Below are 113,199 nucleotides of genomic sequence, written 5' to 3'. Positions count from 1 at the left end.
CGGTCCTGGCCGACCAGGCCGGCTGCCAGCCCGCGGCGCTCGCACCGCACCTCTACGTGCACTACGACGCCGCCGCCGTGGACCACGTCTTCCGGGTGGCCGCCGGGCTCGACTCGATGGTCGTGGGCGAGGCGCAGATCCTCGGCCAGCTCCGCGACGCCTACCACTCCGCCGGTGGCGCCGACTCGGCCGGCCGCCTGCTGCACGAGCTGATGCAGCAGGCGCTGCGGGTCGGCAAGCGCGCGCACGCCGAGACCGACATCGACCGGGCCGGGCAGAGCGTCGTCACCGCCGCGCTCGACCTCGCCGCCGAGCTGCTCGACGGCGACCTGGCCGGCCGGCCCGCCATGGTGGTCGGCGCCGGCGCGATGGGCTCGCTGGGCGTGGCCACGCTGTCCCGGCTGGGCGCCGGCCCGCTCACCGTGACCAACCGGGGTGCCGCCCGTGCCGTCCGGCTCGCCGAGTCGTACGGCGCGTCCGCCGTGCCGATGGCCGAGCTGATCACCGCGCTCGCCGCCGTCGACGTCGTGGTCGCCGCCACCGCCGCCACCGAGCCGGTGCTCACCCGCGACGTGGTGACCCGGGCGCTGGCCCGACGGGACGCCGACCGCGGCCCGCTGGTCCTGCTGGACCTGGCCGTCCCGCGCGACGTCGAGCCCGGCGTCGACGAGCTGCCCGGCGTCGAGGTGATCGACATCGACCGGATGGCCGCCGTCCTCGCCGACGGACCGGCCGCCGCCGACGCCGCCGAGGTGGCCCGGATCGTCACCGGTGAGGTCGAGGCGTTCCTGAGCTGGCTGCGCGGCGCCGACGTCGCGCCGACAGTGGCCGCCCTGCGCGGCCGGGCCGAGGACGTCGTCAGCGCCGAGCTGCGCCGGCTCGGCCAGCGCCGCCCCGACCTCAGCGACGACCAGCGCGCCGAGGTCGCCCGCACCGTGCACCGGGTCGTGCAGCGCCTGCTGCACCAGCCGACCGTACGGGTCCGCCAGCTCGCCGCCGAGCCCGGCGGTGACCAGTACGCGGCGCTGCTGCGCGAACTGTTCGACCTGGACGTCCCGCAGACGTCCCCGGTCGACACCGTCCCCGACGTGGTCGCCACCGACTCCGACGGCCGGTCGTCGTTCGACGCCGCCGACGTCCCGCCCACCGGAGGTGCGCGATGACCGCCCCCCTTCGCCTCGGTACCCGGGGCAGCGCCCTGGCGATGGCCCAGTCCGGCCACGTCGCCGAGGCCCTCACCGCGGCCACCGGCCGGCCGGTCGAGCTGGTCGAGGTGGTGACCGCCGGCGACAGGTCCACCGCCCCGGTGCAGCGGCTCGGCGTCGGCGTGTTCGTGTCCGCGCTGCGCGACGCGCTGACCGCCCGCGAGATCGACTTCGCCGTCCACTCGTACAAGGACCTGCCCACCGCGGCGGCGCCCGGCCTGCACGTCGCGGCCGTACCGCCCCGGCAGGACCCGCGTGACGCGCTGGTGGCGACGAACGGCCGTACGCTCGCCGAGCTGCCGCCCGGCGCCCGCGTCGGCACCGGCGCGCTGCGCCGGATCGCCCAGCTGCACGCGCTGGGCATGCAGTTGGAGGTCACCCCGATCCGGGGCAACGTCGACACCCGGCTCGGCCGGGTGCTCGGCCCGGACGCCGACCTCGACGCCGTCGTGCTCGCCCGCGCCGGGCTCAACCGGATCGGCCGCGCCGACGTCATCACCGAGACGCTCGACCCGATGCTCATGCTGCCCGCGCCCGCTCAGGGTGCGCTGGCCGTCGAGTGCCGGGCCGACGACCAGGACGTGATCGAGCTGCTCGCGCTGCTCGACCACGCACCGTCCCGTGCCGCGATCACCGCGGAACGGGCGCTGCTGGCCACCCTGGAGGCAGGATGCAGCGCACCCGTGGCCGCGTACGCCGTCCTCGCCGAAGGCGAGCCCACCGACGAGGGCGACGTCAATCAGGAGATCTACCTGCGCGGTGCGGTGATCAGCCCGGACGGTTCGCGTGACCTCCGGCTGTCCCGCACCGGAACGCCCGCCGACGCGGCGGAGATCGGCAAGGCACTCGCCGCCGAACTCCTCGAACTCGGCGCCGACTCGATCCTCGGCCAGGACGCACAGGCCGGCCCGGGGACCCAGCAACTTGGGAGCACAGAATGACCCGCACCCGTAAGCCCGTAGGCCAGATCGCATTCGTCGGGGCCGGTCCCGGCGACCCGGGCCTGCTGACCCGCCGGGCGCTGGACGCCCTGGTCGACGCCGACCAGGTGGTCTACGACCGGGGCGTACCCGAGTCGCTCCTGGCGCACGTCCGCGCCCAGGCCCGGCCGGACGCCGAGTTCAGCCCCGCCGAGGGCGTGCCGGGGGACGTGGCGAAGGTGCTGATCTCCGCGGCCCGGTCCGGGCAGAACGCCGTGCACCTCGTCGCCGGTGACCCGTTCGGCCACGACTCGGTGGTGAAGGAGGTGCAGGCGGTCGCGCGTACCGCGGCGCACTTCGAGGTCGTGCCGGGCGTCGGCCAGGCCGAGGGCGTGGCCACCTACGCGGGTGTCCCGCTGCCGGGCGTACGCACCGCCGCCGACGTCGAGGACGTCACCGCGCTGGACTTCGAGGCGCTCGCCACCGCCGTCGGGCGGGGTTCGCTGGCGCTCGCCGTGGACGCCGGTGACCTGGCCGCCGTCCGGGACGGCCTGCTGGCCGCCGGGGTCGACGGCACCACAGCGGTCGGGGTGACCGGCGACGGCACCGGCGAGACGCAGTACACCACCACGTCGAGCGTCGACTCCTTCGTCGCGGCGGCGCTCGGCTTCACCGGCCGGGTGGTGCTCACCGTCGGCGCCGCAGTCACCGACCGCGACAAGCTGAGCTGGTGGGAGAACCGCCCGCTGTACGGCTGGAAGGTGCTGGTGCCCCGCACCAAGGAGCAGGCCGGCGTGATGAGCGCACGGCTGCGCGCGTACGGGGCGATCCCGTGCGAGGTGCCGACCATCGCGGTCGAGCCGCCGCGTACCCCGGCCCAGATGGAGCGGGCCGTGAAGGGCCTGGTCGACGGCCGGTACGCCTGGGTCATCTTCACCTCGGTGAACGCGGTCCGGGCGGTGTGGGAGAAGTTCGCCGAGCACGGCCTCGACGCCCGCCACTTCGGCGGCGTGAAGATCGCCTGCATCGGTGACGCCACCGCCGAGGCGGTCCGCGCCTTCGGCATCCAGCCCGAGCTGATCCCCTCCGGGGAGCAGTCCTCCGAGGGCCTGCTGGCCGAGTTCTCGCCGCACGACGAGATCCTCGACCCGGTCGGCCGGGTGCTGCTGCCGCGCGCCGACATCGCCACCGAGACCCTCGCCGCCGGCCTCACCGAGCGCGGCTGGGAGGTCGACGACGTGACCGCGTACCGGACCGTGCGCGCGGCCCCGCCGCCCGCCGAGATCCGCGACGCGATCAAGTCGGGCGGGTTCGACGCGGTGCTGTTCACCTCGTCGTCCACCGTGCGGAACCTCGTCGGTATCGCCGGGAAGCCGCACGCGCGGACCGTTGTTGCAGTGATCGGGCCCAAGACGGCGGAGACCGCCACCGAGTTCGGCCTGCGCGTCGACGTGCAGCCGCCGCACGCCTCGGTGCCCGACCTGGTGGAGGCGCTCGCCGCCTACGCCGTCGAACTGCGGGAGAAGCTCGCCGCCATGCCGGCGAAGCAGCGCCGGGGCTCCAAGGTGCAGGGCCCGACCGCCCTGCGGTTCCGCTGACAGGAGGCCCCGTCATGCCGTACCCCGAGATCCGGCCCCGCCGGCTGCGCCGCAACGCGGCCGTGCGGCGGCTGGTCTCCGAGACCCGCGTCGACCCGGCCGAGCTGGTCGTGCCGATGTTCGTCAAGGAGGGTCTGACCGAGCCGCGGGCCATCGCGTCGCTCCCGGGAGTGCTCCAGCACTCCCGGGACTCGCTGCGCAAGGCCGCGGCGGAGGCGGTCCAGGCCGGGGTCGGCGGGATCATGCTGTTCGGGGTGCCCGAGACGCGGGACGAGACCGGCTCCGGTGGCATCGACCCGGCCGGCGTGCTCAACACGGCGATCCGGGACGTGATCGCCGAGGTCGGCGACTCGACTGTGGTGATGAGCGACCTGTGCCTGGACGAGTTCACCTCGCACGGGCACTGCGGTCTGCTCACCCCGGACGGTGGGGTCGACAACGACGCCACGCTCGCCGCGTACGCCGACATGGCGGTGGCCCAGGCCGCCGCCGGGGTCCACGTGGTCGGGCCGTCCGGGATGATGGACGGCCAGGTCGGCGTGGTCCGCAAGGCGCTCGACGCCGCCGGGCACCAGGACGTGTCGGTGCTCGCGTACGCGGTGAAGTACGCCTCCGCCTTCTACGGCCCGTTCCGCGACGCGGTGGAGTCGGCGCTGGAGGGGGACCGGCGCACCTACCAGCAGGACCCGGCGAACCTGCGCGAGTCGCTGCGCGAGGTCGAGCTGGACGTGGCCGAGGGCGCCGACATGGTGATGGTCAAGCCGGCGCTGCCCTACCTCGACGTGGTGTCGGCGGTCCGGGACGCGGTGCACGTCCCGGTGGCCGCCTACCAGGTCTCCGGCGAGTACGCGATGGTCGAGGCGGCCGCCGCGAACGGCTGGATCGACCGGGAGCGGGTCATGCTGGAGACGCTCACCTCGATCCGCCGGGCCGGCGCCCAGATCATCCTCACCTACTGGGCCGTCGAGGCCGCCCAGTTGCTGCGCGAGCGCTACTGACCGCCGCTCGCCGAGTTCTCCGGTTTCGCGTTCCTCGTTGTGGTCGCCGCGTCGTCCACAGCCCAAGGCGGTCACTCAGCGTGCCTTTTCGGGCGGCGGGACACCTCACCCCTCGCCGACTTTGCTCTGCAGCCATGGGCGCAACTGTCACGAATCGTGAGCGGTGCCTCGGTGGCTGCAGAGCAAAGTCTGCCGGGGTAGTTATCTCTGCCGTGGTGATTGCGAGGATTGTGTCCGCTTAAGTCGCGTTTGTAATGGCACTGGCTCGCTCGCTTCCGCAGCGTTGCTTCACGCTGAGTGACTGTGACCCTCCGTGTGTGCTGGCGGTCGCTGCCGGGCGGAGTCGGACGCCGCATCCCGGGTTTTCCACAGGCGCGGCGAGCGGGGTTGCCGGGCCGGTGCGGGAGACGGGACCGTGGGCGGCGTGACAGACATCGCCGACACCGAGCCGGAGGCGGCCACCGCAACCGGCACCGCCGCAGGCGCCGGCAGCAGCACCGCCGCCGGCACCGCTGCCGCCGAGGGCACGGGCACGGGAGCCTGCGCCGCAGCCGGCGTGCCCGCCGCAGCAGCGGCAGGCGACGGGCCGGCACTGCTCACCGAGCCGTTCGACGTGCCGTTCCCGGCACCGGGGATCGTCCGTGCGGTGCGTCGCCGGGCCGACACCAGCCAGCGCGAGCTGGCCCGGTTCGCCCGGGTGCATCCGAGCACTATCGGGCGGATCGAGGCGGGGACGCTGACGCCGAGCCTGGCCATGCTGTCGCGCATCGTCGGCACGGCCGGCTTCCGGCTCGTGGTCGTCGACGAGGCCGGCCGGGTGCTCAAGCCGATGCGTGACCGGGCCGACCTGCGCGACGGCGCGGAGCGGCGGTACCCGTCCCACCTCGACATCGTCACCGACCCGGAGCCGGGGGAGTGGTGGGCCGACCGGTACGGGCTGGCCCGCCCGCCGGAGACGTTCTACCGCAACCGGGAGGTCCGGGACTGGCTGCGCCGCCGCAGCCAGTGGGAGGTGCGGGTGGCCAAGTACCGGAGTGTGCCGCCCCCGCCCGACCCGCAACGGTGCGGATACCGCGGCGGCCCGCCGATCCGCCCATGAGGGGATCGACGGGCCGCCGCGCGGCACACCGCTCAGTCGTCGTTCAGGATCGTCCCGACGCCGGACGGGTCGGCCAGCCGCAGGCCCGGCACGCCGGCCACGTACAGCGTGAGCTTCTCGTCCGCCTCGCGCTTACGGTCACCGCGCACGGTGACCGGGAACGTCAGCGAGGTCCGGCCCGCGGCCAGCACCCGGCAGCCCACGTACGGGTCGTAGTCCGACCCGGCCTGAGCTGTGGTGCCGTACGTGGTCGCGCAGATCAGGGCCGGCTCGGAGAGCGGGCGGGACACGGTGACGGTGAACGTCATCGCGCTGGTGCCCTTGTCGCCCTCGGCGACCGAGGTGTCCGCGACCCGCAGCGAGGCGCGCGACCGGAACCGGGCCACCTGCGGGTCGTGGTCGCTGGCGCCCCGGTCGCCCAGCTCCGGCGCGTCGGTGGGGTAGTCGGCGTTGATGTGCGCCGTCCGTACCTGCACCAGGTCGTCGTGCAACGGGTCGTTCACGAAGAGGTTGTCCAGCGTCTGCGCCTGACCGCTGAAGGTGTACGAGTACGCCGACGCCGGCACGTCCGCCACCAGGTCGTCCCAGAGGTTGTGCAGCCCGGCCTCGTACAGCGGGGCGAGCTGGTCCGACGGCGTCGGGTTCTGGGCGGTGGCGATCGGGTCGTCCGGGCGGGGGAAGACGTTCAGGTCCCCGCCGTAGACCACGCGGGCGTTCGGGTCGCTCGCCTCGACCGCCTGCACGATCGCCGCACCGTACGCGGCCTGCTCACGGCGCTGCCCGACCCGGCTGTCCGGCCCGGACGAGAAGTGGTTGGCGACCGCCCAGAGCGTGAACCGCTCGGTCGCCCCGGGGCCGGCCTTCACGGTGAACCGGGCCACCTGCGCCGCGCGGGTGTAGACGTTGCTGCCGTCCACGCCGGTCGACCGGTCCACGTCGGCCGGCAGCACCGCGTTGAGCGCCTTCGGGTTCTGCACGTCGGCGTTGGACGGCAGCGCCGCCGAGCGGTACTGGACCGTGGGGGCGGAGCCGAGCAGCGGGTCCGTGGCGGTCGCCTCGGCCAGCGTCAGCCGGTCGGTCCGGTAGAGGAACGCCGAGGCGATGCCCCGGGCGTCCGCGCCGGTCCGGTCGTACGCGGCGGCGTACGCCGGGCCGCCGTTCGCGGCGATGGCGAGCGCCAGCTCCTGCACGGTGTCCGGCGCGCCGTCGGCGTTGTTGGTGTCGCCGCAGGCGAGCGCGCCGTCGACCACCGAGCAGATGTCCTGGTCCTCGGCCTCCTGCACCAGGATCAGATCCGGGCTGTGCAGCGACTGGACGATCTGCCGGGCCTGCACTGCGAGCTTGGCGGCGTACGCCTCCGGGCTCGCCGGCACGTAGTCGAACGGCGGGCTGACGCCGGGGCAGCCGGTGTTGCCGGCGAAGTCGCAGCCGTCGAACGGGTCGTCCCGGTAGTCGTACAGGTTCTCCACGTTGTACGTGGCGATCGCTACCTCGCTGCCGCGGTCGGCCGGCTGCGGCGGGTGGTTCGCGGCCGGGTCGGCGCCACCGGTCAGGGTGAGCTGCTCGGGCTGCACGCTGTACTTGCTGAACGCGTACGAGACGGAGCCGTAGGCGTCCTCGGTGAGCGTGTCGAACGTGCGCGCCTCGGGCAGCAGCGCCCGGGAGTCACCGGCGGTTGCCTTCACGCCGCCGGCACCCAGCAGGATGCGCTGGTTGTTGCCGTTGTCGAACAGCGTGCCGGGGATGTCGTCGAGCGGGTGCGCGTCCCGGAACACCCGCCGGGCGTACGGGTCGGACCGCTTCATGATCGGGTCCTCGCGGTCCAGCACGTAGATCTCGGAGTCGGCGGTGGAGGAGTAGATGTGCCGGGGCGCGGAGACGCCGCTGCCGGCGCGTACCCGCATCCGTTCGCCCTCGTGCCGCTCCCAGAACAGGTCGGCGGCGGCCGCCTCGGCCGGCGGGACCGCGTCGTCGACCCGGACCGCCGTGTCCACGTCGAGGCCGGAGTCCAGCTTGCGGACCAGCGAGGCGCCGGAGAGCTGGGTCTGGTTGAAGTACTCGGAGACCCGGCCGCGCAGCACGACCTCGTCACCGACGGTCGGGGCGTACCCGCCGATCAGCGTGGTGAACGAGCCCATGAAGACGAACAGGCCGTCGGAGGTCAGCGGGTCGCCGTCGGAGCTGCCGAGCCGGCTCTGGAGGTAGAAGCCCCACTGGTCGGCGCCGGCCGAACTGCGGGTCAGCGACATTCCGGTGATGACGCCGCGTACGTCGTACAGCGTGGAGCTGGTGCCGTTGCCGCTGGCCGGCGCGAGCGGCGACCGGTCGGTGCGGCCGTCCTCGTCGTCGGCGGTGCGGCCCTGCACCTCGCCGATCGACAGCACGCTGGTGGCCTGCACGGTGAGCGTGCAGGTGGCGCTGTCGCCGTCGGCGTCGGTGGAGGTCACTGTGACCGCGTAGCCACCGGCCGGCAGGCCGGTGGCGGTCAGCGTCGCGGTGGCCGTGCCGCCGTCGGCGGTCGCCGGGGTGAACGCGGTACGGCTGATCGAGCCGCTCGTCGGCACCGGCACGACCGAGGTGACCGCCAGGTCGGTGATCGTGTCGTCGGCGTCGGTAGCGGTCACCTCGCGGGTCGCGGTGGCGCCCGCCGACAGCGTCAGCGCGCCGCCGCAGGCCAGGGTGGCCGGCTGGTCGACCGGTCCGCCGCCGCCGACGGTGTGGCTGCCCAGCCCGTCGAACGTGTCGGTGGCGAAGCCGGCCCACTGCGCGGCCGGATCGAACGGGTCCGCCGGGTCGGTGTCGCCGGCGGTCACCGAGGGCAGGCGGCGCAGCGTGTTGTCCGCAGTGCTGGTCAGCCCGCCGCCCCACTCGGTGCCCGGGTCGACGCCGACCTGGCCGAGGGAGTCGACCACCGTGCCACCCTTGCGCAGCACTATCGCGTCGTCGCCGTTGAACAGCGAACCGGAGTACGTCTGGTCGGCCTGGGCGAGGATCGCCGGCGCGGCCGCCGCGGCGGCGAAGACGAACACGTCACCGGCGGCGACGGTCCCGGTCAGGGCCACGTTCGTCGAGGTGGTGGCGCCGTTGAAGAAGAGCTGGAGCTGGTAGCCGCCGGCAGCCAGGTCGATCGGGGCGCCGGTGCCGTTGTACAGCTCGACGGCCTTGTTGTTCGACGACCCCTCGACGTACTCCGAGATGAAGAGGTCGGTGGGCGCGGCGCTGGCCGCGGTGGGTGCGACAGCGATCGCCGTGAGGGTGACGGCGGCGGTGGTCGCGAGCGCGGCGAGGGTGCGGCGCGGGCGCATGGGGCCTCCACGATGGGTGGACAGGAACTAACGAACGTTAAGGCTCTCGTGGGTACACCGTCCAGCCCTTCGATGGCCGGGCGGTGAACGGTCAGCGGTGACTGTCCAGCCGGTGCACCAGTTCGGCGACGTCCACACCGTATTCGCACCAGTCGCGGTCGGGGCGGTAGCCCAGCTCGGCGTTGACCTTCAGCATCGACTCGTTGTCCTGCGCGTTCCAGGTCTGCACCTCGGCCACCTCGGGCTCGGCCGAGCGCAGCTCCAGCAGCATCCGCGCCTTGATGGCCCGGTCGATGCCGTAGCCGCGGTGGTCGTGGACGACGATCGTGTCGTACTGGTCGGCCCGGGTCGGGTGCTGCGCCGGCACCACCACCTCGGTCAACCCGGCCACCTCGCCGGTCTGCTCGTGCAACGCGAGCACGATGTACGGCTTCATGCCGCGCCGGTGCAGCGTGGCGAGGCTGTCGCGCAGCCGGTCCGGGTCGTAGGAGCTGGGCCGCAGCTCCACGTCGTCGGAGTCGCGCACCTCGGCCTTCGCCCGCGCGTACGCCTCGATCAGCTCGTCCGGCGGGCCACCGGGCCAGAACTCCACGCGGTAGCCCGCGCCGACCTCGGCGGCCATCTCGGTGAGCGCCGGCCAGTCCACCGAGCGCAGGTCGAGCACGCTGCGGGTCTCCACGTAGTCGCGGGTGAAGCCAAGCGACTCGTAGAACCCGACGGCCGGGGTGTCGCCGACCACCTCCACGCCGATCGACTGGAAGCCCTCGTCCCAGACCCGGCGGGCGGCCACCCGCACCAGCTCACGGCCGATCCCGCTGCGCCGGACCGCCGGGTGCACCAGCACCTCGAGCACGCCGATACCGCCGAGCAGCAGCACGTGCACATGCCCGAGGATCGCACCGGCCGTGCCGTCCGGGGCGGCGTCGTCCTGCGCGACCCACGAGATCCGCCGCTCGCCGGGCATCACCTCGGACAGATACTCCCGCATGGAGCTCTCCCGCCAAGGCGGATCCTGCGGCAGATCGGCCGCCAGGACCGCGTTCAGCGTGTCCAGCAGGGACGCGATCTCGGCGGACGACGCGGTCCTGGGATCCCACTCGCGCACCATCACCCGTCTAGCTTGCCGTCAACGGCAGCCGGGGGGAAGGGTTCAGTCCGCGAATGTACGCGAGCCGTCACCTCACGTTGCGGCTGAGCCTGCCGTACTCGTCGGCCTTGTCGAAGACGGCCTGGGCGTACCGACGCACATCGTTGTAGGACAGGATGGCGCCCCACCAGTCGCCCGGGATGGTCATGTTCCGGCCGCCCTTGCACAGGTAGAGCCCGGCGGCCAGCGCCGCGTCGTCGATGTCGTGCGGGTTCTTCACCCCGTCGCCGTCGGCGTCCGCACCGATCTCCTGCCAGGTGGTCGGGATGAACTGCATCGGGCCGAGCGCCCGGTCGTGGACCCGGTCGCCGTCGAGCAGCCCCTGGTCGGTGTCGAGGATCCGGGACCGGCCGCCCTGCCCGTCGAGCGGCTCTCCCTTGATCTCCGGCAGGGCCCGGCCGTCGGCCTGCAGCGTGGCGCCGTTCGCCGCGCCGTGGCGCGACTCGACGTACCCGATGGCGGCCAGCGTGGTCCAGCTCAGCTGGCACCCACGGTTGGTCTGGGCGAGCACCAGTTCGGCGTACGCGTACGCCTGGAGCGCCACCACGGGGACGCCGGTCACCGCGCTGACCCGCTGCGCCCAGCCGGTGAGCGCGTCGGCGGGGCGTCCGGCCGGCAGCACCGGGGCGGTGGTCGCACCGGGCAGCGGGGTGCCGGTCGGCGCGGTGGTGCCGGGCAGGCCGGTCAGCTCCGGCAGCGGGGGCGTGGCGGGCGCCGCCGCGGTCTGCGGCACGCTCTGCGACGGCGTGGCCTCGGCGACCGTCTCCGGCCGGCCGACCGCCGCCGGCACGACCACCGCACCGGCGGTGGCGGCGGCGGCGACCAGCGCGAGCAGGAACAGCGCGGGCAGCGTGGTGCGGCCGCCGGGCCGCCGGGACCAGGCGCGGGTGGCCCGGGCCGCGCCGACGGTGAGCTGTGTCGGGCGCGTCCGGACGGCGTGCGCGAACGGCATCCGCCGGCGTCGTCCGCCGCTCTCGGCCGCCGCCTCGGCCTTCGTCTCCGGCCCGGCGTCGGTCCCCTCGCGCCCGCCGTCCGCCCCGGGCTCGGCGTCGGTCTTCGCGCCTGGCTCGGCGCCCGCATCGGCTGCGGCGCCCGCATCGGCTGCGGCGCCCGCATCGGCTGCGGCGCCCGCATCGGCTGCGGCGCCCGCATCGGCTGCGGCGCCCGCGTCGGCTGCCGCGCCTGCGTCGCGGGGCGGGTCGGCGGGCGGGTTCGGGGGGAGGGAATCGCGCTCGCGGCGGGGCTGCGGGATGGACCGGGTGCCGTCGTCGGGTGGCGCGGCGGGTCGCAGGGGCCGGGCCGTCGCTCGCCGTTCGCCGTCCACCACCCGTCGAGTATCACCCATCCGGGTGGCGACGTCAGGCCCGGCCGTACGCTTGGGACATGCCCCGGTACGAGTTCCGTTGCCGCGCCTGCGGCGACACCTTCGAGGTCAGCCGTCCGATGGCCGAGGCCGCGCAGCCGGCCGCCTGCCCGCAGGGCCACGCCGACACGGTGAAACTGCTGTCCACGGTGGCCGTCACCGGACGCGGCGGCTCCGCCCCGAGTGGTGGGATTCCCAGCGGCGGTGGTTGCTGCGGCGGCTCCTGCGGCTGCTGACTTTCCGCCTTCCGTCCCGCGGGTCGATCGGGGTCTTGCCGCCGGTGTGATCTTTTGGCACCTTGGGGCGGAATCTGCCCAGCCGTTCTCACGATGCGTGACGGCACGACCATAGGGCAGCATGAACCCGACGTCACCGGGCGGAGGTTCGACGTATGTCGCAAGGACACCACCTCCCCAGCGGGTGGGTGACCTTCGTGTTCACCGACATCGAGGGCTCGACGCGGCTGGCCCGGATGCTCGGCCCGGTCTACCGCCCGGTCCTGCACGAGCACCGGCGGCTGCTGCGCGACACCCTGGCCGGCACCGACGGGGCCGAGCTGCTGACCGAGGGGGACTCGTTCTTCCTCGCGTTCCCCGACGCCGCCGCCGCGGTCCGCGCCTGCCTGACCGCGCAGCGCGCGCTCGCCGGGCACGAGTGGCCCAACCCGGACGCCACCCCCCGGGTACGGATGGGACTGCACACCGGCTACGCCGAGCCCCGCGACGGCGAGTACGCCAGCCCCGAGGTGCACCGGGCCGCCCGGGTGGCCGCCGCCGCGCACGGCGGGCAGGTGCTCTGCTCCGCCGCCACCGCCCGGCACGCCGACCCGCTGCCGGACGGGGTGTCCCTGCTGGACCTCGGACTGCACCGGCTGCGCGGCTTCGACGACCGGGAGCGGCTGTTCCAGCTCGTCGCGCCCGGGTTGGAGCGGCGGTTCCCGCGTCCGCGTACCGCCGACGCGACGGCGCACAACCTGCCCACCCAGGTCACCTCGTTCGTCGGCCGGCAGGCCGAGCGCGCCGAGCTGGGGCGGCTGGTCGAGGCGTACCGGCTGGTGACGGTGCTCGGCGCGGGCGGCGCCGGCAAGACCCGGCTGGCGGTGGAGCTGGCCTCCGGACTCGTCGAGGACTACCCGGACGGCGTCTGGTTCGTCGACATCGCCGCGGTGACCGACCCGGGGCTGGTGGCGTTCGAGATCGCCGCCGTGCTCGGCCTGCGCCCGGAGCCCGGCCGGCCGATGGTCGACACCCTCGTCGAGTACGCGGCGCCGCGCCGGATGCTCGTGCTGCTCGACACCTGCGACGCCCAGACCGCCGCGTCGGCCGAGGTGATCGGCCGGCTGCTCGCCGGTGGCCGGGGTGTGCGGGTGCTGGCGACCAGCCGGGAGTCGTTCGGCGTGCCCGGCGAGGTGGTGTGGCGGATACCGCCGCTGTCGGTGGACGAGGGTCCCGACGGCGGGGGGAGCGACGCGGTGGCGCTGCTGCTGGACCGTACCGCAGTGGCCCGCGGCGGCCGGGCGCCGGAGCCGGCCGAGCAGGCGGACCTGCACCGGGTGGTACGCCGTCTGGACGGGTTGCCGCTGGCCATAGAGCTTGCCGCCGCCCGGCTGCGGGTGCTCTCGGCCGGGCAGCTGGCCGAGCGGCTGGACGACATGCTGGGCACGCTCGACGCCGGGCGGGAGACGGCGGAACCGCCGCCGGTGGAGGCGGGCTGGAGCGGCAACCAGCAGGACACGGTGGACCTGGTGGCCGCCGCGACCGGCGCCGCACCGCCCACTCCGGCGACGCGGGCGGTGCAGCGGTCGGCGAGCGAGCGGCACCTGACCATCCAGGCCACTGTGACCTGGTCGTACCGGACGCTCGGCGCGCGCTCGGCCCGGCTGCTGCGCTGGATGGCGGTGTTCGCCGGCCCGGTGGACCTGCCGACCGTGCAGTGGCTGCTCGACGAGGACCCGCTCGACCCGCTCTCGGTGCTCGTGGACAAGTCGATGGTGCTGGCCGAGCCGCACGCGTCCGGCAGCACCTACCGGATGCTCGACCCGATCCGCGCGTACGCGGCCCGGCGGCTGGTCGAGGCGGGCGAGGAGCAGAGCGCCCGGGACCGGCACGTCGCCTGGTGCCGGCACGCGCTGGACCGGGCGCACCTGGGCCCGGACGGCCGCCCGGTGACGCTCTCCCTGTACGCGCTCGACCCGCTGGCGAACGAGTTGCGGGCCGCGTTGCGCTGGTGCGCCACCGGCGGCAGCGCCCGGTCGGGTCTGTCGCTCGCCGGTGACCTGGATCAGTGGTGGCGGGAGCGCGGCCTGGCCCGGGAGGGGCGGCTGTGGCTGTTCCGGCTCTACGGCCGGCTCGCCGAGACCGGTGAGCCGATGCCGGACGCCGAGCTGGCCGCCGCGTACCACATGCACTCGCTGCACGCGGGCGCGGACGGCGAGTTCGGCGAGGAGCTGCGGTACTCGCAGCGGGCCGAGGCGGCCGCCCGGCAGTCCGGCGACCGGGGTCTGCTGGCCCGGGTGCTGGCCGGACGCGCGGCGCCGCTCGTCGACATGGGGCAGTTCGCCGAGGCGGAGCGGATCTGCCGCGAGGTGATCGACTGGGCGTACGCGCAGGACGTGGTGGGGGACGCGCTGCTGGCCGTCTACAACCTCGCCGAGCTGCTCTGGCGCCGGGGCGCGCTGGACGAGGCGGCCGACCTGCTCGCCGCGGCCCGCCCGGTCGAGGCGGCCCGGCCGGCCGAGCGGGGCGGCCGGTCGGTGGACATGCTGCTCGGGATGGTGGCCCTGGCGCGGGGTGATCTGGTCGCCGCGCACGAGCACCTGCTGGTGGCGTTGCGGTCCCGGATGAGCCACGGCTACCTGGGCCGGGCCTGCGACACGATAAACGCGATAGCGGTGCGCTGCGCGCTCGCCGGGGACGCGCTGGCGGCGGCCCGGCTGTTCGGGGCGGCGCAGGCCACCCGGGCGAACCTGCGGGCTACGCCGGGGATATACGGCCCGTACTGGTCGGCCCGGCAGGCGGAACTGCGGCGGGTGCTGGGTGACGAGGCGTTCGACGCCGCCTACGGGGCCGGTACGGGGCTGCGGCTGGACGAGGTGGCGGCGCTGGCGCTGCACGTCGAGCACCCGGACCTGGCCGCCGACTCGCCCCGGTTCGGCACGCAGACGCCGGGCTCGTGGCCGGCGTTCGAGCCGCGCAGCACTGCGGGCTGAGCCGGCCGGGCGCGGCGGGTCGGCCGGCTGAGCGCGGCGGGGAGCCCGCCCGGTGGCGGACTCCCCGTGCGGTGCGTCAGGCGGGCGCGGCGGCGCGGCGCTGGGCGTCGGCCTTCATCCGGGCGGCGCGGTCGAGGTCGGCCTGCGACACCGCGGCGACCGAGCCGAAGACGCTCACCGCCTGGTAGTACGTCCAGGCGAGGCTGTAGCAGGCGGGCCGGACCACCGCGTTGTACGTGGCGCAGACCCGCTTGAGATCCGCGTAGAAGGCGCTGTCCAGACGGGACTTGCTGGACGAGAAGACGCCCATCGCCTTGTGGTTGCGGTAGCCGAAGTCGTGCCGGTAGCAGGAGAGCTTGAAGTTGAACCCGATCGGGTTGTCCGGGCTGGACGAGCAGTAGTCGGTGGACCAGTCGAAGCCGTACTCGGTCCAGGGTGCCCGGTTCTGCCGGGCGCTGTTCCAGGCGTTGTAGCTGGACGCGCTGGTCTGCGTCCAACTGGTGAGGACGGACAGCTTCTGCTGGGTGCTCACCGCGGCGGCGGCCGGTGTGGCCAGGCCGAGCATGGTGAGCAGGGCGAGTGCGCCGGCGGCGAGGGTGGTGGCGAGTCGACGGGACACGGGAACCTCCGGGGGTGGTGGCCGGGATCTCCGGATGTCGACAAGTGTCGATCAAAGGGGTGAGCTGGGGCGATGCCTCGGGGAACGGCTCGCTGACATCCGCCTGAACAGACGAATGCCCCCGGGCCGGCGAGGCGGCCCGGGGGCATTCGGGGTGAATCAGCGCACGAAGCGCGGCGGGCTCGCCGGGCTCTCGTTCGCCAGCCGGTCCAGCGCGGTCACGTAGTACGTGTACCGGGCGCCGTCGGCCGCCGTCGTGTCCACCCAGGACTGCACGGCGCCGTCGGTGGCCCGGACGGTGCCGACCAGGTGCGAGGCGTCCGCGAAGTCGCAGCGCCCGGCCAGGCCGTGCCCGTCGAACCGGTAGATCGCGTACGACGCGGCGGTGCCGAGCGGGCCCTTGCCGTCGGCCGGCTGACGCCAGCTCAGGCGTACCCCGTCCGCCTCCCGCTGGGCCTTGGTGACCACCGGGAACAGCAGCGGCTTGCGCGGCAGGTGCGTCATGGTGGGCACCAGCGCCGGGCGGGAGTAGTGCTCGGCCGCGTAGATGTCGGTGGCGCCGAGCCGGTTGGCCCGCACCTGCACCGCGGAGAAGTGCACGTTGCCGAGCACCTCCGGGTACGACCGGTTGAGCGTCAGGTGGTTCGACAACTCCTGCGGGTTCATCCAGAACGACCCGTACGCCGGGTCTCCGCTCTTGTAGTCGGCCTGGCCGATGTAGAGCTGGACGTCGGTGCCGCGCACCTGCTCGGCCCACCACGGCACCAGCCGGGCGTAGTCGGCGGCCGGGTACTGGCCGATGTACCAGTAGAGCTGCGGCACGATGTAGTCGATCCACTCCTCCTTGACCCACTTGCGGGAGTCGGCGGAGATGATGTCGTACGACTGCGAGCCGGTGGTGTCCGAACCGTTCGGGTCGGCCGACGCGTTGCGCCAGATGCCGAACGGGCTGACGCCGAACTTCACATACGGCTTGACCGCCTTGATCTTGGCGTTCATCTCCTGGATCAGCAGGTTGATGTTGTCCCGCCGCCAGTCGGCCTTGTCCGTGAAGCCCCGGTTGTGCGCCGCGAACGTGGCGTCGTCGGGCACCTGGTGGGTGCCGCTCGGGTACGGGTAGAAGTAGTCGTCGAAGTGCACGCCGTCGATGTCGTACCGCTTGACCGCGTCCATCATCGCGGTCTGGACGAACTCGCGGACCTCGGGGACGCCGGGGTTGTAGTAGAGCCGGCTGCCGGCGACGCCGGCGGGCGGGTAGGCGAAGACCCAGTCGGGGTGCTGGCGGGCCGGGCTGTCCGGGGCCAGCTGCGACAGGTCGGCGCCGGCGCCGCCGGGCGCGGGCATCGACACGCGGTACGGGTTGAACCAGGCGTGGAACTCCAGGTTGCGCTTGTGCGACTCGGCGACCAGGAAGTCCAGCGGGTCCCAGCCGGGGTTCTTGCCGCGTACGCCGGTCAGGTACTCCGACCAGGGCTCGTACGGCGAGGGCCAGAACGCGTCGGCGGTCGGGCGGACCTGGACCACGACGGCGTTGTGGTTGAGCTTCTGGGCCAGGTCGAGCCAGGCCAGGTATTCGGCCTTCTGCTTGGCCACCTGGTCCGGTGCGGTCCAGGAGTCCTTGCTGGGCCAGTCGATGTTCGTCACCGAGGCGATCCACATGGCCCGGAACTGGCGCTTGGGGGTGGCCGGGTCGGTGACGCAGTCGGTGGAGGGGAAAGTGGCGGTGCCGGTGTCGCCGGGGGCGGCCTGCGCCGGCGTGCCGGCGACCAGCGTGCCGAGCAGCGCCGCGGCCAGCGCGGCGGCTCCGAGCCGAGTTGCCTTCATGCGGTGCGGTCCCTTCGTCGGGTCCGGGGGGACGGTCGGCGGCGGAGCGTACGGCAAGATTCGCCGTGCCATCCATGCCGCCGGTAGAAAACTTTCATCTATCCGTGCCCGGCGCAAGACCCCGACCGGTGATCGATGTCCCGCGCCGTCCGACTCGGCCGGATCGTGACGATTCCGAGACACACGGTGCGGGATTGGAGCGGAAAACGGCTGGGTAGCTTGCCGGTCGCAGACCGCCACCGTGGCGGCCACACGGCGGGGGAGGTGATCAGATGTCGGTCCTGCGTACCAAGCCGATCGGCGACGTGCTCGCCCAGGGCGACGCCGACGGCGAGGACGGCAAACCGGGCCTGCGGCGCCGGCTCGGCGCGGTCGACCTGATGGGCTTCGGCATCGGCATCGTGATCGGCACCGGCATCTTCACGCTCACCGGCGTCGAGGCGCGCAACAGCGCCGGGCCCGGCGTGGTGATCTCGTTCGGCATCGCCGGCCTGGTCGCGCTGCTCGCCGCGCTCTGCTACGCCGAACTCGCCAGCAGCGTGCCGACCGCCGGCAGCGCCTACACCTACGCGTACGCGACGATGGGCGAGATCGTCGCCTGGATCATCGGCTGGGACCTGCTGCTGGAGTTCGCGCTCGGCGCGGCGGTGGTGGCCCGCGGCTGGTCCGGCTACCTCGCCGACCTGTTCGGCCTGCCCAGCGCCTGGTTCGCCGAAGAGGGCAGCGTCGTCAACCTCGGCGCGATCGGCATCGTGCTGGTGCTCGGTGTGGTCGCCATCGTCGGCATCCGCGAGTCGGCCCGGGTCACCAACCTGCTGGTGCTGGTCAAGGTGGCGATCTGCGCCTTCGTCATCATCGCCGGGCTGTTCTTCGTCAAGGCGGCCAACCTCAGCCCGTTCATCCCCTCCGCCGAGCCGGCCGGCGCCGGGGACGACGGCATCAAGCAACCGGTCACCCAGGCCATCTTCGGGCTGGAACCCTCCGTCTTCGGCTTCGTCGGGGTGCTCACCGCCGCCGCCGTGGTGTTCTTCGCGTACACCGGGTTCGAGGCCGTGGCGAACCTGGGTGAGGAGACCCGCAAGCCCAAGCGGGACCTGCCGCTGGGTCTGCTCGGCACGCTGCTCATCTCGACGGTGCTCTACATCGGCGTCTCGCTGGTCGTGGTCGGCATGGTCAAGTACACCGAGATCGACGAGGGCGCGCCGATCGCGTCCGCGTTCCGGGCGGTCGGCGCCGGCTGGGCCGCGGTGCTCGTCTCCATCGCCGCCGTCGCCGGGCTCACCAGCGTGATCCTGGTCGACCTGGTGGCCATGGGCCGGATCGGCTTCGCCATCGCCCGGGACGGGCTCATCCCGCCCGCCATCGCGAAGGTGCATCCGCGCTGGGGCACGCCGTACCGGATCGCCGGGATCATGACGATCGCGGTGGCGCTGCTCGCCGGTTTCCTGCCGCTGTCCGCGCTTGCCGACCTGGTCAGCATCGGCGCGCTCTGCGCGTTCACGCTGGTCGCGATCGCGGTGCCGATCCTGCGCAAGCGCCGCCCCGAGCTGGAGCGGCCGTTCAAGGTGCCGTTCTCGCCGGTGCTGCCGATCGTCACCGCCGTGGCGTGCCTCTACCTGAGCCTGAACCTGTCGGTGGAGACCTGGCTGCGGTTCCTCGCCTGGATGCTGATCGGCGCGGTCATCTACTTCGGGTACGGCCACCGCAAGAACCGGCTCGCCCGTCACGAGCACTCGGACACCCCCGAGCCCACCCCCACCCCCTGAGGCGGGCCCTTCTCCTACCGGAGGCGTTAACAAGGGGCCCTTCCTTACGCCGGCGCGAAGCGCAGCAGGTTCCAGGAGGTGGCCGGCAGCAGCACGGAGACCCGGCCGCCGTCGACGGTGGGAGTGGTGAGGTCCCGGGGCGTGACCCGCTCCGGGCCCGCTTCGGTGTTCGTGGCGTCCGGGTCGGTTCCGGCCGCCACCGTGGTGTGCGCCTCGGCCCGCAGGCCGGGCAGGCCGCGCAGGTCCAGGTCGAGCGGGACGTCCTGCGAGCTGCGGTTGACCGCGAAGACGGCCAGCGCGCCGGTCTCCTCGTCGTGCACGGCGACGGTGTCCAGCGCGGGCACGTCGCCGTACCGCGGGGTCTCGTAGGTGGGGCCGGTGGGCTCGGTCCGCAGCACGGTGCCGCGGGCGTACCGGGCGGTCAGCGCGAACGGGTGGAAGATGCTCTGCCGCCAGGCCGGACCGCCGTTGCGGGTACGGATCGGGGCGATCACGTTGGCGAGCTGCGCCTGGCAGGCCACGCCGATGCGGTCGGCGTGCCGGAGCAGGGTGATCAGCAGATCGCCCACCACCACCGCGTCGACGGCCGTGTAGTCGTCCTCGATCAGCGCCGGCGCCTCGACCCAGCCGCGCCGGTCCAGGTCGGACTGGAGGCGGGACTGGTACCAGACGTTCCACTCGTCGAAGGAGATCTTCAGCTTGCGCTTCTGCCGCAGCTTGGCGCCCACGTAGTCGGCGGTGGCGACGACCTCGGTGATGAAGGCGTCCATGTCGACGGCGGAGGCGAGCAGGCTGGCCCGGTCGCCGTCGGAGGGGTCGTAGTAGGTGTGGGCGGAGATGTAGTCGACGTGCTCGTAGGTGTGCTCCAGCACCGTCGCCTCCCACGCGGCGAACGTGGGCATGCCCCGGCCGGAGCTGCCGCAGGCGACCAGGCTGATCGACGGGTCGATCATCTTCATCGCGCGGGCGGTCTCGGCGGCGAGGCGGCCGTACTCGTCGGCGGTCTTGTGCCCGACCTGCCACGGTCCGTCCATCTCGTTGCCGAGGCACCACAGCCGCACCCCGTACGGCTGTTCGGCGCCGTGCTTGCGGCGCAGGTCGGACAGTCGGGTGCCGCCCGGGTGGTTGGTGTACTCCAGCAGGTCGAGCGCCTCGGTCACGCCGCGGGTGCCGAGGTTGACCGCCATCATCGGCTCGATCCCGGCCTCGGCCGCCCAGGTCATGAACTCGTCGAGCCCGAACTCGTTTGTCTCGATCGTCTTCCAGGCCAGGTCGAGCCGGCGCGGGCGGTCGCCGACCGGGCCGATGCCGTCCTCCCAGCGGTAGCTGGAGACGAAGTTGCCGCCCGGGTAGCGGACCACTGAGACGCCCAGCTCACGGGTCAGGTCCAGCACGTCGCGCCGCAGCCCTCGCCGATCGGCTGTGGGGTGGCCCGGTTCGTACACCCCGCCGTAGACGCAGCGGCCCATGTGCTCGACGAAGGAACCGAAGATCCGGCGGTCCGCCGGCGCGACCCGGAACGCCGGGTCGATCGTGAGCTGCGCGTTCGGCACGATGCCAACCTCTCCCTCGCTGCTGGTGCGGGTGACCGCTGTCACTCCGCTGTCAGTGGTTTGTACAACGTTGTAAGCGCCCGTGTAAAGAGGCAGTCGCGTCGTCGTGGCGCGGTACAGTGCGGCCAGCGTTCACCGGAAGGGAGTGCAGTGCGGCACAGGCTCAAGGACGTCGCGGAGCGCGCCGGAGTGTCGGTGAAGACCGTCTCCAACGTCGTCAACGGCTACCAGCACGTGCGCGCCGACACCCGGGCCCGCGTCGAGGAAGCCATCGCCGCGCTCAACTACCGGCCCAACCTGTCGGCCCGCAACCTGCGCAAGGGGCGCACCGGGGTGATCGCGCTGGCCGTACCCGAACTGGACATCCCCTACTTCGCCGAGCTGGCCCGGCACGTCGTCACCGCCGCCGCCGACCACGGCTGGACGGTGCTGATCGACCAGACCGGCGGCCGGTCCGAGCAGGAGCGCAAGGCCGCCAGCGGGATCGGCGACCACATGATCGACGGCCTGATCCTGAGCCCGCTCGCGCTCACCGCCGACGACCTCGCCGCGCTGGCCGGCCTGCCCATGGTGCTGCTCGGCGAACGCGTCGACCACGGCTCCGCCGACCACGTCATGATCGACAACGTGGCCGCTGCCCGCGAGATCACCGCCCACCTGATCGGGCTCGGCCGCCGCCGGATCGCCGCGATCGGCTCCCAGTGCACCCCCGAGGGCGCCAGCGCCCGGCTCCGCCTGGCCGGCTACACCGCCGCGCTGACCGAGGCCGGCATCGCCTACGACGATCGCCTGGTGGCGCCCGCGCCGGCCTGGCACCGCGCGGACGGCGCCGCCGCCATGCGGCACCTGCTCACCACGGGGGTACGCCCCGACGCCGTCTTCTGCTTCAACGACACGCTCGCGCTCGGTGCGCTGCGTGCCCTGCACGAGATGGGCCTGCGCGTGCCCGAGGACGTCGCGGTGGCCGGCTTCGACGACATCGAGGACGGCCGCTTCTCGATCCCGACGCTGACCACGGTCGCCCCCGACAAGGAGCGCATCGCCCGCCTCGCGGTAGAGCTCCTGGCGGGCCGCCTGGGCCAAGACCGCGACTCCCCACCGCGCGAGCTGGTGGCCCCCCACCACGTGGCCCTCCGCGAGTCCGCCTAACCCGCCCTCTCTTAGCCCTCGTGCCCCTCTTGGCCCTCTTAGCCCTCTTAGCCCTCTTAGCCCCGTCGATCATGAAGTTGACGGCGAAGTCGATCTCCTTGAGTGCCGTCAACTTCATGATCGACGGGGTGGTCCCTGGGGCGGTCGGCGCGGCTTCAGTCGAAGAAGCGGGCCAGGTGGGAAGAGGGTGGGGCGGGGGCGTCCGGCGGCAGGGGAGTCAGGTCGGCGAAGATCGAGGCGCCGTCGCAGCCGACGTGCAGCGGATACCAGCGCGGCGTACCAGGTGGGCGCTGACCGCAGATGCCCTTGAACGTCTGCACGTCGAGCAGGCGTACGTGCGTCGGGTCGGCCACCGCGTTGACGTGCCGCCACCAGGGGCTCATCACGTGCAGCACCCCGCCCGGGCGCAGCGCCCGGTGGCACTCGTCGAACAGCGGCAGGAAATCGATCAGATGCTCGACGATGTGCACCGCGAAGAACACGTCCACCGAGTCGTCGCGCAGCGGCAGCGAGCCGGCCAGGTTGGCGACCGCGTTCACGCCCGGCGCCGGATAGATGTCCAGCCCCAGGTTGCCCGGCCACTGCTTGGTCGCGCCGCAGCCCAGGTCGACCACGACCGGCGCCTGCCCGGCCACTGTGACCCGGCACCAGACCCCGAGTACGCCGGACAGCCGGCCGATCAGCTCCCGTACCAGCCGTAGCTGTTCCGGGTCGGCGACCTCGCCGGTCAGGTGCGCGACTCCACGATCGAAGCGCACCTCGACAGCCGTCCCGCGCAGCCGCTCGTCGTGCCGGACCATGTCGGCCCACGCCTCGGCGAGGAAGCCGTCGGTCTGCCGGAGTCGCTCACCCGAGAGCGCGGTCTGCCCCATCGCCACCATGCGCCACCTCCGGCGGCCCGTTACCCCCGATTCGCTCCGATATACCCCGCCAGCCCGCCCCCGTCCGCCCCGGCCCCCGCTCAGCCGCGCCCCGCCCGCGTCGGCCCCGCCCGGCCCGCGCCCCCCAGCCCTCCGTCCGCCCCGCCTGTCGCCCGTGATCAAGGACTTTGTGTCCCCGGACGACGCCCTCGAGGACACAAACTCCTTGATCACCGGCGTGTGCCTGAGATCTTGGAAGATTTCGGCCCCTATGGGGGCACTTTCCTTCCAAGATCTCCCGCGACTCGGGCTGCGGCGCTGATCAAGGAGTTTGTGCTGGCGCCCGCGGCGTGGATGGACCCAAACTCCTTGATCACCGCCGGTCTCGGGTCGGGTTGTGCGCGGTGAGGGCGGGGGAGAGGGCGGTCAGGGGGAGAGGGTGCGGCGGACTGCGCGGGAGCCTCGCATGCGCTGGCGCGGCTGGGCAGCCGCTGCCTTCGGGCGCTTGAGGTGGTAGCGGTGCAGCTCGTTGTTGCCCGGCAGCGACGGGTCCTCGCTCATCGCGACCAGTTCCCAGCCCTGGTCACCGGCCCGGTTCAGGTGGGCCAGCGCGGTGTCGCCGTACGGCGTCACGTCGATCATGGAGCCGTCCGGGCCGTACCAGATGAAGACGACCTCCCACCCGGCGTCGGTGGCGGCGGCCTGGCGGCGGCGGACCAGCAGCGCGTACTCCCACTTGAGCATGCGCTCATTGTGGACCCGCGCGCGCCGGTCGGCACGGATCAGTGTTCGGCGATCCGTCCGTCCGCCACGCGCAGCCGCCGGTTCACGCTCACCGCGTCGAGCATCCGCCGATCGTGGGTCACCAGCAGCAGCGTGCCGGGATAGGTGGCCAGCGCCGACTCCAACTGCTCGATCGCGGCCAGATCGAGGTGGTTCGTCGGCTCGTCGAGCACCAGCAGGTTGACGCCACGCCCCTGGAGCAGGGCCAGCGCGGCCCGGGTCCGCTCGCCGGGGGACAGCGTCGCCGCCGGCCGCAGCACATGCTCGGCGCGCAGCCCGAACTTCGCCAGCAGCGTCCGCACGTCCGCCGGGGCCAGATCGGGTACGGCGGCACCGAACGCGTCGAGCAGCGGCTGGTCGCCGAGGAACAGTCCCCGGGCCTGGTCGACCTCGCCGACCACCACACCCGGGCCGAGCGCGGCGTGCCCCTCGTCCAGCGGCAGCCGGCCGAGCAGCGCGGCGAGCAGGGTGCTCTTGCCGGAGCCGTTCGCCCCGGTGATCGCCACCCGGTCGGCCCAGTCGATCTGCAGGTCCACCGGGCCGAGCGTGAAGCCGCCACGGCGTACCACCGCTCCTCGGAGCGAGGCCACGACGGCGCCGGCGCGGGGCGCGGCGGCGATCTCCATCCGCAGCTCCCACTCCTTGCGCGGCTCGTCGACCACCTCCAGCCGCTCGATCAGCCGGGCGGTCTGCTTGGCCTTCGCGGCCTGCTTCTCGGTCGACTCGGCGCGGTACTTGCGGCCGATCTTGTCGTTGTCGGTGGCCTTGCGGCGGGCGTTCTTGACGCCCTTCTCCATCCACGCCCGCTGGGTGCGGGCACGCGCCTCCAGGTCGGCCTTCGTGTCGGCGTACTCCTCGTACTCCTCGCGGGCGTGGCGGCGCGCCACCTCCCGCTCCTCCAGATAGGCCGCGTAGCCACCGCCGTAGTGCTTGACCTGCCGCTGGTGCAGGTCAAGCTCGACGATCCGGGTGACGGTGCGGGTGAGGAACTCCCGGTCGTGGCTGACCACCACGGTCCCGGCGCGCAGCCCGGTGACGAAGCGTTCCAGCCGGTCCAGCCCGGCCAGGTCGAGGTCGTTGGTGGGCTCGTCGAGCAGGAAGACGTCGTACCGGCTGAGCAGCAGCGACGCGAGCCCGGCGCGGGCGGCCTGCCCGCCGGACAGACCGGTCATCGGATGGTCCAGGCCCACGTCGAGACCCAGCTCCGCGGCGACCTGCGCGGCCCGCTCGTCCAGATCCGCGCCGCCGAGGTCGAGCCAGCGTTCCAGAGCATTCGCGTACGCGTCGTCGGCGCCCGCCGCCCCGGCGGTGAGCGCCTCGGTGGCGGCATCAAGCGCGGCCTGCGCGGCGGTCACCCCGGTGCGCCGGGCCAGGAACTCGCGGACCGTCTCGCCGGGCCGGCGCTCCGGCTCCTGCGGCAGGTAGCCGACCGTCGCCGTGGGCGGGCTGAGCGAGACCGAGCCCTGCTCGCGGGGGACAAGGCCGGCGAGGGTACGCAGCAGCGTGGACTTGCCCGCGCCGTTGACCCCGACCAGCCCCACCACGTCGCCGGGCGCGACGACGAGGTCGAGGTCTTCGAAGAGGAGGCGGTCACCGTGGCCGGCGGTGAGGTCCTTGGCGATCAACGTGGCGCTCATCAGATGACCGAGCCTACCGGCGGGCGCATCCGGATTACCGTGACCCGCGCTCGCGGCGGCGCCGGTCTGAGGGAGACTCACAGCCGTGGTGACCACACTGGCGATCGACTGTGGTGGTGGCGGGATCAAGGCCTCCGTACTGGATGCCGCCGGAACCATGCGTGCGCGGCCGTTGCGCGTGCCCACGCCGTACCCGTTGCCGCCGGCCTTGTTCGTCAAGACGCTGCTGGATCTCGGCGCCCGCCTGCCTGCGGCGGACCGGCTCACCGTCGGCATGCCCGGCATGATCCGGCACGGCGTCGTGGTGGCGACGCCGCACTACGTGACCCGCTCCGGGCCGCGCAGCCGCGTCGACCCCGAGCTTCTGGCCGAGTGGTCCGGGTACGACGCGCGCACCGCGCTGGCCGAGGCGTCCGGCGTGCCGGCGCTGGTGCTGAACGACGCCGAGGTGCACGGCGCGGGCGTGGTCGCCGGGACCGGCTGCGAGCTGGTGCTGACGCTCGGCACCGGGCTGGGCAGCGCGCTGTTCGACGGCGGGGTGCTGGCGCCGCACTTGGAGCTGTCGCACGCGCCGGTGCGGTGGAACACCACCTACGACACGTACGTGGGCGAGCCGGAACGGCGGAGGCTCGGCGACGCGTTCTGGTCGCGGCGGATCCGGCAGGTGGTGGACGGCCTGCGGCCGGTGTTCCGGTGGGACCGCCTGTATCTCGGCGGCGGCAACTCGCGGCTGATCCGGCCCGAGCAGGTGGCCCGGATGGGCGACGACGTGGTGATCGTCCCGAACACGGCCGGAATCGTCGGTGGTGTCCGGGCCTGGGACCTGGTCGGCGGCCGGTACGACCCGACCACCTGATCTTCGCAGGGCAGGAACACTCGCGCTCGCGCCGGTGTTGTGCCAGCGTCGGACCTAGGGCCTGGCGCGACACGAGGAGGTGGGTCGAGTGGATCTTCTGGCGGAGTACCGGCGGGCGACCATGTTCTTCGAAGCGGGTGACCCGACCGGAGCGGCCCGGCTGCTCGAACCGATCATCGAGGCGGAGCCGGACAACTCCTCGGTCCGGCAGCTGCTGGCCCGCGCGTACTTCCAGTCGGCCCAGCTCAACCGGGCCGAGGAGCAGCTGCGCGAGCTGGTCGACCGGGACCCGAGCGACCACTACGCGCACCACGTGCTCGGCCGCACGCTGGAGCGGATGAACCGGCCGGTGGACGCGCTGCGGCACCTGCGCATCGCGGCCGCGATGTACTCGACGAACACCGACTACGCCACCGCCCTGCGCCGGGTGGAGGGCAAGGTCGGTCGTTGACCGATGACGCGGAAGGGCAGCCCGGGCGGGCTGCCCTTCCGCGTACCTAGGATGGGACCGTGAAGCTCAAGCTCGACCTCCACGACATCTACAACAAGGGCCACGACATCGATCGTGCGCTGCGCGGGATCATGGACGAGGCGGTCGCGAAGAAGGCCACGCTCGTGGAGATCATCCCGGGTAAGGGGTCGGGCGCGCTCAAGAAGAAGGTGCTGCGCTTCCTCGACCAGAAGGACGTGAAGCAGCTCTACCACCGGGTCGAGAAGGACTCGAAGAACTTCGGCCGCCTGTTCGTGCACTTCCGGTGGAAGTAGAGGCCGCCTGCGTCTGCTCCCACGATCAGGCCGCGGTGAGCACCGTCATGGGGGAGCCGAAGGTGGTTGTTCCGGGGCCGTGCCCGATGCCGACCAGGACCCGGTTGCCGAGCGGCGCGGCCAGGCGCACCACCACCTCGCGATCCTCGGCGTAGTCCAGTCGGATGCCGTCCCCGTCGTGGGTGACCTCCACCGGTTCGACGAGCACCGCGGTGTCCGTCTCATGCACCAGGGCGTCTGGGTAGTCGGCGTATTGCGCGGGCGTTCCGATGAACCGGAACGTCAGAGTGCGCCCATCGTTCGCGAGCATGGCCTCCTCGTGATGAATGGCGCCCACACCGGGGGGCCGCCATGTCATCCGACGTTCGAAGTCCGGGTCCATGGCGATGAACGGCCATCGCCGGTCCTCGGGGTACATCATCCACGCCGGGAGTTCGCGGACACCTCGATCGGTGGCGAACGGCCCGTCCCCGCGGATGATGTTCGCCAGCGGTCTCTGCGCCCCGGTCTGCACGTCACGGCAGTACTTGACGGCGTGCGGCCTGAGCTCCGGCGGCAGGTCGGACTCTGGAACGCCGGGAGCGTCGAACGACGCCCGCCACTGGGTGTCCACCATGAGTCGGTCGAGCGCTGTGACGCCCATCGCTGTCAGCACGATCGGACGCGGCTCGCGGTGAACGGGGAAACCGTCCCACATCGCCAACGCCTGCCGTACACACTCCGGATCGCTTGGCACGTCGCCAGCCTAGCCACCTGTGGACACTTGGCGGCGTGCCCCAGTCGGCGAACCGCCCTCGCCGCACCGACAGAGCCTGTGCAGTTCGCCGAGCCGCACGTCGCCTACGACATAAGGGAATACCGTGAGACCCGGTTGGGAGATCACGAGTAGCCGGTTACGCCGGGCGTCCGCCGAACACCCAGTTGTGCACCTCGACCTCGGCGTACCGGTCGGCGGACAGCACGGCGCGCGCCTCGTCCGGCCCGGTCGCCCGCACCAGCGCCGCCGTCCCCACCCACGTCACGCCGTCGTCGGACAGCAGCGGCCCGTACGCGATCAGGTCGTCCTGCCGCCGCGGCAGCACCGGACCGGCGCTCTGCTCCGGACCGAGGCCGAGTACCAGGTAGCGGTTGCCGCCCGTCCGGCCCCCGGTGAACTCCCACATGGTGCGGCCCAGCATGTTCCACCACCGCCGCAGCATCACGTCCCGGTACGCGCCGGCCTGGTAGTTGGGCTCGTCGAAGGCGAACGTCCGGGCGGCGGCAGGGTCGGGCAGGCTCAGGATGTGCACGCTCCCGGTCGGCGAGCCGTCGTCGGCGAGGGTCGGCCCGCGAGCGATCATCTGCTCCGCGTACCGGTCCATGTAGGCCCAGTGCTCCTCGACCAGGTCACTCCGCAACGCCATCGAGCCGAGCCGGTCCCGGTGGTAGCAGAAGAAGTCCATGCCCTCAGCCGGCCAGCTCGGTGGAGCCGTCCCAGCCGTTGTATCCCTGCTGCGTCATCCGGCCGTCGGCGTAGGTGTAGGACCAGCGTTCGCCCGTCTCGCCCTCGAACCGGACGGTTCCCGCGCGTACGAACGGGGCCAGCGCGACGTAGAAGGCGATGGCCTGGCCCGACCACTTGAAGTCGTCCCGGCTTTGGCCGACTTCGATCCAGTCGCCGTCGCGGACGAACGTGGCCGCACCCACCCACGCCATGTCGGTCAACGTCTCGGGCGTGGGCGGCAGGTCCGGGTCGAACCAGCCATCCCGCTGGGAGCAGGCGACCCGGACAGCGGCGAGAGCGGCCGCCTCGTCGCCCTCGGGAAGGTGCAGGCGGCCGGACGGCTCCACGTTGTATCCCACGGCACCGATGCTAGGGAGATCCACCGACGCTGTCAGACCCGCTCGCGGGACCATGCCGACTTCAGTACGCCGAAGTGGCGGTATCCCCGCGCGGGGATACCGCCACTTCGGCGAGATGGTGCCGATCAAGCGCTGGTGTCGATCAAGCGGCGGTCAGAGCGGGTACGTGCGCGCCACCGCCAGCATCTCCGAACTGTGCGAGCCGACCACGCCCACACCCTCCGGCCGGGGCCGGAACCCGGGCACGGAGGACAGCCCGTCACTGGCGTCCATCGCCCGCACCGACACGGCACCGCCGCGCGGCACGAGCGTCAGCGTCACCTCGACGCCCTCCGGCGGCGGGGCGTGGAACACGATCCCGAATCCCCACTTCCCGTCGCCCGGCTCGACCGGCACGCTCCGCCCCGCCACCGTGGCGGACCGCACTGTGGCGGTGCTGGTGTCGACGTGCAGCGTGAGCAGGCGTACCTGCCGCTGCGGCACCACCCGTACCCGCAGCACACGCTGGTCGCCCGAAGTGCTGTCGGAGAGCGTCTCCAGCTTCGGCGCGGGCAGGGGCGCGGCGGTTGCCGGCCCGGCGCGCATCTCGCCGTCGCCCAGCCCGGGGAAGTCGTCGGCCAGCGAGATGCTCCGGTCGACGTAGCCGTCGGTCCAGGGCTGCGGCTTCTCCTCGCGAGTCAGCCACGCCGCCTTCCCGGTGCCCGCGTCCAGCGCGTACATCAGATGGGTCGGCACGGGATGTGCGGCGTCGAAGCGGTCCACTGCGAGGCCGACCCCGGCGAGCACCACCGCCGCCAGCGCGGCGGCCGCGGCGGGCAGCGCGCCGAGCCGGCGTGCGCGCAGCGCGAGCAGGCCGCGCTGGCCGCCGGCCCGTGGGTGCAGCAGGTCCACCACCGGGAGTACGGCGAGGCCGAGCAGCACCGCGACGAGCGCGGCTACCGCGCCCATGCCCATGCCGAGCGCCGGGAACAGCAGCACCACCGGAGGCAGCAGGATCACCACTGCCACCGCGGCGGCGAGCGTCACCGCGACCACCGGCCACGGTCCGTCGCGGCGGGTGGCGAGCGCGGCGAAACCGGCGAGCGCGCCGGCCAGCGCCGGCACTGTCGTCAGGTACGCCCCGCCGGGTACCGCCACGGCGAGCAGCACACCGAACACGGCCAGCCAAGCCAGTCCGCCGAACGCCAGCGCGGCCGGGCCGACGCGGCGGCGCAGCAGCGCGTACCAGCAGAACAGCACCGCGGCGGCGAGCGCCACGACGGCGAGCCGGTACGCCACCGGGCGGTACGGGTCGAGCAGTTCGGCGTACCCGGGCCGGACCGTGGTGATCGCGGCCCAGAGCAGCCACGCGCCGAGCGGGGCCACGACGATCGGCGCCAGGGTCAGGCCGAAGCCGGCGGCGAGCGTGCCGGCGGTGGCCCGGCCCCGGATGCGCAGGAGCCAGCCGAGGGCGCCGACGGCGAGCAGCGCGACCACGGCGAGCGGCACCGTCAGCCAGCCGGAGTAGCGGACCAGCCCGCCGAGCACCGGGAAGTAGGTGTCGTCGTGGCCGGCGCGCAGGTCGTCCAGGTCGGTACGGCCGAACTCGCGGGCCAGGCCGAGCGCGTTGTCACCGTGCATCTGGAGGCTGCCCCGGTCCATCCGGGCCGGCACGTCCAGCGGGGTGTGGTAGATCGCGCCGCCGTCGATGTAGGCGGAGTTGAGTCCGACGAACTTCCGGTCGAGGAAGGCGGTGAAGTCGGTGTCGTTCGGCAGCGCCCGGTAGATCTCCACCGCGAACGAGGTGCCCACCGGGTGCGGGGCGGCCTTGCCGAAGATCTCCACCAGCTTCGCGTTGTCCCGGGACGTCTCGAACATGATCACTGGGCCGGTGGAGCCGCGCGCCTCCAGGTTGAGCACCACCCCGCCGTCGCGGGCGAGCGGGTGGTAGGCGGCGAACCCGGCGGCCCCGCACAGGCACGCCTCCTCCGCGTCGGTCAGCACGAAGACGATGTCGTTGCGGGGGCGCGGGCCGGTGGTCAGCGCCCGGGCCACCTCCAGGATCGCGGCGGTGCCGGCCGCGTCGTCGTTGCCGCCCGGCCCGGTCTGCACCGAGTCGTAGTGCGAGACCAGGAACACCTTCCCGGTCGGGTCGGTGCCGGGCAGCCGGGCCACCACGTTGCGGACCCGGGCCAGCGTCGCCCCGCCCGCCGCGCCGGACAGCTGCCCGGCCTCGGGCGCCACCGCGTCCTGCACCTCGGTCTGAAGGCCCAGCCCGCGCAGCGTCGCCACCAGGTGCTCGCGTACCCGGTCGTTTGCGGCGCTGCCCGCCACGTGCGGCTCGGCCGCGATCACCTCGACGTTGCGGAAGGCGCGGGCGGCGCTGAAGTCGCCGGCGGGCGCGTCCGCCGGACGTGGTGTCGGGGTGGAGAGGCCGACCAGGACGCCCGCCCCGACGGCGAGCAGCGCGACGAGCGCGGCCAGGGCGGCGATCGGCCGGCGGCGGGGCCTGCTGAACGCGCGGTCGGCGGGGCGGGTGGGGGGTGCGCCCACGGGGACTCCTCGGGGTGGATCAACGGGGTGGGATCATCCTGCACCCCCGGGGGCCGCGGCGGCAGTCCTCGGTCGGTGCGCTGCGGGCGTGACAGCGCTCCCGGCGTAACATCGTGGGTCGACCGTGCCGCTGTCGGGGTGGGACCGTTGTGTCAGCCAGGATCAGCAGGGCATTCGGAAGGAGTCCGACATCACCAGCGAACTCCCGCGTCTCGCGGCGGTGACCCGACCGGTGCGGCCGGCCGGCGCGCCGGGTGCCGTCCGCGTGCCGTCGGCCGGGGCGGGGCTGCACGGTGGCGTACCGCCGGGCGAGCGGCTGCGGGTGCTGCTGGTCGAGGACGACGAAGGCGACGCCTTCCTGGTCGGTGAGCTTCTCGCCGAGACCAACTCGATGATCGACCTGCTGGTCGCCACCAGCCTCAGCGAGGCCCGGCAGCGGGTGATGGGCGTGGACTGCGTCCTGCTCGACCTGGGCCTGCCCGACGCGCAGGGCCTGGACGGGCTGCGCCGGGTGCTGGAGATGGCCAGCGGCGCGGCGGTCTGCGTGCTGACCGGCCGCTCGGACGAGCACCTGGGCATCGTCGCGGTCGCCGAGGGAGCGCAGGACTACCTGGTCAAGGGCCAGGTCGACGGGGTCCTGCTGACCCGGGCGCTGCGGTACGCCGTCGAGCGCAAGCGGGCCGACGAGAACGCCCGCCGGCTGCGTGAGGTGGAGCTGCGCCAGGCCGAGTCCGCCCGCCTGGAACGCGGCCTGCTGCCGCAGCCGCTGATGACCACCGACGAGGTGTCGGTGCACACGTTCTACCGGCCCGGCCGGCACGCCGCGCTGATCGGCGGCGACTTCTACGACGTGGTGCAGACCCGGCCGGACCGGATCGATTTCATCGTCGGCGACGTCTGCGGGCACGGCGTGGACGAGGCCGCGCTCGGCGTCGAACTGCGCGTGGCCTGGCGGGCCCTGGTGCTGGCCGGGGTGCCGGACGACGAGGTGCTGCCCGCGCTGGAGCAGGTGCTGATGAGCGAGCGCCGCCTCCAGGAGATCTTCGCGACGGTGGCCACCACCCGGCTCGACCTGGCGTCGGCACGGGCCACCGTACGGCTCGCCGGTCATCCGCCGCCGCTGCTGCTCAGCGGCGGGAAGGTCGCGCCGGTACCGGCCAAGGGCGGGTTGCTGCTGGGCGTACGCCCGCGCCGCCCGGTCGCCTTCGACCTGGAGTTCGACACCGACGACTGGTCCCTGCTGATGTACACCGACGGCCTGATCGAGGGCCGGGTGGACGGCGGTGACGAACGGCTCGACGTACCGGGTCTGACCGGGCTGCTCGCCGACCCGGCGAACCGGGCGGTGCCGCTGGCCGAGCTGCCCGCCTGGCTGGTCGGGCGGGCCGAGCAGATAAACGGCGGCCCGCTCGCCGACGACGTGGCGATGTTGCTGGTGACCCGCGGTAGTGGTCGTTGAAGGGCTACGGGGAGGAACCTGTGAAGGCGTACCAGCAGGGGTGGACCCTGCGACGGCGGGTGGTCGCGCTCCTCGGCGTGGTGGTGGTGCTGCTGCTCGGGCTGGCCGCCGCGGAGGCGGCGGTCGCGGCGAAGAACCGGCAGAACATCGATGCGGTGCTGCTCAAGACCGGCCCGCTGCGCGTGCAGGCGCAGGAGCTGATGAGCGTGCTGCTCGACCAGGAGACCTCGGTTCGCGGGTACGCGGTGAACGGCGACCGCAGCGACCTGGAGCCCTACCGGGAGGGCGTGCAGCGCGAGCAGAGTCTGGTCACCTCGATCCGGAACCTGTCGGCCGACTACCCGGACGTGCGCCGGTCGCTGGAACTGGTGGAGCAGGAGACCGCGCAGTGGCGGGCCCAGGTGGCCGAGCCGGTGATCACCACAGTCGAACGCGCCGGCCCCGCGGCCGGACAGGCGCTGATCACCGACGCGACGCGGCAGCAGTTCGACGGCATCCGTACGTCGGTGAACACGCTCCAGGAAGAGATCCTCACCGTCCGGCAGGAGACCGCCGAGCGCGTCAACTCGACGAGCAACACGCTGGTCGTGCTGCTGATCATCGCCGCGCTGGTGGTGACGACGGCCGGCGTGGTCATGCTGGTCTCGCTGGACCGGATCCTGATCCGCCCGCTGGCCGACCTGGTCGGCCAGGTGCGCGAGGTGGCCGACGGCGACTACCGGCACCGCATCGAGGGGTCCGGCCCGCCGGAGTTCCGCCGGCTCGCCGACGACATCGACCAGATGCGGATGAAGATCGCCCGCGAGCTGGACGAGGTACGCGAGGCGCGGGAGCGCATCGAGTGGGTGAACGGCCAGTTGCAGAAGCAGGCCGAGGAGCTGACCCGCTCCAACCGTGACCTGGAGCAGTTCGCGTACGTGGCCTCGCACGACCTCCAGGAGCCGCTGCGCAAGGTGGCGAGCTTCTGCCAGCTGCTGCAGCGGCGCTACGCCGGGCAGCTCGACGAGCGGGCCGACCAGTACATCGCGTTCGCGGTGGACGGCGCGCAGCGCATGCAGCGGCTGATCAACGACCTGCTGGCGTTCTCCCGGATCGGCCGGCTGACCACCGGTTTCACCGAGGTCGACCTGAACAAGGTGATGGGCGACGTGGCGGGGCAGACCGAGGCGGCGCTGCAGTACGCCGACGCGGACCTGACCTGGGGCGAGATGCCCACCATCCGCGGCGAGGAACCGCTGCTGACGAACCTGCTGGTCAACCTGGTCAGCAACTCGGTGAAGTTCCGCCGGCCCGACGTGCCGCCGAAGGTGCACGTGTCGGCGCGGCTGGTGGACGGCGAGTGGGAGATCAGCTGCCGGGACAACGGCATCGGGATCGAGCCGGAGTTCGCCGACAAGATCTTCGTGATCTTCCAGCGGCTGCACTCCAAGGACGCGTACCCGGGCACCGGCATCGGACTGGCCATCGTCAAGAAGATCGTGGAATATCACGGCGGCCGGGTCTGGGTGGACACCGACGCCGACGAGGGCACCACCATCCGGTTCACGCTGCCCGCGCTGGAGGCCGACATCGAGGCCGCCAAGGCGGCGGAGGCGGCGGCGGACGAGGACACGACGGACGCCGCGGAGCCGGCCGCCGAGGGCGCCGACGGTGACCCGGCGGACGGCGGGCGGCAGCCGGACGGCGAGGCACGCGAAGAGCCGCCCGCGGAGGCGGACCGACACGGTACAAACGGTGGCATGAAGGAGACGGTGGCATGACCGCGCCCGCGGACGGCAAGAGCCCGATCGAGGTCCTGCTCGTCGAGGACGACCCCGGCGACGTGCTGATGACCCAGGAGGCGTTCGAGGAGCACAAGCTCCGCAACCGCCTCACCGTCGTCTCCGACGGCGCCGAGGCGCTCGCCTACCTGCGCCGCGAGGGCCGGTACGCGGACGCGGTGACGCCCGACCTGATCCTGCTCGACCTGAACCTGCCCCGCCGCGACGGCCGGGAGGTGCTCAAGGAGATCAAGAAGGACGAGGAACTGCGCCGCATCCCGGTCGTGGTGCTCACCACCTCGCAGGCCGACGAGGACATCCTGCGCAGCTACCAGCTGCACGCCAACGCCTACGTGACCAAGCCGGTGGACTTCGAGCGCTTCATCTCGGTGGTCCGCCAGATCGACGAGTTCTTCGTCAGCGTGGTCAAGCTGCCGCCGCGTGGCTGACCCGCTGCTGGACGACGTCGGCGCGCTGCTGAAGGAGGCGGCGGCCAAGGTCGTCGTGCCGTTGTTCCGCCGGCTCGACGCGTCCGACATCTCCGAGAAGGCGCCGGGCGAGGTGGTCACCGTCGCCGACCGCGAGGCCGAGGTGCTCATCTCCGAGGGCCTGCGGCGGCTGCGTCCCGGCTCGGTGGTGGTCGGCGAGGAGGCCGTCGCCGAGGACCCGGACCTGCTGCGGCACCTGCGCGGCAGCGGCGACGTGTGGCTCGTCGACCCGGTCGACGGCACCTCCAACTTCGCCGCCGGTCGCCGGCCGTTCGCGCTGATGGCGGCGCTGCTCACCGACGGCGTACCGGTGGCCTCCTGGGTGTACGACCCGCTCGACGGCACGATGGCGGCGTGCCGGCTCGGTGCCGGCACCGAGCTGGACGGGGCGTCGCTGAGCGCGCCGCCGGCCGAGCCGCGGGTGGGCGCGCTGCGCGGCACCGCGGCGACGAAGTTCCTGCCGCCGGACTTCCGCCGCCGGGTGGAGGAGGGCGGACGCCGCATCGGTGAGCTGCTGCCCGGCCAGCACTGCGCCGGCCGGGAATACCTGGACGTGCTCACCGGCGAGCAGCAGTTCGTGCTGTTCTGGCGCACCCTGCCGTGGGACCACACACCCGGCACGTTGCTGGTGCGCGAGGCCGGTGGCGTGGCCCGCCGGTTCGACGGCGCCGACTACCACCCGGCCGACGACGGCCGGGGACTGCTCGTGGCGTCGAGCCCGGAGATCTGGGACGAGGTGAGCGCCGCCCTGCTGGGCGGTTGAGCGGCGTTGTGCGACGGGCACGGCACGCTGCGTCGATGTCGGACGCCGTACGCCGTCGCCGGCCTGGCGCGTCGCGCGTGGTCCGGTATCGTGACCGGCGGTCTCCGCCAGCAGGCCGCCGTCCGGCGCCGGCGGAGACGCCGCTCGGTGTACGGGGGCCGGCGGTCGACGGAAGGACCAACACGTGCCCAGGACCAGCCCTACCGGCCGGCGCGTCCGGCGGTCGCTGCTCGCCGCGCTCGCCGCGGTGGCCGTGCTGCTCGGCTCCGGCGTGGCCGCCGGCCCGGCCGCCGCCGTACCCAGCCCGAACGCCCCGAACGAGGGCGGCAGCAAGCAGCTGCGGGCGGCGTTGGAGGCGGCGGCGAAGGGCCACATCGAGGCCCAGAACAAGCTGGAGAACTCCAAGCGCCGGCAGAAGGCGCTCGCCGCCCAGCTCAAGGATGTCGAGGTACGCCTCGTCGGGCTCAGCGCGCAGGCCGGTGAGGTCGCCGCGCAGTCGTACCGGATGGGCCGGCTGACCGCGACGTCGATGCTGCTGGCCAGCGCCGACCCGAACGACTTCCTCAAGCGCGCGGCCGAGCTGGACGTGATGGCCCAGCGGGACAGCAAGCGGCTGCGGGAGCTGGCCGACGCGAAGGCGCAGGCGGCCGAGGCGAAGCTCGCCATCGACGCCGAGGTGCGCGAGCAGGCCAAGCAGGTCGCGGTGCAGGCCCGCAAGAAGAAGGACGCCGAGGTGGCGCTGGCGAAGGTCAGCTCCGGCGCCGGGTCCGGTTTCAACGGGACCTCCTCGTCGGCGAAGCCCGCCCCGCGCAGCTCGGACGGCTCGTGGCCGTCGGAGTCCTGCTCGGTGGACGACCCGACGCCCGCGTCCGGCTGCATCACGCCGCGCACGCTGCACATGCTCCAGCAGGCCAAGGCGGCCGGTTACAAGCGCTACGCCTCGTGTCACCGCAGCGGTGGCGGCGGCGAGCACCCCAAGGGCCGGGCCTGCGACTTCTCCGCCGCCAGCGGCGGGTTCGAGGACAAGACCGCCACCGGCGGCGACAAGGCGTACGGCGACAGCCTCGCCGCCTGGGCGAAGAACAACGCGAACCGGCTCGGCATCATGTACGTCATCTGGTATCGGCAGATCTGGATGCCGAACACCGGTTGGCGCGCGTACAGCGGCGGTGGCAGCCCGGCGGCGGACCACACAAACCATGTTCACATCTCGATGTATTGACCCGGCCCGCCGCGAGCGCTGCGTAGCATCGCCACGGTGAGCAGCACATCGTCAGACGTCGTCACGGGACCGGTGGCCGACGCCCCGGTCCCGCCCCGGGCCCTGCCCAACGGGCTCGCCGCGTTCCTCGTCTTCCTCTCCAGCGGTGCCGTGCTGGTGCTGGAGACCGTGTCGCTGCGCCTGGTCGGCCCGTACGTCGGGGTGACCCTCCAGGTGACCAGCTCGGTGATCGGCATGGCGCTGGCCGCCATCGCGTACGGGGCGTGGTTCGGCGGGTGGCTCGCCGACCGGCGTGACCCGCGCACCCTGCTCGCCCCGGCGCTGGTGCTGGCCGGCATCGCCACCGCGGTCACGCTGCCGATCGTCAGGTACGCCGGTGAGGCGCTGCGCGGCGGCGCGGCGAGCGCGGTGCTCCTGCTGACCGCGCTGACCGTCCTGCTGCCGGCCGCGCTGCTGGCCGGGATCACCCCGCTCGTGGTGAAGCTCCAGCTCGCCGACCTGCGCCGGACCGGGCAGGTGGTGGGCAAGCTGTCCGGCATCGGCACGCTCGGCGGCATCACCGCCACGCTCGGCACCGGCTTCGTGCTGGTGGCGGCGCTGTCCAGCACCGTCATCGTGCTGGGGCTGGCCGCCGTGCTCGGCGTGACCGGGCTGGCGCTCGGCTTCTGGCTGCGCCGGCAGGCCGGCCCGAGCGGGCTGTCCGCGCCGAGCCGGGTCAAGGCCGCGCTGGCGCTGCTCGGTCTGGCCGCCGCCGGGCTCACCGCGGCGGCGCCGAACCCGTGCGACGTGGAGACCGCGTACCACTGCGCCCGGGTCGAGGTGGACCCGTCGTGGCCGCAGGGACGCACGCTCTACCTCAACTCGGCCGAGCACTCGTACGTCGACCTGGGCGAGCCGACCCACCTGAAGTACGCGTACACGCAGTGGATCGGCCTGGTCGCGGACGTGGCGCGGCCGGCGAAGCAGCCGATGGACGCGCTGCACCTGGGCGGCGGCGGTTTCACCGTGCCGCACTACCTGGCCGCGACCCGGCCCGGCACCGACAACCTGGTGTTCGAGCTGGACGGCGGCCTGGTCGAGCTGGACCGGCGGGAGCTGGGCCTGCGTACCGGATCGGGGATGCGCGCCGAGGTGGGGGACGCGCGGGTGCTGCTGCGCGGCGAGCCGGCCGACAGCCGCGACTTCATCGTCGGCGACGCGTTCGGCCACCTGGTGGTGCCGTGGCACCTGGCGACCCGGGAGATGGCCGCCGACATCCGGCGGGTGCTGCGCCCGGACGGGATCTACGTGCAGAACGTCATCGACTACCCGCCGGGCCGGTTCATCCGGGCCGAACTGGCCACCGTGAAGGCCGAGTTCGCGCACGTCGCGCTGATCGCCCCGCCCGGCGCGATCGACGGGAAGCAGGGCGCCAACTTCGTGATCGTCGCCTCGGACGCGCCGCTGCCGCTCGCCGCGATCCCGCCCGGCCTGAAGCTGCTGCCGGAGCCGGCCTCGCTGATGGACGAGGCGGCGGTCACCGCATGGGTGGGCGACGCGATGGTGCTCACCGATGACTACGCGCCGGTGGACCAACTGCTCGCGACCGCCTGAACGGGTGACTTTCCTGACCGATTCCGACCGCTGAGGTGTACCGGGGCCCACTTCGGGCAACAGGACCGACCATGGGTGGACCGGTCAGGAACGGCGTGCAACTGCTCGGCGAGCGATATCGACTCGTCGAGCAGTTGGGTGCGGGCGGCATGTCGGTCGTCTGGCGCGGCTACGACGAGGTGCTGGGCCGCCAGGTGGCGGTCAAGGTGCTGGCCTCGCGGCTGGCCAGCGACAAGGCGTTCCGGCACCGGATCCGGGTGGAGGCGCAGGCCGCCGCGCGGCTGTGCCACCCCAACATCACCAACGTGTACGACTACGGCGAGTCCGTGCAGGTCGGCCTGACCGTGCCGTACGTGGTCATGGAGCTGGTGGACGGCGGTCCGCTCAGCGGGCGGCTCGGCCGCGACGGGCAGCTTCCCTGGCGGGAGGCCATGACCATCGGCGCGGAGGTCGCCTCGGCGCTGGCCGCCGCGCACGCCCGCGGCGTGGTGCACCGGGACGTCACCCCGGGCAACGTGATGCTGACCCCGACCGGGGTGAAGGTCGTCGACTTCGGCATCTCGGCGCTGGTGGGGGAGAGCGACAAGGGGCCGGACGGCGCGCTGCTCGGCACGCCGGCCTACCTCGCGCCGGAGCGGCTGGACAACGGTCACGTCTCGCCCGCCACCGACGTGTACGCGGTCGGGCTGCTGCTCTACCGGATGCTCACCGGCCGCCTGCCGTGGCAGGCCAGCACCACCACCGAGATGCTGCGCGCCCACATGTACCGCGACCCGGACCCGATGCCCGCCGTGCCGGGGCTGCCCGAGCCGGTCGCCGCGCTGGTGCAGCGGTGCCTGGCCAAGCGCCCCGAGGACCGCCCGGCGACCGCCGAGGTGGCCCGTACGCTCGCCGAGGCCGCGGGTATCGCGGCGATCGTGCCGGTGTCGCCCGCGTTCGGCCGGATGGACCCGGCGCTCGCCGAGAACGCCGGTACCACGATCCTGCCGTGGTCGGCGGAGACGGACGCGCTGCCGTTCTCGGTGGTGCGGACCCGCACGAGGCGGGCGGTGGCGCGGCGGCGCAAGGTGGAGGCGGGCGTGGCCGCCGTCGGCCTGGTCGCGGTGACCGCCACCCTGTGGGGGCTGACGTCGCGGAGCCCGGCCAGCGGCGGGGTGGAGCCGACCGAGGCGCGGATGAGCATGCCCGAGCCGATCCCCTGCGCCGTCGACTACTCGCTGCGCCGCGACACCGGCAAGGACTTCTCCGCCGAGCTGACGCTCACCAACACCAGCGACCGGGAACTGCGCGGCTGGACCATGAACTTCACGTTCCCCGGCAAGCAGACGGTGACCACGGCCCAGCCGACGGCACGTCAGGTGGGGCGTACCGTCTCGATCGCCGCACCGGCGACGGACCCGGCGCTGGCGCCCGGCGCGTCGACGAAGCTGACGCTGGCCGGCCGCTACACCGGGAGCAACACGCTGCCTGTGGAGTTCACGCTCGGCGGCAGCACCTGCGGCGTGCAGGTCTCCGGCATCGCCGGTTCGGCGCCGACCACCGCGCCGCCGGTGAAGACGCCGGTCAAGCCGGCCACCAAGACCACCACCAAGAGCGGGCCGGCGAAGGCCAAACCGGCGCCGGCGAAACCGAAGCCCAAGGCCGCGCCGAAGTCCAAGGGCAAGGAGAACGGCAAGGGAAAAGCAAAGTAGACCGGCCGAAGGGGGGTGGGCACGGCAAGGGCAAGGGTCCTGGTCCCAAGAAGGGCTGACGGTCAGGTCAGTGGCTCCGGTCAGGCCAGCGCGGAGAAGCGCTGCACCTGGGTGATGCCGCCCTCCACGATGAGCACGCTGTCCGCCTCCAGCACGGTGTCCGGCCCGGCGTACCGGAACGGTTCCCCGGCCTGCTTCTCACCCACCACCATCACGCCGTACCGGTCCTGCGGTGCGATGTCACGCAGCGACCGCCCGACCAGCGGCGCCGGCACCTTGATCTTGGCGATGGCGAAGTCGTCGTCGAACTCGATGAAGTCGAGCATCCGGCTGACGATCAGATGCGCCACCCGCTCGCCGGTCTCCGCCTCCGGGAAGACCACGTGGTGCGCGCCGACCGAGTGCAGGATCTTCGCGTGTTTCTCCGAGGTGGCCCGCGCCCAGATCTGCTCGATCCCCAGCTCGGCCAGCGCCAGCACGGTGAGCACGCTCGCCTCCAGCGACGCCCCGATCGCGACCACGACCCGGCGGAAGTCCGCCAGCCCGAGCTGGCGCAGCACCACCTCCTCGGTGCTGTCCGCCTGCACCACCCGGTCCAGGTCGGACGACCAGTGCTGGACCCGGGCCGGGTCACGGTCGACCGCCAGCACCTCGTGACCGAGCCGGGACAGGGAGCCCGCCAGGCGCGCGCCGAACCGGCCCAGGCCGATCACCGCGATGCCGGTCTCCTCCGGATGTCTAGCCGACAATGGGTTGCTCCTCCGGGTAGCGGTACAGCCGTCGACGGGTGTTCAACGCGATGGCCGAGCCCAAGGTGAGCGGCCCGACCCGGCCGATGTACATGAGCGCGGTCAGCACGTACTGGCCCGGCGGCGAGAGCTGCCCGGACACCCCGACGGTCAGGCCGGTGGTGCTGAACGCGGAGGTCACCTCGAACAACGCGGCCGAGAACGACACGTGCGAGGTCAACCCGATCAGGCCGACCGTCCCGCCCGCCACCAGCGCCACGCTCAGCAGCGCCACGGTCAGCGCCTGCCGCTGGCTGGCCGCCGCCACCCGGCGGCGCCCGACAGTGGTGTCCAGCTCGCCGCGCAGCTCGGCCCAGATGGCGAAGCCGAGCAGGAAGAACGTAGAGACCTTGATGCCGCCGGCGGTGCTGGCGCTGCCGCCGCCGATGAACATCAGGCCGATCAGCATGGGGTAGCTCTCGTCGGTGAGCTGCCCGACGTTCATGACGTCGAACCCGCCGGTACGGCTCAACGCGATCTGGGTGAACGACGCCAGCAGCTTGCTCCGCACGTCGTAGGTGCCGATCGTGAACGGGTTGGCCCACTCGGCCATCAGCAGGTAGGCGACGCCGAAGACGGTCAGCACCACGCTGCCCCAGACGGTCAGCTTCGTGGCGACCGCCCAGCGCTCCGGCTGCCGCCACTCGCGTACCGCCTCGAACAGCGCCGGGAAACCGAGCCCGCCGATGATCGCGCCGATGCTGAGCGGCAGCGCCACCCAGCCGTCGCGGGCGAACGCGATCAGGCCGTCGGAGTAGAGCGCGAACCCGCCGTTGTTGAACGCCTGCACCGAGTGGAACACCGCCGACCAGAGCGCCCGGCCCGGCCGGTAGTCGTACGCCAGGAACAGGCGCGCGGCGATCACCGCGGTCATCAGGGCCTCGGTGACGAAGACCGTGGCCGCGATGCGCAACAGCAGCCGGCGTACGTCGCCGAGGCCGAACTCGGCGGTCTCCGCCTGCACGAGCAGCCGGTTACGCAGGCCGAGCTGGCGGGAGACGGCCAGGATCACCAGCGACGCCCCGGTCAGGATGCCCAGACCGCCGAGCTGCGTCAGCACGGTGATCATCACGAGCCCGAAGCCGTTCCAGTAGTTCGGGGTGTCGGTCACCGCCATCCCGGTCACCGACACCGCCGACGTGGACGTGAACAGCGCGGTGACGAACGGGGTGTACCGCTGCTCGCTGGTGGCCCAGGGCAGCATCAGCAGACCGGTGCCGGCCAGGATCACCGCCAGGAACCCCAACGGCACCAGCCGTACGGGCTTCCGGAGCAGGCGGCGCATCCCGTCATCTTCCGTCCGGAGATTCACCGGCAGGTCAGGAACCGACCAACTGGTGGTCAACCACGCCCGGTCTGCTGTGCGTACCCATCGACGACAGGAGACGGCGTTGCGACGTACCCTTTCCGCCCTCGGCGTGACCGGCGCGCTGCTCGCGGCCGCGGCTGTGGTGGTGCCGGCCGTGGCCGCCCAGGCCGGCCCCGACCACCGCGCCGCCGGCCCGGACACCCGCGCCGAGCAGGCCCGCGCGCCCCAGCGGCCGATCGTGATCGGCCACCGGGGCGCGAGCGGCTACCGCCCGGAGCACACCCTGGAGGCCTACCGGCTCGCCATCCGCCAGGGCGCCGACTTCATCGAACCGGACCTGGTCTCGACCAAGGACGGCGTCCTGGTCGCGCGGCACGAGAACGAGATCTCCGGTACGACGGACGTGGCCGCCCACCCCGAGTTCGCCGGCCGCAAGGCGACGAAGACCATCGACGGGGTCACCGTCACCGGCTGGTTCACCGAGGACTTCACGCTGGCCGAGCTGAAGACGCTGCGGGCCAAGGAGCGGCTGCCGCAGGTGCGCGTGGCGAACGCCGCGTTCGACGGCAGGTTCGAGATCCCGACGTTCCAGGAGGTCATCGACCTGGCGCGGGCCGAGTCGAAGGCCCGTGGCCGGACCATCGGTGTCTATCCGGAGACCAAGCACCCCACCTACTTCGCGTCGATCGGCCGCCCGCTGGAGGAGCCCCTCGTGGCGGTGCTGCGCCGCAACCGGCTCACCCACCGCGCCGACCCGGTGTTCGTGCAGAGCTTCGAGACCGCCAACCTGCGCAAGCTCGACAAAATGATCGACGTACGGTTGGTGCAGCTCATGGACGCGTCCGGCGCGCCCTACGACTTCGTCGCGGGTGGCGACAAGCGGACCTACGCGGACCTGGCCACCCCTGCGGGACTGGCCGGGATCTCCCGGTACGCCGACGGTGTGGGCCTGAACAAGAACCTGATCGTGCCCCGGGACCCGGCCGGACGACTGCTCGCGCCGACAGCGGTGATCCGGGACGCGCACCGGCAGAAGCTGGTGGTGCACGCGTGGACGTTCCGGGCCGAGAACCAGTTCCTGCCGGTGGACTTCCGGATCGGCACCGACCCGAACGCGCGTGGTGACATCACGTCCGAGTACGAGCTGTTCTTCGACCTGGGCCTGGACGGCGTGTTCAGCGACCACCCCGACACGGCGGTGGCCGCCCGAGCCAGCCGCTGACCCTGCTCCCCTGTGACGGGTGCCCGCCGCAAGCGGCGGGCACCCCGTTCGCGTTTTTCCCCGCCCCGTTGCGCCCGGCCGCTCCCTAGATCTTGGTACGAAACGGCCCCTCCGAGGGCCATTCCGTACCAAGATCGGTGGGGTGGGGCGGGGCTCGGCGCGGGGCGGGCGCCACTTCGGGGGAGTGGCTGCTTCCGGGCGCGATGATGCCGCCACTTCGGCGTAGTGGAGTTGATCAGGCGGGGGGTTCGGCTACGTAGGTGCCTCGGCCGGGCTGGCCGGTGATCAGCTCGCGATCGTGCAGTAGTGAGAGAGCGCGGGACGCCGTGTTCATGTGGACGCCATAGGCTTCGGCGAGTTCACGGGTCGAGGGCAACTTGTCGCCGGGCTTCAACTCGCCACTCTTGATCTTTGCGGCGAGTTCGTTGGCGATCTGACGATACGGCGCTTCGGCTGTAGGCATGGTGAGGACTCCGGTCGGTTCGGCACCTCCGATCATGCCGGGCCTACACCAGTAACTGCAACAAGCGGAAAGCCCGATGTGGACGCTCGACCTACACAGGTATTTTGGGTAGGCTGACCGCGTCCGGCTCCGGTTGGTTCGGCAAACCTCGGGAGTCGGACCCGGATTGGGCTCCGGGGTCGTACCGCCGAACGGGCTGCGGTCTCGGGGTCGGCGGCCCGCCCGCGTCCCCTGTCTGCGGGCGGGTCGCCTCCACGGCTCGGTGAGGAGGATCGGCGTGCGTAACGTGCTCAACCTGTTCCAGCCAACCCGGCGACGTGGCAAGGGAGGGCCGCCCAACCAGGGCTGGTACCGCTCGGACTCGTGCCGGCCGCTGAGCGTCGGGCAGATCCGCGAGCGGCGGTTCCGCACCGTGCGGCACGGGCTCGACCCGGCGGAGGTGCACGCCTTCCTCTACCGGGTGGCCGGTGACCTGGCGCTGGCCCGGCGCGACGCGTCCCGGTACGCCGAGGAGAACACGCGCATCAAGGCGGCGCTCAAGAGCTGGCAGTCCCGGTTCACCCCGGGCGCGCAGCGGTGAGCCGGGAGCGGTTCGTCGTACACCTGCCGGTGCTCGCGGCCGACCTCGACGGCGCGCGGGGGTTCGCGCGTGCCATCTGCCGGGCCCTCGGGTTCCTGGCCGACGTGGAGCGCGCCGGGACCACCGTGTCGCGGGAGGACGAGCAGTCCGTACGCCACTGGGTCTGGTGCGACCGGCCGCGCGACGGTGGCCGGCGGTGCGCACGGGCGGCCGACCACGACGGGGACTGCGGCGGGCGGTGACCGGCGCGCGATGGCGTGGGCCGACATTCCCGGCGAGGTGCGCGTGGTGGGTGCGGCCATCCCGGGTCGGCGCGGTTACGTGGCGATGTCCGGCGTTGTAACGTGCGGCCACCCCGTCACGGGGACTTGTGTGCGCCGACCACATAGCCCGTGGGTGACGTCACTTCTAGCGTGAGCCGACAACTGACATTCCCCCTGTCCTCACCTGGAGTCGCAATGACGATCCGGCACACGCGACGGGTGTTCCTTACCGCCGCCACCTCGGTGGCGGTCGCTCTGGCCGCCACGGCCTGTGGCAGCCCGCAGGACACCGCATCCGGCGGCGGCGACGCCGCCCCGGTCAAGGTCGGTCTGGTCTACTCCCAGTCCGGGCCGCTCGCCAGCTACGGCAAGCAGTACATCGAGGGTTTCAAGGCGGGCCTCGACTTCGCCACCAAGGGCACCGGCAAGGTCGGAGACCGCACGATCGAGGTGACCGAGGCCGACGACGCGGGTGACCCGGCCAAGGCCGTGTCCGCCGCGAAGGACCTGATCGGCAAGGGTACGAAGATCATCGCCGGGTCCACCTCCTCCGGGGTGGCGCTCCAGGTGGCACCGATCGCTGCGCAGAACAAGGTGCTGTTCATCTCCGGTCCGGCCGCCACCGACGCGGTGACCGGCGCGAACAAGTACACGTTCCGTTCCGGCCGGCAGTCCTGGCAGGACGTGGTGACCGCCCGGTCGTTCATCGGTGACGCGGGTGGCAAGAAGGTCGTCGTGTTCGCGCAGGACGGCGCGTTCGGCGACGCCAACGAGGCCGCCGTCAAGGCCGTGATCGGCGGCGCGGGCGCGAACGTCAGCAGCGTCCGGGCCCCGGCCAGCGCCACCGAGTTCACGCCGTTCGCCAGCCAGATCAAGGCCGCCAAGCCGGACCTGCTCTTCGTCGCCTGGGCGGGCACCACCGCCGGCGCCATGTGGCAGACGCTCGACCAGCAGGGCGTCCTCGCCTCCACCACTGTCGTCACCGGCCTGGACATCCGCGCCTCGTGGCCGACGTTCGGCGCGGCCGGCAGCAAGATCTCGTTCCTGTCGCACTACTTCGACGGCGCCAGCGACACCGAGGCCGCCAAGGCCGCGAAGGCGAAGGTGCCGGGCGGCACGCTCGACCTGTTCCACCCGGACGGGTTCGCCGCCGCGCAGATGGTCGTCCGCGCCGTGCAGGAGGGCGGCGACGACGTGGAGAAGATGGTCAAGGCGCTGGAGGGCTGGGAGTTCGAGGGCGTCAAGGGCACCATGAAGATCCGCGCCGAGGACCATGCCCTGCTCCAGCCGATGTACCAGGCGAAGCTCTCCGGCAGCGGAACCGCCTTCACGGCGACCGCGCAGAAGTCGCTCACCGGTGACGAGAGCGCGCCGCCGGTCGCGCAGATGAAGGGCTGACCCGTGCTCGCCACCCGCGGTCTGACCTGGCGGATCGGTGAGGTCGCCATCGTCGACTCCGTCTACCTCGATCTGGCGCCGGGGGAGTTCCTCGGCGTGATCGGGCCCAACGGCGCCGGCAAGACCTCCCTGTTCAACCTGATCACCGGCCTGCGCCGGCCCACCGAGGGCACGGTCCTGCTGGACGGCGCGGACATCACCGCGCTTCCGCCGTACCGGCGTGCCCGGCTCGGCCTGGGGCGTACCTTCCAGGCGTCCTCGGTCTTCGGCTCGCTGAGCGTGCGGGAGAACGTCCGGCTCGCCGTACAGGCACACCGGGGTGGCTCGATGAAGCTGTGGCGGCGGGCGGCGGCCGACCGGGAGGTGGCCGCCGCCGCCGACGCGGCGCTCGACCGGGTCGGCCTGCACCACAGGGGTACGGCGCTCGCCGGCACCCTGGCCCACGGCGAGAAGCGCAAGCTGGAGATCGCGCTGCTGCTCGCTGGTGAACCCCGGGTGATGCTGCTCGACGAGCCGATGGCCGGGGTGAGCGCCGAGGACGTGCCCGAGCTGGTCAGCGTGATCAAGTCGTTGACCGGGGACAGCGGCCGGGCGGTGCTCATGGTGGAACACCACATGGACGTGATCCTGGAGCTGGCCGACCGGATCGCCGTGATGCACCACGGCGCGCTGCTGGCGTGCGACACCCCGGACACGGTGATGGCGAACGCCACCGTGCAGGAGGCGTACCTGGGGGAGGCGCTCTAATGGCGGAACCTGTCCTGTCCGTGGCGGACCTGTCCGTGCGGATCGCCGGGCTGCACATCCTCCAGGGGGTGTCGTTCGAGGTCGCCCCGACCGGCGTCACCGTGCTGCTCGGGCGCAACGGCGTCGGCAAGACCACCACGCTGCGCGCGATCGTCGGGCTGACGCCGCGCGGCGGCGAGGTGCGCGGCAGCGTACGCATGGGGGCGCGCAGCCTGCTCGCCCGCCCCACCCACCGCCTGGTCCGCGACGGCCTCGGCTACGTGCCGGAGGACCGCTGCGTCTTCGCCGCGCTCACCGTCGCGGAGAACCTGCGGCTTGCCGAACGGCGGGGCGTCACGCCCGCGTACGACAAGGTCTTCGCGCTCTTCCCGGAGCTGGAGCGGCGCGGACGGCAACGGGCCGGCTCGCTGTCCGGCGGGCAGCAGCAGATGCTCGCGATCGGCCGGGTGCTGCTCAACGACAACCGGCTGCTGCTTGTCGACGAGCCGACGAAGGGGCTGGCACCGAAGGTGGTGACCGAGGTGGCCGAGGTGCTGGAACGGGTGGCGGAATCCGTGCCGGTGCTGCTGGTGGAGCAGAACCTGGCGGTGGTACGGCGGCTGGCGACCGACGCGGTGGTGCTCTCCGCCGGGAAGGTCGCCTGGACCGGCGACGCCCAGGAGCTGCTGCTGGAGACCGCGCTGACGAAGTCGCTGCTCGGTGTGGGTTCGGCGGAGGTGCACTCATGAACACAGTGGTCCTGCTGACGCTGACCGGGCTGGGCCTGGCGGCGCTGTACTTCCTCGTGGCCTCCGGCCTCTCACTGGTGTTCGGCCTCGCCGACGTGCTCAACTTCGCGCACGGGCTGTTCCTCGGCGTGGGCGCGTACGCGACGTGGTGGGCGGCGGGCAACCTGCCCGGTGCCGGCCCGGACGGGTTCGGCTTCGTGCTGGCAGTCGTCTTCGGCGTGCTGGCCGGTTCGCTCGTCGCGGTGCTGGTGGAGCTGGTGCTGATCCGGCCGCTCTACTCCCGCACCATCGAGCAGGTGCTGGTCACCGTCGGCCTGTCGCTCGCCGGGGTGGCGCTGCTCCAGGCCACCTGGGGCGCCGACCCGCGGCCGTTCCCGCGTCCGGACTGGAGCCGGGGCGTGACATCGGTGCTCGGCGCCCAGGTGCCGAACGCCGGGCTGCTGCTGATCGTCGCCGCCGCTGTGGTGCTCGGCGCGCTGCTGGCATTCCTGCGCTGGACCCGGTACGGCCTGATCATCCGGGCCGGCGTGGAGAACCGGGAGATGGTGACAGCGCTCGGCATCGACGTGCGCAAGGCGTTCACGCTGGTCTTCGCGATCGGCGGGGCCGCCGCCGCGCTGGCCGGTGCGCTCGGCGGCGTCTACTTCGGCACCGTCTCGCCGGGGCAGGGCGGCTCGCTGCTGATCTTCGCGTTCATCGTGGTGGTGATCGGCGGGATGGGCTCGGTGGTCGGGTCCGCGTACGCGGCGGTCGCGGTGGGGCTGCTGCAACAGTTCGTCAACTACTACGGCACGTCCGGGCTGGGCGACCTGTGCGTGGTCGGCCTGCTCGCCGTGGTGCTGCTGCTGCGTCCGCAGGGCCTGGCCGGGAAGGTGGCTCACGCATGACCAACTCGGTGGTCGACGCGCCTCCGGCGCAGGTGCCCGACGAATTGACCCCCGGGCGTTCCCGCTGGCACGGACTGCGCCCGTACCTGCCGTTGGTGGCCCTGGTGGTGGCGGCCGTGCTGCCGTACTCGACGCTGCACCTGCCCGGGATCTTCGAGGGGCCGCTGAACTCGCCCGGCACGCTGCAACTGCTCGCCATCTGCCTGGTGTTCGGCGGGCTCGCGGCCGGATACGACCTGCTGTTCGGCCGTACCGGGATGCTCTCCTTCGGCCACGCCCTCTACTTCGCCGCCGGGGTCTACGGCACCGACATCCTGGTCACCAAGGCCGGGCTGCCGCTGTGGCAGGCCGCCGTGCTCACGGTGATCGGCGGGACCACGCTCGCCGCGCTGCTCGGCGCGGTGGCCCTGCGTACCGTGGGTATCGCGTTCGCCATGGTGACGCTGGCGTTCGCGCAGGTCGGGGCGATCCTGGTGGCCCGCGACTTCGGCGGCCTCACCGGTGGCGAGGAGGGGTTGCCGCTGGATGTCTCGGGGCTGCCGGCGGCGCTGGTGGGCGTCACCAACACGGTGAACCTGTACTGGCTGGCGCTGGCGTACCTGGCCATGGTGGTCCTCGTGGTGCACCGGGTCAGCGCCTCGCCGACCGGGCGGGTGCTCGCCGGGCTGCGCGACGACGAGCGGCGCATCGGGGTGCTCGGGCTCGACCCGTACCGGTTCAAGCTCGTGGCGTTCACGCTGGCCGGCGGTCTCGCGTCGGCCGGCGGGGTGGTCTACGTACTGATCGTCGGCGGCGCCAGCCCGCACATCACCTCGTCGGAGCTGACGCTGTCGCTGCTGGTCATGGTGGTGCTCGGCGGTCCCGGTACGCGGTGGGGGCCGGTGCTGGGCGGCGTCCTCTACATGTACCTGGACCACCGGCTCACCGCGTTCGGCAGCAGCGATGCGGTGAACAGCCTGCCCGCGTTCCTCAGCCACCCGCTGAGCCAGCCCCTGTTCGTGCTGGGCACGGTGTTCATCCTGGCCGTCTACTTCTTCCCCGGCGGCCTGGCCAGCCTCCGCTCCCGCCTGACCCCCGTCCTGAAGGCCCTCCGCCGCCCCCGCTGACCCGCTCCCCACGCCCCGGCGATCATGAAGTTAACGGCACGACACGCCGTGTCCGACCGCGCTAACTTCATGATCGACCGGGGCAAGGTCGTGGCAGGGCCGGGCAGGACGCGCGGAAGGGGAGAGGTCATGGGGGAGCAGGAGCGGCGGCTGGCTGTGGTCAGTGGGGGTGGGACCGGGATCGGGGCTGCCGTGGCACGGGGGCTCGTGGGCGACGGGTTCGACGTTCTCGTGGTGGGGCGGCGAGGGGACGTGCTCGACGCCGCCGCGCGGCGGATCGGTGACGAGAGCGGACGGGACGGGGCGGTCACCGCTGTCGTCGCCGACCTGACCGATCCGGGGCAGGTCGGCGCGGTGGTGGACGCGGTCGGGGAACGGGCCGTGGACGCCGTCGTCAACAACGCCGGCGGTTACCTCGGCGGGTCGACCGACTCGCTCGGCGGGGTGGCGGACTGGTGGCGGGCCAACCTGGACGCCAACGTGCTCACCGCCGTCCTGCTCACCGAGGCGCTCCTGCCCGCCCTGCGCCGTCCCGGCGGCCGGGTGGTCCTGCTCAGCTCGATCGCCGCACAGCGCGGCGGCGCCGGGCCGTACTCGGCCGCGAAGGCCGCGCTGCACGGCTGGGCGTACGACCTCGCGGCCCAGCTCGGCCCGGAACAGATCACCGTGAACGTGGTCAGCCCCGGCTACGTGGCCGAGACCGAGTTCTTCGGCGACCGGATGACGCCGGAGGGGCACGCCAAGCGGGTCGCCGCCACGCTCGTCGGCCGGGCCGGTGTGCCGGACGACATCGCGGCGGCGGTGCGCTACCTGGTCGGCCCGTCCGCCGGGTACGTCACCGGGCAGGTGCTCGGCGTCAACGGCGGATCGGTGCTCGGCCGCTGACACGCGTGAGGGGCGGCGGCCCCCCGTGTGGCCACCGCCCCTCGCGCTCACGACGTGGTCAGCCGTTGAGCATCTCGTACGCCGACGCCGGCGCCTTCTGCACCTGCGAGCCCGTCGGCGCGCTGATCTTCGGCGCCTTGCCGAAGTCGTAGTACTTGGCGACCAGCTTCATCGCCTTCTGCTTGCCCGCGGCCGGCAGCTCCAGGGTCAGCGAGGTGAGGTTGCCGTCCGGCCCGACCACGGCGGTGAACGGCACCTTCTTCGCCGCGTCACCGAGCGCGGTCACGTCCACCGTGGTGAAGCTCTCGCGGATGTCGGCGTTCGCGGTCAGGTCGGCGAACCCGCCGTACGTGCCGTCGCCCCGGTCCTCGACCGTCTCCGCGGTCCGGATGACGGCGGCCGTGTTGGCCGGGTCGGCGTTCTGGTAGACCGGCACGTCGGAGGCGTCGTCGAGCTTGGTGCGGTCCAGGAGCATCCAGCGCTTGGGCAGCTTCATCATGTCCTGCAGGCCGGCCATGCCGGTGATCTTGACCCGCATCCAGATGTCCTCCTCGATCACGCGGAAGGTCATCCCCATGGTGAACTCGGGGTCCTGGCTCTTCTCCGACATGGACAACTCGAGGCCGCGCGTCGCCGGGTCGACCACCCCGTCGAACTTGTCCGCGCCCTCGATGGTGGAGAACCGGAAAGCCGGGTCCTTCTCGTCCGGCACGGCGGCCAGCAGCGCGGCCTTCGGGTCGGCCGACGGGCTCGGCGCCGGTCCGGCGCTCTCGGTGGCGTCCCCGGTCCCGCACCCCGCGGACAGGACGGTGGTGGCCAGCACGGCCGTCGCGAGAGCCGCCATCCGCCGGAGGCTGCCGGCGGAACCGATTCGCTGCGTCATGGTGTTCGACTCACTTTCCCAGGTGATTGTTGCCGGGTAAGTATCGTCAGACGTCACGGCGGCCTCGCTGCCGATATGCTGCCGTCCGACTGCCGTCGGCCACCGTGGGCGACGGCAGCCGACACGGGGGCGGAAACTCGCATGTCAGAGGCGCTGCGCTTCGAACTCCTCGGCCCGCAGCGGGCCTGGTACGCCGACCGTCAGATCGATCTGGGCCCGGCGAAGCAGCGGGCGGTGCTGGCCGTGCTGCTGCTCGCCGCCGGCCGGCCCGTACCGAGCGGGCAGATCGTCGAGGCGGTCTGGCCGGACGAGGCACCGGTGAACGGCCTCAACGTGGTGCAGAAGCACGTGGCCGGTCTGCGCCGGGTGCTGGAACCGGACCGGTCGCCGCGTACGCCGGCCCGGGTGCTCACCCTCACCGACGCCGGCTACCTGTTGCAGGTGCCGCCCGAGGCGGTGGACGCGGTGCGCTTCGAGCGCGGCGTGCGGCGTGCGCGGTCGGCGCAGGTGGCCGGGCGTACGGAGGAGGCGCTCGCCGAGGTGAGCGCCGCGCTGGACCTGTGGCAGGGGGAGCCGTTCACCGGGTTCGCCGGGCCGTACTTCGACGCGGCCCGGCACCGGCTGGTGGAGATGCGCGCGGTCGCCCTGGAGACGCGTGTCGACCTGGAGCTGGCCGACGGGCGGCACGGCGAGCTGGTCGGCCGGCTGGTCGAGCTGGTCGCCGAGTTCCCGGTCCGGGAGCGGCTGCGCCACCAGCTCATGCTGGCGCTGCACCGCAGCGGACGGCAGGCCGAGGCGCTGGCCGCCTACCGCGACTACGCCGGGCTGCTCCGCGACGAGTACGGCATCGAGCCGGGCGAGCCGCTCCAGGATCTGCACCGGCGCATCCTGCGCGCCGACCCGGACCTCCTGGCTCAGGCGCCGCGTCGTCCGGCCGGACCCGGCGAGAGGTGGGCGGGCGGCCCGGAGCCGTCTCCGGCCCCCGCCGTGGCGCCGGCCCGGCCGCTGCCCACCGGCCCGGCCGAGAGCCCGCCCCAGCCCACCGCGTCGGCCCAGCCCACCGCGCCGGCCCAGCCCACGGTCTCGGCTCAGCTCACCGTTCCGGTGCAGTTCACCGTCTCGGCGCAGCCGGGTGGTACGTTTCCGCCGCCACCGCCCGGTGAGTCGCCGACCGGCCTGCCGCCCTGGGTCTCGCCCCCTGTCGCGCCGCTTATCGGCCCCGTGCCGCCGTCCCGGCGTCCATCCGGTGTGCCCGGCTGGTTGAGCGTCGTCGCGACTGTGGGGGGCGCGCTCGTCGCCCTGTTCTCGTTCGGCATGCTCACGTGGCTGGTGGTGCTGCTCTACGGGGTCTGGCGCCGGGGCTGGGGCAGCGTCGCCGCCGCGATCTACTACCTGGCCGTGGCCGTGACGTTCGTGGTGGTCCTGGGCAGCAGCGAGACCGAGGAGGTCAGCGGACCCGAGGCCACCCTGATAGTGATCTGGCTGACCACCTGGGCGGCGGGCGTCCCGCACGTGGTGCTGCTCAACGGCCGGCTGCTCACCTGGTTGCGCGGCCTCTGGCGTGGGCGGCCCTACGCCGACCGCAACCGGCTGCGCCGGGAGTACGCCCGTTACCTGCTCTACCAGTACCCGTCGGCCCGGGACGACCTGCGCATCGGGCGCCCCGACCTGCCCCGCGCGTACGACGACGGCGGACTGGTGGACGTCAACTCGGTGCCGGACCAGGTGATCGCCGGGCTGCCGGGACTGACCCGGTCGCAGGCGCAGCACGTGGTGGTCGACCGGCGGATGCGCGGCCCGTACACGTCGATGGAGGAGCTGGCCGCACGGTGCCTGCTGCCGGCGGCGGCGACGGACTCGCTGCGCGAGCTGCTGATCTTCCTGCCACCCGCACCGACGCCCACGCCGACGCCCGTACCGGCGCCCACGTCGCCGTCCGGCCCGCTGGAGTCGTCCGCCCTCCCTGGTAGAAATGCCGGATGAGCCAGGATCGGATGGCCGTACGGGAGCGCGCCGAGGCGGTGCTGCGGCGGCTGGCGGGTGACCACGCCCGGCTGCGCGAGGACCAGTGGCGGGCCATCGAGGCGCTGGTGGTCGACCGGCGGCGGGTGCTCTGCGTGCAGCGCACCGGCTGGGGCAAGTCGGCCGTCTACTTCGTGGCGACCGCGCTGCTGCGTGAGGGGAACCAGCACGGGCCGACGGTGATCGTCTCGCCGCTGCTGGCGCTGATGCGCAACCAGGTCGAGTCCGCTGCCCGGGCCGGCATCCGGGCCCGGACCATCAACTCGGCGAACCTGGACGAGTGGGACGAGATCACCGCCGAGATCCACGCCGGTGCCGTCGACGTGCTGCTGATCAGCCCGGAGCGCCTGAACAACCCGGACTTCCGCGACGGCGTACTGCCGAAGCTCGCCGCCACCACCGGGCTGCTCGTGGTCGACGAGGCGCACTGCGTCTCCGACTGGGGGCACGACTTCCGCCCCGACTACCGGCGGCTGCGCACGTTCCTGGCCAACCTGCCCGAGCGCACGCCGGTGCTCGCCACCACCGCCACCGCCAACGCCCGCGTCACGCAGGACGTGGCCGAGCAACTCGGCGACGCCCTGGTGCTGCGCGGCACGCTCGACCGGGAGTCGCTGCGCCTCGGCGTACTCGATCTGCCGAGCCCGGCCCACCGCCTGGCCTGGCTGGCCGACCACCTGGACCGGCTCCCCGGCTCGGGGATCGTCTACACGCTCACCGTCGCGGCGGCCACCGAGACGGCCGACTTCCTGCGCGGCCGGGGCTGGTCGGTCGCCTCCTACACCGGGCAGGCCGAGGACGCCGACCGGCGGGCCGCCGAGCAGGACCTGCTGGACAACAAGATCAAGGCGCTGGTCGCCACCAGCGCGCTCGGCATGGGCTTCGACAAGCCCGACCTGGGCTTCGTCGTGCACCTCGGCGCGCCGCCCTCGCCGATCGCCTACTACCAGCAGGTCGGCCGCGCCGGCCGGGCCGTCGAGCACGCCGAGGTGCTGCTGCTGCCGGGCGCGGAGGACGCGGCGATCTGGCGATACTTCGCCTCGCTCGCCTTCCCGCCCGAGGAGCAGGTCCGGGCCGTGCTCGCCGCGCTGGACACCGAGCGGCCGATCTCCACCCAGGCCCTCGAACCGGTGGTCGACCTGCGCCGGGCCCGGCTGGAGCTGATGCTCAAGGTGCTCGACGTGGACGGCGCGGTCCGCCGGGTGCGCGGTGGCTGGCTCGCCACCGGCGAGCCCTGGGTCTACGACGAGGCCCGGTTGCGGCGCGTCGCCGACGCGCGCGCCGCCGAGCAGCGGGCCATGCGGGAGTACGCCTCGACGTCCGGCTGCCGGATGCGCTACCTGCGGGAAGGGCTGGACGACACCGGGGCGCAGGACTGCGGGCGGTGCGACAACTGCGCCGGCCCGCTGTTCGACGCCGCCGTCTCCGACCAGGCGCTGACCGCGGCGCAGACGTTCCTCGGGCGCCCCGGCGTGCCGATCCCGCCCAAGAAGCTCTGGCCCACCGGGTTGGAGGCGGTCGGCGTACCCCTGAAGGGCCGCATCCCCCCGGCGGAGCAGGCGCTGCCCGGCCGGGCCGTGGGGCGCCTGTCCGACCTGGGCTGGGGCGGGCGGCTGCGCGGGCTGGTCGGGCCGGAGGCGCCGGACGGCCCGGTGCCCGACGACGTGGTGGCCGCCGTGGTCGAGGTGCTGAAGGCGTGGGCGCACGGCGACGACCCGTGGCCCCGGCGGCCGGTGAGCGTGGTCGCGGTCGGCTCCCGGACGCGACCGGTGCTTGTCGGCTCGCTGGCCGAGCGGATCGCCGCCGTGGGCCGGCTGCCGCTGCTCGGCCACGTCGTCCCGGCCGGGCCTGGCGGCGGCGGGCCGCGCGGCAACAGCGCCCAGCGGGTACGCGCGCTACACGACGCCTTCCACCTGCCCGACGAGCTGGCCGGCGCGCTGGCCGGGCTGGACGGGCCGGTGCTGCTGGTGGACGACCTGGTCGACTCGGGCTGGACGATGGGCATGGTGGCGCGGCTGCTGCGCCGGGCCGGCGCGCCGGACGTGCTGCCGCTGGCGCTCGCGGTGGCCGGCTGACCGGTCCGGCCGCGGGTGGGTTCCCGGCGGTGCGTGGCGGGTTCCCGGCCGGCGCGGAAAGTTCCCGGGCCGGCCGGAATGCGAGCGTCACCACCGTCGGCGGACCGTCGTCGGGCCCGCACCCGGGCGGCGGTACCGTGGGGGTCATGACCGAGCAGCGACCCGTCGTCCAGACGTACACCGTGACCGGGATGACCTGCGGACACTGCGTCAAGGCGGTGACCGAGGAGCTGTCCGCGCTGCCCGGCGTCGACGAGGTCCGGATCGATCTGACGAGCGGCACCGCGACTGTCACCAGCGCGGCGCCGCTGCCCGTCGAGTCCGTGCGTGCCGCTGTGGACGAGGCGGGTTACGAGCTGGTCGGCGGCGGTGCCTGAGTCGTCGGCCGTCACGTCCGGCACCGGCGTCGTCCCCGACGACCCCGAGGCCGGTTCCGGCGCTCCCGCTGCGCAGCCCGGGGACGCGGTGCTGGCCCGGGACGCGGCGCTGGCCGGGAACGGCGCGAGTGGTTCGGCCGGGTCGGCCGGGCCCGTCGCCGTCGACCGGGAGACGCTGCGGCTGGCCCTGGTGGTGGGCGGCCTGGTGCTCGCCGTGCTGCTCGGCTTCGGTCTCGGGCGGATGAACGCGCCGGCCGACCCGGCCCGGCCCGCCGGCGCCACGGCCGGGGTCGCCACGGGCGGCGCAGACGGCGGCGCGCACGCCCACTCACCCGGCACCGGCGCCCACACGCACGACGGCGCCACGGTCACCCAGGGCGGCGGCGACGGCGCGACCGGGCTGTCGATCACCTCGGCCGGCTACACGCTGGTGCCGTCGACCGAGCTGGTCGCGGACCGCGCCGGTGAGCTGCGCTTCCAGATTCGCGACGACCAGCGCCGGGCGGTCACCCGGTTCGCCGTCGTGCACGACAAGCCGATGCACGTGATCATGGTCCGGCGTGACCTCAGCGGCTACCGGCACCTGCACCCGACGATGGCCGCCGACGGCACCTGGTCGGTCCCGATCACGGCGCCGGACGCGGGCCCCTGGCGGATGTACGCGGACTTCACCGCGGTGGCCGACGACGGCCGCCAGGTCGCCGTGGTGCTCGGCGCCGACCTGACCGCGTCCGGCGCGTACCGGCCCCGGCCGCTGCCCGCCGCCGCCACGTCGGCCACCGTCGACGGATTCACCGCCGGGTACGCGGGCACGCCGGAGGTGGGGAAGTCGGTGCCGCTGCGGTTCCGGGTCACCGGCGCGGACGGCGCGGCGGCGGCGCTGGAGCCGTACCTCGGGGCGTACGGGCACCTGGTGGCGTTGCGCGAGGGCGACCTGGGTTACCTGCACGTGCACCCGGAGCCGGTGCGCGACGGCGACGACGTGACGTTCTGGCTCACCGCGCCGGGGCCGGGTAGCTACCGGATGTTCCTGGACTTCCAGGTCGGCGGCGTGGTGCGGACCGCCGAGTTCACGCTGACAGTGGCCTGAGCCCCGTCGCCCGCCCGGCGCTCAGCCGGCCCGGCGGACCGGGCGGCGGGCCAGGTAGCGGAGCAGATCGCGGATGTGGTGCTTCTCCTCGGCGGGCACGTTCGGGTCGGCGAGCCGATCCAGGATGACCCGTACGTCGGCCTCCACCGGGCCGTCCTCGGCACCCCGGCGGCGGGGCACCGGCCCGGCGTCGGGCAGGCCCAGCGCGCGGAACGCCGCAGCCACGGGCAGGTCGAGGGCGGCGCAGAAGCCGCGGACCTTCGCGAGTTCGGGGTAGTCCTGCCAGTCGCCGGCCAGCCAGCGGAACACAGTGGAACGGCCGACGCCGGTGTGGGTGGCGAGGTCGGTCACCGTCCAGCCGCGCTCCTCGCGCGCGGCGTCGATGGCCCGGCGTACGAAGCGCGCGAAGGCCATCTGTGGCGAAACGTCTGCGGAACCCATCCCTGGTGGATCTGTCCCCCTCCTCCGGTGGCCCGGCTCGCGCCCCGAGCCTAGTACGCCGGGCCGGAGAAGTAACTGACTGATCGGTCCGGAGGTCCCGCCGGTGAGACTCGACGACTGCGGAAGCGTGCTTCGGGTAATGCGCTTCGGGTAATAGGCTGAGGAATCCCTGGGAAACGATGGAGGAGAAGCATGGTCGAGCCGGACCGTCCCGTATCGCATCGCCCCGGCGCGGTGAGCCTCTTCTTCGTGGCCAAGGCCGCGTTGTTCGCTCTCGGCTTCTGGATCTGGCTGCTGGTGCTGGCGGTACGCGGAGGCGACGCGACCGGCGTACACCTGATCGCCGCGACCGGCGCGATCTGCACCACGCTGGCCGCGGTGGTGCTCGGGGCGCGGATGGCGTTGCAGCGCAACGCCGCCCTCCGGCACGCCGAGCTGAAGCGGATGCTGGTGGACATCTCGTGGAACGCCTTCGCCGCCGCCGGCAACGCCGAGCATGCCGGGAAGGTGGTGCCGTTCCCGAGCGCGTCGCACGACCGCGAGCGGGCATCGAACCGCGGTGAGCGGGTGTCGGTGCTGGACCGGGGCGACCGCAACCGGGGCGAGCGCGGGCGGTAGGACCGCCGCGCTCGGCGCACCTCAGCGCGCGCCTCGGCTCAGCGCTCCTCGGCCAGCAGCGTCTCCAGCCGGGGCGTGACACCCCACTGGCCGACCAGGTCGCGATACTCGGCGCGCTGCCCGTCGGCGGGCGCGCCCGCCGTCCGCCGTGCCCGGATGAGCAGGTTACGCGGCGTGTGCCGGGAGTCGACGAACTCCACCACCTCGGCGCGGTAGCCGTGCAGGCGCAGCAGCGCGGCCCGAAGCGAGTCGGTGAGCACGTCGGCGAACCGCTCCCGCAGGATGCCCTGGCGGGTCAGCAGCTCGTACGGCGCGGGCGCCTGACCGGCCCGGAGCTGGGCGGCCAGGTCGTGGTGGCAGCAGGGCGCGGCGAGCACCCAGCGGGCGCCCCAGCGCACCGCCCGGGCCAGCGCCTCGTCGGTGGCGGTGTCGCAGGCGTGCAGCGCCAGCACGAGGTCGGGCGCCGGGTCGACGGGCGCCTCGGCGATCGTGCCGGCCACGAAGCCGACCCGGTCGGCCCAGCCCAGCCGCTCGGCCAGCTCGGTGTTGCGGCGGCGCTGGTCCTCGCGCACGTCCACCCCGACGAGCGTCACGTCCAGGCCGCGCTGCACCAGATAGCGGTAGGCGGCGAAGGTCAGGTACGCGTTGCCGCAGCCCAGGTCCACCACCCGCAGCGGGCCGGTGAGGTCGTCGGGCAGCGTGGCCGCCAGTGCGCGCAGGAACGCGTCGACCTGGCGGCGCTTGGCGGCCGAGCCGCCGATCTCCCGGAACAGGGGGTCGCCGGGGTCGAGCAGCCACTCCTTGGCCCGGTCGTGCCCGCCCGGCTCGGCGGCCGGACGGCTGGCCGCCGCGCGGTGCACCTGCGCCTCGCCGGACTTGGTCACCCGGAGCTGGAGCGTCGCGTCGGCTGTCTCGACGTGCCAGTTGCCGAACGGCTCGGCGAGCAGTTCGTCTACCGCCGCGCCGGCCTCCGTACCCGGTGCCACGTTGCGGGTGTGCGGCCGTGATCCGTCGGAGACGGCGATCTGCAACCGGGGGCCGGCCTTCAGCGTGACCGGGCGCAGCTCCGCGCGTACCACCGAGGGACGCTGCCCACGACGGCGCCCGGCGGCGACCGCGCGGGTCAGCCCCGGCGCGAGCAGCAGCGCCCGCACCTCGGCGAGCGCCGAGTCCAGCGCTTCCGGCATCAGTACCTACCTTTCCTGGCCCCACCGCCGTCCGCCCGGGGGGCGCCCGGCCCGGCGATCATGAAGTTGACGGCGCGACACGCCGCGCGCGCCACCGCCAACCTCATGATCGTCGCAGTGAGGGAGTGAGCGAGTGGGCGGGGGAGGGGCGGGCGGGGATGGGGACGGCCTCCGGGACCGGGGTCCGGGAGGCCGTTTCCGTGGTGTTCGTCAGTCGGCGTTGGTGGCCTCGGCGGGCGCGCCGGTGCTGCCGCTGCGACGACGGCGGCGACGACGCGGCTTGCTCGCCGCCTCACCCTCCGCGGCCTGCGGTGCGGCGGCGGTCTCGGCCGCGCCCTCGGTGCCGATCACCGCGGTCGGCTCACCGGCCACCGTCTCGCCGGCCCGGCGGCGACGACGCCGACGCGGCGTACGCGGGGCCTCGTCGTCCCCGGCGTCGGCCTGCGCGGAGGGCGAACCGGCGGACGAACCGCCCTCGCCGCCCCGGCCACGACCGCGGTCGCGGTCGCCGCGCTCGCGGCCCCGGCTGTCGCCGCGCCGCGCGCCCCGGCGCGACCGGCCGCCGCCCAGGTCCTCCTCGACCTCGGCGGACAGGCCGGCCCGGGTGCGCTCGGCGGTCGGCAGCGTGCCGCTGACGTCCGTCGGGATGTCCAGGTCCGTGTAGAGGTGCGCGGAGGTGTGGTACGTCTCCGGCGGCTCGGGCATGTCCAGCCCGAGCGTCTTGTCGATGATCCGCCAGCGGGGCATGTCGTCCCAGTCGACGAACGTCACAGCGGAACCCGTGGCCCCGGCCCGGCCGGTACGGCCGATGCGGTGGGTGTAGGTGTCCTGGTCCTCGGGGCAGTCGTAGTTGATCACGTGGGTGACGCCCGTGACGTCGATGCCCCGGGCGGCCACGTCGGTGGCGACCAGCGTGTCGATCTTGCCGGCCCGGAACGCCCGCAGCGCCCGCTCACGCGCGCCCTGGCCGAGGTCACCGTGCACGGCGGCGACGGCGAACCCGCGGAAGTCGAGGTCCTCGGCGACCCGGTCGGCGGCCCGCTTGGTACGGGTGAAGATCATGGTCAGCCCGCGGCCCTCGGCCTGGAGGATGCGCGCCACGATCTCGACCTTGTTCAGCGAGTGCGTGCGGTACGCGAGCTGCTTGGTCTGCGGCGACGGACCGGTCTCGGCGGTGTGCCCGGCGTGGATGGTCACCGGCCGGCGCAGGAAGCGCCGGGACAGCGTGACGATCGGGTCCGGCATGGTGGCCGAGAACAGCATGGTCTGCCGGTCCTCCGGCAGCATCGCCAGGATCTTCTCGACGTCGTCCAGGAAGCCCAGGTCGAGCATGCGGTCGGCCTCGTCGAGGACGAGCGCGCGGACCCGGTCGAGCCGCAGGTGCTTCTGCTTCTGCAGGTCCAGCAGGCGGCCCGGGGTGCCGACCAGGATCTCGACGCCCTTGCGCAGCGCCTCGATCTGCGGCTCGTACGCCACGCCGCCGTAGATCGGCAGCACCCGGACACCCCGGGTACGGCCGGCGGCGTCGAGGTCCTTGGCGACCTGGATGCCCAGCTCACGGGTCGGTACGACGACGAGTGCCTGGGGCACGCCGTCGCTGCCCTCGGACGGGGCGAACACCCGCTCCAGCAGCGGGATGCCGAAGCCGAGCGTCTTGCCGGTGCCGGTCGGCGCCTGCCCGATCAGGTCGACGCCGCGCAGCGCGATCGGCAGCGCGTACTCCTGGATGGCGAAGGCGCGGGTGATGCCGGCGGCGGCCAGCGCCTCGACGGTCTCCTGCCGCGCGCCGAGCGCGGCGAACGTGGGTGCCTCCGGGGGGACCGGGGCGGTGGGGGCCAGTGGCTGGCCGGAAATCTGCTCGCTCATATGGATTTGGGGGTGCCCTCTCGTGGTGCGCCCCTCAAGTCCTCAGGGCGCGATCGGTATGGCGCGGGCCACGCGGTCAGGGGCGAATTCGCCGAGCCGGACCGGGCCGCACGCGCGTCGGGGACCGGCGTTGATCAGCAAGTGACCGATTCGGTGCCCACGGCAACTGTCTCATCGTACCTGAACGGTCCCTGAGTCGTCCCGATTCCCAGGTGGTGGCCGTGCGTGCGGGGCGGATTGTTGTGACTTGAGTCACATCGGCGGCGCCGGTAGCCTGCGTTCGTGTCCGCCCCCGACCCCGCCGCCGTCGACCTGTTCGGGCTCGTCGCGTACGGCGAACTGCTCGCCTTCGACCGCTTCGCCGCCGACGCGCGCCTCGCACCCGACCTGCGCCGCCGCGCCGCGCTCAGCGAGATGGCCGCCACCGAGATCGCGCACTACAGGTGGCTCACCGACCGGCTCGCCGCCTGCGGCGTCACCCCTGAGGAGGCGATGGCCCCCTACGTCGAGGCGCTGCGGGCGTACCACGACTCGACCGAGCCGCGGGACTGGGCGGAGGCGGTGACGAAGGCGTACGTGGGCGACGCGATCACCGACGACTTCCTGCGCGGGATCGCCGACGGCCTGGCCGGGCCGGACCGGACGCTGCTGCTGGACGTGCTGCACGACTCCCGGTACGCCGAGTTCGCCGCGGCCGAGATCCGGGCCGCGATCGAGGCCGATCCCCGGGCGGCCGGACGGCTGTCGATGTGGGCGCGGCGGCTGCTCGGTGAGGCGCTGTCCCAGGCGGGCCGGGTGGCCGCCGCCGACCGGGGCGCGCTCGTCGCGTTGATCGGACGGACCGGCGGGGACGTGCCGGGGCTGCTGCGCCGGCTGACCGAGGCGCATACCGCGCGGATGACAGCAGTCGGCTTGAACAACTGAGCCGCCGTGGCGGGGAGGCCCGCCACGGCGGCCGGTGCCGCGGGAATCAGCGAACGGTGAACCCGACCGCGCGGGGCGACGCCTCGGCGATCTCGACGTAGGCGACCTTGCCGACCGGAACGATCACGCGCCGGCCCTTCTCGTCGGTCAGGGAGAGCGTGCCCTCGCTCTTGGCGAAGGCGTCGGTCACGATCTGCTCGATCTCGGCCGGCGACTGCGCGCTCTCCAGGACCAGCTCCCGCGGCGCGTACTGCACGCCGATCTTGACCTCCACTGTGCCTCCTCAACTGGGGCGAAAAAGCCACCGTGGGAAGGCTATCCGATCCGGTGGCCCGATGTTCAGGCTGACTCACCTTGCAGCGGGAAGCTGGCGATGCCCCGCCAGGACAGGGCCGCGACCAGCGCCTCGGCCTCCGCCTTCGGCACCTGGCGGCCGCCGGCGAGCCAGAACTGGGCGGCCGTCTCGGCGGCGCCGACCAGGCCCGAGGCGAGCAGTTCGGCGTGCGAGCGGCTGACCCCGGTGTCCGAGATGATCGTGTCGGTGATCGCGGCGATGCAGCCCTGCTCGACCCGCTCCACCCGCTGCCGCACCGCCGGGTCGTTGCGCAGGTCCGACTCGAAGACCAGCCGGAACGCCTCGCTCTCGTGGTCGACGAAGTCGAAGTACGCGCGCACCGCGGCGCCGACGCGCTCCTTGTTGTCGTTGGTGCCGCTCATCGCGTCCTGCACATTTGCCACTATCGCGTCACAGTGCGTGTCCAGCAGCGCGAGATAGAGCTCCATCTTCCCGGGGAAGTGCTGGTAGAGCACCGGCTTGGAGACACCGGCCCGCTCGGCGATGTCGTCCATCGCGGCGGCGTGGTAGCCCTGCGCGACGAACACCTCCTGAGCGGCGGCGAGCAGCTGCTTACGGCGCGCCGAGCGGGGCAGGCGGGTGGGCCGACCGGCGGTCTGTGCACCGTTCCCCACTGCGGTCATCGGATCCTCCGAGTATCTGCGTACGAGCCGGCACGTATCACCCGAACCGGTCCGGGTTCGTGAACCCGTCGCGGAATTGGCCCGCCGCTGTAACTTATCGCCACTGTCACCACACGGTAGCCTCAGCGGGGGCGACCAAGGAGCGCGCGGTGAGTGAAACAGGGCAACCCGGAGCCGCCACCCCGGGAGAGCACGGCGACGGGACGGGCCAGCAGGACGAACCGGCCCGTACCGGCGGCGGTTGGGCGCCCCCGCCGAACGGCTGGTCCCGCGGTGCTCCGGCGCCCGGCGGCTGGCCCTACGGCGACCTCGGCGGCTGGGCCGCCTCCTCGCCCCGGCACGGCGACCTGCCGGCCCCGCTGCCCGGCCACTCCGCGCCGGAACCGGGCCGCGTCAACGGCCGTCACGTCAACGGCGTGCACCACGCCGGGGAGGAGTCGCCAGTGACCCGCCAGGCGCCGGTCAGTGCCCCGCCCGCGGACGAGCCGCCCCGGCCAACCGACGGCGAACGGCTGGCCGTGCCGGCCCCGCGCCCGGCGCCGACGATCGAGCAGCCGACCGACCCGGGGGAGACCGCCGGTTCCCGGCACGCCGCCGACGACCCGGCCGCCCGGGCCCCGCGCTGGGCCGAGAGCGGGCCGACCTCCGCGCCACCGGCGCTCCAGGTCCCGCCGGTCGGCGCCGCCGCCTCCGGGTTCGAGGTGCCGCCGGGCTTCCACGCGCCCAACACCGAATCCGCCCCGTCGCTGTCCCGGGGCTGGGCCGACCGGCCGGTCACCCCGCCACCGGCCGCGAACCGGACGGAGCACGCACCGGGCGAGGTGCACCCGCCCGAGGGCCGGGCGACCGGCGCCGAGCCGCGGGCCGCCGCCGACCCGCCGGCGGGCGACGACCCGAGAGCCGCCGAACCGGACTGGTCCGGGCCGTCCTGGAACCGCCCGAGCTGGGGTGACGGCTGGGCCCCGCCGTGGGCCCGCACCGACGAGCCACCGGCCCGCCGGGCCGAGGAGCCGCCGGCCCGGGGAGCGGAGGAGCCGCCCGCCCGCCGGGCCGAGGAGCCCGCCGCCGAGCGCCGGGAGTGGGAGGACGACAGCGCCGCCCACCGCACCGCCCGCGAGGACCGCGCGGCCGAGTGGGCGCCCGAGCCGGTGCGGCCGTACGAGCCGGCCCGCGTCGAGCCGCCCGCCGCCTACGAGCCACCCCGGCCCGAGCCGGTACGGCCGTACGAGCCGCTGCGTGCCGAACCGGCCCCCGGCCCCGGGGCGACGCGGCAGTACCCGCCGCCCGCCGAGCCCGAGGCGTCCCGGCCGTACGAGCCGGGTGCCGGGCCGGAGCCGGCCCGCCGCTACGAGCCGCCGGCCGCGCCGGAGCCGACGCCCGAGGTGACCCGGCCGTTCCGGCTGGCCCGGGGCGACGCCGAACCGCCGCACGGCTACGAGCGGCCCTCCTGGGCCGGGCCGCCGGTGCCGGTCGCCCCGCTGATCACGCCCCCGGGCCCTCCGCCGACGAGTGCCCCGCCCGCACCCGGCGCCCCGCCCGCGCCGGCCGGTGGATACGCCCCCACGGAGGCGGCCGTCCCCGCCCCGCCGACCTCGGGCGTGCCCGCCACGAGCGGCCCGCCGCGGTTCGACCCCACCCCCGCGTCCCAACCGACGAGCGCCCCTCCCTACGCGGCCCGCCGGTCCGCACCGGAACCGGTGCCGGCCGCCGACGCGGTCGCCGAGCCCCGACCGGAGGAACCGTCCCCTGTGCTGCCGCAGCGCGTCCCCTCGGAACCGGACGTGCCAGTCGTGCCGGAGCCACCGGCAGTGGAACCGTCCGCCGAGACCCCCGAACTCGCCCGCATCGCCACCCACCTGCGCCGCGACGACGAACCCGCGCCGCTGCGGGAGCGGCCGGAGGGCTTCGACGTCAACGCGATCCTCGACGCGGTCCGCGAGGTGGCGGGCGTACGCGACGCCGCGCTGCGCCGTACCCCGGCCGGCGCGCACAGTCTGCGGCTCGACCTGGCCGACGGCGCCGACCCGGCCGAGGTGAGCCGCCTGGTGGCCCGGCTGCTCCAGGATCGGATGGGCCTGGCCGCCGCCCCGCAGAACCTGCCCGGCGCGCCCGCCGTGCCGCCGCCGGCCCCGCTGCGCCGCCGCTCGGCCCGGCTGGAGCGCTCCGGTGAGCCGCGTACGGGTGAGAACCGGGCACCCGGCGCGCAGCCGGCGCCGGTCGAGGCCCGCGCCGCGCAGTCCGAGCCGGTCGAGGCCCGCAACGGTGACGAGACGGGCGGTGACGAGATGCCGGCGCGGACCGGTGTGGTCCGTCCGGCCGCGAACCGCTCCGGTGACGCGCGGTTCGGTGCGGACCGCGCCACGCGTCCGGCCGAGGCGCCCGGCGACGCCGACGAGCCGCCGCGCCGCCGCCGGCAGGCCACCCACCGGGGTCGCGCCGCTGTCGACGAGACGTCGCTGGCCGCCGCGCCGACCGGCATGTCCACCGGCAGCCCGGTGACGCTCGGTACGTCGTACTCCGGTGGTCAGATGACCACGACGGAGACCGCGCCGTCGCGACCGCTGGACACCGGCGGCGTGCCGGGGCCCCGGGTGGTGATCGAGCACGTCCTGGTGAGCACGTTCGGCCTGGACGCCACCACCGAGGTCCGCCTGGTCGCGGGCGACCGCACGGCCGAGGGGCACGCGACCGGGCCGGCGGTCGACGGGTACGTGCTGCGGCTCTGCGCGGTGGCCGCGGCCGCCGCGGTGGACGAGCTGCTCGGCCGGGGCGTTCCGGCCGGCGACCACGGCCGGTGCTTCGTGGAGCACGCCGCCGTGGTGCCGTTCGGCAACTGCGAGGTCGCCACTGTGGTGGTGCTGCTGGTCTGCGACGGCTGGGTGGAGCAGCTGGCCGGTTCGGCGCTGGTGGCCGGGGATCCCCGGCAGGCGGTCGTGCGGGCCACGCTCGCGGCGGTGAACCGGCGGCTGGAGGCGCTGCTCTCCTGAGCGCCGGTGTGCGGTACGGCCCCCGTGCGGGGAAGACTGGAGACATGAAGCGCGCCGCACTCTGGCCGGAGCACAGCCTTCCCGCACACCACGTCCCGCCGCCCTGGCCGGGCCGGCACGTCCGCCTCGACGGCACGCTCGTGCACGTCCGCGACACCCCGGCCACCGGTCCCGGCGCGGAGCCCGCGCTGTACGTGCACGGCCTCGGCGGGTCGGCGCAGAACTGGACCGACCTGGCCGGCCTGCTCGCGGACCGGCTCGACGGCCAGGCGATCGACCTGCCCGGGTTCGGGCGCAGCGAGCCGGGGCCGCGCTACACGATCCCGTCCTTCGCCGAGCGGGTGATCCGCTGGATCGAGCACAGCGACAGGGGGCCGGTGCACCTGTTCGGCAACTCGCTCGGCGGCGCGATCTCGGTCCGGGTGGCGGCGTTGCGCCCGGACCTGGTCCGCACGCTCACCCTGGTCTCGCCCGCGCTGCCGTTCCTGGACTTCCGGCGCTCGTTGCAGGGGCGGATGCTCCCGCTGCTGGCGATCCCCCGGGGCGAACGGCTGGCCGCCTGGCGGCTGGCCCAGTTCAGCCCGGAGGTGACCGCGCAGCAGGTGATGGAGGCGTGCGTGGCCGACCTGACCCGGATCAGCGAGCAGCGCCGGCAGGAGGCGATCGACGAGATCCGGGTCCGGTACGAGGCGGCCCACTACGCCGCCGCGTACGTGCGGACGTTCCGGGGCCTGGTCGGCAGCTTCCTGCGGTCGTACCTGCCGGGGGAGGGCGCGCTCTGGCGGCAGGCTTCAGCGGTGCGGGCGCCCACGCTCGTGGTGGGCGGGCGGCAGGACCGGCTGGTCGACGTGCGGGTGGCGCCGCAGGCGGCCCGGGTCATCCCGGACAGCCGGCTGCTGATGCTCGACGGCGTCGGGCACGTGGCCCAGCTGGAGGTGCCCCGGACCGTGGCGCGGGCGGTGCTCGGGCTGCTCGCCGAGGCGACACCGTCGCTCACCACCGGCATGGGGGAGAGCGGATCGGAGCGTGACATGGCAGGCTGAGCCGGATGCCCAGCTCCCGCCGCTCTCGTGCCACACGCTCCCGTTCCTCGTCTCCTCGCTGGCGTACCGCGCTCGTGGTCTGCGCCTTCGTCGCCGCCGCCGCGGTCGGGGTCGGCGTGGCGGTGCAACTGCCGTCGGCGGGCGCGGGGACGCGGGTCAGCGACGGGTTCGCCGCCCAGCCTCCGGCGCCCACGCGGGAGCCGTCCACGCCGAGCGTCGCGCCGCCGCCTCCGGTGGTGCCCGGCTCGCCGGCCGCGCCGGTGCTGACGTTGTCCGGTCCGGGGCCGGCGAAGGGCCGGGGCAGCTTCGCGTACGACGAGCGGACCAGCGGTGTGCTCGGCCGCTCGGGGACGCTGCGCCGCTATCGGGTGGCGGTGGAGAACGGCTCCGGCGAGGAGGTCCGCGCCTTCGGCGAGGCGGTGCAGCGCGCCCTGGCCGGCCCGGGCAGCTGGGTCGACGGCGGCACGCTGCGGTTGCAGCGGGTCGGTCCGGGCGACCGGTACGACTTCACGATCTACCTGGCCACCCGCGACACGGCCGGGCGGCTGTGCGGGGCGGGTGGAATCGACATCCGGGTGGGCGGGGTGCCGTACACGTCGTGCCGGGTGCCGGGCAAGGTGGTGATCAACCTGGACCGGTGGCGGACCTCGGCGCCGCACCTGGTCGAGGCCGGGATGTCGCTGGACACGTACCGCCTCTACGTGGTCAACCACGAGGTGGGTCACCAGCTCGGGCACCGGCACGAGGGGTGCCCGGGCGCGGGCCGGGCGGCGCCGGTGATGCAGCAGCAGACGCTCTTCCTCAAGGGCTGCCGGCCGAACCCGTGGCCCTACGTGGGCGGGAAGCGGTACACCGGGCCGGCCCTCTGAGCGCCGGTTTGTGAAGAACATTCGCGGCATAGGCGGCAAAAGCAGCTAAATGCCCGAATTGCATGGCACCCTGAGGTCATGACGTCGTCGTCCCCTTACGACAACCCCGCCACGCCGCCGCCCGAGCGTCCCACGCTGCGCCGGATGCGCCGGCGCCGCCGCCGCTCGGTGCTGCTGGCGATGCTGCTCGCGGCCGTCGGCGGCGCGGTCGGGATCACCCGGCTGAACGCGCCGCCGGCCGGGCACGCCGCGACGTCACTCGCCGCCGAACCGTCGCTCGCGCGCGGCGCCGAGGCCGACGTCCCGGCGGCCGCGCCGACCGGCTACCCCACCGCCGGTCCCGGCACGTTCGCGGTGGCGCAGGGCCGGTCTCCGGTACGCGGACAGGAGGGCCCGCTGCGCCGCTACCGGGTCGAGGTCGAGCAGGACACGGGGCAGGACGCCGACGAGTTCGCCGCCACCGTGGACGCGGTACTGGGCGACCCGCGCAGCTGGATCGCCTCGGGGGACCTGCGGGTGCAGCGGGTGCCCGAGGCGGCCGCCGCCGACTTCACCGTCTACCTCGCCACCCCCGTCACCTCCGAGCGGATGTGCGCCGAGGGCGGCCTGCACACCGACCGGTACACCTCCTGCCGGCTGCCCGGCCGGGTCGTGCTCAACCTGGCCCGGTGGATGACGGCCGTACCCGACTACGGCGCCCCGATCGAGGTCTACCGCACCTACGTGATCAACCACGAGGTCGGGCACGAGTTCGGCGAGCTGCACCAGGCGTGCCCCGAGCCCGGCGCGCCCGCACCGGTGATGCAGCAGCAGACGTACGGGCTGGACGGCTGCCTGCCGAACGCCTGGCCGTACGTCGACGGTGTGCGCTACGAGGGCGAGCCCACCGACGGCGTCTGAGTTATTCCCGGTCCCGCAGTTCGGGCGCAGTGTCCCTCATCATGGCCGATCCCCGCCCGGGCGAGCGACAATGGCGCGGTCACACCGCCGATCCCGGGGAGTCCACCGTGTCGTTGCCCCCGCTCGTCGAACCCGCCGCCGAGCTGACCGTAGACGAGATCCGCCGCTACTCGCGCCACCTGATCATCCCGGACGTCGGGGTCGAGGGGCAGAAGCGGCTGAAGAACGCCCGGGTGCTCTGTGTGGGCGCCGGTGGCCTCGGCTCGCCGGCGCTGCTCTACCTGGCCGCGGCCGGTGTCGGCACGCTCGGCATCATCGACTTCGACACCGTCGACGAGTCGAACCTCCAGCGCCAGGTCATCCACGGCGTCTCCGACGTGGGCCGGTCCAAGGCCGAGTCCGCCGCGGCGTCGATCCGCGAGATCAACCCGCTGGTCAACGTGGAGATCCACAACACCGCGCTGGACCGGGAGAACGTCCGGGACATCTTCTCCCGGTACGACCTGATCGTCGACGGCACCGACAACTTCGCCACCCGCTACATGGTCAACGACGCGGCGGTGCTGCTCGGCAAGCCGTACGTCTGGGGTTCGATCTACCGCTTCGACGGCCAGGCGTCGGTGTTCTGGGCCGAGCACGGCCCCTGCTACCGCTGCCTCTACCCGGAGCCCCCGCCGCCCGGCATGGTCCCCTCCTGCGCCGAGGGCGGCGTGCTCGGCGTGCTCTGCGCGTCGATCGGGTCGATCCAGGTCAACGAGGCGATCAAGCTGCTCGCCGGCATCGGTGAGCCGCTCGTCGGCCGCCTGATGGTCTACGACGCCCTGGAGATGAGCTACCGCAAGATCAAGGTCCGCAAGGACCCGAACTGCGTGCTCTGCGGTGAGAACCCGACCCTCACCGACCTGATGGAGGACTACGAGGACTTCTGCGGCGCCGTCTCCGACGAGGCGCAGGAGGCGGTGGTCGACTCGACCATCACCGCGCTGGAGCTGAAGGACTGGCAGGACTCCGGCAAGGACATCTTCCTGGTCGACGTGCGCGAGCCCGCCGAGTACGAGATCGTCCGGATCCCCGGCGCGACGCTCATCCCCAAGGGCGAGATCCTGTCCGGCGAGGCGCTGGCGAAGTTCCCGCAGGACCGGCAGATCGTGCTGCACTGCAAGTCCGGCGTCCGCTCCGCCGAGGCGCTGGCCGCGCTGAAGGCGGCCGGCTTCTCCGACGCGGTGCACCTCCAGGGCGGTGTGCTCTCCTGGGTCAAGCAGGTCGACCCGTCGCTGCCCGCGTACTGAGTCGTGTCGATGGGCCCGCCCGGCGCTCCGGGCGGGCCCATCGTGCTCTCCGGGGCCCCTGGCGTGGGCATACGCCCGATCGCGGCGACCGCTGGGCCGGGTGGTCCTGACCGAGCTACCGAGGCGTGACGTCGGCCGCGCCAGTACCGTCGGTGCCGTGGTGGACTTGGACGCGGCGATCGGATTCGTCGTCGCTCACGGTGACGCGGTGGACCGCGCCCGCCTCTCCCGGCTGCGCACCGGCGCTCCGGTGCCGCCCGAGGTGCTCGACGCCGCCGAGTCCGGGCAGGCGCCCGGCGGCGGCTGGCCCGCCGTCCTCGACGACGAGGTCGCCTCGATCGACGCGACCTGCTTCCGCCTGGCCGAGCTGGACGACCTCGGCGCGCTGAGCCGCCCGGCCGCCCGGCACGCGCTGGACTGGCTGGCCGCCCGGCAACTACCAGACGGCGGCTGGGACGAGGACCCCTCACTCGCCGGGCTCGCCCCCGAATGGGCCACCCCCGGTGATCCCGAGGCACGGCTCTACCAGACCGCCAACGCCGGGTTCTGGCTGACAGTGGCCGGGCTCGACGCGCGGGCCGCCGGTCCGCTCGACCACCGGGTCGGCGGCGCGTACGCCGGTGTGGTGCAGGCGGCGGCCCAGGCGCTCGCCGCGCAGCTCGCCCCGGACGGCAGCTGGCCGTCCTTCCTGCCCGCCGGCTGGCTCGCCGCCGCGGTGCTGCACCGCCAGCAGATGTACTACGAGTCCGCACGCATCCAGGCGGTGCTGGCCGACCGGATCCCCCGCATGTCCCCGGCCGACGTGGCCTGGCTCGCCGCCACACTGCGCCGGGTCGACGTGGGCGAGGAGCAGTGGCTGCTGGTCTCCGCGCGCAGGCGGCTCGCCGAGACCCAGCGCAGCGACGGCGGCTGGGACAGCGACGACGGCCACCAGTTCGACGTGCACACGACGCTGCGGGCGATCCGCGCGTGCCGCCCGCACACGCCCGAGGCACCGGTGTCCGGGGCGCCGTTCGTGGTGCCGCAGACCGCCGAGCTGCCCGCGCCGCCCGCGGTGCCGGCCCCGCGCCCGCGTCGGCTCCCCGCATCGACGCCGCCGCCCGCGTCCGACTCTGGGCCGCCCGCCTCCACGCCCGCGTCGCCTGCGCCCGTGTCTCCGCTGCCCGCCCCGGCTCGCCCGTTGACCGGCCCGGCCGAGGCATCGGTCGCATCGGCGGGTCTCGATTCCGAACCTTCGGCGGGCTTCGGCTCCGACCTGTCGTCCAGTTTCGGCACCGACCCGTCGACCGGACCGGGGATCGCGCCCGCGCTGTCGGACGGCGCGCCGGAGCTGTTTTCGGCCCGGAGTCTCGGGCCTGAGACCCGGTTCCGTCCGGACACCGGGTCGGATGCGATGCCCGGATCGGGAGCAGGGCCTGATCCGTCAGCCGGTGTTGAGGTGTCGGCCGGTCCGGACAGCGGGCAGGGACCATGGTCCGCCTGGATCGTCACGCCCGATCTGCTCCCCGACGAGAGCACCGGGCCTGCCGCAGAGCCGGCACCGGAGCTGCTGTCCGGCCCGGTGCCGCCCGTTCTGCCTCCGGCGGTTGCGGTGCCACCGGCCGCCCCGGTGTCTCCGGGATTGCCTCCGCCGGTCACGCCGATGATCAACACCAGATCGGGGAAGTAGCGGCATCAAAGGTGCCGGGATACCGCCACTTCCCCGATCTGGCGCGTGCCCAGACCAGTACGGCGACCGGCGCGCCACGAAGGCACGTCCGGTCAGCGCACGTGACCGTCGCCGGTCACCACGTACTTGGTGCTGGTCAGCTCCGGCAGGCCCATCGGGCCGCGCGCGTGCAGCTTCTGCGTCGAGATGCCGATCTCCGCGCCGAAGCCGAACTCGCCGCCGTCGGTGAAGCGGGTGGACGCGTTGACCATGACCGCTGCCGAGTCCACCCGGGCCACGAACTCCCGGGCCGCCCGCTGCGAGTCGGTGACGATCGCCTCGGTGTGGCCGGTGCCGTACCGGCGGATGTGCGCGACCGCCGCGTCGAGCGAGTCGACCACGGCCACCGAGATGTCGGCGGAGAGGTACTCGGTGCCGAAGTCCTCCTCGGTGGCCGGCACCACGGCGTCGGAGTGGGCGGCGACAGCGGGCGTGCCGTGCACAGTCACCCCGGCCTCGGCGAACGCGGCCAGCACGGCCGGCAGGAACGCGTCCGCCACGTCCCGGTGCACCAGCAGCGACTCGGCGGTGTTGCAGGTGGACAGGCGCTGGGTCTTGGCGTTCAGCGTGACCGCCAGGGCCTTGCCGAGGTCGGCGGCGGCGTCCACGTACACGTGGCAGTTGCCCACACCGGTCTCGATCACCGGGACCGTCGACTCCTCGACCACGGCGCGGATCAGCGACGCGCCGCCGCGCGGGATCAGTACGTCGACCAGGCCGCGGGCGCGCATCAGCTCCTTCACCGAGTCGCGGGTGCTGGAGTCGAGCAGCTGCACCGCGTCCGCCGGCAGCCCGGCGCCGGAGACCGCGTCGCGCAGCACCGCGACCAGCGCCGCGTTGGAGTGCGCGGCCGACGAGGAGCCGCGCAGCAGCGCCGCGTTGCCGGACTTCAGGCAGATCCCGGCCGCGTCGACTGTCACGTTGGGCCGGCCCTCGTAGACGATGCCGACCACCCCGAACGGCACCCGCACCTGGCGCAGCTCCAGACCGTTGGGCAGGGTCGAGCCGCGTACCACCTCGCCCACCGGGTCGGGCAGCGCGGCCATCTGGCGCAGCGCGTCGGCGATCGCCGCCACCCGGCCCTCGTCGAGCGCGAGCCGGTCCAGCACGGCCGCGGACAGCCCGGCCTCGCGCCCTGCTGCCAGGTCCGCCGCGTTCGCGGTCAGGATCTCCGGGGTACGCGCCACGAGCGCGTCGGCCATCGCGTGCAGCGCGGCGTCCTTGACGGTACGGGTGGCCGTGGCCAGGGCTTCCGCCGCGTCCCGGGCTCGCCGGGCCTGCTCGACGACGCTCATCGTGCGTACTCCTTCACCGGTGGTGCTCACAGCAGGACCAGGTCGTCGCGGTGGACGACCTCACGTTCGTACGCCGGGCCGAGCGCCGCGGCGAGTTCGGAGGTGGACCGGCCGAGCAGGCCGGGCAGCTCCACCGCGTCGTAGTTGACCAGCCCCCGGGCCACCGGCGCGCCGGCGGTGTCGACCAGGTCCACCGGATCGCCGGCGGTGAACGCGCCGTCGACGGCGGTGATGCCGGCGGGCAGCAGCGACTTGCGGCGGCCCACCACCGCCTGCACCGCGCCCGGATCGAGGTGCAGCCGGCCGCGGGGGGCGGTGGCGTGCGCCAGCCAGAACAGGCGGGCGGCGGGGCGGCGGCTGCTCGGGTGGAAGTACGTGCCGACCGGCTCCCCGGCCAGCGCCGGCGCGGCCAGCGGGGCGGCGGTCAGCACCACCGGGATGCCGAAACCGGTGGCGATCCGGGCCGCCTCGACCTTCGTCACCATGCCGCCGGTGCCCACCCCGGCGCGGCCGGCCCCGCCGACGTCCACGCCCGCCAGGTCGCCCTCGCCGTGCACCTCGATGATCCGGGTGCTGCCCGGGCGGGCCGGGTCGCCGGTCCAGAGCGCGTCGACGTCGGAGAGCAGCACCAGCAGGTCGGCGTCGACGAGCGCGGCGACGAGCGCGGCCAGGCGGTCGTTGTCGCCGAACCGGATCTCCTCGGTGGCCACCGTGTCGTTCTCGTTGACGATCGGCACGGCGTGCAGGTCGAGCAGCTTGCGCAGCGTCCGGTACGCGTTGCGGTAGTGCGCGCGCCGGGTCACGTCGTCCACGGTGAGCAGCACCTGCCCGACGGTGCGGCCGTGCCGGGCGAACGCGGCGGCGTACCGGCCGATCAGCAGGCCCTGGCCGACGCTGGCGGCGGCCTGCTGGGTGGCCAGGTCGCGCGGGCGCCGGGGCAGCCGCAGCGGGGCGAGCCCGGCGGCGATCGCGCCGGAGGAGACCAGCACCACCTCGCGTCCGGAGGCGGCGAGCCCGCCGAGCGTGTCGACGAGCGCGTCGACGCGGGCGTCGTCGAGGCCGCCCGTCGCGGTGGTCAGCGAGGACGAACCGATCTTGACCACGATCCGCCGGGCCGAGGTGACTGCTTCGCGCACCCGACCATTCTGCGCGCTGCGTTCTGCCGCGCCGTGGCGCGTTCCCAAATCGTGGCAGCTCGCGGCCGGTGGCCCGACGGAGCTCACACGAAATCGGTTGCTAGTCGAACGAACAGTTTTGATCGTCCGGTTAGCGGCACACATCCGCGGATTCCGCTGCATAGCGTCTCGTTCATCACGAACGGGGGTTCGCAGTGATGATTCCGAGGAAACATCGTGCCTGGTGGCTGGCGCTGCTCGTCACCGTCGGCCTGGTCGCCGGGCTGACGCCGGTACTCGCCGGTCTCCGCGACGAGAAGGCGCCGGCCGTCCGGCGGGACGGCTACCTGCCGCATCCGGTGCCGCTCGCGGCGATTCCGTCGCGCGAGGGGATCGCGCCGCTGGTGGACGCCGGGCTGCACGACACCGGGAACGTCCGGATGTTCCGGATGCACGATCAGACCTGGGACCACCCGGTGGCGCAGGCCCAGTGGGGTCTGCAGAACCTGGCCGGCTGGCGGGCCACCCGCAAGCGGATCTACCTGGACCGGGCGATAGCGAACGCGCAGCGCAACGTCGACCGGCGCGTCGAGTCGCGCGGCGCCTGGTGGTATCCGTACGACTTCGAACTGACCCGGTGCAAGAAGCGTCCGCTGCTGAAGCCCAGGTGGTACAGCGGCATGTCGCAGGGCCAGCTGCTCAGTCTCTTCGTCGGGCTGTACGAGGAGACGCGCGACGAGAGGTGGAGAACCGCCGCGGACCGGACGTTCCAGAGCCTCACCCTGCCCGCCCGGGCCGGTGAACCGTGGGCCACCTGGACCGACCGCGGCGGCTACCTGTGGCTGGAGGAGTATCCGGAGAACGACGACCCGCGCGGCGAGCAGGTGCTCAACGGGCACATCTTCTCCCTGTACGGCGTCTACGACTACTGGCGGCTGACCGGCGACGAGCGGGCCGCGGAGATCTTCGACGCCGCCGCCACCACGGTGCGCCGCTACCTGCCGACGAGGTTCCGGGTGGAGAACTGGGCCAGCCGGTACTCCATGAACTGCCGGCACTTCCACCCGAAGTACCACCAGGTCCACACCCGGCAGACCCTCAAGCTGTACGAGGTCACCCACGCGACGGTCTTCGCCGAGTACGCCGACACGCTGCGGGCGGACTACCCGGTGCCGAACCTGACGGGCACCGTGCAGCTCGAACCCGGGACACACGTGGGCTACACGTACGACGCCGAGGGCGCCGTCACCGGCCGGCGGGCCGTCACGCTGGAGCGGCCGAGCCGGTTCGCTGCGGACGAGCGCATCCGGGTGCGCGGGCGCGGCATCCACTACCGGATCACCGAGGGCCCGCTGGCCGGCCATCTGGTGCCCGAGGAGCCCGGCCGGCGGGTCCTGCTCGGGGTGGCGGTCGAGCACCGCTACCAGCCCGTACGCGTGCTGACCGCCCAGCCCGGCACGTACACCGGCTACACCTACGACCGCAACGGCGCGGTGCTCGACGCCCGGAAGGTCACCTTCGCCGCCGTGACGGAGTTGACGCTCGGCGGCACCGCCTGGGTCAACGGGGAATTCAGCTACCACGTGAGCGGTGGTGAGCTGGGCGGCTACTGGCTGGCGGCGCGGGGAGACCTCGCCATCGCCACGCTCGCCGGCTGAGGCCCCTTATCGTGGCTTCCCGTGACACCTGACGAGTACGTCGAGGCGGTGCTGTCGCTGGTCGAGCGGATCCCGCCGGGGCGGGTGATGTCGTACGGGGCGGTGGCCGACGCGCTGGCGGAGCGCTCGGGACGGGCGTCGCCGCGACTGGTCGGCTCGATCATGGCGCGGCACGGTGGCGGGGTGCCCTGGCACCGGGTGGTGAACTCCGCCGGCCGGCTGCCGCCGGGTCACGAGCGCAAGGCCCGGGAGCGGCTGCTCGCCGAGGGATGTCCGTTACGCGGGGACCGGGTGGACCTGGCGGCGGCGTCCTGGTCGCCGGACGAGGGGTGACCCGACCACGTCGGAGACGGCCGGGCGTTCAATCGTGACGGCGCCTCATCGCGGCCAGTCCGAGAACGCGTGGCGGAGGTCGCGGATCTCCGCCGGGGTGAGGCGGTAGAGCGCGAAGACGGTGTCGGGCAGGCGGTCGAGGCGCTGTAGCGCGTCCTGGAACTCTTCGTCGGTGAGCGCCGGGTCGGCCCGCAGTGCGAGGTCCACCAGGTCGCTTCTGCTGTAGCGGCCGAGGGCGGCGGCGACGTCGATGTAGTCGCGGGGCTGGGCGCGGGTGACCATGGCGGCGACCTTGGTGCCGATCACGTCGTCCAGCTCGGTGGGCTCGGCGATGGTGTCGACCTGGAAACCGGCATCGAGCAGGGTGGCGTGTACCAGCTCGGCGGCGGCGGTGACCCCGCCGTCGACATCGGTGAACAGGTCGACGTCCTCGGTGGGACGGGCGCCGATGCCGTGGGCGATGAGGGCTTGCCCGCCGGCGAGGGCGAAGCCGTGCCGGCCGGCCACGGCGAGCGCGATACGGGCGACCTCGTGCTGGAACGGGTCCGGCGCCGGTGACATCAGGCGGCGACGTCCCGGGCGCGCAGCACCGGGTGACTTTCTTCCCAGGCGCGGCGGACACCGCGGGGCACGTACAGCTCGGGCCACAGCCGGACGAGGGTGGGGCCGTGCAGCCAGGTGCGCAGCTCGTCGGGGTGAACGGCTTCGGTGAGCACCGTCTCGTACATCCAGGCGAGCAGACCCGGAACATCGAGGTCGACGTGCCGGTCGGGTTGCCAGAACAGCCGGTGGGGCAGCTCGACCACACCGGCGACCGGGCCCTGCAACTCGCTCAGGTCGGGGACCACGACCGCACGACGGCCGGGGCGGGCCTCGTACGGTGCCCGCGAGCTGCGGACGGATCGGGCCGGGTCCATGCCCTCCAGGGTAGCGGTGCCGACCTGCGCCTCACCGCGACTCGCGCGCGACTGTCGGCATCGACGAGCAGCGCAGCACCCGGGAGGGGATGTGACGCGGGCCATAACGTGAGTAGCATTCGGCTCCATGACAGCTTCGGGCCTGCCCCGCCGGGTGCACCTCGGGTACGCGCTGGGTTCCCTGGTCACCGGCGCGTTCGGCACCGTGCCCGGGCTGCTGCTGCTGCCGTACCTCACCGACACGCTCGGCGTCGCCGCCGGGCTGGCCGCGCTGCTGGTGCTGCTGCCGAAGGCGTGGGACGTGCTCGTCAACCCGGTCGCCGGGCGGATCTCCGACCGGACCCGCTCCCGCTGGGGCGCGCGCCGGCCGTACCTGCTCGGCGGCGGGCTGGCGCTCGCCGTGCTGTTCGCCTCGATCTTCGCCGCGCCGTTCGCGAACGGTCCGGCCGCCGCCGCGTACGTGGCGCTGGCGTTCCTGGCGACAGCCACCGCGTTCGCGTTCTTCCAGGTGCCGTACGTGGCCATGCCGGCCGAGCTGACCGCCGACCCGGCGGAGCGTACCCGGTTGATGACCTGGCGGATCGCGGTGCTGGCGCTGGCCATCCTGGTCTCCGGCGCGGTGGCCCCGGCGGTGGTGAGCGCGGGCGGCGACGGCGTGCCCGGCCACCGGTGGATGGGCCTGTTCGTCGCCGTGCTGATCGTCGCCGGCACGGTCGGCGTCTTCCTGGGCACCCGGTCGGCGCCGACCGGGACGGTGGGGGAGAGCGAGCCGAGCCTGCGCGCGCAGCTCGCTGTCGCGACCGGCAACCGGCCGTTCCGGGTGCTGCTGATCTGCTTCGTGATCCAGTCCGCCGGGGTGGCCACCGTGCTGGCCGGGGTGAAGTACTTCGCCGACCAGGTGCTGCGCGAGCCGGACAGCGGCCCGACGCTGCTGTTCGCCTGCTTCGTGGCACCCGCGCTGCTGGTCATGCCGCTGTGGTCGCGGGCCGGTGCCCGACTGGGCAAGCGAGCCTCGCTGGTCGCCGCGTCGCTGATCTTCGCGGTGGGCGCGCTGACCCTGGTCGCCGCGCCCGCGCTGCCCGCCGCCGCGGCCTACGCGGTGGTCGCGGTGATCGGCGTCGGGTACGCGGGCCAGCAGGTGTTCGCGCTGGCCATGCTGCCGGACTGCATCGCGTACGACACGGCGCGCACCGGGCGGCGGCAGGCCGGGGTGTTCACCGGGCTGTGGACGGCCGGGGAGACGTTCGGGCTGGCGCTGGGGCCGGGCATCTACGGGCTGGTGCTCCAGCTCTCCGGTTACGTCTCGTCGTCCACCGGAACCGCCGCCGTCCAGTCCGACACGGCACGGCTCGGCGTGCTGCTCGGCTTCACCGTGCTGCCCGCCCTGCTGGTGGCGATCCCGCTGATGCTGCTGCGCGGCTACACCCTGACCCCGGCCCAACTGGCCGCCGCCGCACCCGTGGTCGATGACGCCGCCCCGGCCGCGCGGGCGTGAGCACCGGCCCGTCCAGGAGAGGAACCACCCGATGACCGACACGGCAGGCGGAGGCGCGCTGCCCGCCCAGGGGATGCCCGCGACGGACGTAATCGACGAGATCCGCGCGCTGCGGGCCGCCGACCGGCCGACCCACGGCGGGCGGCTGTTCGCGTACGTCTACGACCCCGGCGTGGCCGGGCTGGACGCGCTGGCGCAGGCCGCGTACGCGGAGAGCGCGCACGTCAACGGCCTCGACCCGACCGCGTTCCCGTCGCTGCTGGCGATGGAGAACGCGCTCGTCGGCGCCGCCGCCCGGCTGCTCGGCGGCGGGCCCGGCACCGGCGCGCCGGACGTGGTCGGCAGCGTCACCAGCGGCGGCACCGAGTCGCTGCTGCTCGCCGTCAAGGCGGCCCGGGACGCCCGCCCCGATCTCGCCGAGCCGCGGATCGTGGTGCCGGCCACCGCGCACGCCGCGTTCGCCAAGGCGGCGCACTACCTGCGGGTCGCGCTCGACACCGTGCCCGTCGACCCGGTGACGCTGCGCCCGGACGTGGCGGCGGTGGCCGCCGCGATCCGCCCGGAGACCGTGCTGGTGGTGGCGTCCGCGCCGTCGTACGCGCACGGGGTGGTCGACCCGGTGCCCGAGATCGCCGCCGTCGCGCAGGCCGCCGGCGTGCGCTGCCACGTGGACGCCTGCTTCGGCGGCTGGGCGCTGCCCTGGCTGCGCCGGCTCGGCACGCCGGTGCCGCCGTTCGACTTCGCCGTACCGGGGGTCACCTCGATCTCGGTCGACCTGCACAAGTACGCGTACGCGCCGAAGGGCGTCTCGGTGCTGCTGCACCGCGATCCGGCGCTGCGCGCCCCGCAGTTCTTCGCGTACGCGGACTGGCCCGGGTACACGATGGTCAACCCGGTGATCGCCTCCACCCGGTCCGGCGGGCCGATCGCCGCCGCGTACGCCACGCTGCGGCACCTCGGCGAGGACGGCTACCTGCGGCTGGCCGCCGCCACCCGGGACGCGGTCGCCGCGCTGGCCGGCGCGGTACGGGCCACCGGCGGTCTGCGGCTGATGGCCGAACCGGAGACCACAGTGGTCTGCTTCACCAGCGACGGCCCGGGGCTCGACCTGTTCGTGCTCGTCGACGAGCTGACCGAGCGTGGCTGGCACACCCAGCCCCAGCTCACGTACGCCGATCTGCCGGCCAGTGTCCACCTCACGGTGACCGCGGCGGTGGCGCCCCGGGTGGCCGAGTTCGGTCCGGCGCTGGCCGAGGCAGTCGCGGCGGCCCGCGCCGCCGGGCCAGTGGTGCTGCCGCCGGAGCTGCTGGCGCTGGCCGGCAGCCTCACGCCGGAGGCGCTCACCCCGGAGCTGGTGGCGGGGCTTGCCGGCGGGCTCGGCCTGGCCGGCGGCGCCGGTGTGCCGGACCGGATGGCGGTGGTGAACACGCTGCTCGACGCCGCCCCGGCGCGGCTGCGGGAACGGCTGCTCGCCGAGTTCGTCGGGCTGCTCCAGCGCCCCGCCTGGTGACGAACACTCGTCCGTTCGGCGGAGAAGTCGGGCGTTTCGGTGCCGGAACCGGTGTCCGTCCCTGCCTAGCATCAGGGCACATCGATGACACGGGGAGTCTTGCATGATCACCGCTAAGTCACCACCTGTCCGCCGGCTCGTCGCAGTGGTCGCGGCCGGCGCGCTGGTCGGCCTGGCGCCGGCCGGTACCGCCCCGGCCGCCCCACAGGGCCCGGACCGCAGCGCCGACGTCTCAGTCGTGGACCCCGGGTGGGCACCCGACCCGCTGACCGACGGGGTGCCGCAACTGCCCTCGCGGGACGTGGCGAAGACCAAGGAACAGCAGCGGCGGGAGCGGGCGAGCGGGGCCACCGCCGCCGCCACGTACGCCCGCGACGGGCACCTGCCGAAGCCGCTGCCGCTCGCCGCCCAGCCCACGAACAGCAACCCGGCGCCGCTCGTCGACAGGGGACTGCACGACGCGCAGGGCGTCCGCATGTTCAGCTTCGCCGGGAAGACCTGGAACCACCCCGTCGGCCAGGCGCAGTGGGGCCTGAGCAACCTGGCCGCCTACCGGACCAGCGGCGACAAGCGGTTCCTCGACCGGGCCGTCGCCAACGCCCAGCGCAACATCGACCGCCGGGTCGAGTCGCGGGGCGCCTGGTGGTATCCGTACGACTTCGACCTGAGCCGCTGCACGGGCCGCCCGCTGCTGCGCGCGCCCTGGTACAGCGGGATGGCGCAGGGCGAGATGCTCAGCCTCTTCGTCGGCCTGGCCGAGATCACAGGCGAGGCCAAGTGGCGGACGGCGGCGGACAACACGTTCCTGAGCCTGACCCTGCCGGTCGTCTCCAACGCGCCCTGGGCTAGTTGGGTCGACCCCAACGGCTACCTGTGGCTGGAGGAGTACCCGGTGACCTTCGGCACCACCGGGGAACGGGTGCTCAACGGACACACCTTCGCCCTCTACGGCGTGTACGACTACTGGCGGCTCACCGGCGACGAGCGGGCGGTCGCGGTCTTCGACGGTGCGGCGAGCACCGTCCGGCGGTACCTGCCGACCCACTTCCGGGTCAACCGGTGGGCCAGCAACTACTCGATGGGCTGCGCGCAGCCGCACGTGAAGTACCACCAGGTCCACACCGCGCAGAACCTCAAGCTCTACGAGATGACCACGTCGGCCGTCTTCGCCACGTACGCGTACCTGCTGCGCTCGGACTACCCGGCGCCCGCCGTCAGCGGAGCCGTGTCGTTCGCCGCCGGCACCCACGTCGGCTACACCTTCTCCAGCACCGGAGCCGTCAAGAGCCAGAAGACGCTCAAGCTCGCCCGGGCCTCCGGCGCCCAGGCGAGCCAGCGGGTCCGCGTGTACGGGCGGGGCATCTACTACCAGATCGCCAACGGCGCGCTCGCCGGTTACCTCGTCCCCGAGGCGTACGGGCAGCGCGTCCTGCTCGGCAAGGCGGTCGAGCACCGGTACGACCCGGCCCGGACGCTCTCCTTCCAGCCGGGCACCTACACCGGGTACGCGTACGACGCGGCGGGCAACGTGACCGGCTCCAAGCGGCTCACGTTCTCGGCCGCCTCGATCGCGCCGCTGGGCGCCACCGCCTGGGTGAACGGCCGGCTCAGCTACCAGGTCACCGCCGGGGCGTACGTCGGCTACTGGCTGCCCCACACCACCGGACTGGCCTTCACCTGAGCCTGAGCAACGTGCGGCCCGCCCGGCGTCCGGGCGGGCCGCGGTGTGCGGTGGCTCAGTCGGTCGCGCGGACGCTGAACGTCGTGCTGTTGTCCGCCGGGTCGACGTCCGCCACCGGCTCGCTCTCGTAGACGGCCGCCACGGTGAACGAGCCGCTGCCCAGCGCGCCGGCCGGGGTCCCGGCCGGAGCCCGCAGGACGACGTCGAACGTGCGCTCCTCGCCCGGCATGAACCGGCCGCCGGGGACGTCGAACCAGTCCGGGAAGCTGGGCAGGTCCTGCGGGTCGGTGGCCCACACCTCGACCCCGGCGGGCAGGCTCGCCCGCACGTCGAGCCGGAACGACGGGGCGTCGTTGCCGTAGCGCACTGTCACCGGCGTCCGGCCCAGCAGAGCCCCGTCGGCCTGGCGGGTGAGCGTCACGTCGCCACCGCTGATGGTCAGGTCCGTCTCGGTGGCCTGCCGGTAGACGCGCGGATTGCGGACGCTGCCCGAGGTGGACCGGAACACGGTCCGGAAGGAGTCCCGGTCCGACACCCGGGTGCCGCCGTCCGGCACCACCGCGACCGAGCCGCCCAGCGCGGTCATCGGGTAGGCGCGCGCTGTCGTCCACACCTGGAAGTCCAGGCGGAGGGTCACGCTTGTGCCGGCCGTGACCCGGCCGCCGTAGCTCTCGACGACCCGGCGGTTCTGCTCCATCCCCACCGTGAACCAGGGTGAGCCGTTGTCGAGGCCGGTGAAGGAGCCACCGGCCGGCTCGGTGATGCGCAGACCGGCGGTGGCGTCGGCCCGGCCCCGGTTGCTGATCGTCGTGGTCAGCGTCCCGACGTACCCCTTGCCGGTCGGCGTCAGCACCAGCGTCTCGGTGTCGACGGTCAGCCGCGCCGTGGTGCCGCCGGCCGCGGCGGCCGGCGCGGCCGGCGCGAACAGCGCCGCCGCCCCGGCGAGCAACGCGGCGGCCACTCGTGTGGTCCGTGTGGTCATGACAGGTCCTCCGTGATCCCCGTGGTGGGCGGCGGTGGTTCCGTCCGCCCGGCAGTGGTGACACACGCCGGCACCGCTGATCGTTGCGCGGGTGCCCTGTCGGGGGTACGACACCGGAACGGGGTCGCGGGCGCTGTGGTTGACTGGCACCTCGGGGTTCTGCGAGGGAGGCCAGAGATGCAGGTGCCGGCCGTGCTCGGCGAGCCGATCCGGTTCGTGCTGAACTGGGGCCGCCGCTACTCGCTCTGGGTGTTCAACTTCGGCCTGGCCTGCTGCGCCATCGAGTTCATCGCCACCAGCATGGGCCGGCACGACTTCATGCGGCTCGGCGTGATCCCGTTCGCCCACGGGCCCCGGCAGGCCGACCTCATGGTGGTCAGCGGCACCGTCACCGACAAGATGGCCCCGGCGGTCAAGCGGCTCTACGACCAGATGCCCGAACCGAAGTACGTGATCTCGTTCGGCGCCTGCTCGAACTGCGGCGGCCCGTACTGGGACTCCTACTCGGTGACGAAGGGCGTCGACCAGCTCATCCCGGTCGACGTGTACGTGCCCGGCTGCCCGCCCCGCCCGGAGGCGCTGCTGCACGGCATCCTGCGCCTCCAGGAGAAGATCGCCGCCGAGCAGTCGGGCATCGGCGGCGTACCCCGGCCGGACGCGCTCACCTCCCCGGCGGACGCCGTCGCGCGGCCGGTCGAGGCGCTCACCGCACCCCCGGTACGTCCACCGGTCGGCTGACCCGTCGGGTGGCGGCGCGGGGCTAGCCTGCGGCTCATGACCGACCTCGCGGAGGAGCGCTCCGCATTCATCATCGACGTGCTGACCGAGGAGTTCGGCGCGTCCATGGCGATCGACCCGGCGGCGTTCCGCCGCAAGTTCCGCAAGATGGCGGCGTCACCGTTCGCCTTCTACCGGGGCAGCGCCGCGCTGTTCTACGCCGACCAGCGCGGCGACTTCGGCAGCGACCGGTTCCTCGACGAGCGGACCAGCCGGGTGTGGATCCACGGCGACCTGCACGCCGAGAACTTCGGCACCTACATGAACGCCTCCGGGCAGCTCGTGTTCAACGTCAACGACTTCGACGAGGCGTACGTCGGGCCGTTCACCTGGGACCTGAAGCGCTTCGCCGCGAGCGTGGCGCTGCTCGGCTACGCCAAGGCGCTCTCCGACCGGGTGATCGGCGAGCTGGTGACCGGCTTCGCCCGGTCGTACCTGGCCGAACTGCGGGCCATCGCCGCGGGCGGGGACGACGCGATCGGCTCGATCACGCTCGACAACGCCGACGGTGTGCTGCGCCGGGTGCTCCAGCAGGCACGGCTGAACACCCGGGTGGACCTGCTCGCCGCGCAGACCACGATCGACAACTACGAGCGTCGCTTCTCCCTCGGCGACGGCGTGCACGAGATCGACGACGCCACCCGGGAGATGGTCTGCGCGGCGTTCGCCGACTACCTGCACACGCTGCCGGACTCGACCACCCGGATGCGCCCGGTCGCCGCCGGCATCAAGGACGTGGTGCTGCGCAAGGGCGTCGGCATCGGGTCGGCCGGGCTGCCGTCGTACAACCTGCTGCTGGAGGGGCACACCCAGGCGCTGGAGAACGACGTCGTCATCTACATGAAGCAGGCGCAGGTGCCGGCCGTGGCGCGGTACGTCGACGACGAGCGGGTCCGGTCGTACTTCCGGCACCAGGGGCACCGCACCGCGGAGTCGCAGCGCGCGTTGCAGGCGCACGCCGACCCGTGGCTGGGCTTCACCGAACTGGACGGCGTCGGGCAGCTCGTCGCCGAGGTGTCCCCGTACGCGGCGGACCTCGACTGGGCCGACCTGAACGAGCCGGAGGAACTGGCGGGCGTGCTCGCCGACCTGGGCCGGGCGGTGGCCCGGATGCACTCGGTCGCCGACGACGAGTCCAGCCACGACCTGGTCGACTACTCGACCGAGGAGGCGATCGTCGCGGTCGTCGACGCCGACCCGGAGGCGTTCGTCGACTACCTGGTCGACTTCGGGCACCGGTACGGGATCCGGGCGCGCGAGGACCACCAGCTCTTCGTGGACCTGTTCCGCAACGGCCGGCTACCCGGCATCTGAGGGCCGGGGCGCCGGGTCCGGCGCCCCGCCTCACTGCGTGAAGTCCAGCACCGCCTTGATGTCCTCACCGACCGAGGCGTACGCCTGCCGGTAGCTCGACAACGGCACCCGCCGGGTGATCAGCGAGGTCAGCCACGACTGTTCGGCCTGGGCGAGCGCCTCGGCGGCCATCTCCCAGTGCCGCCGCCCGGCGTTCACCGAGCCGAACACCACGTTGTTCTCCAGCACCAGTTCCCGGTTGAGCGCCCCGGCGTCGAAGTTGATCGTCCGGCCGCCGCTGGAGACGCCGGTCAGGCAGACGATGCCGGTGGGCGCGGCCTTGCACATGGCGTCGAGCACCACAGTGGGCGCGCCGGTGCACTCGATCACCACGTCCGGCTTCACGTCCAGCTCGGGCACCGTCGACGTGTGGTACGTCGCCCCCAGCGCCCGGACCAGCTCCGGCTTCGGCCCGGTGGTGTTGCGGTCCAGCACGTGCACCGACAGCCCACGCTGGCTGCCGAGCAGCGCGGCCAGCAGCCCGATCGGCCCGGCACCGGTGACCAGCACCGTCATCGGTTTCCACTCGGCCCGGCGGCCGATCCGCTCGATGTGGTCCCACGCCTTCGCCACCACGCTCGTCGGTTCCAGCAGCACGCCCACCGACGCGAGCGCCGGGTCCAGGCCGACGGCGAACTTGGGCTGCAACCGCCAGCGTTCCCTGGCGAAACCGGGCAGCGCCTTGATGCCGTGCTCGGTGTACCGACCGTTGCGGCACATGTCCCACTCGTCCACCGCGCAGTTCGCGCACGGCACCGGGTCGGGGTGGCGGACCACGCCGGCGACCAGGTCGCCGGCCTGCAACGTGCCGGTCGGGTCCTCCAGCACGCGGCCCAGCGACTCGTGCCCGAGCACCAGCCGCTCCTGGCCCGGCGGCGCCTCGCCGTACTCGCCGGCCACGATCTCGTGGTCGGTGCCGCAGACACCCACCGCCAGCGCCTCGACCAGGATCGCGCCCTCCTCGGGCGGCGGCTCGGGCCAGTCCTCGGCGAGCCGCAGCGAATCCGGGACACCGGGGGTCACAGTCACAGCGCGCACGGACCTCATCTTTCCGCGCGCTGCCGCCGCCCGTCCGGCGAAGCGGCGATCCCGGCACGGACGGCCCGACCCGGCCGGCAGCCGTCGGCCATAGGATCAGCGCATGACTCCGGAAGAGGTCGGCCGGCGAGTGGTCGCGCTGCTCGCGCCCGTCGAGGCCACCGCGTCCGTGTCCGGCGGTCAGGGGTACGCCCGCGCCACCGTCGACGTACCCTCGGCGAGCTGGGCGGACGCGGTGCGTGCGGCACGCGACGACGCCGAGCTGGATCTCGACTTCCTGGACTGGCTGTCGGCGGTGGACGAGCTGGCCGACGGCTTCGACGTGGTGCTGCACCTCTGGTCGGTCCGGCACCGGCACGGGCTGCTGCTGCGCACCCGGGTGCCCCGGGACACGCCTGTCGTCGCGTCGGTGGTCGACCTGTTCCCCGGCGCTGCGTGGCACGAGCGCGAGACGCACGAGATGTTCGGCATCGACTTCGCCGGCCACGGCGAGCTGCGTCCGCTGCTGCTGCCACCCGAGTTCGAGGGGCACCCGCTGCGCAAGGAGTTCGTCCTCGCCTCCCGGGTCGCCAAGCCGTGGCCCGGCGCGAAGGAGCCGGGCGAGTCGGAGGCGGGCGGCGGCCGCCGGCCGGTCCGGCCGCCGGGCGTGCCCGCGCCGGGTGAGTGGGGCACGACGCCCACGCCGGCGGGTGCGGCCGGCGCGGGTGAGGGCCCCCGAGGGGGTACGCCGGCGCGCCCGGCCCGGGAACGCCCGGCGCGGCCCGCTCCGGGGGAGCGTCCGGCTCGGCCTGCTGCCGCTGAGCGTCCGGCGCGGCCGACTGCCGGGGATGCTCCGGAGCGGTCTGCTTCCGGGGAGGCCGGGCCGGGGTCAGGTGCTGCTCCGGGGGCCGACGAGGCGGGTCCGCTCGGGCGGCCGTTGCCGGGGGAGCGGCCGACCGGGCCGCCCCGGCAGGAGCCGGAGCCGGGCGCGGCGGGGGAGAGCTGATGCCGGACTGGTTGGAGCTGGTCCTGCGCGTGGCGGGGGTGCTCGTCGCGTTCCTCACGCTGCCGCTGATCGTGGGCCAGGCCGAGCACAAGGTGATGGCACACATGCAGGGCCGGCTGGGTCCGATGTACGCGGGTGGCTTCCACGGCTGGGCGCAACTGGTCGCCGACGGCATCAAGTTCGTGCAGAAGGAGGACGTCACCCCGCGCGACGCGGACCGGCCGGTGTTCCGGCTGGCGCCCGCGGTGGCGCTGGTGCCGTACCTGCTGGTGCTGCTCGTCATCCCGCTCGGGCCGGGTGACCTGGTCGCGCAGCCGCTGGACATCGGCCTGTTCTTCGTGCTCGCCGTGGTGGGCGTCGGCGTGCTGGCGGTGCTCATGTCCGCGTGGGCGTCGGCGAACAAGTACAGCCTGCTCGGCGGGCTGCGCGGCGCGGCCCAGCTGCTCGGGTACGAGCTGCCGCTGGTGCTGGCCGCCGCCTCGGTGGCGATGGCGGCCGGCACGCTCAGCCTGCCCGGCATCGTGGAGGCGTGGCAGCCGTGGTGGCTGCTCTGGCAGGCCCCGGCCATGGTGATCTTCTTCGTGGCCGGGCTGGCGGAGATCCGCCGCCCGCCGTTCGACATGCCGGTGGCCGACTCCGAGCTGGTCTTCGGCTACATGACCGAGTACACCGGCCTGCGGTTCGCGTTCTTCCTGCTCGCCGAGTACGTCGGCATCGTGGTGATCGCGGCGCTGACCACTGTGCTGTTCCTCGGCGGCTGGCAGGGCCCGTTCGCCGACGCGCAGCTCGGCTGGCTGTGGACGCTGCTGAAGGTCTTCGCCGTCGCCTTCGTGATCATCTGGCTGCGGGTGAGCTACCCGAGGCTGCGCGAGGACCAGCTCCAGCGCCTCTGCTGGCTGGTCCTGGTCCCCCTGGCCCTGGCCCAGCTAGTCCTCACCGCCGCAGTCCGCCTGGCCCTGTAACCCACCGTCCCTCCCTCCCCGCCCCGCCCGGCCCGGCCCGGCCCGGCCCGGCGATCTTGCACTTTCTGCCCCGGCGAAAGGGGCAAAGCGCCCAGGCCTAGGGCCCAAAGTGCAAGATCGGCGGGGCGGGGCGGGGCGGGATGAGGCGGGGCGGCGAGGGAAGGGCGTGGGTCAGCGCAAGGGGGTGTGGGACGGGTCTACCCGCTCGGACTCGGGTGGGGGCGGGGGCGGGGTGCCGTCGCCGAACGGGCGGCCGCCCAGCTCCTCCCGCCCGTGCGGGGTCAGCCAGTTGCTCAGGTCGGGGCCGAGCGGCACGATGCCCGTCGGGTTGATGTCCCGGTGGACCTCGTAGTAGTGCCGCTTGATGTGGTCGAAGTCGATCGTGTCGCCGAACCCGGGCGTGGTGAACAGGTCCCGGGCGTACGCCCACAGCACCGGCATCTCGCTGAGCTTCTGCCTGTTGCACTTGAAGTGCCCGTGGTAGACCGGGTCGAAGCGGACGAGCGTGGTGAACAGCCGAACGTCCGCCTCGGTGATGGTGTCGCCGACCAGGTACCGCTGACCGGCCAGGCGCTCGCTGAGCCAGTCCAGCCGGTCGAACAGCCTGTGGTACGCCTTGTCGTAGGCCTCCTGGCTGCCGGCGAAGCCGCACCGGTAGACCCCGTTGTTGACGTCGGCGAAGACGACAGCGTTCACCTCGTCGATCTCGCCGCGCAGCGGTTCCGGGTAGAGGTCGGGTGCGCCCGGCCGGTGGTGGGCCGTCCACTCGGTCGTGAGGTCCAGGCTCATCTGCGCGTAGTCGTTCGTCACCACCTGCCCGGTGGGCACGTCGACGAGCGCCGGGACGGTGATGCCGCGCTCGTAGCCGGGGAAACGGGCGAAGTACGCGTCGGCGAGCCGCTCGATGCCCAGCACCGGGTCCTTGCCGTCCGGGTCGAGGTCGAACGTCCAGCTCCGCTTGTCGTGGGTGGGCCCGGCCACGGCCATCGAGATGGCGTCCTCCAGCCCGAGCAGGTGCCTGATGATGATCAGCCGGTTGGCCCAGGGGCAGGCCCGGCTGACCGCCAGCCGGTAGCGCCCCGGTTCCACCGGCCAGCCGTCCCGCTCGTCCGCGGTGATCCGGGTGGCGATGTAGCGCTGATCCCGGGTGAACTCGCCACCCGGCTCCACGTACTTGCCGCCGGTCCGGTCCAGGACCTCGTCGTCGCTGCCCACACCCACCTCCGAGTTCGCTTCTCGTTCCCATCATTGTCGCTCCGGCCGCTCCCGGCAGGGCGAGTGCGTCACCGAGGGGCATAGGCTGCCCGCCGTGATCGATGTGGAGGCGGCAGCGCGGCGTTTCGTCGCCGACGTGTGGAACGCGGGGCGCGAGGAGAGCGCGTACGAGCTGGTCGCGGCGGACTGCCCAGGGCTCGGCGGTACCGGCCCGGCGGCGATGCTGGCGTGGCACCGGGACCGGCGGGCGTCGTTCCCCGACCTGCGCTACAAGATCGTCGACGTGGTGGCGACAGGTACGCGGGTGGCGGTGCGCTGGCGGGCCGCCGGCACCCAGGCGGGGCAGTTCGGCCCGGTGCCGCCGACCGGCCGCGTGGTCAGCTACTCCGGTGCCACGTTCCTGCGCTTCGACGACGACGGGCGGATCGTGGACGTGTGGAGCGTCAACGAGCTGTTCCAGCTGCTCCAGCAGCTCGGGGTGGAGATGCTTCCCCCGCTCACACCCGGCGAGGCGTGATCCGGCCGCACGCGCGGGACAAAGCGACGGGTGGTGGTCGCGCGCGCCCGGGCCACAGGGCAGGATGGGCGGCATGAGCGAGCACGGTGGAGTGCCCGGCGGGGGCCTGGTGAAGGGCCTGGCGGTCACGTTGAAGACGATGACCCGCCGCTCGACCACCCAGCAGTACCCGGACGTCGAGCCGGAGCTGCCGCCCCGCTCCCGTGGCGTGATCGCGCTGCTGGAGGAGAACTGCACCGTCTGCATGCTCTGCGCGCGCGAGTGCCCGGACTGGTGCATCTACATCGACTCGCACAAGGAGGAGGTGGCGGTGCCCGGCGCCGCCCGCCCCCGCCAGCGCAACGTGCTCGACAAGTTCGACATCGACTTCTCGCTCTGCATGTACTGCGGCATCTGCGTCGAGGTCTGCCCGTTCGACGCGCTCTACTGGTCGCCCGAGTTCGAGTACGCCGAGTACGACATCAAGAACCTGCTGCACGACAAGGACCACCTGGGCGAGTGGATGGCCACCGTGCCGCCGCCGCCGGCTCACGACCCGCTCGGCGACCCCTCCAAGGAGGAGACCACCGCCGCCCGGAAGGCGGCGGGTCCGTCGGCCCGTCCGGCTCCTTCCCGGGTACGCCCCGACGCCGCCACCGATCCGGGCGGAGGCGCTGCCTCATGACCGGTGCGGACGTCCTGCTGCTGGCGCTGGGCGCGGTGGCGGTGGGCGCGGGTGCGCTGGTGGTCGCCACCCGCCACCTGGTCCGGGCCGGGCTGTGGCTGGTGGTGTGCCTGGGCGCGCTGGCCGGTGACTACCTGGTGCTGACCGCTGAGCTGGTGGCCTGGGTGCAGGTGCTCATCTACGTCGGCGCGGTGGTGGTGCTGCTGCTGTTCGCGGTGATGCTGACCCGCGCGCCGATCGGCCCGTCGGACGACCTGGACCGGCCGGGCTGGGCCGCAGCGCTCGTCGGCGCGGGCAGCGGCCTGGGCCTGGCCGTGCTGCTGATCGACGCGTTCCGCTGGTCCCGGGTGGACCTGCCGGCCGCCGGCACCGCCGAGCGCATCGGCGAGCAGGTGTTCCGTTCCTGGGTGCTGCCGTTCGAGGTGCTGTCGGTGCTGCTGCTGGCCGCGCTGGTCGGCGCGATCGTGCTCTCCCGCCCCGACATCGGCCGCCGGCCCGTCGACGCCGCGCAACCCGCCGACGAGGGTGGGCGCCGGTGAGGCCGGTCATCCCGTACGTCACCGCCGCGCTGCTGTTCGGCCTCGGCGTGTACGGCGTGCTGCGCCGCCGCAACGCCGTCCTGGTGCTGATGGCGGTGGAGTTGATGCTCAACGCGGTGAACCTGGTGCTCGTCACCGCCGACACCACAGTCAGGGCCGTGCTGCCGCACTCCGGGCAGGTGTTCGCGCTGTTCGTGATCGTGCTCGCCGCCGCCGAGATCGGTGTCGGGCTCGCCATCGTGCTCCAGCTCTACCGGCTGCGCGCCAGCGTCACAGTCGACGACGTACCGCTCGACGAACCGGCGCCGGCGGTCGCGGTGGCCCCGGCCGAGCAGCCGAACGCGCAGGGAGCGGTCCGGTGAGCACGCCGACGCTGTGGCTTGCCGCAATCCTGCCCGCCGCGCCGCTGGTCGCCGGGCTGCTCGGCCTGCTGCTGCCGCCCGCCCCGCGCCAGGACCGGGCGTCGGCCCGGCGGACGGCGATCGCGCTGGGCGTGGCCGGGGCGGCCGTGTCGCTGCTGGCCGCGCTGGCGCTGCTGGTCCGCGTGGACGCGCCGGTCGAGGCGTCCACCACCTGGATCGACCTGGGCGGGCTGCGGGTCACGCTCGGCCTGCGCCTGGACGGCGTGGCGGTGCTCGTCGCCACCGCCGTCGCCGCCGTCGCGCTCGCCGTGCAGGTCTACTCGATCGGCTACCTGCGCCGGGGCCCGCACGACGACGTGGACGTCGACCACCGCTACCCGCCGTACGCGGCCCAGCTCAGCCTCTTCACCGCCGCCATGCTCACCGTGGTGGTGTCCGGCGACCTGATCATGCTGCTGGTCGGCTGGGAGGTGATGGGCGTCTGCTCGTACCTGCTCATCGCCCACGACCGGCGGCTGCCCGAGGCACCCGGCGCGGCGGTCAAGGCGTTCCTGGTCACCCGGGTGGGTGACGTCGGCTTCCTGCTCGGCATCGCGCTGCTCGGCGTGGGGGCGGGCAGCTTCCGGATCGCCGACGTGCTGGCCCACGACTACGGCACCGGCACGCTCACCGCCGCCTGCCTGCTGCTGCTCGCCGGGGTGGCGGGCAAGAGCGCCCAGTTCCCGCTGCACACCTGGCTGCCCGACGCGATGGCCGGTCCCACGCCGGTGTCCGCGCTGATCCACGCCGCCACGATGGTCGCCGCCGGGGTGTACGCGGTGGCCCGCCTGTTCCCGCTGTTCGAGCGCGCACCGGCCGCGCTCGCCGTGCTGGGCGTGATGGCCGCGATCACCATGCTGCTCGGCGCGTTCGCCGCCACCGCGCAGGACGACATCAAGCGGGTGCTCGCCTGGTCCACGGTTTCGCAGATCGGCTACATGACCGGCGCGCTGGCGGTCGACGCACCGGCTGCCGCGCTTTTCCACCTGCTCAGCCACGCCGCGTTCAAGGCGCTGCTGTTCCTCGCCGCCGGTGCGGTGATCCACGCCGTCGGCACCACGCTGATGTCCCGGATGGGCGGCCTGCGTACCGCCATGCCGGTGACGTTCTGGTGCATGGTGGTCGGCCTCGGCGCGCTCGCCGGCGTACCCCCGCTCTCGGGTTTCTGGAGCAAGGACGGCGTGCTCGCGGCTGCCGAGGCGGCCGCGCTCGACGGCGCCGGGCCGACCGCCGCCTGGGTCGGCTGGCTGGTCTGGCTGGCCGGGCTGGTCGGCGTGGCGGTGACCGCCTGGTACGCGACCCGCCTGCTACTGCGCACGTTCCTCGGCGCCACGCGCACGCCGCTGCTGCGCCCGCACGACCCGCCCGCGCTGCTGCGCTGGCCGGTGCTGCTGCTCACGGTCCCGGCCGCGCTGCTCGGCCTGGCCGCGTTCGCGCAGTGGTTCGCCGACCGGCTGCGCGTGCCGGGCGACGACACCGGCGAGGCGGTCGAGTTGGTGCACCTGGCGCCGAACCTGATCCTGCCGTTCCTGCTGCTGCTCGCCGGTGCGGGCGTCGCCTGGGCGGGCTGGCGCCGCGATCCGGCCGCCGACCCGGCCCGCTTCCTGGGTCCGCTGCGGCCGGTCTTCGCCCGGGCGTTCCGGCTCGACGACGTCCAGCACACAGTCGTCGTACGCCCGGCGGGCGCGCTGGCGCGGGTCGTGCGTACCGGTGACGAACTGGGCGTGGACGGCCTGGTCGAGGGCACCGGCCGGACGGCGGTCGAGGTGGGCGGAGGCCTGGCCGCGCTGCACCGGGCGGCGCTGCCGCGCGCGGCGGCCGGGGTGCTCGCGGGCGCGCTGCTGATCGGCCTCGCGGTCGCGCTGATCGGAGTGACCTCATGACGTTCGGGCAGGTGCTGCTGGTCGCCGTGGTGGCGGTGCCGGCGCTCGGCGCGCTGGCCACAGCCGCCGTGCCGGGTGACCGGGCCGGCCGGGTGGCAGGCACCGCTGCCGCCGCGCTGACGCTGCTGGCGACGCTGCCGCTGGTCGGCGGCGACCACGGCTGGTTCGGGTACGGGCCACGTCCGGCGGTGCAGCCGTGGCATCAGCTCGACGTGCCGTGGGTGCCGGGGCTCGACCTGCGCTTCCACCTGGGCGTGGACGGCATCTCCTGGCCGCTCGTGGTGCTGACCGCGCTGCTCACGCTGCTGTGCTGCGCGTACACGCTGTGGCGGGTGCCGCCCGGCGGCGGCAGCGGGCGGGCGCTGGTGGCGCTGCTGCTGGTGGTCGAGGTCGGCATCCTCGGCACGTTCCTCGCGCTCGACCTGGTGTTGTTCTTCCTGTTCTTCGAGGTCGTCCTGCTGCCGATGTACGCGGTGATCGCCGGCTGGGGCGGCGCGGACCGTCGCCGGGCGGCCCGCAAGTTCGCGCTCTACACGCTGTTCGGCTCGGTGCTGCTGCTGGTCGGCGTCTACGTGGTGGTGTCCGCGGCGGGCACCGCCGACCTGGTCGCGCTCACCGGCGGTGCCGGGCTGTCCCGGGGCACCCAGCTCGCCGCGTTCACGCTGCTGGCGCTCGCGTTCGCGGTGAAGAGCCCGCTCTGGCCGCTGCACTCGTGGCTGCCCGACGCGCACACCCAGGCGCCCACAGTCGGCAGCGTGATCCTCGCCGGGGTGCTGCTCAAGATGGGCACGTACGGGCTGATCCGGGTCGCCGTGGGCGTCGCCCCGGAGGGCGCCCGCTGGGCCGCGCCCGTGCTCGGTGTGCTCGCCGTCGCGGCGATTCTGATCGGTGGCCTGGTCTGCCTGGCGCAGGATGACCTGAAGCGGCTGATCGCGTACTCCAGCGTCGGGCACATGGGCTTCGTGCTGCTCGGGGTCGCCACGCTCACCGCCACCGGGATCCAGGCCGCGCTGATCGGCAACATCGCCCACGGCGTCATCACCGGCCTGCTGTTCTTCCTGGCCGGGGCGGTAAAGGACCGCGCGCACACCGGCTCGCTGGCCGAGTTGTCCGGGCTGCGGGAGACCGCGCCCCGGCTGGCCGGGCTGCTCGGCTTCGCGGCCGTCGCCTCGCTGGGGCTGCCCGGCCTGGCCGGGTTCTGGGGTGAGGCGTTCGCCGTGGTCGCCGCCGTGCAGCGGGGCGGCCCGCTCTGGCTGACGCTTGCAGTGCTGGCCGCGCTGGGCGGGGCGCTCACCGCCGCGTACTTCCTGCGGCTGCTGCGCCGGGTCACCCACGGGCGGCCCAGCCCGGCGGTGGCGGGGCTCGCACCCGGGCTGGCCGGGGCGGAACTGACCGCCTGGGCGCCGCTGGTGCTGCTCGCGCTCGCGGTCGGCCTGGCCCCGGCGCTCGTGCTGTCGTACGCCTCCGGTCCGGTTGAGGCGCTGCTGGGGGTCGTCCCATGAGCCTGGTGCAGCCTGTCGACAACCTGGCGATGCTGCCTGCGTACCTGGCCGCCGGCACCGCCGTCCTGGTGCTGCTGGTGGATCTGCTGGTGGCCCGGCCCGCCGTCACGGTGGCGGTGGCGGCGCTCGGCGCGGCCGGTACCGCAGCCGGCGCGGCACTGGTCGGGGCGGCCGGTGAGCGGCGCACGTTCTGCGTGGGCGCGGACTGCTCCTGGGTGTGGGGTGGCCGGGCCGCTCTGGTCGGGGCGGTGATCGCGCTGCTCACGCTCGGCGTGCTGGCGCTGTCCGGCCCGCTGCTGCGGGCCGGGCGTACCCCGGTCGGTGAGTACTGCTTCCTCCTCGCCTGCGCGATGACAGGCGGCGTGGTGCTCGGTGCCGCGGGCGACCTGATCACGCTGATCGTGGCGCTGGAGACGCTGACGCTGCCGCTGTACGTGCTGGTCGGCCTGCGCCGGGGCAGCCTCGCCGGTGCCGAGGCGGCGGTGACGTTCTTCGTGGTCAGCGTGGTCGCCACCACTGTGACGCTGCTCGGCGCGGCGCTGCTCTACGCGGTCACCGGCACCCTGCACCTGGACCGGCTCGGCACCACCCTGGCCGCCCGCGACGACCTGACCGACCTGCCGCTGACCACGGTCGCGGTGGCGCTGGTGGTGGCCGGGCTGGCGTTCAAGGTCGCCGCCGTGCCGTTCCACGCCTGGGCCCCTGCCACGTACGACGGCGCGCCGCTGCCGGTGGCCGCGTACCTGTCGACCGCCTCGAAGCTCGGTGGTGTGGTGGCGCTGCTGGCTGTGGTGCAGCGTGCGCTGCCGGGTGACCTGACCGGCCCGGTGCTGGCGGCGCTGGCGGTGCTGACCATGACCGTCGGCAACCTGGTGGCGCTGCGTCAGCGGCGTACCGTGCGGTTGCTCGCCTGGTCGTCGGTGGCCCAGGCGGGGTACATCCTGGCTCCGCTGGGCGCGCTGGCGCTGGCCGCGGGCCGCACCGGCGACGCGCGGGCGGCCGCGTACGCCGCAGCCGTCGCGTACGCGATCTTCTTCGTGCTGCTGGAGCTGGCCGCGTTCGCCGCGGTGGTGGCGTTGCGCCCGGCGGACGGCGACGGCGGCACGCTGGCCGACCTGCGCGGCGCGGCGCGGCGGCACCCGTGGGTGGGCGGCGCGTTCGCGCTGGCGCTGATCGGGCTGGCCGGGCTGCCGCCGGGCCTGGCCGGGCTGTTCGCCAAGGTGACGGTGGTACGCGCGCTGCTGGCCGGGCACGCGGGATGGCTGGCGCTCGTGGTGGCGTTGAACGCGGTGATCGGCCTGGCGTACTACCTGCGGGTCACCGCGTCGCTCTACGCGACGCCGACCGGCGTGGCGACGGTCCGGCCCGCCCGGACCGTGGTGCTGGCGCTCGGAGTGGCCACGGTCGCCGCGGTGGTGATCGGTTTCGCACCGCAGCTCGTGCTGGACGTGGCGTCGCGCTGACCGGTTCCTGCCCGGATGGGCGACCGCTTCAGCCTGCGCACAGCAACATCCAGCCAACTTTCAGCCATGAGCCGGATGGTTGACGGGTACCGGTGTGTTGAACCGGTCAGCGGGCCTCCCGCAAGGGCCCGTGCACCGAAGGAGAGATCGTGCATCACAACCGTCTCAAGACCGCAGCGCTGCTCGGCCTGTTGACCTCGCTGATCCTCGCGATCGGCTACTGGTTCGGCGGTAGCGGCGGTCTCGTCATCGCCGTCGTCGTGTCGTTGCTGATGAACGGCGTCACCTACTTCTACTCCGACAAGCTCGCACTGCGCTCGATGAAGGCGCAACCGGTCAGCGAGGCACAGTTCCCCGAGCTGTACCAGATGGTGCGGGAGCTCTCCACGCAGGCCGGCAAGCCGATGCCCCGGCTCTACGTGAGCCCGACCGCGCAGCCCAACGCGTTCGCCACCGGCCGTAACCCGGAGAACGCGGCGGTCTGCGTCACCCAGGGCATCGTGGAGATCCTCGACTACCGGGAGCTGCGTGGCGTGGTCGGCCACGAGCTGTCGCACGTCTACAACCGGGACATCCTGATCTCCAGCGTGGCGGCCGGCCTGGCCGGCATCATCACCATGCTGGCGAACCTGGCCTGGTTCATCCCGCTGGGTTCCTCGGACGACGAGGACGGCCCGAACCCGGCCGTGCTGCTGCTCACGCTGATCCTCGGCCCGATTGCCGCCACGGTGATCCAGCTCGCGATCAGCCGGAGCCGGGAGTTCCAGGCCGACCAGTCCGGCGCCGAGCTGAGCCGCGACCCGCTGGCCCTGGCCAGCGCCCTTCGCAAGATCCACATGGGTACGCAGGCGCGTCCGCTGGCGCCGCAGGGCCAGCTCGCCAGCACCGCGCACCTGATGATCGACAACCCGTTCAAGCGGGGCGGCGGCATCGCCGCGATGTTCGCCACCCACCCGCCGATGGAGCAGCGGGTGGCCCGCCTGGAGCAGATGGCCCGCAACTCCGGGCCGGTGCAGTTCCAGCGCTGACCCGCGTGACACGACGCCGCCCGCGTCCACCCGGACGCGGGCGGCGCTGTGTCTGGGCCCTGCCGTCAGATCCGGCCGGGCAGCCCGGTCCGGCCGGGCGTCAGGACGCGGCCGGCTCGGGGAGCCGGTCCGGCCGGGCGGCCAGCACCACGGCGAGCAGCACCACCCCCGCCGCCAGGTAGGCCACGGCCGGGCCGAGCAGCACGGCCACGCCGCCGAGCAGGAAGATCCCGACCCCGGAGAGGACGATGTTGCCGGCCACGATCGTCGCCTCCACCTGCCCCATCCGCTCCCGTGGCGCCAGCCGCGCGAACGTGGCCTGGGCCCCGATCAGCCACCCGCCGCCCGCTCCGACGAGCGCGTTCGCCACGGCGAGCGCCCACGCCGGGGCGTCGAGGGCCACCAGCAGACCGGCCAGCAGCAGCGCGGCGCCCAGCGCGCTCGCCGCCACCACCTGACCGGTCACCCGGGCCAGCCAGCCGCGCCGCCCCACGACGAGCACGAACACCGCGCCGCCGAACGACGACGCCGCCAGCACGACCGGCCGCCATCCGCCGGCAGCCAGATCCGGGGCGAGCGTCTCCGGCAGCCCGCCGGACAGGACTGTGGCCAGGGTAAGCAGCGCCACACCCCGCAGCACCGGATGGGCGGCGATGATCCGGATACCGGCGGTGGCGGGCGGCCGTGGACCCCGGTGCTCCTGCCGGCGTACCGGAAGGCCGGCGAGGATCGCCGCCGCGAGCAGGAACGAGACCAGGTCGATCACGAGCGCCACCCGGGGACCGAGCGCCACCGTCACACCGGCCCCGGCGAGCAGGCCGACGACCTGGCCGCTCTGGTTGGCGAACGCGGAGAGCCCGAACAGCGGCAGCCGCAGCGGCGGCTCCACCGCCTCGGCCGTGATCGCCACGTGCACGCTCGCGTACGCGGCCCGGACCGCTCCGAGCAGCCCGGCCGCCACGATCGCCGGCACCGGCTCGGGCACCGCAGCCGGTACGGCGATGAGCACCGCGCCGGCCAGCGAGAGCCAGACCAGCATGGTGCGCCGGGCCGGCACGTCCAGCCAGCCGCTGAACACCGTCGCGACGAGCAGGGCGGGCACCGTGCGGGCGGCGTACACGGCGGCCGGGCCGAGGACCGAGTCGGTCTGGTCGTACGCGAGCAGCAGCAGGGCCGCCAGCCCGACGAAGTCGCCCAGCTCGGAGACACCCCGGGCGACGAGTAACCGGGCGGCGACCGGATGCCGGAACAGGGCCCGGTAACCGGGCGCGGGCGTCGCGGTGCCGGTCATCGATCCGACGGGTCCGTTTCCTCGACGCCGACCGGCTCGTAGTCGGCCCGCTCACGCAGGCGGCGGGCCTGCTCCCGCCGGTAGCTGCTGCGGATCTGCGGATCCTGCCGGCGGCGGCGCAGCGCCACCAGGTCCTCCCACAGGTCGTCCGGCCACTCCGCGATGCCCTGCCCGGTGACCAGCTCGGCCTGCCGGGACGCCGCGAGCGTCGACCGGTGCACCGGCTGGAGGCACATCAGGGGGATGTTCCGGTAGAGCCGCACCACGTGGCCCGGCTCGGTCAGGCGCAGGATGGTCGGCAGGAACGACGTGTACCAGTCGGTCTCCACCACGCCCTCGTAGAGCTGAAGGCCGCGCTGCGCCGGCCAGTTCGGCACCCCGCGCGCCAGCAGGCACCAGCCGGGGGAGGTGCGGGCCACCACCCCGGTCACCATCTCGATCGTGTGCGGGGCGCGCGGGCCACCGGTGGGCACTGCTGGACCGCACGGACCGGCAGTGAACCCCGGAGGGTGGCGGACGCGGGCTCGGCGGGCCGGGCGTCGCCGTACAGCGAGTAGATCTCGACCCGTAGCGGCGCGACAGCCATGCCGCTCATCCGACCTCCGATCACGGCGGCGGCCGACCCGCCGTAGGCATGGACTCCGTTCGATCACCGAACCTACTCGTTCCCGGCGGGTAAGGCAGCCCCGCGCCGGCAGCCCGATGTGACCGACTCGACCACCGCCCCGCCCAGCAGGAGCGTTAGGGTCGAAGGCTGACTCACTCATTACTTCCCGGAGGTGCACACAGTGGCCGCACTGCGCCAGTACCAGGGCGTCTGGCGGATCCCCGGCGCGCCGATGCTGCTGGTTCTCGGCATCATCGGCCGGCTCGGGATCGGCATGACCCCGCTGGCGCTGCTGCTCGTCGTCGAGCAGGTCACCGGCCGGTACTCCCTGGCCGCCGTCGCCGGCGGCATCTACGCGCTCTCCGGCGCCGCGCTCAGCCCGGTCGCCGGCCGGATCGCCGACCGGGTCGGACCCACCCCCGTCCTGCTGCTCACCGCGGTCACCCACCCGCTCGCCCTGATCGGGCTGCTCGTCGCCACCCGCTCCGACAGCGGCAACCTCGGGCTGATCTACCTGGCCTCGGGTGTCGCCGGAGCCACGTACCCGCCGCTCACCGCCGCGATCCGGGGCGCCTGGAACGACCTCACCGCCCCCGCCACCGGCCGGGCACACCTGCGCAACACCGCGCTCGCCGCCGAGACCACCCTCTTCGAGGTCGTGTTCGTGATCGGCCCGCTGCTGGTGGCCGGCTTCGTACTGTTCGCCGACGCCTCCGCCGCGCTCGTCGGCGCCGCCGTGGTCACCCTTGTCGGCACCGCCACCGTCGCGCTCGGCCGGGTCATGCGCGGCTGGCGCCCGCACCCCCGCGAGCACCACGCGCGGGGCCTCGGCCCGTTGCGGCTCGGCGGCTTCCCCGCGCTGCTGCTCTGCGTGGCGAGCCTCGGCATCGCGTTCGGCGCCTCCGGCGTCATCGTCCCGGCCTTCGCCGGGAACTCCGGCGCCGACGACCCGGAGAGCCTGGCCGGCGTGCTGCTCGCCGTCTGGGGCATCGGCAGCGCCATCGGTGGTTTCTGGTTCGGCGTACGCAAGCCCGCCGCCAACATGACCCGCCAGTTCGCCTGGCTGCTCGGCACCGTCGCGGCCAGCTTCGCCGTCTTCGCGGTGATGCCCGGCCCGGCCGCGCTCGGCGTCGCGCTGGTGCTCGGCGGCGCGGCCATCGCCCCCGCGCTCACCCTGGAGAACACGCTCGTCGGGCGGATCACCCCGGCCGGCATGCTGAACGAGGCGTACACCTGGGTGGTGACCATGTCGGTCGCGGCGAGCGCCGCCGGCGGCTCGATCGCCGGCCTGATCATCGACCACGCCGGCGGCGTCTCCTGGGCGTTCGTCTTCGCCGGGGTGGCGGTCGCCGTCGGGGCCGCGGTCGCCGCGCTACCAGGCGGCCCGATCGCCCGGGCCGAGGCCACAGCGGTACGCGCCGAGCAGACGCTCGCCGCCTGACCGCTCACCCGCCGGCGGTCACCACCCGCTCCACCCCGGGCAGCTTCTCCACCGCGGTCCGGATCGGCGCCGGGTCCTCGCCCTGCGCCAGCAGCAGCGACAGGACGACCCGTCCGTCGGCGTCCGGCCGGGCCGCGGCAGTGGTGCCGCGGCAGCGCAGCCCGGTGTCCCCGCGCGCCTGCCCGATCCGGTAGTCGACCTCGCCGATCTGCGGCGCGCCGGCATCGGGCCGGAAGACGACGTCCAGCCGTACCGGAGGGTCGGCCTGACACGCGGCCGACGCCGTGGCGGACGGGGTGGCCGCGCTGCCGGCGGCCGGCATCGGCGTCGCCGGTCCGGACAGCGCCGCCATGCTCGCGGCGCCGCCGGTGACCGTCACCGCGGCCACCCCCGCCAGAACCGCGGCCCGTCGCCGGCTCCTGGCGCGCCCCCGTGCGCGCACCTCGGCCGCCGGGCTGAGCCGCAGCCCGGTCATGTCCTGCTCCAACTCCCGCAGAGCCTCACCAATGCGTGCCGACATCGACTTCCTCCTTGTCGTCGGTCAGTAGAACGGCGAGCGCGGCGCGGCCCCGGGACAGGTAGGACTTGACAGTCCCCTCCGGCATGCCTGTGCTCCGGGCGATCTCCGCCACCGGCAGGTCGTGGAGGTGGTACAGGACGACGACCAGCCGCTGCGCGTCGGGCAGTCTCCGTAACGCCGCCAGCAACGCCACCCGGTCAGGGTTTGGCCCGGGTGCCGGAGTCTCCCGGCCCAGCCGGGCCCGCGCGGCGAACCAGCGCCGCAGGCCGCGCCACCGGTTGGCCGTCAGGCGCCAGACCACCGTCCGCACCCAGCCCTCCGGATCCTCGTACGCCCCGACTGCCGACCAGCGCTGCCAGGCCCGCGCGTACGCCTCCTGCGTCACGTCCTGGGCCTCGGCCAGGTCGCCGCAGAGGGCGTAGACGTGGTGCACGACCCGCCGCGCGGTCGCCGTGTAGAAGGCGTCGAAGTCCTCGGGGCCGTCCATGCCCACCTCCCGTATCCGCTCTCACCACTCGACACCCCGATGCGGCTCCGGCGGTTGCACCCGGATCAGGTCGCTCCGGGTCGTACCCGGTCTGGCGCGTCCACCCGTGCGGACGGGGCGTGCGGTCCGGGCTGGTCGTGCGGGCCCGCCGGCCCGGTCCGCTCCGTGTTCTGCGCTCCGGGGCGGCCGGGGCGTGCGGCGGTCGTCGCGGCGGCCAGACCCAGGGCGAGGATCGTCACCGCGCACGCCAGGAGCGTGGGGCGTGCCCCGAAGGCGGCGGTCGCCGGACCGCCGAGCATCGTGCCCAGCGGCACCGCCAGCACGGTGACCGCGCCGTTCGCAGCCAGCACGCGGGGGAGGTCGACGGTGCCGGCGCGGCGCTGGAACAACGCCGTCGCGGTCGGCTGGTAGGGCGCCCAGACCAGGCCGGCGAGCGCGAACGCGGGCAGCGACAGGACGACCGGCGCGCCCAGGCCGAGCGGGAGCAGCGCGGCGCCGAACAGCGCGACGATGCCGGCGAGCGTGGTCCGCAGCGGCCATCCGCGCAGGTGGCCGGTGAGCAGCCCGCCGAGCAGCGAACCGACGCCGAACGCGGTGTAGTAGGCCGCGAGCGTCCCGGCGGAGGCGTGCATATCGTCGGTGACGTGCACCGGCATGGCGACGTAGAACGGTCCGAAGAGGAAGAAGAACGCGAAGGTCAGCGACAGCAGGCCGAGCAGTGACCGGTCCCGCCCGATGATCCGGAATCCCGACGTACGCGACGGTCCCGCCCCGGCCGGGGCTGCTCGGTCACGGACAGCGGCGGCTTCTCGGTTGCGGACGACCAGGCGGTAGCTGGCGGCCAGCACGGCGAAGCTGACCGCGTCGACGGCGATCACCCACACCGCGCCGGCCCAGGCGATGAGAAGGCCGGCCAGCGGCGGGCCGACGATCGTCGCCGCCTGGCCGAACACGCCGAGCAGCGCGTTCGCGGCCAGGTGGTGCCGCTGCGGCAGCAACTCCGCCACGAGCGTGAAGCGACCGGCCGACCCCCACGGGTGCAGCAGCGAGGACACCGCGAGCAGGACGACGTAGAGACGGACGTCCAGCACCCCGGCGAGGTGGGCGGCGGGGATCGCCCCCAACGCGGCGGCGCGCACTGTCGCGTCCCAGCCGGCGAGCTGGGCCCCGCTCCGGCCACCCAGCCACCGCCCGAGCAGCACCGTGCCGGCCGCCCCCGGCAGCGTGTACGCCGCCACCGCGAACGCGGTCCAGGTGCCGCGCTGCCCGGCCGGGGCGAGTTGCAGAGCCAGCCACGTCACCGCGACAAGGGCGAGCCCGTCACCGAGAGCGGATGTCGCGAGCCCGGGGAGCAGCCGGCGCAGGACCGGTTGACCGAGCACCGGGCGATAGGGGAGGAGCATCGCGGGGGTCATGGCTCCCACCCGACCTCATACCCGGCCCGTACCCCAAGGAAGTCGCCTGACGGCAGAAGAGGCCGTGGCGGTCCGGCCCGCCGGTCGTGGCCGGACCGCGGTCTGTCGCGACGTCGCCGTCACGGTTGAGCAGGTCGCGTTGATTCGCCGCCGTAGAGGGCTGCGAAGACGCGGTGCCGCAGGATCTCGTACTGCCGGCGGCATCGCCCAGGTGGGCCCGGCGGGCGTTGCTGGACCTGACCGCCGACGACGACTTCCGGCGGCTGGAACTGGTCAGCTGTCAGGTCGACCTCGCGGCCGTCGGCCAGTCGATTCCAGTAGTGGTAGCCGATCTTGGCGTCCCCGGCGAGGACCTCGCCCAGGATCAGTTCTCCGCCGAGCAGGTCCTGAATGATCAAGGCGGTCACTCCGCATTGACCACGGGCCGGGTTGCCGGCGTGCCAATCCCGCACATCGTGTGGGTCGCAGGTATCCGCTCCCCAGCCGCTGCGCAGCACCGGCCGCAGCATCTCCAGGTCGATCGCGAGCGGGACTGATGGTTGGGCGCGCTCTTCGGACGTCATCCAGGAAGGGTCGGCCCTCGACCGGGTCGAGAGTCAAGAACATCCCCGCCTCGGGTTCCGGCCTACCGAACGGCGCCGCCAGCGGGCTCGCTCATCTAGCAGTCTGGCCCGGGTGCTGCTGTTCGAGGCGGATCGCAGCGATGCTCGCGCTGAGGCGGAAGCTGCCCGCGCTGAGGGCAGCGAGGCTGCGCGCGAACCGCCGTACAGCAAGCGGTGATCCAATCCGCTAGCCGAACGTGGATGATCCCCGCATCGCCTTTATTCATGGTTGCCTAAGCGGGTGGGTGCGAGGCCGCCGCCCGGCCGTCGGTCGTCAAACACGAGTGACGAACGACGACCGGTGGCGACGAGGCCGGCCCGCGAGGCCAGACGGCGTGACCTATGCCCTGACCTGCCAGGGTGGTCGAGCCTTACCTGTAGTTGGTGAACTGGAGCGCCAGCCCGAAGTCCTCGCCCTTGAGCAGGGCGATGACGGCCTGGAGGTCGTCCTTCTTCTTACCGGTGACGCGGAGCTGGTCGCCCTGGATCTGCGCCTGCACGCCCTTCGGGCCTTCGTCGCGGATCTTCTTGCTGATCGCCTTGGCCTTGTCCGAGTCGATGCCCTGCACCACCTTGGCGTCGATCTTGAAGATCTTGCCCGACTGCCTGGGCTCGCCGGCGTCGAGCGACTTCAGCGAGATGTTCCGCTTGACCAGCTTTTCCTTGAAGACGTCCAGCGCGGCCCGGACCCGCTCCTCGGTCTCCGCCTGGAGGCTGATCGCCTCCTCTCCCGACCAGGTGATCTCGGCACCGGTGCCGCGGAAGTCGAACCGCGTCGAGAGCTCCTTCTCCGACTGGCGGAGGGCGTTGTCGACCTCCTGCCGGTCGACCTTGCTCACGATGTCGAACGACGGGTTCGCTGCCATGCTCATGCTCCTGCTGTCCGGCGGTATGTCCTGGTCCGTCCCGCGCTGACCAGCGTGGGACCTCCTGACGGTACCCGGTTGCGGCAGTGCCGGGGGCAACCGCTATCCTTGCTTCCGCCGCCGCGTTGCGACGCGGTGGGGTGCCCTGGCGGGTTGCCCGAGCGGCCAATGGGAGCGGACTGTAAATCCGTCGCGAAAGCTACAGAGGTTCGAATCCTCTACCCGCCACCAGGTGCAAGAACGGCCCCGTGAGCTGCGGAAACGCGCTCCGGGGCCATTCTCGTTCAGGCCGTGCGGCACTCGCCGGCCCTGTCGGCTTGCGCCGTTAAGCTGAGCCATGATCGAAGCGGGCAGCCGCATGCGCGGTCAAGCGCCTCCGCCGGCCGTCGTCTTCGAGGCGCTGACCGAGCCCGACCGCGATCCGGCACGCCCGTGGCTGCTGTTGCTCGACGACGAACAGCGACCGCAGATCCTGCGCCGCGAACGCCCGAACCTGGTCGTCTGGTCATCGCTGTGGTCGAAGCGCCCCGACGCGCAGGTGCGCTTCGATCTCGCGTCCGACGGGCATCAAGGCACCCTGCTTCGGTGGACGCTGCTGCTCGCTGAGCCTCTACCCGACCCCTCGCTGCTCGGGCATCTGCGTAAGCGGCTGAACGAGCTGATCAACGCGAATCTGCGGTACACCTTCGGCCAGTAGCCGCGCGACCGGTTCGCCGGGCCGCGTCCTCCGGCGTACGGGCCGGTAGATCGATACTGGGTCGTGGATCACGATGAGGTTCGGGTGCTGGCGACCGCTGAGTTCACCAGACGGATGCGCGCGGGCAAGCCCCGAGGCGGGTTCCAACTCGACGACTGGCAGATCTCCGAGCCGTACGAAGCGCAGGTGCGAGGACTCCGCGGAACGGAGCGCTTGCTGGTCGTCGACTTCGTCCCCCGTGGCGAAGCCCGAGCCCGGGGACACTTCAAGCTCAGCGTGGCGGTCGACCCGGACGCCGGCGTGGCGGACATGCTCAGGTGACGTACGCCGAGACGCTGGAGGCCCCTGGTGTGCCCACTGAGCGGTTCCGGCGTGAATGAGGGAATCATCCTCTGGCGTTCATGACAGGGGCAGGTATGGTGGTCAATGCCCGCGGGTCCGGTGGCAAGCCACCGGACGGATCGGCCGAGTCGAGCCGGCCGGGCGACCCGGGGTTGGTGGTGTGGGGTTTCGCGTGACTTGATCCCCTTCGTGGGTGAAGGTGGGAATCCGCAATGGACGAAGCGGCTGACGTCCCTTCACCCCCATGACCTGGCTGCGTGTCGTGGGTAGCCGGGCCGAACGGCGGAACCTGACAGCTACTCGGGCTGGGCGGGTCCTCTCCGCTTTTCTGCTCCCCGGCGTTGTGGCACGATCGGGAAACCTTCACCATCCCTGTGGCAATCTCCCGACAGGAGCAATCATGTCTGGTCGAACGCTGGGCCGGCTGTTTGGCTCGCTCCTCGTGCTCGCCGCCATCGCAGGCGCCTTCGGCATCATCCCCGGCACTGGTAGCGCGCAACTCGCCGACATCGTCTGGACGATGGACGCCCCACGCTGAATCATCGAGCCGTCCGCCGCCCGGCGGACGGCGTCTCGGGTAGGAGGGGCATGGCAGGCCAGGGCCGACCTCGAAGGTCGACGGAACGTGCCTGGCTCGTCACTGCCCCTCTGGCTCTGCTGGCGGTGGTCTGCAGCACCTGCATAGCCCTGGTGGCGGACCACCCGTTCGGTAAGTGGCCGCTCGCCTTCGTGTTCTTCGTCGTCATGGCGGGGATCAGCTTCGCGGTGCTGAACGTCTACGTCCGGCGCCAGTCGGTGGGCGTGACGCTCACCGAGGTGCCACTCATCGTGGCGCTCTACTTCCTGCCCCCGTTGAGTGTCGTCCTGATCTACACACTCTCCGTGCTGATCTGGAGTGCCTCGCACCGCTTCGGTGCGGCGAAGCTCTGGTTCAACGTCGCCAAGGCCGCCGCCGCGACCTCGCTGGCCGGCCTCGTACTCCTGGCGCTGCCGCCGCTGAAAAATGTCGGACCGGGGACGTGGGGCTCCCTGTTCCTCGCCGTCTGCGTCGTGACGCTGGTCAGCCTCGTGAGCGTGGTCGGCGTGCACGTGCTGCTCCAGGGCTGGCAGGCCGGGCGGGACGCGCTGCGCAGCATGCCGACCGCTCTGCTCACCGCCGCCATCAACGTGGCGATCGGTCTGCTCGTCCTGATCGCCCTGAAGACGACGTGGTGGTCGGCGTTGCTGCTCGCCGCCCTCTTCAGCGGCCTGGTCCTGGTCTACCGCTCCTACTCCCAGTTCTTCCGGCAGCACCGGACGCTGGCCGGGATGTACGAGCTCACCCGTCTCCTCGCCTCCGGCACCGAGCGGTCGCTCGCGGACATCCTGCTCGACCGGGTGCGCGCGCTGATGCAGGCCGAGTACGCGACGCTCTGGCTGCCCGCCCAGGGGCGGCATCCCGAGGTGCTGCTCACCGCCCGGGTGGACACGCCGGGCCTGCTGGACCTGGCGCCCACCCCGGCGAGCCTGCGCCAGCAGGTGCACAAGAAGGGTCGTACCCTCTCGATCGGCCGCTGGCTCGGCGGAGATCCGGCGTTGCGGCAGGCCGCGGGGGAGGAGCGGGTCAAGGACGCCATAGTGGTGCCGCTGCGCTCCGGTCAGGCCGTGATCGGCACGCTGGAGGTGACCAACCGGCTCAGCGACATCGGCCACTTCGCCCCCGGTGACATCCCCGTCTTCGAGACGGTCGCCGCGCACGCCGCGGTGGCGCTGGAGAACTCCCGCCTGGTCGACCGGCTGCGGCACGACGCCGACCACGACGCGCTCACCGGCCTGCCCAACCGGCGGCGCCTCACCTCGTCGGTGGCGGAGGCGGTCAAGATCCGTGCGCCGGGCGAGGTGGTGGCGCTGCTGCTCTTCGACGTCGACCGGCTCCGCCAGGTCAACGAGTCGCTGGGCCACGCCGCCGGTGACAAGGTGCTCATGGAGGTGGCCGAGCGGCTGCGCGCGTGCGCGCCCTCCTCGGCGCTCGTCGGCCGGGCCGGCGGGGACGAGTTCCTGGTGACGCTCCGGCTGGAGAGCACCGAGGCGGCCCTGGAGCTGGCGGCCCAGTTGCGGGAGCAGATCCGCGACGAGATGGTCTTCGACTCGCTGACCCTGGACGTCGACACGGTCGTCGGGGTGGCCGTCCACCCGGACCACGGCAGCGACGCGGTGGCCCTGCTGCAACGCGTCGACCTGGCGGCCACCGCGGCCAAGTCGGTGCCGGGCAGCGTCCAGCTCTACAGTCCGGCGCTGGAGTCCCGGTCGCTGCGCCGGCTCGGTCTCGCCGGCGACCTGCAACGGGCGCTCGACGAGGGCGAGCTGGAGGTCTACTTCCAGCCCAAGGTCACGCTGCGGGACCGCCGCCTGGTGGGCGTGGAGTGCCTGGCCCGGTGGGAGCACCCGGCACACGGCAGCGTCGCCCCGGACGACTTCGTGGCGGTGGCCGAGCACACCGGCCAGCTCGGCCGGCTCACCGAGTTCGTGCTCCGGGAGAGCCTGCGGCGCAGCCGCGACTGGAGCCACGGCGAACAGCCGCTGTCCGTCGCGGTCAACCTCGCCGCGCGTACGCTCACCGACCAGCACTTCCCGGCGCTGGTACGCGACCTGCTGGCCGAGTACGGCGTACCGCCGCAGCGGCTGACGCTGGAGGTCACCGAGGCGGGCGTCCTGGACGGCACCGAACGTCCCATACCGACCCTGCGCAGCCTCCGTGACCTCGGTGTCCGCCTCTCGGTGGACGACTTCGGCACCGGTAACTCGTCGCTGGCGCAACTGCGCCGGCTGCCGGTGCACGAGGTGAAGGTGGACCGGTCGTTCGTGCAGGGCATGGCGACCGACCCGGGCGACCTGGCGATCGTCAACGCGGTGGTGACGCTGTCCCAGCAGTTCGGCCTGGCGGTGGTGGCCGAGGGCGTGGAGAGCGAGCTGACGCTGGAGCTGCTCCAGGACATCGGCTGCGAGATCGGCCAGGGCTTCCTGTTCAGCCGCCCTCTGCCGTACGAGCGGCTGGAGGCCTGGTTCGGTGCCCAGGTCGACCCGGAGACGGTGGTCGCGGGGGAGCTGCCGCGCCTGCGAGTGGTGCCCTGACCAGGGCGGACACGCACCTGGGGGATCCGATTTCACCTGCGCGACGCGGTCGTGTACTGTTTCCTCTGCGCGACACCCCCCGGGGTGATCGGGCAGGCCCCCTTAGCTCAGTCGGCAGAGCGTCTCCATGGTAAGGAGAAGGTCTACGGTTCGATTCCGTAAGGGGGCTCAGAGGGTCCGGCTGGACCCGCCACGGCGGTGTAGCTCAGATGGCAGAGCAAGCGGCTCATAATCGCTGTGTCGCCGGTTCAAGTCCGGCCACCGCTACTCTCGTCCTCCGGGCCCAGCCCGGTGGCCGGTGGGACGGGCGCCACAGGCGCCCACTTTGCATGTCCGCGTCGTCAGCGCGTAGGCTGACACGCCGTAGTTGTTCCGTGAGCGAGGAAGGCACTCCGCCGTGGCGAAGGCGACCGATGTTCGGCCGAAGATCACTCTGGCGTGTGTGGAGTGCAAGGAGCGCAACTACATCACGCGTAAGAACCGCCGTAACGACCCGGACCGCATCGAGCTGAAGAAGTTCTGCCCCCGGGACGGCAAGCACACCGTCCACCGCGAGACCCGCTGACCGCTGCCGGCGCAGCCGGTTCGCAGCAGCTTCTCGAACGCCGATCCACCTGACGGGTGGCCTCCGGGCCGCCCGACCGGGCGGATCGGCGTTCGTGTTTTCCGTGTAGGTTCGGCGGCATGTCCCTGGACCCGTCCTTCGTCGGCCGGACGTACCCGCCGACCGCCCCCTATCAGGTGGGCCGAGAAAAGATCCGCGAGTTCGCCACCGCCGTCGGTGCCACCGACCCGGCCCACCACGACCCCGAGGCGGCCCGGGCGCTGGGCCACCGCGACGTGGTGGCACCCCCGACGTTCCCCGTGGTCGTCACGATGGCGGCGAACCGGCAGGTCGTCGAGGATCCGGCGCTCGGCGTCGACTACAGCCGTGTGGTGCACGGCGACCAGCGGTTCGCGTACACCCGGCCGGTGGTGGCCGGGGACGAGCTGGTGTGCGTGAACACCATCGAGGAGGTCACCACCCGGGGCGGGCACGGCTTCCTGACCACCCGCACGGACGTGAGCACCGTGGACGGTGAGCCGGTGGTCGCCGTCTGGTCCAAGATCGTCGTACGCGGAGAGGGCTGAGGACATGGAGCTGCCCACCCAGACGTACCGGGTGACCCGCGCGGACCTGGTCCGCTACGCGGGCGCCTCGGGCGACTTCAACCCGATCCACTGGAGCGACCGCACCGCCACCGGCGTGGGTCTGCCGGGCGTCATCGCCCACGGCATGTTCACCATGGCGCTGGTCGGCCGGGCGGTGGCCGGCTGGGCCGGCGCGCCGGACGCGGTGGTCGACTTCGGCGTCCGGTTCACCCGCCCGGTGGTCGTCCCGGACACCGACGAGGGCACCGAGATCGAGGTGTCGGCGGTGGTCAAGGAGGTCACCGATGCGGGCCTGACCAGGCTCGACATCACCGCCACCTGCCAGGGTGAGAAGGTGCTGTCGCAGGCTCGGGCTCTGATCCGCACGACGCGCTGAGGGTTCGCCCGACGCGCGAGGGGCAGACCGGTTGGGAAAGTCGCACGACTACCCGTACACTGGTCCGCCGTGGGGCAAGTGACCCCCGCTCGGCACAGCGTGTCCGGGTGGAGGTGAGTTGCCGCACAGGGGTGTAGCTCAATTGGCAGAGCAGCGGTCTCCAAAACCGCAGGCTGCAGGTTCAAGTCCTGTCACCCCTGCGCCTCAGGCCTGACCGTTCCGTGGGTCGCGCCGCCCTCACCGGCGGCGTCCGGCCCGTGGTGGTGGCACCGGTGGGGTGGTTCCGAGGCGTTCGGGCCCTCCCGGCCGGTCCGCCGGCCGCGGCCCGTCGCGGGACGGTTGGTCCGGCCGGCGTGACCAACACGCCGCGCACGCCGCCCGGCGTGCGACCCCATACCCGCACGGAGGGCGAAGTGGCCGAGAGCAAGCGCCGCGGCGAGGACGACGGCGACGAGCGTCTGAACGACGACGCGACCGTCGACGACGTGGCCGACGACGACGCCACCGACGCGGACGAGCCGGTCGCCCGGGGTGGCACCGCGACCCGCAAGCGGGCGCAGGCCGAGCCGGCCGAGGGCCGGAAGACCCGCAAGGACACCGAGCGGATCGGGCTGTTCGCCCGCATCGCGCGGTTCTTCCGCGAGGTCGTGGCCGAGCTGCGTAAGGTCATCTGGCCGACCCGCAAGGAGCTGCTGACCTACACGGCCGTGGTGGTCACCTTCGTGGCGGTGATGCTGGCGATCGTGGCCGGCCTGGACTACGGCTTCGCCAAGGCGGTGCTGTGGGTCTTCGGCGAGTCCAGCTGACCTGCGGACAGCGATACTGACGGAAGTGAGCGAGCGTGCCTGAGTACGACGAGACCGCCGGAACCCCGGACGACCAGTCCACGGTGGCGACGGCGGCCAACAACGAGTCGGTCGAGGCCGCCAGCGAGCCGGAGTTCCCGACCACCGAGCCGGCCCCGGACGAGGACTTCGACCCGGTCGCCGAGCTGCGCCAGAAGCTGCGCTACGCGCCCGGCGACTGGTACGTGGTGCACTCGTACGCCGGCTACGAGAACAAGGTCAAGACCAACCTCGAGACCCGGATCACCTCCCTCGACATGGAGGACTTCATCTACCAGGTCGAGGTGCCGACCCGGGAAGAGGTCGAGGTCAAGAACGGCAAGCGGTCGCAGATTCAGGCGAAGGTCTTCCCGGGCTACATCCTGGTCCGGATGGAGCTGACCGCCGAGTCCTACTCCTGCGTCCGGAACACCCCGGGGGTCACCGGCTTCGTCGGCGCCACCGACCGGGCCGACCGGCCGGCGCCGCTGAGCCTCGACGAGGTTCTCAAGTGGCTGGCCCCGGCGGTCGAGACCGAGCAGAAGAAGGCCAAGCCCGAGGTCAAGGTCCTCGACTTCGAGGTCGGCGACTCGGTCACCGTCACCGACGGCGCGTTCGCGTCGCTGCCGGCGACGATCAGCGAGATCAACGCCGACCAGCAGAAGCTCAAGGTGCTGGTGTCGATCTTCGGCCGGGAGACGCCGGTCGAGCTGAACTTCAACCAGGTCGCCAAGATCTGACGTACGTCGGCACCGGCGGCCCGCCCCTCCGGGGGTGGCCGCCGGTGCGCCGTTTCGCCGCCCGCCGACCTCGGCGCGGAGGGTGGCCGACGGCTGCGCTACCCTAGAACGTCGGCTGTCCGCACCGTGCTGACCGTGCGCGCCCGCGGACCGGCGAGAATCCCAGTTCCAAGCCCCAGGAAGAGACATGCCTCCGAAGAAGAAGCTCGTCAAGACGTTCACGCTTCAGCTCCCGGCGGGCCAGGCCACCCCGGCGCCGCCGGTCGGCCCCGCGCTCGGCCAGCACGGCGTGAACATCATGGAGTTCTGCAAGTCCTACAACGCGCAGACCGAGTCCCAGCGGGGCGACATCGTCCCCGCCGAGATCAGCGTCTACGAGGACCGCACCTTCACCTTCGTGCTGAAGACCCCGCCCGCCGCCCGGCTGCTGATCAAGGCCGCCGGTGTGCAGAAGGGCTCGGGCGTCCCGCACAAGGAGAAGGTCGGCTCGGTCACCCGCGCCCAGCTGCGCGAGATCGCCGAGAAGAAGATGGCGGACCTCAACGCCAACGACATCGACCAGGCCGAGAAGATCATCGCCGGCACCGCCCGGTCGATGGGCCTGACCGTCGCCGACTGATCTCGCTCCACCGCTCCACCCGATCTTTCTGTTCGTGGGAGGGCCGCGCACGCCGCGCGCCCGCCAGAGACCACAGGAGTCACCAGAAATGCAGCGCAGCAAGAGCTACCGCAAGGCCGCCGAGGTCATCGACCGGTCGAAGCTCTACACCCCCGTCGAGGCCGTCAAGCTGGCCAAGGACACCACCAACACCAAGTTCGACGCCACGGTCGAGGTCGCGATGCGCCTCGGCGTCGACCCCCGCAAGGCGGACCAGATGGTCCGCGGCACGGTCAACCTGCCGCACGGCACCGGTAAGACCGCCCGCGTGATCGTCTTCGCCGCCGGCGCGAAGGCCGAGGAGGCCGTCGCCGCGGGTGCGGACGAGGTGGGCACCGACGAGCTGGTCGCCCGTATCCAGGGCGGTTGGCTGGACTTCGACGCGGCGATCGCCACGCCCGACCAGATGGCCAAGATCGGCCGGATCGCGCGGATCCTGGGCCCGCGCGGTCTGATGCCGAACCCGAAGACCGGCACCGTGACCATGGACGTCACCAAGGCCGTCTCGGACATCAAGGGCGGCAAGATCACCTTCCGGGTGGACAAGCACTCCAACCTGCACCTGATCATCGGCAAGGCCTCCTTCTCGGAGAACCAGCTGGTGGACAACTACGCCGCGGTGCTGGACGAGGTGCTGCGGGCCAAGCCGTCCGCGGCCAAGGGCACCTACCTCAAGAAAGTCACCCTCACCACCACGATGGGCCCGGGCGTCCCGGTCGACCCGAAGGTCGTGAAGAACTTCCAGGAGGGCTCGGCCGAGGGCTGAGCACGCGTACTCCCGGACGGGGCCCCGCCACCACGACGTGGCGGGGCCCCGTCCGTCTGTCCGGTGTGGCACGCTCGGGCGCATGCGGCTCGACGGCGTCTGGCTCCGCTACCACCGGCACGGCCCGTGGGTGCTGCGGCAGGTCGACGTAGCGATCGGCCCGGGTGAGGCGGCGGTGGTGCTCGGCCGCAACGGCGCCGGCAAGTCCACGTTGCTCCAGCTCGCCGCCGGGGTGCTGCGCCCGGGCCGGGGCCGGGTCACCGACCGGCCGCCGGTCGTCGGCTGGGTGCCGGAGCGCTTCCCCGCCGACCAGCCGTTCACCGTCGGGGCCTACCTGTCCGCGATGGGCCGCG

At 73.2% G+C, this 113,199-nt stretch carries 106 protein-coding genes, 4 tRNA genes and 1 pseudogene (2 of these 111 running past the window's edge); 74 read left to right on the top strand and 37 right to left on the bottom strand.

Annotated features, from left to right (window positions below):
• The 5 genes from SM452_RS03210 to SM452_RS03190 form a co-directional block, all read left to right on the top strand.
• On the top strand, nt 1–1,163 hold the 3' portion of the coding sequence (locus SM452_RS03210) for a glutamyl-tRNA reductase (RefSeq protein WP_262013168.1). It extends 211 nt beyond the left edge of the window; only the last 1,163 of its 1,374 coding nucleotides appear in the window; its start codon lies beyond the left edge, outside the window; it ends in the stop codon at nt 1,161–1,163.
• Entirely contained in the window at nt 1,160–2,146 is a 987-nt protein-coding gene (hemC, locus tag SM452_RS03205; RefSeq protein WP_262013167.1) for a hydroxymethylbilane synthase, read from the top strand. The genes SM452_RS03210 and hemC overlap by 4 nt, the downstream gene beginning before the upstream one ends.
• The gene (locus SM452_RS03200; RefSeq protein ID WP_262013166.1) at nt 2,143–3,723 is read left to right on the top strand and encodes a bifunctional uroporphyrinogen-III C-methyltransferase/uroporphyrinogen-III synthase; all 1,581 of its coding nucleotides are present in this window, start codon (nt 2,143–2,145) and stop codon (nt 3,721–3,723) included. The genes hemC and SM452_RS03200 overlap by 4 nt, the downstream gene beginning before the upstream one ends.
• A gap of 14 nt (nt 3,724–3,737) precedes the next feature.
• Nucleotides 3,738–4,721 carry a porphobilinogen synthase gene (gene hemB / locus SM452_RS03195; protein ID WP_262013165.1) on the top strand — a complete coding sequence of 328 codons (984 nt, stop codon included), beginning with the start codon at nt 3,738–3,740 and terminating at the stop codon, nt 4,719–4,721.
• A gap of 424 nt (nt 4,722–5,145) precedes the next feature.
• The gene (locus tag SM452_RS03190; protein WP_355506015.1) at nt 5,146–5,820 is read left to right on the top strand and encodes a helix-turn-helix domain-containing protein; all 675 of its coding nucleotides are present in this window, start codon (nt 5,146–5,148) and stop codon (nt 5,818–5,820) included.
• A 32-nt stretch (nt 5,821–5,852) separates the two neighbouring features.
• On the opposite strand, the gene SM452_RS03185 is transcribed toward SM452_RS03190, so the two are convergent.
• The 3 genes from SM452_RS03185 to SM452_RS03175 all read right to left on the bottom strand — a co-directional run bounded on the left by SM452_RS03185 (nt 5,853) and on the right by SM452_RS03175 (nt 11,599).
• Entirely contained in the window at nt 5,853–9,125 is a 3,273-nt protein-coding gene (locus tag SM452_RS03185) for a lamin tail domain-containing protein (RefSeq protein ID WP_463839264.1), read from the bottom strand.
• A 91-nt stretch (nt 9,126–9,216) separates the two neighbouring features.
• Entirely contained in the window at nt 9,217–10,233 is a 1,017-nt protein-coding gene (locus SM452_RS03180) for a GNAT family N-acetyltransferase (RefSeq protein ID WP_262013268.1), read from the bottom strand.
• A 67-nt stretch (nt 10,234–10,300) separates the two neighbouring features.
• On the bottom strand, nt 10,301–11,599 hold the full coding sequence (locus SM452_RS03175) for a lytic transglycosylase domain-containing protein (protein ID WP_463839263.1): 1,299 nt from the start codon (nt 11,597–11,599) through the stop codon (nt 10,301–10,303).
• 56 nt (nt 11,600–11,655) lie between these two features.
• On the opposite strand from SM452_RS03175, the gene SM452_RS03170 reads away from it, so the two are divergent.
• Together SM452_RS03170 and SM452_RS03165 are read left to right on the top strand one after the other, a co-directional pair.
• Entirely contained in the window at nt 11,656–11,871 is a 216-nt protein-coding gene (locus tag SM452_RS03170; protein WP_194801505.1) for an FmdB family zinc ribbon protein, read from the top strand.
• Between the two features lie 155 nt (nt 11,872–12,026).
• On the top strand, nt 12,027–14,843 hold the full coding sequence (locus SM452_RS03165) for an ATP-binding protein (protein WP_262013161.1): 2,817 nt from the start codon (nt 12,027–12,029) through the stop codon (nt 14,841–14,843).
• 76 nt (nt 14,844–14,919) lie between these two features.
• Here SM452_RS03165 and SM452_RS03160 read toward each other — a convergent pair whose 3' ends face one another.
• Both SM452_RS03160 and SM452_RS03155 read right to left on the bottom strand, forming a co-directional pair.
• Nucleotides 14,920–15,462 carry a phospholipase gene (locus tag SM452_RS03160; RefSeq protein WP_355506021.1) on the bottom strand — a complete coding sequence of 181 codons (543 nt, stop codon included), beginning with the start codon at nt 15,460–15,462 and terminating at the stop codon, nt 14,920–14,922.
• 159 nt (nt 15,463–15,621) lie between these two features.
• Nucleotides 15,622–17,286 (bottom strand): glycoside hydrolase family 10-like protein, encoded by a 1,665-nt coding sequence (locus SM452_RS03155; protein ID WP_463839262.1) that lies wholly within the window; start codon nt 17,284–17,286, stop codon nt 15,622–15,624.
• Between the two features lie 272 nt (nt 17,287–17,558).
• Here SM452_RS03155 and SM452_RS03150 point away from each other — a divergent pair, with 272 nt between their 5' ends.
• A complete protein-coding gene (locus SM452_RS03150; RefSeq protein WP_463839261.1) occupies nt 17,559–19,052 on the top strand; it encodes an amino acid permease in 1,494 nt (497 codons plus the stop codon).
• Nucleotides 19,053–19,096: 44 nt separating this feature from the next.
• On the opposite strand, the gene arfA is transcribed toward SM452_RS03150, so the two are convergent.
• Nucleotides 19,097–20,605 (bottom strand): arabinosylfuranosidase ArfA, encoded by a 1,509-nt coding sequence (gene arfA, locus SM452_RS03145; RefSeq protein WP_463839260.1) that lies wholly within the window; start codon nt 20,603–20,605, stop codon nt 19,097–19,099.
• Nucleotides 20,606–20,755: 150 nt separating this feature from the next.
• On the opposite strand from arfA, the gene SM452_RS03140 reads away from it, so the two are divergent.
• On the top strand, nt 20,756–21,754 hold the full coding sequence (locus SM452_RS03140; RefSeq protein ID WP_262013156.1) for a LacI family DNA-binding transcriptional regulator: 999 nt from the start codon (nt 20,756–20,758) through the stop codon (nt 21,752–21,754).
• Between the two features lie 155 nt (nt 21,755–21,909).
• On the opposite strand, the gene SM452_RS03135 is transcribed toward SM452_RS03140, so the two are convergent.
• The 3 genes from SM452_RS03135 to SM452_RS03125 all read right to left on the bottom strand — a co-directional run bounded on the left by SM452_RS03135 (nt 21,910) and on the right by SM452_RS03125 (nt 25,034).
• On the bottom strand, nt 21,910–22,635 hold the full coding sequence (locus SM452_RS03135) for a methyltransferase domain-containing protein (RefSeq protein ID WP_463839259.1): 726 nt from the start codon (nt 22,633–22,635) through the stop codon (nt 21,910–21,912).
• 405 nt (nt 22,636–23,040) lie between these two features.
• Complete coding sequence (locus SM452_RS03130) at nt 23,041–23,358, bottom strand: hypothetical protein (protein WP_262013154.1); 318 nt, start codon at nt 23,356–23,358, stop codon at nt 23,041–23,043.
• 38 nt (nt 23,359–23,396) lie between these two features.
• Nucleotides 23,397–25,034, bottom strand: a complete 1,638-nt coding sequence (locus SM452_RS03125) for an ABC-F family ATP-binding cassette domain-containing protein (protein ID WP_450068363.1) — start codon at nt 25,032–25,034, stop codon at nt 23,397–23,399.
• Between the two features lie 85 nt (nt 25,035–25,119).
• Between SM452_RS03125 and SM452_RS03120 the strand changes: the two genes are divergently transcribed.
• From SM452_RS03120 to SM452_RS03110, 3 genes are all read left to right on the top strand, one after another.
• Nucleotides 25,120–25,890, top strand: coding sequence for an ROK family protein (locus tag SM452_RS03120; protein ID WP_463839258.1), 771 nt, complete (start codon nt 25,120–25,122; stop codon nt 25,888–25,890).
• A gap of 88 nt (nt 25,891–25,978) precedes the next feature.
• Complete coding sequence (locus SM452_RS03115) at nt 25,979–26,341, top strand: tetratricopeptide repeat protein (protein ID WP_018787684.1); 363 nt, start codon at nt 25,979–25,981, stop codon at nt 26,339–26,341.
• Nucleotides 26,342–26,400: 59 nt separating this feature from the next.
• Nucleotides 26,401–26,655 (top strand): Smr/MutS family protein, encoded by a 255-nt coding sequence (locus SM452_RS03110; RefSeq protein WP_013288724.1) that lies wholly within the window; start codon nt 26,401–26,403, stop codon nt 26,653–26,655.
• Between the two features lie 25 nt (nt 26,656–26,680).
• Here the strand turns inward: SM452_RS03110 and SM452_RS03105 are convergent, their stop codons facing one another.
• The 4 genes from SM452_RS03105 to SM452_RS03090 all read right to left on the bottom strand — a co-directional run bounded on the left by SM452_RS03105 (nt 26,681) and on the right by SM452_RS03090 (nt 31,029).
• On the bottom strand, nt 26,681–27,391 hold the full coding sequence (locus SM452_RS03105; protein ID WP_262013151.1) for a hypothetical protein: 711 nt from the start codon (nt 27,389–27,391) through the stop codon (nt 26,681–26,683).
• A gap of 157 nt (nt 27,392–27,548) precedes the next feature.
• Nucleotides 27,549–28,097, bottom strand: coding sequence for a YciI family protein (locus SM452_RS03100; protein ID WP_463839257.1), 549 nt, complete (start codon nt 28,095–28,097; stop codon nt 27,549–27,551).
• A 4-nt stretch (nt 28,098–28,101) separates the two neighbouring features.
• Nucleotides 28,102–28,497, bottom strand: coding sequence for a hypothetical protein (locus SM452_RS03095; RefSeq protein WP_357211558.1), 396 nt, complete (start codon nt 28,495–28,497; stop codon nt 28,102–28,104).
• Between the two features lie 153 nt (nt 28,498–28,650).
• Nucleotides 28,651–31,029 (bottom strand): M28 family peptidase, encoded by a 2,379-nt coding sequence (locus tag SM452_RS03090; protein ID WP_463839256.1) that lies wholly within the window; start codon nt 31,027–31,029, stop codon nt 28,651–28,653.
• Nucleotides 31,030–31,249: 220 nt separating this feature from the next.
• On the opposite strand from SM452_RS03090, the gene SM452_RS03085 reads away from it, so the two are divergent.
• The 7 genes from SM452_RS03085 to SM452_RS03055 all read left to right on the top strand — a co-directional run bounded on the left by SM452_RS03085 (nt 31,250) and on the right by SM452_RS03055 (nt 40,005).
• Entirely contained in the window at nt 31,250–32,488 is a 1,239-nt protein-coding gene (locus SM452_RS03085; protein WP_355506040.1) for a PP2C family protein-serine/threonine phosphatase, read from the top strand.
• 20 nt (nt 32,489–32,508) lie between these two features.
• Nucleotides 32,509–34,248, top strand: a complete 1,740-nt coding sequence (locus SM452_RS03080; protein WP_262013146.1) for a sensor histidine kinase — start codon at nt 32,509–32,511, stop codon at nt 34,246–34,248.
• The gene (locus SM452_RS03075; protein WP_194801487.1) at nt 34,245–34,697 is read left to right on the top strand and encodes a response regulator; all 453 of its coding nucleotides are present in this window, start codon (nt 34,245–34,247) and stop codon (nt 34,695–34,697) included. Before SM452_RS03080 ends, SM452_RS03075 begins: the two co-directional genes overlap by 4 nt.
• The gene (locus tag SM452_RS03070; RefSeq protein ID WP_194801486.1) at nt 34,690–35,499 is read left to right on the top strand and encodes an inositol monophosphatase family protein; all 810 of its coding nucleotides are present in this window, start codon (nt 34,690–34,692) and stop codon (nt 35,497–35,499) included. Before SM452_RS03075 ends, SM452_RS03070 begins: the two co-directional genes overlap by 8 nt.
• A 184-nt stretch (nt 35,500–35,683) precedes the next feature.
• Nucleotides 35,684–36,721 carry a coiled-coil domain-containing protein gene (locus SM452_RS03065; RefSeq protein WP_262013145.1) on the top strand — a complete coding sequence of 346 codons (1,038 nt, stop codon included), beginning with the start codon at nt 35,684–35,686 and terminating at the stop codon, nt 36,719–36,721.
• Nucleotides 36,722–36,757: 36 nt separating this feature from the next.
• Entirely contained in the window at nt 36,758–38,314 is a 1,557-nt protein-coding gene (locus SM452_RS03060) for a fused MFS/spermidine synthase (protein WP_355506043.1), read from the top strand.
• 71 nt (nt 38,315–38,385) lie between these two features.
• On the top strand, nt 38,386–40,005 hold the full coding sequence (locus SM452_RS03055; protein WP_262013143.1) for a serine/threonine-protein kinase: 1,620 nt from the start codon (nt 38,386–38,388) through the stop codon (nt 40,003–40,005).
• Between the two features lie 80 nt (nt 40,006–40,085).
• Here SM452_RS03055 and SM452_RS03050 read toward each other — a convergent pair whose 3' ends face one another.
• The gene (locus tag SM452_RS03050; RefSeq protein ID WP_463839255.1) at nt 40,086–40,754 is read right to left on the bottom strand and encodes a potassium channel family protein; all 669 of its coding nucleotides are present in this window, start codon (nt 40,752–40,754) and stop codon (nt 40,086–40,088) included.
• Nucleotides 40,744–42,078 carry a TrkH family potassium uptake protein gene (locus tag SM452_RS03045; RefSeq protein WP_457113901.1) on the bottom strand — a complete coding sequence of 445 codons (1,335 nt, stop codon included), beginning with the start codon at nt 42,076–42,078 and terminating at the stop codon, nt 40,744–40,746. Before SM452_RS03045 ends, SM452_RS03050 begins: the two co-directional genes overlap by 11 nt.
• A 106-nt stretch (nt 42,079–42,184) precedes the next feature.
• Between SM452_RS03045 and SM452_RS03040 the strand changes: the two genes are divergently transcribed.
• Nucleotides 42,185–43,324 carry a glycerophosphodiester phosphodiesterase gene (locus SM452_RS03040; protein WP_463839254.1) on the top strand — a complete coding sequence of 380 codons (1,140 nt, stop codon included), beginning with the start codon at nt 42,185–42,187 and terminating at the stop codon, nt 43,322–43,324.
• 235 nt (nt 43,325–43,559) lie between these two features.
• On the opposite strand, the gene SM452_RS03035 is transcribed toward SM452_RS03040, so the two are convergent.
• Nucleotides 43,560–43,787 carry a GntR family transcriptional regulator gene (locus SM452_RS03035; RefSeq protein WP_064446847.1) on the bottom strand — a complete coding sequence of 76 codons (228 nt, stop codon included), beginning with the start codon at nt 43,785–43,787 and terminating at the stop codon, nt 43,560–43,562.
• 277 nt (nt 43,788–44,064) lie between these two features.
• On the opposite strand from SM452_RS03035, the gene SM452_RS03030 reads away from it, so the two are divergent.
• The 8 genes from SM452_RS03030 (at nt 44,065) to SM452_RS02995 (ending at nt 50,381) form a co-directional block, all read left to right on the top strand.
• On the top strand, nt 44,065–44,367 hold the full coding sequence (locus tag SM452_RS03030; RefSeq protein ID WP_262013139.1) for a DivIVA domain-containing protein: 303 nt from the start codon (nt 44,065–44,067) through the stop codon (nt 44,365–44,367).
• The gene (locus SM452_RS03025) at nt 44,364–44,609 is read left to right on the top strand and encodes a hypothetical protein (protein WP_047894639.1); all 246 of its coding nucleotides are present in this window, start codon (nt 44,364–44,366) and stop codon (nt 44,607–44,609) included. Before SM452_RS03030 ends, SM452_RS03025 begins: the two co-directional genes overlap by 4 nt.
• 216 nt (nt 44,610–44,825) lie before the next feature.
• Nucleotides 44,826–46,028 (top strand): substrate-binding domain-containing protein, encoded by a 1,203-nt coding sequence (locus SM452_RS03020; RefSeq protein WP_128136766.1) that lies wholly within the window; start codon nt 44,826–44,828, stop codon nt 46,026–46,028.
• A gap of 3 nt (nt 46,029–46,031) precedes the next feature.
• The gene (locus tag SM452_RS03015; protein WP_269703935.1) at nt 46,032–46,775 is read left to right on the top strand and encodes an ABC transporter ATP-binding protein; all 744 of its coding nucleotides are present in this window, start codon (nt 46,032–46,034) and stop codon (nt 46,773–46,775) included.
• The gene (locus tag SM452_RS03010) at nt 46,775–47,503 is read left to right on the top strand and encodes an ABC transporter ATP-binding protein (RefSeq protein ID WP_151501176.1); all 729 of its coding nucleotides are present in this window, start codon (nt 46,775–46,777) and stop codon (nt 47,501–47,503) included. Before SM452_RS03015 ends, SM452_RS03010 begins: the two co-directional genes overlap by 1 nt.
• The gene (locus SM452_RS03005) at nt 47,500–48,390 is read left to right on the top strand and encodes a branched-chain amino acid ABC transporter permease (protein WP_013288704.1); all 891 of its coding nucleotides are present in this window, start codon (nt 47,500–47,502) and stop codon (nt 48,388–48,390) included. The genes SM452_RS03010 and SM452_RS03005 overlap by 4 nt, the downstream gene beginning before the upstream one ends.
• Complete coding sequence (locus tag SM452_RS03000; RefSeq protein ID WP_463839253.1) at nt 48,387–49,496, top strand: branched-chain amino acid ABC transporter permease; 1,110 nt, start codon at nt 48,387–48,389, stop codon at nt 49,494–49,496. Before SM452_RS03005 ends, SM452_RS03000 begins: the two co-directional genes overlap by 4 nt.
• 129 nt (nt 49,497–49,625) lie before the next feature.
• Entirely contained in the window at nt 49,626–50,381 is a 756-nt protein-coding gene (locus SM452_RS02995) for an SDR family NAD(P)-dependent oxidoreductase (protein WP_463839252.1), read from the top strand.
• 58 nt (nt 50,382–50,439) lie between these two features.
• On the opposite strand, the gene SM452_RS02990 is transcribed toward SM452_RS02995, so the two are convergent.
• The gene (locus SM452_RS02990) at nt 50,440–51,225 is read right to left on the bottom strand and encodes a hypothetical protein (protein WP_355506059.1); all 786 of its coding nucleotides are present in this window, start codon (nt 51,223–51,225) and stop codon (nt 50,440–50,442) included.
• Nucleotides 51,226–51,405: 180 nt separating this feature from the next.
• Here SM452_RS02990 and SM452_RS02985 point away from each other — a divergent pair, with 180 nt between their 5' ends.
• The 4 genes from SM452_RS02985 (at nt 51,406) to SM452_RS02970 (ending at nt 56,828) form a co-directional block, all read left to right on the top strand.
• Nucleotides 51,406–53,247, top strand: a complete 1,842-nt coding sequence (locus tag SM452_RS02985; protein WP_463839251.1) for a BTAD domain-containing putative transcriptional regulator — start codon at nt 51,406–51,408, stop codon at nt 53,245–53,247.
• Complete coding sequence (locus tag SM452_RS02980; protein ID WP_463839250.1) at nt 53,244–55,361, top strand: DEAD/DEAH box helicase; 2,118 nt, start codon at nt 53,244–53,246, stop codon at nt 55,359–55,361. The genes SM452_RS02985 and SM452_RS02980 overlap by 4 nt, the downstream gene beginning before the upstream one ends.
• Before the next feature lie 146 nt (nt 55,362–55,507).
• The gene (locus tag SM452_RS02975; RefSeq protein ID WP_013288699.1) at nt 55,508–55,738 is read left to right on the top strand and encodes a heavy-metal-associated domain-containing protein; all 231 of its coding nucleotides are present in this window, start codon (nt 55,508–55,510) and stop codon (nt 55,736–55,738) included.
• A complete protein-coding gene (locus SM452_RS02970) occupies nt 55,731–56,828 on the top strand; it encodes a hypothetical protein (RefSeq protein WP_463839249.1) in 1,098 nt (365 codons plus the stop codon). Before SM452_RS02975 ends, SM452_RS02970 begins: the two co-directional genes overlap by 8 nt.
• Before the next feature lie 21 nt (nt 56,829–56,849).
• Here SM452_RS02970 and SM452_RS02965 read toward each other — a convergent pair whose 3' ends face one another.
• Complete coding sequence (locus SM452_RS02965) at nt 56,850–57,269, bottom strand: helix-turn-helix domain-containing protein (protein ID WP_026268433.1); 420 nt, start codon at nt 57,267–57,269, stop codon at nt 56,850–56,852.
• Nucleotides 57,270–57,461: 192 nt separating this feature from the next.
• Here SM452_RS02965 and SM452_RS02960 point away from each other — a divergent pair, with 192 nt between their 5' ends.
• Nucleotides 57,462–57,887 carry a hypothetical protein gene (locus SM452_RS02960; protein WP_355506069.1) on the top strand — a complete coding sequence of 142 codons (426 nt, stop codon included), beginning with the start codon at nt 57,462–57,464 and terminating at the stop codon, nt 57,885–57,887.
• A 38-nt stretch (nt 57,888–57,925) separates the two neighbouring features.
• Here SM452_RS02960 and SM452_RS02955 read toward each other — a convergent pair whose 3' ends face one another.
• On the bottom strand, nt 57,926–59,074 hold the full coding sequence (locus SM452_RS02955; protein ID WP_463839248.1) for a class I SAM-dependent methyltransferase: 1,149 nt from the start codon (nt 59,072–59,074) through the stop codon (nt 57,926–57,928).
• A 210-nt stretch (nt 59,075–59,284) separates the two neighbouring features.
• On the bottom strand, nt 59,285–60,940 hold the full coding sequence (locus SM452_RS02950) for a DEAD/DEAH box helicase (protein ID WP_262013129.1): 1,656 nt from the start codon (nt 60,938–60,940) through the stop codon (nt 59,285–59,287).
• 282 nt (nt 60,941–61,222) lie between these two features.
• Here SM452_RS02950 and SM452_RS02945 point away from each other — a divergent pair, with 282 nt between their 5' ends.
• Nucleotides 61,223–61,864, top strand: a complete 642-nt coding sequence (locus tag SM452_RS02945) for a ferritin-like fold-containing protein (RefSeq protein WP_463839247.1) — start codon at nt 61,223–61,225, stop codon at nt 61,862–61,864.
• Between the two features lie 46 nt (nt 61,865–61,910).
• On the opposite strand, the gene SM452_RS02940 is transcribed toward SM452_RS02945, so the two are convergent.
• Together SM452_RS02940 and SM452_RS02935 are read right to left on the bottom strand one after the other, a co-directional pair.
• Nucleotides 61,911–62,138, bottom strand: a complete 228-nt coding sequence (locus SM452_RS02940; protein ID WP_013288692.1) for a DUF3107 domain-containing protein — start codon at nt 62,136–62,138, stop codon at nt 61,911–61,913.
• Nucleotides 62,139–62,203: 65 nt separating this feature from the next.
• On the bottom strand, nt 62,204–62,842 hold the full coding sequence (locus tag SM452_RS02935) for a TetR/AcrR family transcriptional regulator (protein WP_013288691.1): 639 nt from the start codon (nt 62,840–62,842) through the stop codon (nt 62,204–62,206).
• Nucleotides 62,843–62,991: 149 nt separating this feature from the next.
• On the opposite strand from SM452_RS02935, the gene SM452_RS02930 reads away from it, so the two are divergent.
• From SM452_RS02930 to SM452_RS02905, 6 genes and pseudogenes are all read left to right on the top strand, one after another.
• Nucleotides 62,992–65,829: a hypothetical protein gene (locus SM452_RS02930; protein WP_355506077.1), complete on the top strand. Its 2,838-nt coding sequence runs from the start codon at nt 62,992–62,994 to the stop codon at nt 65,827–65,829.
• A gap of 44 nt (nt 65,830–65,873) precedes the next feature.
• Nucleotides 65,874–66,872 (top strand): alpha/beta fold hydrolase, encoded by a 999-nt coding sequence (locus SM452_RS02925; RefSeq protein ID WP_262013126.1) that lies wholly within the window; start codon nt 65,874–65,876, stop codon nt 66,870–66,872.
• A 5-nt stretch (nt 66,873–66,877) separates the two neighbouring features.
• The gene (locus SM452_RS02920) at nt 66,878–67,741 is read left to right on the top strand and encodes a DUF3152 domain-containing protein (protein WP_463839246.1); all 864 of its coding nucleotides are present in this window, start codon (nt 66,878–66,880) and stop codon (nt 67,739–67,741) included.
• Nucleotides 67,742–67,819: 78 nt separating this feature from the next.
• Entirely contained in the window at nt 67,820–68,641 is an 822-nt protein-coding gene (locus SM452_RS02915; RefSeq protein ID WP_463839245.1) for a DUF3152 domain-containing protein, read from the top strand.
• A 41-nt stretch (nt 68,642–68,682) separates the two neighbouring features.
• A complete protein-coding gene (gene moeZ / locus SM452_RS02910) occupies nt 68,683–69,930 on the top strand; it encodes an adenylyltransferase/sulfurtransferase MoeZ (RefSeq protein ID WP_030269268.1) in 1,248 nt (415 codons plus the stop codon).
• A gap of 58 nt (nt 69,931–69,988) precedes the next feature.
• Nucleotides 69,989–70,906: pseudogene (locus SM452_RS02905) on the top strand (hypothetical protein); the annotation flags it as partial.
• Between the two features lie 785 nt (nt 70,907–71,691).
• On the opposite strand, the gene SM452_RS02900 reads toward SM452_RS02905, so the two are convergent.
• Both SM452_RS02900 and proB read right to left on the bottom strand, forming a co-directional pair.
• Nucleotides 71,692–72,933 (bottom strand): glutamate-5-semialdehyde dehydrogenase, encoded by a 1,242-nt coding sequence (locus tag SM452_RS02900; protein ID WP_355506087.1) that lies wholly within the window; start codon nt 72,931–72,933, stop codon nt 71,692–71,694.
• Nucleotides 72,934–72,959: 26 nt separating this feature from the next.
• Nucleotides 72,960–74,069 (bottom strand): glutamate 5-kinase, encoded by a 1,110-nt coding sequence (proB, locus tag SM452_RS02895; protein ID WP_463839244.1) that lies wholly within the window; start codon nt 74,067–74,069, stop codon nt 72,960–72,962.
• Between the two features lie 197 nt (nt 74,070–74,266).
• Between proB and SM452_RS02890 the strand changes: the two genes are divergently transcribed.
• Together SM452_RS02890 and SM452_RS02885 are read left to right on the top strand one after the other, a co-directional pair.
• On the top strand, nt 74,267–75,706 hold the full coding sequence (locus SM452_RS02890; protein WP_463839243.1) for a D-glucuronyl C5-epimerase family protein: 1,440 nt from the start codon (nt 74,267–74,269) through the stop codon (nt 75,704–75,706).
• Nucleotides 75,707–75,727: 21 nt separating this feature from the next.
• Nucleotides 75,728–76,039 (top strand): MGMT family protein, encoded by a 312-nt coding sequence (locus tag SM452_RS02885; protein WP_262013120.1) that lies wholly within the window; start codon nt 75,728–75,730, stop codon nt 76,037–76,039.
• Nucleotides 76,040–76,084: 45 nt separating this feature from the next.
• Here the strand turns inward: SM452_RS02885 and SM452_RS02880 are convergent, their stop codons facing one another.
• Nucleotides 76,085–76,600 (bottom strand): nucleotidyl transferase AbiEii/AbiGii toxin family protein, encoded by a 516-nt coding sequence (locus SM452_RS02880; protein ID WP_463839242.1) that lies wholly within the window; start codon nt 76,598–76,600, stop codon nt 76,085–76,087.
• Nucleotides 76,600–76,956 carry a hypothetical protein gene (locus SM452_RS02875; RefSeq protein ID WP_262013118.1) on the bottom strand — a complete coding sequence of 119 codons (357 nt, stop codon included), beginning with the start codon at nt 76,954–76,956 and terminating at the stop codon, nt 76,600–76,602. Before SM452_RS02875 ends, SM452_RS02880 begins: the two co-directional genes overlap by 1 nt.
• 127 nt (nt 76,957–77,083) lie before the next feature.
• Between SM452_RS02875 and SM452_RS02870 the strand changes: the two genes are divergently transcribed.
• The 3 genes from SM452_RS02870 to SM452_RS02860 all read left to right on the top strand — a co-directional run bounded on the left by SM452_RS02870 (nt 77,084) and on the right by SM452_RS02860 (nt 81,642).
• Nucleotides 77,084–78,451, top strand: a complete 1,368-nt coding sequence (locus SM452_RS02870; RefSeq protein WP_355506094.1) for an MFS transporter — start codon at nt 77,084–77,086, stop codon at nt 78,449–78,451.
• 31 nt (nt 78,452–78,482) lie between these two features.
• Nucleotides 78,483–79,961 carry a pyridoxal phosphate-dependent decarboxylase family protein gene (locus SM452_RS02865; RefSeq protein WP_463839241.1) on the top strand — a complete coding sequence of 493 codons (1,479 nt, stop codon included), beginning with the start codon at nt 78,483–78,485 and terminating at the stop codon, nt 79,959–79,961.
• A 103-nt stretch (nt 79,962–80,064) separates the two neighbouring features.
• The gene (locus tag SM452_RS02860) at nt 80,065–81,642 is read left to right on the top strand and encodes a D-glucuronyl C5-epimerase family protein (RefSeq protein WP_355506099.1); all 1,578 of its coding nucleotides are present in this window, start codon (nt 80,065–80,067) and stop codon (nt 81,640–81,642) included.
• A gap of 55 nt (nt 81,643–81,697) precedes the next feature.
• On the opposite strand, the gene SM452_RS02855 is transcribed toward SM452_RS02860, so the two are convergent.
• Complete coding sequence (locus SM452_RS02855) at nt 81,698–82,624, bottom strand: hypothetical protein (protein WP_463839240.1); 927 nt, start codon at nt 82,622–82,624, stop codon at nt 81,698–81,700.
• A gap of 177 nt (nt 82,625–82,801) precedes the next feature.
• Here SM452_RS02855 and SM452_RS02850 point away from each other — a divergent pair, with 177 nt between their 5' ends.
• Together SM452_RS02850 and SM452_RS02845 are read left to right on the top strand one after the other, a co-directional pair.
• Nucleotides 82,802–83,362, top strand: a complete 561-nt coding sequence (locus tag SM452_RS02850; protein ID WP_013288676.1) for an NADH-quinone oxidoreductase subunit B — start codon at nt 82,802–82,804, stop codon at nt 83,360–83,362.
• A gap of 36 nt (nt 83,363–83,398) precedes the next feature.
• Entirely contained in the window at nt 83,399–84,715 is a 1,317-nt protein-coding gene (locus SM452_RS02845; protein WP_463839239.1) for a DUF2252 domain-containing protein, read from the top strand.
• 30 nt (nt 84,716–84,745) lie between these two features.
• On the opposite strand, the gene SM452_RS02840 is transcribed toward SM452_RS02845, so the two are convergent.
• Nucleotides 84,746–85,792, bottom strand: coding sequence for a glucose 1-dehydrogenase (locus SM452_RS02840; protein WP_262013112.1), 1,047 nt, complete (start codon nt 85,790–85,792; stop codon nt 84,746–84,748).
• Nucleotides 85,793–85,895: 103 nt separating this feature from the next.
• Between SM452_RS02840 and SM452_RS02835 the strand changes: the two genes are divergently transcribed.
• The gene (locus SM452_RS02835) at nt 85,896–86,777 is read left to right on the top strand and encodes an NADH-quinone oxidoreductase subunit C (protein ID WP_463839238.1); all 882 of its coding nucleotides are present in this window, start codon (nt 85,896–85,898) and stop codon (nt 86,775–86,777) included.
• Nucleotides 86,777–87,739, top strand: a complete 963-nt coding sequence (gene nuoH / locus SM452_RS02830) for an NADH-quinone oxidoreductase subunit NuoH (RefSeq protein WP_013288672.1) — start codon at nt 86,777–86,779, stop codon at nt 87,737–87,739. Before SM452_RS02835 ends, nuoH begins: the two co-directional genes overlap by 1 nt.
• A 171-nt stretch (nt 87,740–87,910) precedes the next feature.
• Here nuoH and SM452_RS02825 read toward each other — a convergent pair whose 3' ends face one another.
• Nucleotides 87,911–88,954 carry a glutathione S-transferase family protein gene (locus SM452_RS02825; protein ID WP_463839237.1) on the bottom strand — a complete coding sequence of 348 codons (1,044 nt, stop codon included), beginning with the start codon at nt 88,952–88,954 and terminating at the stop codon, nt 87,911–87,913.
• A gap of 94 nt (nt 88,955–89,048) precedes the next feature.
• On the opposite strand from SM452_RS02825, the gene SM452_RS02820 reads away from it, so the two are divergent.
• The 8 genes from SM452_RS02820 (at nt 89,049) to htpX (ending at nt 96,951) form a co-directional block, all read left to right on the top strand.
• On the top strand, nt 89,049–89,471 hold the full coding sequence (locus SM452_RS02820; RefSeq protein WP_355506110.1) for an ester cyclase: 423 nt from the start codon (nt 89,049–89,051) through the stop codon (nt 89,469–89,471).
• A gap of 73 nt (nt 89,472–89,544) precedes the next feature.
• Nucleotides 89,545–90,135 (top strand): NuoI/complex I 23 kDa subunit family protein, encoded by a 591-nt coding sequence (locus SM452_RS02815; protein WP_120573060.1) that lies wholly within the window; start codon nt 89,545–89,547, stop codon nt 90,133–90,135.
• Complete coding sequence (locus SM452_RS02810; RefSeq protein ID WP_194801447.1) at nt 90,132–90,674, top strand: NADH-quinone oxidoreductase subunit J family protein; 543 nt, start codon at nt 90,132–90,134, stop codon at nt 90,672–90,674. The genes SM452_RS02815 and SM452_RS02810 overlap by 4 nt, the downstream gene beginning before the upstream one ends.
• Nucleotides 90,671–91,036 (top strand): NADH-quinone oxidoreductase subunit NuoK, encoded by a 366-nt coding sequence (gene nuoK / locus SM452_RS02805; RefSeq protein ID WP_194801446.1) that lies wholly within the window; start codon nt 90,671–90,673, stop codon nt 91,034–91,036. Before SM452_RS02810 ends, nuoK begins: the two co-directional genes overlap by 4 nt.
• Nucleotides 91,033–92,958 carry an NADH-quinone oxidoreductase subunit 5 family protein gene (locus SM452_RS02800; protein WP_355506113.1) on the top strand — a complete coding sequence of 642 codons (1,926 nt, stop codon included), beginning with the start codon at nt 91,033–91,035 and terminating at the stop codon, nt 92,956–92,958. The genes nuoK and SM452_RS02800 overlap by 4 nt, the downstream gene beginning before the upstream one ends.
• The gene (locus SM452_RS02795) at nt 92,955–94,460 is read left to right on the top strand and encodes a complex I subunit 4 family protein (RefSeq protein WP_355506116.1); all 1,506 of its coding nucleotides are present in this window, start codon (nt 92,955–92,957) and stop codon (nt 94,458–94,460) included. Before SM452_RS02800 ends, SM452_RS02795 begins: the two co-directional genes overlap by 4 nt.
• Nucleotides 94,457–95,923, top strand: a complete 1,467-nt coding sequence (locus tag SM452_RS02790; protein WP_194801443.1) for an NADH-quinone oxidoreductase subunit N — start codon at nt 94,457–94,459, stop codon at nt 95,921–95,923. Before SM452_RS02795 ends, SM452_RS02790 begins: the two co-directional genes overlap by 4 nt.
• A 149-nt stretch (nt 95,924–96,072) precedes the next feature.
• Complete coding sequence (htpX, locus tag SM452_RS02785) at nt 96,073–96,951, top strand: zinc metalloprotease HtpX (protein ID WP_463839236.1); 879 nt, start codon at nt 96,073–96,075, stop codon at nt 96,949–96,951.
• A 100-nt stretch (nt 96,952–97,051) separates the two neighbouring features.
• Here htpX and SM452_RS02780 read toward each other — a convergent pair whose 3' ends face one another.
• Genes SM452_RS02780 through SM452_RS02770 form a run of 3 tightly spaced genes read right to left on the bottom strand, consistent with a single transcriptional unit; the run spans nt 97,052 to nt 98,837 of the window.
• Nucleotides 97,052–98,242: an MFS transporter gene (locus tag SM452_RS02780; RefSeq protein ID WP_463839235.1), complete on the bottom strand. Its 1,191-nt coding sequence runs from the start codon at nt 98,240–98,242 to the stop codon at nt 97,052–97,054.
• Nucleotides 98,239–98,673 carry a DUF6065 family protein gene (locus SM452_RS02775; RefSeq protein ID WP_463839234.1) on the bottom strand — a complete coding sequence of 145 codons (435 nt, stop codon included), beginning with the start codon at nt 98,671–98,673 and terminating at the stop codon, nt 98,239–98,241. The genes SM452_RS02780 and SM452_RS02775 overlap by 4 nt, the downstream gene beginning before the upstream one ends.
• Nucleotides 98,670–98,837, bottom strand: a complete 168-nt coding sequence (locus SM452_RS02770; RefSeq protein WP_366625046.1) for a hypothetical protein — start codon at nt 98,835–98,837, stop codon at nt 98,670–98,672. The genes SM452_RS02775 and SM452_RS02770 overlap by 4 nt, the downstream gene beginning before the upstream one ends.
• A gap of 193 nt (nt 98,838–99,030) precedes the next feature.
• Between SM452_RS02770 and SM452_RS02765 the strand changes: the two genes are divergently transcribed.
• Complete coding sequence (locus SM452_RS02765) at nt 99,031–100,290, top strand: MFS transporter (protein ID WP_262013105.1); 1,260 nt, start codon at nt 99,031–99,033, stop codon at nt 100,288–100,290.
• 4 nt (nt 100,291–100,294) lie between these two features.
• Here the strand turns inward: SM452_RS02765 and SM452_RS02760 are convergent, their stop codons facing one another.
• The 5 genes from SM452_RS02760 to SM452_RS02740 all read right to left on the bottom strand — a co-directional run bounded on the left by SM452_RS02760 (nt 100,295) and on the right by SM452_RS02740 (nt 104,180).
• Nucleotides 100,295–100,810 (bottom strand): hypothetical protein, encoded by a 516-nt coding sequence (locus SM452_RS02760; RefSeq protein WP_463839233.1) that lies wholly within the window; start codon nt 100,808–100,810, stop codon nt 100,295–100,297.
• On the bottom strand, nt 100,791–101,297 hold the full coding sequence (locus SM452_RS02755; RefSeq protein WP_463839232.1) for a SigE family RNA polymerase sigma factor: 507 nt from the start codon (nt 101,295–101,297) through the stop codon (nt 100,791–100,793). Before SM452_RS02755 ends, SM452_RS02760 begins: the two co-directional genes overlap by 20 nt.
• Before the next feature lie 65 nt (nt 101,298–101,362).
• A complete protein-coding gene (locus SM452_RS02750) occupies nt 101,363–102,712 on the bottom strand; it encodes an MFS transporter (protein ID WP_463839231.1) in 1,350 nt (449 codons plus the stop codon).
• Nucleotides 102,713–102,831: 119 nt separating this feature from the next.
• On the bottom strand, nt 102,832–103,275 hold the full coding sequence (locus SM452_RS02745) for a YunG family protein (RefSeq protein WP_194801436.1): 444 nt from the start codon (nt 103,273–103,275) through the stop codon (nt 102,832–102,834).
• A gap of 410 nt (nt 103,276–103,685) precedes the next feature.
• Nucleotides 103,686–104,180 (bottom strand): YajQ family cyclic di-GMP-binding protein, encoded by a 495-nt coding sequence (locus SM452_RS02740; protein WP_194801435.1) that lies wholly within the window; start codon nt 104,178–104,180, stop codon nt 103,686–103,688.
• 147 nt (nt 104,181–104,327) lie between these two features.
• Between SM452_RS02740 and SM452_RS02735 the strand changes: the two genes are divergently transcribed.
• The 16 genes from SM452_RS02735 to SM452_RS02660 form a co-directional block, all read left to right on the top strand.
• Nucleotides 104,328–104,411 (top strand) — tRNA-Tyr (locus tag SM452_RS02735).
• 106 nt (nt 104,412–104,517) lie between these two features.
• On the top strand, nt 104,518–104,877 hold the full coding sequence (locus SM452_RS02730; RefSeq protein WP_262013100.1) for a hypothetical protein: 360 nt from the start codon (nt 104,518–104,520) through the stop codon (nt 104,875–104,877).
• Between the two features lie 63 nt (nt 104,878–104,940).
• On the top strand, nt 104,941–105,198 hold the full coding sequence (locus SM452_RS02725; protein WP_463839230.1) for a hypothetical protein: 258 nt from the start codon (nt 104,941–104,943) through the stop codon (nt 105,196–105,198).
• A 421-nt stretch (nt 105,199–105,619) separates the two neighbouring features.
• On the top strand, nt 105,620–105,757 hold the full coding sequence (locus SM452_RS02720) for a hypothetical protein (RefSeq protein WP_162959301.1): 138 nt from the start codon (nt 105,620–105,622) through the stop codon (nt 105,755–105,757).
• A gap of 50 nt (nt 105,758–105,807) precedes the next feature.
• The gene (locus SM452_RS02715) at nt 105,808–108,330 is read left to right on the top strand and encodes a putative bifunctional diguanylate cyclase/phosphodiesterase (protein ID WP_463839229.1); all 2,523 of its coding nucleotides are present in this window, start codon (nt 105,808–105,810) and stop codon (nt 108,328–108,330) included.
• A gap of 96 nt (nt 108,331–108,426) precedes the next feature.
• A tRNA-Thr gene (locus SM452_RS02710) sits at nt 108,427–108,499 on the top strand.
• 25 nt (nt 108,500–108,524) lie between these two features.
• A tRNA-Met gene (locus SM452_RS02705) sits at nt 108,525–108,597 on the top strand.
• A 130-nt stretch (nt 108,598–108,727) separates the two neighbouring features.
• Nucleotides 108,728–108,895, top strand: a complete 168-nt coding sequence (gene rpmG, locus SM452_RS02700) for a 50S ribosomal protein L33 (protein ID WP_013288652.1) — start codon at nt 108,728–108,730, stop codon at nt 108,893–108,895.
• Nucleotides 108,896–109,014: 119 nt separating this feature from the next.
• Nucleotides 109,015–109,461 (top strand): MaoC family dehydratase N-terminal domain-containing protein, encoded by a 447-nt coding sequence (locus tag SM452_RS02695; RefSeq protein ID WP_194801432.1) that lies wholly within the window; start codon nt 109,015–109,017, stop codon nt 109,459–109,461.
• Between the two features lie 4 nt (nt 109,462–109,465).
• Nucleotides 109,466–109,858 (top strand): MaoC family dehydratase, encoded by a 393-nt coding sequence (locus tag SM452_RS02690; protein WP_262013098.1) that lies wholly within the window; start codon nt 109,466–109,468, stop codon nt 109,856–109,858.
• A 127-nt stretch (nt 109,859–109,985) separates the two neighbouring features.
• Nucleotides 109,986–110,058: transfer RNA gene (locus tag SM452_RS02685), tRNA-Trp, on the top strand.
• Nucleotides 110,059–110,271: 213 nt separating this feature from the next.
• Nucleotides 110,272–110,664: a preprotein translocase subunit SecE gene (secE, locus tag SM452_RS02680; protein WP_013288649.1), complete on the top strand. Its 393-nt coding sequence runs from the start codon at nt 110,272–110,274 to the stop codon at nt 110,662–110,664.
• A 35-nt stretch (nt 110,665–110,699) separates the two neighbouring features.
• Entirely contained in the window at nt 110,700–111,422 is a 723-nt protein-coding gene (gene nusG / locus SM452_RS02675; protein ID WP_194801430.1) for a transcription termination/antitermination protein NusG, read from the top strand.
• 187 nt (nt 111,423–111,609) lie between these two features.
• Entirely contained in the window at nt 111,610–112,041 is a 432-nt protein-coding gene (gene rplK, locus SM452_RS02670; RefSeq protein WP_013288647.1) for a 50S ribosomal protein L11, read from the top strand.
• Nucleotides 112,042–112,129: 88 nt separating this feature from the next.
• A complete protein-coding gene (gene rplA / locus SM452_RS02665; protein WP_135242081.1) occupies nt 112,130–112,846 on the top strand; it encodes a 50S ribosomal protein L1 in 717 nt (238 codons plus the stop codon).
• A gap of 82 nt (nt 112,847–112,928) precedes the next feature.
• Nucleotides 112,929–113,199, top strand: the 5' end (the start) of a protein-coding gene (locus tag SM452_RS02660; protein WP_355506149.1) for an ABC transporter ATP-binding protein. The gene runs 614 nt beyond the window's last position; 271 of the gene's 885 nt are visible here — the first part of the coding sequence; its start codon is at nt 112,929–112,931; the stop codon falls past the right edge of the window.

The sequence above is a fragment of the Micromonospora sp. SYSU B005 genome (assembly GCF_055362685.1).
Note: the sequence above shows the minus strand (reverse complement) of the source record. Positions and strands in the feature narration are given on the sequence as shown.

Bases quoted from the DNA above. Each gene is read 5' to 3' on its own strand.
- SM452_RS02715 (WP_463839229.1), top strand. From the start codon at position 105,808: ATGGCAGGCCAGGGCCGACCTCGAAGGTCGACGGAACGTGCCTGGCTC.
- SM452_RS02890 (WP_463839243.1), top strand. From the start codon at position 74,267: ATGATTCCGAGGAAACATCGTGCCTGGTGGCTGGCGCTGCTCGTCACC.
- SM452_RS02920 (WP_463839246.1), top strand. From the start codon at position 66,878: ATGCCCAGCTCCCGCCGCTCTCGTGCCACACGCTCCCGTTCCTCGTCT.
- SM452_RS02985 (WP_463839251.1), top strand. From the start codon at position 51,406: ATGTCAGAGGCGCTGCGCTTCGAACTCCTCGGCCCGCAGCGGGCCTGG.
- SM452_RS02790 (WP_194801443.1), top strand. From the start codon at position 94,457: ATGAGCCTGGTGCAGCCTGTCGACAACCTGGCGATGCTGCCTGCGTAC.
- SM452_RS03180 (WP_262013268.1), bottom strand. From the start codon at position 10,233: ATGGTGCGCGAGTGGGATCCCAGGACCGCGTCGTCCGCCGAGATCGCG.
- SM452_RS02925 (WP_262013126.1), top strand. From the start codon at position 65,874: ATGAAGCGCGCCGCACTCTGGCCGGAGCACAGCCTTCCCGCACACCAC.
- SM452_RS02730 (WP_262013100.1), top strand. From the start codon at position 104,518: ATGATCGAAGCGGGCAGCCGCATGCGCGGTCAAGCGCCTCCGCCGGCC.
- SM452_RS03150 (WP_463839261.1), top strand. From the start codon at position 17,559: ATGTCGGTCCTGCGTACCAAGCCGATCGGCGACGTGCTCGCCCAGGGC.
- SM452_RS02935 (WP_013288691.1), bottom strand. From the start codon at position 62,842: ATGACCGCAGTGGGGAACGGTGCACAGACCGCCGGTCGGCCCACCCGC.
- nuoH (WP_013288672.1), top strand. From the start codon at position 86,777: ATGCCGGACTGGTTGGAGCTGGTCCTGCGCGTGGCGGGGGTGCTCGTC.
- SM452_RS02755 (WP_463839232.1), bottom strand. From the start codon at position 101,297: ATGGACGGCCCCGAGGACTTCGACGCCTTCTACACGGCGACCGCGCGG.
- SM452_RS03035 (WP_064446847.1), bottom strand. From the start codon at position 43,787: ATGCCTACAGCCGAAGCGCCGTATCGTCAGATCGCCAACGAACTCGCC.
- SM452_RS02955 (WP_463839248.1), bottom strand. From the start codon at position 59,074: ATGCCGGAAGCGCTGGACTCGGCGCTCGCCGAGGTGCGGGCGCTGCTG.
- SM452_RS03010 (WP_151501176.1), top strand. From the start codon at position 46,775: ATGGCGGAACCTGTCCTGTCCGTGGCGGACCTGTCCGTGCGGATCGCC.
- hemC (WP_262013167.1), top strand. From the start codon at position 1,160: ATGACCGCCCCCCTTCGCCTCGGTACCCGGGGCAGCGCCCTGGCGATG.
- SM452_RS02965 (WP_026268433.1), bottom strand. From the start codon at position 57,269: ATGGGTTCCGCAGACGTTTCGCCACAGATGGCCTTCGCGCGCTTCGTA.
- SM452_RS02810 (WP_194801447.1), top strand. From the start codon at position 90,132: ATGACCGGTGCGGACGTCCTGCTGCTGGCGCTGGGCGCGGTGGCGGTG.
- SM452_RS02870 (WP_355506094.1), top strand. From the start codon at position 77,084: ATGACAGCTTCGGGCCTGCCCCGCCGGGTGCACCTCGGGTACGCGCTG.
- SM452_RS02750 (WP_463839231.1), bottom strand. From the start codon at position 102,712: ATGACCCCCGCGATGCTCCTCCCCTATCGCCCGGTGCTCGGTCAACCG.
- rplK (WP_013288647.1), top strand. From the start codon at position 111,610: ATGCCTCCGAAGAAGAAGCTCGTCAAGACGTTCACGCTTCAGCTCCCG.
- SM452_RS02880 (WP_463839242.1), bottom strand. From the start codon at position 76,600: ATGTCACCGGCGCCGGACCCGTTCCAGCACGAGGTCGCCCGTATCGCG.
- SM452_RS03170 (WP_194801505.1), top strand. From the start codon at position 11,656: ATGCCCCGGTACGAGTTCCGTTGCCGCGCCTGCGGCGACACCTTCGAG.
- SM452_RS03045 (WP_457113901.1), bottom strand. From the start codon at position 42,078: ATGCGCCGCCTGCTCCGGAAGCCCGTACGGCTGGTGCCGTTGGGGTTC.
- SM452_RS03000 (WP_463839253.1), top strand. From the start codon at position 48,387: ATGACCAACTCGGTGGTCGACGCGCCTCCGGCGCAGGTGCCCGACGAA.
- SM452_RS03020 (WP_128136766.1), top strand. From the start codon at position 44,826: ATGACGATCCGGCACACGCGACGGGTGTTCCTTACCGCCGCCACCTCG.
- SM452_RS02740 (WP_194801435.1), bottom strand. From the start codon at position 104,180: ATGGCAGCGAACCCGTCGTTCGACATCGTGAGCAAGGTCGACCGGCAG.
- SM452_RS03155 (WP_463839262.1), bottom strand. From the start codon at position 17,286: ATGAAGGCAACTCGGCTCGGAGCCGCCGCGCTGGCCGCGGCGCTGCTC.
- SM452_RS03100 (WP_463839257.1), bottom strand. From the start codon at position 28,097: ATGGACTTCTTCTGCTACCACCGGGACCGGCTCGGCTCGATGGCGTTG.
- SM452_RS02815 (WP_120573060.1), top strand. From the start codon at position 89,545: ATGAGCGAGCACGGTGGAGTGCCCGGCGGGGGCCTGGTGAAGGGCCTG.
- SM452_RS02995 (WP_463839252.1), top strand. From the start codon at position 49,626: ATGGGGGAGCAGGAGCGGCGGCTGGCTGTGGTCAGTGGGGGTGGGACC.
- SM452_RS03055 (WP_262013143.1), top strand. From the start codon at position 38,386: ATGGGTGGACCGGTCAGGAACGGCGTGCAACTGCTCGGCGAGCGATAT.
- SM452_RS02915 (WP_463839245.1), top strand. From the start codon at position 67,820: ATGACGTCGTCGTCCCCTTACGACAACCCCGCCACGCCGCCGCCCGAG.
- SM452_RS02835 (WP_463839238.1), top strand. From the start codon at position 85,896: ATGACTCCGGAAGAGGTCGGCCGGCGAGTGGTCGCGCTGCTCGCGCCC.
- hemB (WP_262013165.1), top strand. From the start codon at position 3,738: ATGCCGTACCCCGAGATCCGGCCCCGCCGGCTGCGCCGCAACGCGGCC.
- SM452_RS02960 (WP_355506069.1), top strand. From the start codon at position 57,462: ATGGTCGAGCCGGACCGTCCCGTATCGCATCGCCCCGGCGCGGTGAGC.
- SM452_RS02770 (WP_366625046.1), bottom strand. From the start codon at position 98,837: ATGAGCGGCATGGCTGTCGCGCCGCTACGGGTCGAGATCTACTCGCTG.
- SM452_RS03075 (WP_194801487.1), top strand. From the start codon at position 34,245: ATGACCGCGCCCGCGGACGGCAAGAGCCCGATCGAGGTCCTGCTCGTC.
- rplA (WP_135242081.1), top strand. From the start codon at position 112,130: ATGCAGCGCAGCAAGAGCTACCGCAAGGCCGCCGAGGTCATCGACCGG.
- SM452_RS02875 (WP_262013118.1), bottom strand. From the start codon at position 76,956: ATGGACCCGGCCCGATCCGTCCGCAGCTCGCGGGCACCGTACGAGGCC.
- SM452_RS02850 (WP_013288676.1), top strand. From the start codon at position 82,802: ATGCAGGTGCCGGCCGTGCTCGGCGAGCCGATCCGGTTCGTGCTGAAC.
- SM452_RS02860 (WP_355506099.1), top strand. From the start codon at position 80,065: ATGATCACCGCTAAGTCACCACCTGTCCGCCGGCTCGTCGCAGTGGTC.
- SM452_RS02975 (WP_013288699.1), top strand. From the start codon at position 55,508: ATGACCGAGCAGCGACCCGTCGTCCAGACGTACACCGTGACCGGGATG.
- SM452_RS02845 (WP_463839239.1), top strand. From the start codon at position 83,399: ATGACCGACCTCGCGGAGGAGCGCTCCGCATTCATCATCGACGTGCTG.
- SM452_RS02720 (WP_162959301.1), top strand. From the start codon at position 105,620: ATGTCTGGTCGAACGCTGGGCCGGCTGTTTGGCTCGCTCCTCGTGCTC.
- SM452_RS03185 (WP_463839264.1), bottom strand. From the start codon at position 9,125: ATGCGCCCGCGCCGCACCCTCGCCGCGCTCGCGACCACCGCCGCCGTC.
- moeZ (WP_030269268.1), top strand. From the start codon at position 68,683: ATGGCCGATCCCCGCCCGGGCGAGCGACAATGGCGCGGTCACACCGCC.
- SM452_RS03135 (WP_463839259.1), bottom strand. From the start codon at position 22,635: ATGGTGGCGATGGGGCAGACCGCGCTCTCGGGTGAGCGACTCCGGCAG.
- SM452_RS02760 (WP_463839233.1), bottom strand. From the start codon at position 100,810: ATGTCGGCACGCATTGGTGAGGCTCTGCGGGAGTTGGAGCAGGACATG.
- SM452_RS02690 (WP_262013098.1), top strand. From the start codon at position 109,466: ATGGAGCTGCCCACCCAGACGTACCGGGTGACCCGCGCGGACCTGGTC.
- SM452_RS02990 (WP_355506059.1), bottom strand. From the start codon at position 51,225: ATGGCGGCTCTCGCGACGGCCGTGCTGGCCACCACCGTCCTGTCCGCG.
- SM452_RS03165 (WP_262013161.1), top strand. From the start codon at position 12,027: ATGTCGCAAGGACACCACCTCCCCAGCGGGTGGGTGACCTTCGTGTTC.
- SM452_RS02745 (WP_194801436.1), bottom strand. From the start codon at position 103,275: ATGACGTCCGAAGAGCGCGCCCAACCATCAGTCCCGCTCGCGATCGAC.
- SM452_RS03005 (WP_013288704.1), top strand. From the start codon at position 47,500: ATGAACACAGTGGTCCTGCTGACGCTGACCGGGCTGGGCCTGGCGGCG.
- SM452_RS02865 (WP_463839241.1), top strand. From the start codon at position 78,483: ATGACCGACACGGCAGGCGGAGGCGCGCTGCCCGCCCAGGGGATGCCC.
- SM452_RS02780 (WP_463839235.1), bottom strand. From the start codon at position 98,242: ATGACCGGCACCGCGACGCCCGCGCCCGGTTACCGGGCCCTGTTCCGG.
- SM452_RS02695 (WP_194801432.1), top strand. From the start codon at position 109,015: ATGTCCCTGGACCCGTCCTTCGTCGGCCGGACGTACCCGCCGACCGCC.
- SM452_RS03125 (WP_450068363.1), bottom strand. From the start codon at position 25,034: ATGAGCGCCACGTTGATCGCCAAGGACCTCACCGCCGGCCACGGTGAC.
- SM452_RS02900 (WP_355506087.1), bottom strand. From the start codon at position 72,933: ATGAGCGTCGTCGAGCAGGCCCGGCGAGCCCGGGACGCGGCGGAAGCC.
- SM452_RS02950 (WP_262013129.1), bottom strand. From the start codon at position 60,940: ATGAGCGAGCAGATTTCCGGCCAGCCACTGGCCCCCACCGCCCCGGTC.
- SM452_RS03200 (WP_262013166.1), top strand. From the start codon at position 2,143: ATGACCCGCACCCGTAAGCCCGTAGGCCAGATCGCATTCGTCGGGGCC.
- SM452_RS03130 (WP_262013154.1), bottom strand. From the start codon at position 23,358: ATGCTCAAGTGGGAGTACGCGCTGCTGGTCCGCCGCCGCCAGGCCGCC.
- SM452_RS02795 (WP_355506116.1), top strand. From the start codon at position 92,955: ATGACGTTCGGGCAGGTGCTGCTGGTCGCCGTGGTGGCGGTGCCGGCG.
- SM452_RS02855 (WP_463839240.1), bottom strand. From the start codon at position 82,624: ATGACCACACGGACCACACGAGTGGCCGCCGCGTTGCTCGCCGGGGCG.
- SM452_RS02980 (WP_463839250.1), top strand. From the start codon at position 53,244: ATGAGCCAGGATCGGATGGCCGTACGGGAGCGCGCCGAGGCGGTGCTG.